We start from the raw sequence: 83,010 nt of genomic DNA on the forward strand, positions 1-83,010 counted from the left end.
ATGACAAAATTAAAATATACCCCTGAAATCAGAGAAAGAGCGGTTCAATTATTGATTGAATCCGAGAAAGATTATCCTTCTACTTGGGCTGCAATCACAGCAATTGCGCCTAAGATTGGTTGTACTCCTGAAACACTTCGTGCTTGGCATCAAAAGCATTTAGATCAGCAAAATCCTATTAAAGTACAACAGATATCTGATCAAGAAAAAATGAAGCAAATGGAACGTGAAATTAAAGAATTAAAGCGTGCCAATGAAATTCTACGTAAAGCAGCCGCTTTTTTCGCCCAGGCGGAGCTCGACCGCCCACACAAATAATGGTGGATTTCATCCATAACAATAAAGACTTATATGGTGTTGATGCGATTTGTAGGATTTTACCGATCGCAGCTTCAACCTATTATCGAACTTTAGATCTCGCTGACAATCCAGAACATCGAGCGAAACGAGCGAAACGAGATCTACATGATGAGCATCATGCTGAACAAATTAAACGAATTTGGAAAGAAAGTTCAGGTCGATATGGTGTGCGTAAGGTCTGGCAACAATTGAAACGTGAAGGTTATGTTATCGCCCGTTGTACTGTTGCTCGATTAATGAAAAAGCTAGGTATACAAGGTGTTTGGCGTGGTAAGAACAAACAAACTACCCGCAGCCGAGATGATCAAAAACGAGCAGATGATTTAGTGAAACGGAATTTTAGTGCTGATCGACCTGACCCTTGCGAAGCAGTGCTTCTCAGGTCAGTGACTTTACGTATATTCAAACCAATTATGGCTGGGTCTACACCGCCTTTATTATTGATGTGTTCTCGCGAGCAATTGTTGGATGGAAAGTATCAACACGGATGAATACAGATATGGTACTTGATGCACTGGAGCAAGCATTGCATGATCGAGGTATGCCAAAGCATGTAATTCATCATTCAGACAGAGGTGTGCAATACCTCTCTATTCGCTACACCAATCGTCTAGAAGCAGCAAATTTACGAGCGTCAGTCGGCACGACTGGTGATTCGTATGATAATGCTTTGGCTGAAACGGTAAATGGTTTATACAAAACAGAGGTGATTGAATATTTAAAAGCAGATTGGCAAGGTTTAGCAGATGTACAACTTGCGACACTCAACTGGGTAGATTGGTTCAATAAAAAGCGTGTACACAGTGCACTGGGTTATGTATCGCCTTTTGAGTTTGAAGCAATGTACTATGATAAGATTAACCCGTTAGGTCAGGTGGCCTAACTTAAATAAAAAAGTCTCCGACAAACCCGGTACGGTTCAGTCCAGATCTATCAAAGATCTGATCACAGAATTTGAGTAACCTTAAACTTTTTGCAGCCTTAAGTAAAGATATACAGAATTTTTGAAAAAAGCATAGGTCTAGATAATCAAGCTAGATTTTTTAGAACTCCACATTGGTCAATTGTACATAAGCCATCACAAGTACCTCTTAAATCAGATAATTGTTCAATAAGCTTTTGTTGCTTGATTATATTTTCTCTGATAGCACTGACATGTAAGTCAATTAATTCATTCACATCTGAACAATTTTTCTTGGGATTATCTTTATAGGTGAGTAATTGACGAATTTCATTCAAACTCATATTTAAAGTTCGGCAATTCAAAATAAACTTAATTCGCTCAACATAGCCTATATCGTAAAGGCGGTAATTTCCTTCCGTTCTTTCCGGTTCCGGAATTAAACCTTCCTTTTCATAAAACCTAAGCGTTAAGACTGGGCATGAGGTTTTTTTAGAGAGTTCACCAATTTTTAAATGCATTGAGCTGATATTTCCAAAAAATCTTGACTCTATAGTAACTATAGGGATTCTAATATTCAAAGTTTATAAATTTTTTTAATGGGTATAACTATGAGTGGCTGTGGATGTAGTAAAGAAACACCATGCGAAGATAAGAAATCTCAACAAGAAAATCATCCATCAATTGCAGAAGCAAGCAATTCAAAGAATTGTGATAATACGCCTAGCTGTTGTGGTGAAGAGGAAGAAGAAAAATCTTCATCTCCTTGCTGTAACACTTCAAACAGTTGTGAAGATACCGCTCAATCCTGTTGTGGTTCTGATCCCAAAGAAAATTTAAGCACTGAAAACGTTTTAAAAGATTCGCACTACATGAGTGAATACTTAGTTCCCAAAATGGATTGTTCTGCGGAAGAACAGATGGTTCGTATGGCGCTATCTTCAATTGATGGTGTTCAAAAACTCATCTTTGATTTACCTAACCGGTCTTTAAAGGTTCTACATAATCAAAAAGATGAAAATATAACCACCAAACTTGAAGCTTTGGGTTTTGGTGCAAAGCTTGTGAAGACTGAAACTTATATAAGCAATCAACAGGCTAAGCAAACAAGTACCTACACCATTCCTAAAATGGATTGCTCTGCTGAAGAGCAAATGGTCCGTATGGCTCTTGCAGATATTGAAGCAGTTAAAGGTCTTACTTTTGATCTTCCCAATCGAAAACTGAAAGTCTTCCATAATGAAGGGATTCAGCAAATTACGGCTAAACTCGAAGGACTGGGTTTTGGGGCGAAACTTGATGAAACACAGCTTTCTTCAGGCGATATACCTAATGAACCTGATCCTGTGAGACAAGCTAAAGTACTTAAACTGTTATTAGGTATTAATGCTCTACTTTTCTTTATAGAATTCATCAGCGGTATTATTGCTGCGTCTACAGGATTGATTGCTGATTCTCTAGATATGTTTGCCGATGCAGCCGTTTATGGTATTGCGCTATATGCCGTCGGAAAAGCTGCGAAATATCAAATAAAAGCAGCCCATTTCGCAGGTTGGATTCAGTTATTACTTGCTGTTATCGTGATTGTTGATGTCATTAGACGATTCATGTTTGGAAGCGAGCCAGAATCAACGCTCATGATTGTTATTGGCCTGCTCGCACTTATAGCTAACGTGACATGCTTATATCTTATTTCTGGTCATCGAGAAGATGGCGCACATATGAAAGCCAGTTGGATTTTCTCGGCGAATGACGTTGTCGTAAATATGGGCGTTATATTTGCCGGTGTACTCGTGGCGTGGACGGGATCAGCTTACCCAGACTTAATCATTGGCATCCTGGTTTCTTTATTCGTGCTTAATGGTGCTCGAAAGATTTTGGCTTTGAAGTAAGAGTATCGAAAATGAATCTATTTCAAGTTAAACAAAATCAGATCGTCAAAATTAGAGATCTCAAAAAAGGTAATCAATACAGTCATACCACTGATCCCGTATTGGAACGGCTCCAACTATTAGGTTTTAGAGAGGGTGAAACTCTACAAGTACTCGCTAAAGGTGTTTTTGGCGGAGATCCTGTTTTAGTTCAAATTGAAACTTCAAGATTCGCATTAAGAAAGAATGAAGCTGAAAGAATTTTTGTAGAGTTAGTATCCAATGAAGATTAAGAACATTGCATTAGTCGGTAATCCAAATTGCGGAAAAACCTCTTTATTTAATACGCTTACTGGTACGCGACAAAAAGTTGCCAACTATGCTGGAGTTACCGTAGAAAGAAAAGAAGGTTCTTTTAGATTACCTTCTGGTGATGCAGTACGAGTATTGGACTTACCCGGAACTTACAGTTTAAAACCTAGTAGTTTAGATGAAGAAGTCACCAGGGCAGTTTGTTTGGGCGAGCTAAAAGGTGAAATTCTCCCCGACATTTTTATATGCGTCGTAGATGCCACAAATTTAAGCTTACATTTGAGCTTGGTTCTCGAAGTTCGTGCTTTAAATCGCCCTATGATTCTTGTATTAAATATGATGGATGAGGTCAAAAAGCGTGGTATTTCCATTGATAAGGATAAACTGTCTCAACTGTTAGGTATCCCTGTAGTTGAAGCTGTCGCAGTTAAAACAAAAGGAATTCAAGATTTAATTAATCAATTAGATCAAAAAAATCTTTTTATTACTCCTTATCATTCTGAATTAAGTCATTTTGAACAGGTCAAACAAATCACCAAACAAGTTATTTTAAATAATGACAATGGTGATAAAAGAACCGCATTTCTAGATAAAATTTTTCTACATCCTGTATTAGGTTTAGTAATCTTAACTTTAACCATGTTTGTGATGTTCCAAGCGGTATTTATATGGGCAACACCTTTTATAGAATTCATTGAAAATTTTATCGTATGGCTCAGTGATTTTATTGGACCACTAATCCAACATCCTCTATTAAAAAGCTTGGTAGTCGATGGGGTAATTGCTGGCACAGGTAGCGTGCTTGCATATATGCCTCAGATTTTGATTTTATTCTTCTTCATTTTAATGCTTGAAGAGTCAGGCTATTTACCCCGAGCAGCATTTCTTTTAGATAAATTAATGTCTAAAGCCGGGCTTAGCGGCCGTTCATTTATTCCTCTGCTATCCAGTTTTGCTTGTGCGATTCCCGGAATTATGGCAACCAGAAGTATCAGCTCTGAACGGGACCGATTAGCAACAATTATGATTGCACCCTTGATGACCTGTTCAGCAAGATTGCCCGTATATGCTTTATTGATCGCGGCATTTATTCCGAACCAATTAATCTACGGCTGGTTAAGTCTGCAAGGAGTAGTCCTTTTTGGTCTTTATATGTCGGGAATAGTCTCAGCGTTATTAGTTTCACTCTTTCTGAAGTTGGTTCGAAAAGATAAAACTGAAAGTATTTTTATTTTTGAGCTTCCCACATACCGAATTCCAGATATTAGAAATATTGCATTAGGCTTATATGATAGGGCAACTATTTTCTTAAAACGAGTTGGTGGCATTATCGTCGCACTGTCTATCTTGTTATGGGTGCTAGTCACGTTCCCTCAACCACCAGATAATGCAAGCATGCCGGCCATTAACTATAGTTTAGCTGGTCAGTTAGGACATTTAATTCATCCTATATTTGCGCCTATTGGGTTTACATGGGAAATATGTATTGCACTCATTCCTGCTATGGCAGCAAGGGAAGTTGTAATTGCTGCTCTTGGGGTGATTTATGCGATGTCAGGTGATGAAGATACAGTAACTCAAAGTCTGTTAAGTCAAATTTCAGGCCCGGATGGATGGGGGTTAGCCACAGGTTTATCATTATTGGTATGGTTTATTTTTGCTCCACATTGTCTTGCCACGTTAGCAACAATTAGACGAGAAACAGGTAGCTGGAAACAGCCTGTCGTTATGGCAACTTATTTGTTTGCATTAGCCTACATCTTTTCATTCATCACATATCAAGTTGCGAGTAAGTTTTAATTAGCAAATGAATAAAAGAGGGGGGGGAGCTAGCTCCCCCCCCCTTTATTAAATTACTCGATGTAAGCGTGGGCTTCTGAATACTTTTATCTAACTATAACAACTACTTAAATGTTTAAATCTCTAGGTTTTGAATAGTCGAGGTATCAGACGAATATAGATTGGTAAAAAGCATAGTTCAACGATAGTCTGAGTCAAGATTACAGTAGGAATTATGGGCATACTTCCCGGAATTGCAAAAGCTAATGGAAGAATAACAAATGAATTTCTATATGATGCTGAAAAGGACACAGCACTAGCAGAGCCAGATTCTAATCGAAAAATACGAGCAATTATCCAACCCACGAATGGAGCAATAATGGCAAAAGAAATATAAATTGGTAAAGCTTGAAGAGCTGCACTTTTTGCAAGCCCAATTTGAGGCATAACTGATGCTAGGACGATAAACAAAACTAGGGCTGTGGCAGGTACAGGAAATAAGTTTAGGCTTTCAGCCACTTTTTCTGCTTGTTCATTTCTATTCCCAATGAACTGAACTATAGCTGCCATTGCTAAGGGTGCAACAATGAACCATACAAACGCATGGACAAAAGGACCAATTTCAACAAGCTGAGCTACCTCTTCTCCGAGGAGTACACCAAGATAAATTGGTAATAAGATCATTTGGATAAGCAATAATACAGGTGTCATCGCAAGTAATAATCTTGCATTACCTTTCCCAACATGGGTGAAAGTAATCACATAATCAATACACGGTGCTAGTAGAACAAAAAGTACAGCTAAACGAATAAGTGGGTTTTCAGGTAAAAATTGTATTAGACCTGCCGTAATTAAAGGTAAGGCAATAAAGTTAGTAATAAGTAATGCAGAAATAAAACGTAAATTTTTTAATGCCTTGCCAATTTCTGCAATAGGTACTTGTAAAAAAGTAGCAAATAACATTAATGCCAGTGCAGGGTTAATCAAACTTTCTAAAATCGTCGCTCCACTGATGGTTAATCCAAAAATAACTCCGATAAAGATGGTACAGAAGTAGATGAACCGTACCGGGTTTGTCGGAGAGTCAATATTCTGAGATGAGAAGCATTGCTTCGCAAGACGTAGCGAAGCGTAGTGTCCCGATGACAAAATTAAAATATACCCCTGAAATCAGAGAAAGAGCGGTTCAATTATTGATTGAATCTGAAAAAGATTATCCTTCTACTTGGGCTGCAATCACAGCAATTGCGCCTAAGATTGGTTGTACTCCTGAAACACTTCGTGCCTGGCATCAAAAGCATTTAGATCAGCAAAATCCTATTAAAGTACAACAGATATCTGATCAAGAAAAAATGAAGCAAATGGAACGTGAAATTAAAGAATTAAAGCGTGCCAATGAAATTCTACGTAAAGCAGCCGCTTTTTTCGCCCAGGCGGAGCTCGACCGCCCACACAAATAATGGTGGATTTTATCCATAATAATAAAGAGCTGTACGGAGTCGAGGCGATTTGTAGAATTTTACCGATCGCACCCTCAACCTATTACCGGACTCTAGATCTCTGCGATGAGAAGCATTGCTTCGCAAGGGAACATCGAGCAAAGCGAGATTTACATGACTTGCATCATGCTGAGGAGATTAAACGAATTTGGAAGGAAAGTTCAGGTCGATATGGTGTACGTAAAGTCTGGCAAAAACTGAAACGTGAAGGCTATATTATTGCACGCTGTACTGTTGCTCGATTAATGAAAAAGCTAGGTATACAAGGTGTTTGGCGAGGTAAGAACAAACAAACCACCCGTAGCCGAGATGACCAAAAACGAGCAGATGATTTAGTGAAACGTAATTTTAGTGCTGATCGACCTGACCAATTATGGGTCAGTGACTTTACGTATATTCAAACTCATTCAGGCTGGGTTTATACTGCATTTATTATTGATGTGTTCTCACGAGCAATTGTTGGATGGAAAGTATCTACACGGATGAATACAGATATGGTACTCGATGCACTTGAGCAAGCATTGCACGATCGAGGCATGCCAAAGAATGTGATTCATCATTCCGATAGAGGTGTTCAATATCTTTCTATTCGCTATACCAATCGTTTAGAAGCTGCAAATTTACGAGCATCAGTCGGTACAACTGGTGATTCATACGATAATGCTTTGGCTGAAACGGTGAATGGCTTATACAAAACAGAGGTGATTGAATATCTAAAAGCAGATTGGCAAGGTTTAGCGGATGTACAACTTGCGACACTAAATTGGGTAGATTGGTTCAATAAAGAGCGTGTACATAGTGCACTAGGTTATGTATCACCTTTTGATTTTGAAGCAATGTACTATGATAAGATTAACCCGTTAGGTCAGGTGGCCTAACTTAAATAAAAAACTCTCCGACAAACCCGGTACGGTTCAAATGCTTTCTTGCCTTACAGTGGAATTGATAAAATAAAATTCAAGAATTGAACTATATAAACTGGAATTTTTAAAGCGATCTTATTTAACTTCTATAAAAATGCCAATAGCGTCTAAAGGATATAGCACTACTGGCATCATATACTAAGGCTGTTATAGATTTTTAGCCTTCACAGTGATGACTATATAATTTTCTCCTTCTGCTTTTAATTCAAAGTCAACTTTGTCTCCTACGGTTAAACCACTTAATAAAACCGGGTCAGCGACTTTAAAGCCCATAGTCATTGCAGGCCATTTAAGTGCAGGAATTGCTTCATGGTCGAGTGTTAAAATATTTTCTTTCGTATCAATAGCAGTAATCACGCCAACGGCTTGAGCCGTTGTAGCGGTAGAAGACTCCTTATTCATCTGCTCCATAGGTGCGTCTGCTTTCTTCTGCTCTGATGCTTCATTTTTACTACATGCGCTTAATGCAGCAATAGTGGTAACAAGAGCAATAATTTTTATAAACTTCAACATAATAAAACCTCTTTAGACGAAATAATAAAACTATCAATTCTTTGATAGTTTTCTTTTGATTAAAAGCTGATATGCCGCAGGGATAACAAACATAGATAAGAGAGGGGCTGAAATCATGCCCCCAACCATAGGTAAAGCAATACGACTCATTAATTCAGAACCTGTTCCAGTCCCCAACAGAATAGGGATTAACCCCGCCAAAATGACAGCGACTGTCATTGCTTTAGGGCGAACACGTAGCACGGCCCCTGTATGAATTGCCTCATTGAGTTGTTGCTCTGTTAAGGATGCCGTTGAAGAAGATAGGCTTTGCTGTGCATGCTCAATTGCTTGCTTTAAATAGAACAACATGACTACACCAAACTCTGCGGCAACACCAGCAAGTGCAATAAAACCAACAGCAATCGCAACCGAAAAGTGATAATCACTCAAGTACATAGCCCAAATACCACCAATCAACGCAAAAGGTAGTGTTGCCATAATCAGAACAGCATCTTGTACTTGCCTAAAAATCAAATAGAGCAATAGAAAAATGATCATCAAAGTAATTGGAATAACAACTTTTAAGCGAGCATTCGCACGCTCCATGAACTCAAACTGTCCTGAATAGCTAATGCTCATGGCAGAAGAACGTTTTACTTTTTGGTCTATGGCCTGCTTCAAACCTTGTACAACCGAAGCTAAGTCACGTCCTTGTACATCGACATAGACCCAACCACTTGGACGGGCATTCTCACTTTTAAGCATTGGCGGCCCATCTGTAATTTGAATATTAGCAACACTACTCAAGACTATTTGTTGACCAGATTCTGTTAGAATCGGTAAATTTCTTAAGGCTTCCAGTGAATCTCGAATCTCTCGTGGGTAACGTACATTAATGGGATACCGTGCCAAGCCTTCAACAGTTTCACCAATATTTTCCCCGCCAATCGCTGATGAGACGATTTGCTGTACATCTTTAATATTGAGACCATATCGCGCAGCCTGCATACGGTTAATATCGACATCAACATATCGACCACCTGTGAGCCGTTCAGCTAAAGCTGAACTAACACCGGGCACCTGTTTAGCCACTTGTTCAATTTGCTGTGCTACCCGATCAATATCTTGCAGATCATTTGCTGAAATCTTAATCCCGATTGGACTTTTCACCCCAGTTGCCAACATATCAATCCGGTTACGGATAGGTGGCACCCAAATGTTTGTTAAACCCGGTACTTGGACTGCCTTATCTAGTTCTTTTATCAATTTGTCAGGTGTCATACCTGAACGCCATTCAGACCGTGGTTTGAACTGAATCGTGGTTTCAAACATTTCTAATGGTGCAGAATCTGTGGCTGACTCAGCGCGACCAGCTTTACCGAATACTGTTGCAACTTCAGGAACGGTTTTAATCATTCGATCAGTCTGTTGGAGTAGCTCAGAAGCTTTTGCTGCGGACAATCCCGGTAAAGCTGAAGGCATATACAGTAAATCACCTTCATCCATATTGGGTAGAAACTCCCCACCTAACCGTGTTAAAGGGAAAAGACTAATAAGGAAAATTAGCAATGCACCAAGTAAAATTGTCTTTGGATGAGCTAAAACCTTATCCAACATAGGGCTGTATATTTTGATCAGAAAACGGTTCAGTGGATTACGCTGTTCAGAAGGTAATTTCCCTCGAATCCAATAACCCATTAAAACGGGAATCAAGGTAATAGATAAACCTGCTGCTGCTGCCATTGCATAGGTTTTAGTAAATGCCAGTGGTGAGAACAAGCGACCTTCTTGTGCCTGTAAAGTAAAAATAGGAATGAAGGATAAGGTAATGATGAGTAGACAGAAAAATAAAGTTGGCCCGACCTCACTGGCAGAACGTGTAATGATGTTCCAACGGACTTGTGCTTCCAAGACTTGCTCAGGATGTTCGTGTTGCCAAGTTTCGATATGCTTATGTGCATTTTCAACCATTACAATTGCAGCATCAACCATAGCGCCAATCGCGATAGCAATACCACCCAACGACATGATATTGGCATTTAGCCCTTGATAATGCATCACCAAGAAAGCAGATAAAATCCCAAGCGGCAAAGAAACAATAGCCACCATTGCTGAACGTAAATGCCAGAGGAATAGTCCACAGACTAAAGCCACCACAATGAACTCTTCAATTAATTTATGGCTGAGATTTTCTACTGCTCTATCAATCAATTGACTGCGATCATATACAGGAACAACTTGTACACCTTTCGGTAGACTTTGTTGTAATTCAGCTAGCTTCGCTTTCACAGCAGTAATCGTTTCACGTGCATTTTTACCTGCTCGTAAAATCACGACACCCCCAACCGTTTCACCTTGTCCATTCAGCTCAGTGATACCACGACGCATTTCCGGTCCGAGTTGAATTGTTGCAACATCACCTAAAGAAACAGGAACACCCAAACTATTTGTTCGTAGTGGAATCTGGCGAAAATCATCTAAAGTTTTTAAATAACCAGAAGCTCGTACCATATATTCAGTTTCAGCCATTTCAAGGACTGAACCACCAGTTTCCTGATTAGCCTTTTGAATCGCTTCAATGACATTGTTTTGTGTAACACCTAAAGCCGCCATTTTGCTTGGGTCTAAGACAACCTGATATTGCTTCACCATTCCCCCAATCGTGGCAACTTCAGCCACATTGGGTAATGTCTTTAGTTCATACTTTAAAAACCAGTCTTGTATGCTTCTCAGTTGTGCAAGGTCATGTTGTCCTGTTGGATCAACTAACGCATATTCATAAACCCAGCCAACGCCTGTGGCATCTGGCCCTAATGAAGATTTCGCATTTGCAGGAATTCTTCCCTGAATCTGATTTAGATATTCCAATACACGCGAACGGGCCCAATAAAGATCGGTATGTTCATCAAAAATGACATATACAAATGAATCACCAAAAAAAGAATAACCGCGAACAGTTTTAACACCGGGCACCGATAACATGGTTGTTGTTAAAGGATAGGTCACCTGATTTTCAACAATTTGTGGTGCCTGACCGGGAAAATTAGTTCGGACAATCACTTGTACATCAGACAAATCTGGCAAAGCATCAACCGGTGTATTCTTTACAGCCCAAGTTCCCCAAGCTGCCAAAACTAAAGCTGCCAACAAAACAAATATGCGATTCGCAATTGAAAAACGAATAATACGAGCGATCATAATAGTTCTCCCGTTAGTTCTTCAAAGATGCCATAGACATCTTGGAAATGTCAGAAATAACGTAAGCATCTCCAACTTTTGTAAAACTAAAGTTGACCTGGTCACCTTGCTGAATTCGGGTAAATGGTTGTACGGGCTGTTTAAAGCTCATGGTCATAGCACCCCAGCCCAACTCAGGAATAGCTTGGTGTGAAATGGTAATATCTTGATTTGTGACTTTTTCAACTTTACCAAGACCTTGATATGTTGACCTCTTAATCGTTTGAGATGATGCAATTGGTTGCCCAGTGTTGAGCTTATCCAATACGCCTTGCAAATTTGCTTCAGAATCAATCAGAAATTGTCCTGAAATCACTACTCTCTGACCAGCTTTCAACCCTTGCAGGACTGCAATTTTATTGCCATCACTTTGCCCTAACTGTACAACAACTGGTTCAAAACGTCCTTGCTCACGCCCTACAATGACAACATTCCGAGTACCTGTCCGTATAACAGCTTGCTCTGGTACAACCAAACTGCTTTGGGGATTATTTATTATATTGACAGAAGCAAACATCCCTGGCTTAAGTTGACCACTAGGATTTGATAATTCAATACGAACTTTAATAGTTCTTGATGTTGTATCTAAGGTAGGCAAAATGTCGATAACTTTGCCAGTTACTTTTTGAGAAAAAGCAGCAAAATTGGCTTCTACACTCATACCTCGTTTGATTCCAGCAATTTGTTTTTCAGGAACGGCTGCCTCTAGCCAAATCGGGTTGATACCTTTAATTGTGGCCAAGGTTTGTCCCATAGCCAAAGCCATACCATTGCGGACTTCTAGTGAATCAATAAATCCACTAATGGGAGCTTGCAAAGTTATATTAGATTGCACTCGACGAGTTCGCTCAACTTGATGAATCACATTTTGTGGTATTCCTAAAAGCTGCAAACGTTGACGGCTTGCTTGAATAAGGGAACGATCTCCAGTACGGAGCACAGCTAAAAATTCAGTTTGCTCTCCAGTCCATTCGGGTATTGAAATATCAGCTATAGGGCTTCCTTCGGTCACCATATCTCCAACAGCATGCCCATACACTCGCTGAACAAAGCCACTTGCTCTAGTTTGTAAAATAGCTGTTTGCCGTTCATTTGCTTGTAATATGCCATTAGTAAACATGGCATTTCCAATTACAGCCTGTTCAACAGTGCCGTAACGGATGGCTAAATTTTGTTGAAGAGATGGATCTATTTTGACTGTAGGACGACTTTCATCCGTCATCGCAGTATTTTCGTCTGCATATTTAGGTACCAGTTGCATGTCCATAAATGGAGACTTACCTGGCTTATCAAAATGCTGTTCAGGCTTCATTGGGTCGTACCAATACAACACTTTGGCATCCTGTTGCTGACCCGCTAAAGTAGATTGAGGATTGTCTTTCTGATGTGCTATCCAATATCCAGCACCACCACCTGCAACCAAACTAATTGTGGCAACTCCTATGACAGTCACTGCCAATTTATTTCTTAACATTATGGCTGCTCCTCAACATAGTTTAAGGTTGGTTCTTCAAAGGCAAAATAAAGTTGGGCTTTAGTCACAGCCTGTTGTTGTTGGAGATCAATGAGACGCAAACGTTGTTCTAAAAGAGATTGTCGGGCAGTAATAACATCAGACAAATTGCTTTTACCAGCTTGGTAGCTTGCCAACTGTAAACCCACTTTTTGTTTAGCGAGTGGAATACTTATTTGCATTGCACGTCTAATTTGCTGATCAAGCGCATCAAGATCAGATAACCCATCATCCAGCATGGTGAGATGTTCACGGTATTGAACTTCTTGATCGGCAATGATCCGGTTTTGTTCGGCTAAAGCTGCCTGAACGAGCGGCCCACTACGTCTTTTTGAAAATACTGGAAGCTCTGTTGTGAGTTGAACCCCGATCATATCGCCAAATTCGCGTGCTCGATGCTGATAAGCAAGCTCAATCCCCCAATCTGGTTTCTGTAAAGCCTGAGCTTGCTTCAGTTTTGCTTCAGCAGTTTTCTTTTCTGCCTGAAATGCTTTTAATTCAGGATGTTGATGCAAATGATGATATAACTTTGATGAATCAAGATGGATGGATGGAGCTTGGTTAGGTAAGGTTTCAATTTGAGTAAGGTTTTCGGTAGGCTCTGCACTGATCAAGCGATGCAACTCTAGCTTGGCTTTATTTAAATCACGAAGCAAATCATCCTTCTGGTCAAGCAATACCGTGGCTTCTTGTTTTGGATCAAGTGCATCAGCAACCATTGTCCGACCAGAGGTGACCTGTGTTTGGGTCATCTGAGAAAGTAATCGATTCTCTGAAAACAGTTCATCGTATAGCGCCAATTTACGCTCAAGATAAAAACGTTTAAACCAAGCAGATGCAACTTTTTGACGTAACTCAATACGTAGAATCTCAGTTTGAGCAGTGACTGAACCCAATTCAGCTTTTGCTAACTCGACCTCGGCTTGTCTTTTGGCGCGGTTTGGAAAATCTTGCATAACGCCAATTTTCTGCATGGTCATGCCATCTTGTGTGACTGACCATGACGCATCACCAGATATAGGATAATTCTCCAAACCGACAAATAATTTAGGGTTGGGTAAAATACCTGAAGCTAAAACTACATTCTCAGCCCCTTCAATTTGGGCACTATTTACTCTTAAAGTTGGAGCATATTGCTCAGCAAGCTTCAAAGCTGTATCCAAAGTCAGTGGCTGGGCATAGACTTGACCATAGACTAGAGAAAAACAGATCACACCTATCGGCCATCTCACCCTGCGAGATAGCTTTTCTTTATAAAATTTCATATTTTTAGCTCTAAAATGATATACACGCGCACGCGCAGAACATCCATAAAAAATGCTATGAATGACGATGAATCATCAAATTAGTTAGAGCGTGGGGGTTTCCAGAGAACTGAAGGAAAAGGAGCAGGAAGGTTTTGATCCAGAGAATAAAAAGCCGATCGCTCTATAGGAGGGAACACCTTTGCGTACAGAAATTCTTGTGGAGAAGGGGTATACGCAATCTTGGCAAAAGACATAATGCACTCCTGCTCAGACATACAGGATGGATCATGTAAAGATTTTTTGGCCTTTGTCTCTATTTTCATACAATCAGTGTGCATTGTATCCTGATTTTGAGATGCTTCCATTGGTATAGGTTGCATCTGTTCAGATGGCATTAAACACCGCTTATGTACAGACGAAGCAGCAGCAGCCGATCCTACTAAAAGGATAGCAAACGATAAAAACAGCGATAGGCATGTCTTTAACCACTGCATAGGTTTAGACCCAAATTTAAGCTTTTTTAGTTTCGCAGATTCGAAATTAAATAGCAATAATTTCATGAATGATAGCCAAAGCTATCATTCATGATACTAATTCATATCACCTTAAAAAACTAATTCGATACCTGCACCATATTTCCAACCTTTCTCAGACTCAGTAGCTTCTTGCATAGAGGTAGCTTTTTGTCCTTTTTCATATTGATAAGCCACATCAATAAAAGGCCTGATTCTTTTAGTTATCTCATACCGCGTTTTAATACCAGTTTTTAATTCTGATAAACCTGATTTTGCAGCATAGTTAGAATCATCACTAAATACAGCATCTACTTCTAGGTAAGGTTGGGTAATCAATTTCTGGGTTAACAAGAAATCACGTTCGACTTCAAAACTTGCCCCCCAGAAGTTATTTTCCCCACCATATAAATAAGCTTGGGTTTCAAAGAAATAAGGAGCTAGCCCTAATACCCCAATAACACCATCAACTCGATCGCTGTTGCTGTTATTTTTATCTTCACTGTATCTCACCCCAGCTTGTAAATCCCAAAAAGGTGCTACATTGCGGCTATAAAGTGCTGACACATCATATTTGGGGTCATGGCTTTCTGACTTATCCAAATTCGCTTCAATAAATAGGCGATTTTCATCTGTACCTATTAAAGTTTCAATTTTTGAACCTAAGGCACCTTTACCATCTTCATCCACAGCCCATTCATTCTCAAACTTTGTTGTTTGAAAAATTTGTCCACCATGTTCTTTAAGATGCTTATCATGATTCTGACCATTGGGAATTACAGTTTCAAACCCTGTACTATTATCTCCATCATTACCAGAAGTTGTTTTTTGATAAGTATTCCTTTCAGCATAACCTAACCCACCTGGTTCTTTTAACAGCACTCTCATACTTTCTGATTGAGAGCTATTTACTAGATTTCCGGTAGATGGATCATTGGCAAAGGCAACACTTGTTAATCCTAACAAGGCTAAAGATACAAGTGTTTTAGAATAGAGTTTTTTAGTGGTGTGCATGTTGATTTACCCCCTTATCATTATTAATAGGTTGAGCAACAACATCTTTTGAATCAGAACTATTGCTATCGACATTTGCAACAATAAGCTTATTCATCATCCCAGCAGACATGTGATAGAGCAAATGACAATGGATAGCCCATTCACCTAACTCATCTGCCGTTAATAAGGTTGTAACTGTTTTACCTGGTGGGACAATTACAGTATGTTTATTTGGCATATTACTAGCATCCTGGCCATTTTCTAGTTGCATAAACATGCCATGTAAGTGCATTGGATGAGCCATCATACTGTCGTTCACAAATTTCAAGCGTATACGTTCACCATACTTCACCACTAGTGGGTCGGCTTCATTAAATTTTTTACCATTTATTGTCCAAATATAACGCTCCATGTTTCCACCAAGACGGATCTCTATTTCACGTTCAGCTGCACGAGTGTCTTTTTGAGGATCTAACGATTGCAAATCACTATATTGCAATGCTTTATTACCTTCAGGTGTTGAAGCATTTGCCCATCCAAATACGGTATTATCATTCTTGTCTGAAGCCGCCTTAACAGTAGCGCTATTCATCGGCATATCATGATTCATACCTTTCATAGAAGACATATCGTGATTCATGCCTTTCATAGAAGACATATCATGATTCATATCTTTCATTGAAGACATATCATGATCCATACCTTTCATAGAAGACATATCGTGATTCATGCCTTTCATAGAAGACATATCATGATCCATACCTTTCATAGAAGACATATCGTGATTCATGCCTTTCATAGAAGACATATCATGATTCATTCCCATATCTTCCATAGTCAATAAAGAACGAGGACGAGGCTTAGGCATCTCAATTTGTTTTACAGGTGAGGTATTTTCATCATGTAAGGTTCCAACCGAAAATCCAGTACGATCAATAGATTCAGCTTCGATTTGATAATGGGCTTGTTTCGGTTCAACAATGACATCATAAGTTTCAGCAGTACCTATACGGAACTCATCTACAGGAACAGGTTTTACAGGTTGACCATCGGCACTTACCACTGTCATTTTTAAATTTGGAATTCGTACATCAAAAAATGACATTGCAGAAGCATTAATAAATCGAAGGCGAACTTTTTCTCCAGCTTTAAAATTACCGGTCCAGTTTTGCTGAGGTGTTTTGCCATTCATTAAAAATGTATAGCCTGTGACATCAGACATATCTGTTTTCAACATCCGCATCTGATTCCACATAGAGCGGTCTTGCCAAGTTGCCTTTAATCCATCACGTTTAACTTGTTTCATGACATCAAATACCGTTTCTCGACGGTTCTGATAGTAATCTGCTTCTTTTTTAAGATTCTTTGTGATTTGATCACTTGTTGAATTATGAAAATCAGAAAGCAAAACCACATAATCTCTATCAGTTTTTTCAGCAGCTGTTAGTGGAGTTTTATCTTTAGGATAAATAACAAAAGCACCATATAAACCGTCTTGTTCTTGTCCTTTACTATGTGAATGATACCAATAAGTACCATTTTGGCGGACTTTAAACTTATATTCATAAGTTTTATTAGGGGCAATGCCATTAAATTTGTTAAATCCAGGTACACCATCCATAATTCCAGGTAATAATAAGCCATGCCAATGGATTGAAGAGTCCTGATTTTTTAACTTATTGTGAACACGGATAACGGCCTCATCACCTTCTTCAAATTCAAGAAGTGGTGCAACGAATTTACCATTTACAGTAATTCTCTCAACTGGTTTTCCTGTGATATTTACAGTTTGTTCAGCGATTGTTAAATCATATTCTTTAACTGCCGCCATTACCCAAGTTGATGAAAATAAACCAACTCCAATTAAGAGTATATGACTTAACTTTTTTGACATTCTATCTCACCTTTAGAAAGGTCAAGATTGAAGTAATAAAGCAAATATTTAGTATAAACTTTAATACTTCTTTCTCGCTATTTATAAAATTATTTATTGCTACCAGGCATATTCATCTTTGAATGATCCATTTTAGAATGGTCCATATTCATCATAGAATGATCCATTTTTGACATGTCAGATGAGTTAGGAGACTGATGTTGACTATGATCTTGCTGAGTCTTGTCATCTTTTTCCATTTTACAAGGTTTTGTACAAGGTTCCTGTGCTTTTACCGTTTTAGTGGCACTTGAGGTTGATACATCTTTTGCCCAAGATTGAGTACCAGCAATTAAAGTTCCAGCACACATTAAAATTGTTAGACTACGACGCACTACAGTTTTCATAAGTTTCTCTAAAAGTTAATTTCTTGCTACTACAATAAAGTGAAGCACTGAACATCTAAGTGACTTGAAAATGACATTTTTGTAATCTATCTCGATCAGATGTTTTATAACGTTATTATAGTTTTAATGAATAACTTAGGATTCTGAGATGAGAATACTATTAGTTGAAGATGAACAAAAAACTGGTGATTATCTCAAGCAAGGTTTATCCGAAGCTGGCTATATTACGGACTGGGTTACAGATGGGTTAACGGGTAAACATCAAGCTCTTTCTGAAGAGTATGACTTAATTATTTTAGACGTGATGTTACCTGGACTAAATGGTTGGAATATTATCAATGATATTCGTAGCAGCGGTAAAACAATGCCCATTCTTTTTCTTACCGCCCGAGATCAAATCGAAGATCGAGTAAAAGGATTAGAGCTAGGCGCTGATGATTATTTAGTTAAGCCTTTTGCTTTTGCAGAGCTTCTAGCTCGAATAAAAACGCTCCTTAGACGAGGGCAACAAAGAGAAGATAATAATATTATTAAGATTGCTGATTTAGAACTTGATTTGAGAAAACGTCGGGTAACACGAGCAGGTCAACGCATTGATCTGACGGCTAAAGAATTTGCGCTTATGGAGCTTTTTATGCGTAGAAGAGGTGAAATTCTACCAAGAGCACTTATTGCATCTCAAATTTGGGATATGAACTTTGATAGTGATACAAATGTAGTTGAAGTCGCTATTAAACGATTAAGAAATAAAGTAGATAGTAATTTTACCCCTAAGTTAATTCAGAATATTCGAGGAATGGGGTATGTATTAGAGGTAGAAGATGAATAATAAATTATTCAAATCTATCAGTTTTCGTATTGGTATTATTTTCTCATTATCGACTATATGCATTCTCATTATGATGGGGTTTTTCATCCATAAATTAGTGATGCATCATTTTGAAACGCAAGATCGTACCCAATTAGAAGGTAAAATCCAGCTTATTCAGAATCTTCTCCAACAGCATCCTAAAAATTCTCCAGAACTTGATCTATATTTGAAAGATGCTTTAGTTGGACACCATGATCTTATGGTCCAAATAGAACGACCGGCAGGTCAGATTTTATTTAGTTCAGCATCTTCAATCATTAATACTCAACAGTTAATCAAGTCAGCAAATAACCCTTGGATTAAATGGAAAATTAAGAATAAGACCTATCGTGGCATGATCTACAACACGGATATAAACAAAAATACTGAAATACAATCTGTACGCATTATTGTGGGGATCGATACATCTGAACATCTACATTTTTTAAATGATTTTAAGCGTCAACTTTTTTACATTGGTTTAGCCGGTACGATTTGTTTAATGTTTTTAGGCTGGTTTGCAACCTGGAGAGGTTTAAGACCCGTGCAAAAAATGGCTAAGGTCGCAGAAGGCATTTCTGCCCAACATCTTTCAGAACGTTTAGAAGTTGAGCACACACCAACAGAACTAAAATCATTAGCAATTGCCTTCAATGATATGCTCGACAGACTAGAATCAGCTTTAGAAAGGCTTTCCGATTTTTCATCTGATTTAGCGCATGAAATTAGAACACCGATTAATAACTTAATGACTCAAACTCAAGTATGTCTTGCCCGTAAACGAGATACCAGTACCTATCAAGAAGTACTATTTTCTAATTTAGAAGAATTAGAACGTTTGACTCGAATGGTATCCGATATGCTTTTCTTGGCAAAAGCAGAACATGGCCTAAAATTACAGAACTTACAGAATATTGACCTGGTTAAAGAAGTTACAGCCTTATTTGATTTCTATGATGCGCTAGCTGCCGAAAAAAATATGACGCTTCAACAAACAGGATCTGGAAATGTCAAAGGTGATCCTGCTATGTTACGTCGAGCACTCAGCAATCTATTATCTAATGCAGTTAAATATGGAAATAAGAATTCTACAATACGCATAAAACTTCAACAGAATTTAGATAACACAATATTTTCAATTGAAAATGAAGGCCCTGAAATCTCTCCTGAACAACTATCCAGGTTATTTGATCGATTTTATCGAACAGATGCATCTAGACAAAGAACAGAAGAAGGAACCGGCTTAGGGCTCGCGATAACAAAATCTATTCTTGATATGCTTGGGGCGACCATCCAGGCTGAATCCCTCAATGGTCGAATCATTTTTACCATTGTTTTTCAAAGTGAATCCATGCAAGGGGAATCATTTTAACTCATTTTTTTGAACATCTTCCATTTACCCGAGTTGACCTTACATAAAGTTCAAACTGAGAGCCAGAGCTACGCCAGCACCTATCATGGCAATTGTGTAGCCAAATATGATAGCTCGGCCAAACTGTGCCCCCCCTGTCATCCATGCAATTGTCGCTTTGCTTAACATGTTGCTCAGTGTGGCCAGCCCTAGCGCGACAGCAGCCACATTTGTTGTTAAGCCTTCAGTACTATGCAGGCGGGCAAGTGAGACTAAAATAGCATCTACGTCTGCTAGCCCAGAAATAGTCGATAATACGAAGATGCCGCTGGTGCCCAACCATTGTTTTGCTGCCGGGACCAAGACTGCCATGACAGCCAGGAAAGCAGCGAAGCTGAATGCTGTCCCAAGATCAAAAGGAGCCATTGCTTCTATTGTTCGATCGTTGTTTTCAGCGCTGGTAATTTGGCGTTGTCTCCACAATGCCATACCCAGCAGAAGGATTCCCGCAATCATCATTGCACCACCAAAAGTGCTTAGCAATGCTGGCTCAATGACGCCTATCAGCACAACCATACGAAAAAACATGATGCCACAGGCAGCCAATGTTCCAGAAATAGCAGCACTGACCATGACGGGGTGCTGGCGTGTATAGCGTGCCAGTGCGACAGTTGCAGCTGTAGAAGATGCCAAACCACCCAATAGACCTGTCCAGAGTATGCCTCTTTCTGAACCGGTGAGCCGCATGGCAAAATGACCTGCCAGAGAGAGTCCGGCAATCAGGATCACTGCCCACCATAACTGGTAAGGATTTAATGCAGCAAAAGGTCCCAGACCCGTATTGGGTAAGTAGGGTAATATAACGACAGAAAGTACCAGCAACTGCAGGGATGCGGTTAATTCACGATGCTCTATCAAGCGTAGCCAACCGTGTAAGGTTGGCTTGAGATCCAAAAATACAGCGACGATTACAGCCGCGGTTAATGCTAAAGTAACATTACCATGGGATGCATATGCACCTAAAACTAATGTCAACAGCATCGCGATCGTCGTGGTAGCGCTTAAATTACCGGAAATTTTTGCGGTACGCGCGTAGGATACCGTAAGTAAAAGGGAAAGCCCTAATACGGCTGCGACTAGTGGCCAAGGCCCAAAGTTTGGCTGTAAATGACCGAGCACTCCTCCGAGTAATCCTGTCAATGTGAAGGTACGTAGGCCTGCTACTCGGCTGCCTTCTGGCAGTTCACGATCATTCCATCCTCGTTCTAAACCAATGAGCAGGCCGATGGCAAGTGCTGCAATAAGACCTGGTACATCTGGTGGAAGAAAAGAACTCTCTATCATAACTTTTTATTTCGCAGGCGAAGGGCATTGGTGATGACTGAAGCTGAACTCAAACTCATAGCCAAGGCGGCAATCATCGGTGACAACAACCAACCGGTAAATGGATATAGTACGCCAGCCGCGATAGGGATACCCAAAGCATTGTAAAGGAAAGCAAACATGAGGTTCTGTTTCATGTTGCCAACAGTAGCTTCCGAAAGTGAACGGGCAACAGCAATCCCTCGTAAATCTCCCTTGACCAGCGTAACTTGGGCACTATTCATTGCAACATCAGTCCCGGTTCCCATAGCGATACCGACATCAGCTTTAGCCAAGGCTGGTGCATCATTGATGCCATCACCAGCCATAGCCACGATGCGACCTTCCTTCTGCAATTTGCTGACCAGTTCTAGTTTATCTGCGGGTTTGACTTCGCCATGTACCTCATCAATGCCTAGACGTGCTGCGACTGAACGGGCAGTGGTGAGACCATCTCCTGTTGCCATCACGATACGTAGACCCGCTTCCTTCAGGGTGGCAAGTGCTTCTGGGGTATTTTTTTTGATGGGATCGGATACTGCAAGCAGACCGGCCAATTCACCATTGATGGCTAGATGCATCACACTTGCACCTTCCGAACGCAGCTCTTCGGCTTGCGGAATCAGAGATTGTACCGAGATACCCAATTGCTCCATCAGTGCTGTGTTGCCCAAAGCTAACTGACGATCGCCCACTTGACCTCGAACACCAATCCCTGAGCCCGATTCAAAATTATCTGGTGTTTCAAGAGACAGGCCACGTTCGTGTGCTGCGTTTACAATCGCTTCGGCTAGCGGGTGTTCACTGCCTTGATCAAGACTGGCGGCTAAACGTAATACTTCAGATTCATCGAAACCTGATGCGGCAACCACACGATCGAATACAGGGCGTCCTTCAGTTAACGTACCTGTTTTATCGATGATTAGTGTGTCAATCTTGCGTAGATTCTCAATGGCTGCTGCATCACGGAACAGCACACCATGAGTAGCACCTTGACCCGTCGCAACCATGATAGACATTGGAGTTGCCAAGCCTAGTGCACAAGGACAGGCAATAATGAGTACTGCCACAGCATTGATTAATGCATAAACCCAGCTTGATTCTTCTGGGCCGAATAGTCCCCATCCAAAGAAGGTAAGCAAGGCAATGGTCACTACAGCCATGACGAACCAACCTGCTACCTGATCAGCCATACGTTGCATTGGTGCTCTCGATCGTTGAGCTTGCGCCACCATCTGTACGATCTGGGATAACATGGTACTTGAACCAATTTTCTCTGAACGCATGATTAGGGAACCATTGGTATTCAGGGTAGCACCAATGACTTTATCACCGATGCGTTTAGTGATCGGTAAAGGTTCACCTGTCAGCATCGATTCATCCACTGAACTACTTCCTTCAGTGATTACACCATCCACAGGCACTTTTTCACCTGGGCGAATTCTGAGTAAATCTCCTACATGGACATGCGTTAGAGGAACATCTTCTTCAGTTCCATCAGGCAGGATTCGGCGAGCTGTTTTAGGAGCGAGCCCAAGGAGTGACTTAATTGCAGCAGAAGTTTGCGAACGTGCTTTTAACTCCAATATTTGTCCCAGTAGGGTCAATGAAATGATGACCGCTGAAGCTTCAAAGTAAACAGCGACACGACCCATGGAAATAAATGAGTCTGGGAAGATTTGCGGTGCAATGGTTGCGACCACACTATAAATAAATGCAGCTCCAGTGCCCAAACCAATCAGCGTCCACATGTTCGGGCTGCGATTCACAACCGATTGCCAACCCCGGGAAAAAAATGGCCAACCTGCCCAAAGTACAATTGGGAGTGACAACACCAGTTCAATCCAGCTCTGAACAGCCATATTGAACAGGTTCATTTGATGACCAAACATCGCCAAAAAAGTCACGATGATGGTCAATGGCAGTGTCCACCAGAAGCGTCGGCGGAAATCACGTAACTCCGGATTCTCATCTTCCTCTAATTCAGGAATGAGTGGCTCTAGTGTCATTCCGCATTTAGGACAGTTTCCAGGATGATCTTGCCTGATTTCTGGATGCATTGGGCATGTATAGATGGTCGTACCTGTTGTGCTTGCCGCATTAACGTGTTGAACAGTCTGATGATGCTGTGTATGTGCATCGGCAGTCGTCGTTGCGGGTTTAGCGATATATTGCACCGGGCTGCTATGAAACTTTGATTGACATTTATCACTGCAAAAAAAGTAAGTTTTCCCCTTAAATTCCTCATGGTATTTCGATTCTTCAGTGACGGTCATACCACAGACTGGGTCTTTCAGTACGTCTGTTGTAGCCTGTGCCATATGGTCCTGGTTATGATTTTTTTGATCTGACATAAATAATTCTCTTATGGTAAAGTGGTTTTATGGCCGAATTTTGGAATAAATCTCGGAGTCTGTTGAGCATAGCTGTCATAGACAGCGCCAAACTGTTTACTCATTTCAGCCTCTTCCTTAATTGCCAAGCGGCTGTACATTAAGAGTAGGATTGGAAACATAATCAGTGTCAGTAAAGTTGGCCATTGCAATAAAAAACCCAGCAAGATCATCACAAAAGCCACGTATTGTGGGTGACGTATACGTGCATAAGGGCCTGTGATCGCTAAAGAATGCTGACGTTGCGCGTTGTACAGCACGTGCCATGACGTTGATAACAGGTAAAATCCATAGCCCAAGAAAACGTAACTGGCGATATGCAAAATGCCAAAATGTGGATCACCTTTTTCACCTAATAGCGTTGACCACAAGTGACCTGCATTATGAGAAAGTAAGTCAAGTTGAGGGAAGCGAGTTTGAAGCCAACCAGATAACAGGTAAATGGTTAAAGGAAAACCATACATTTCGACAAATAGAGCAATGATAAAAGCCGAAAAGGCCCCAAATGTACGCCAATCGCGCGCAGTGGAAGGTCTAAAAAAACTGAAAGCGAACATGATAAAAACTGCTGAGTTAATGATAACCAGCGTCCATAAACCATAAGCCGATTCCGCATGATTCATGATGGATCTCCTGATAAGAGCTATTTTTTGTTATCAGATATATCGGATTTTTTTTGCTGCGAGTGGTTATGCCCATGACCACCATGCATAAAAATATGCATCAGTGGACACGCTAAAAGGAATAAATAAGGCAAAGCACCGATAACGTGGGCTAAATGTTCCGTTAATAGAAAATAAGCTGCGATACCACCCAGCACGATTAGACCAATGGCATAACGTGTAGACCAAAAGTTAGGTACTGAATTATTTTCTTGGTGTTGGTGATTCATGGTGCTTTCCCCTAATTCATGGGTAACTATTTAGTTGCTGACGGAGGCATACAGTCCATCATCATCTGCATCATGGATTGCATCATGTCCATACGTTTTTCCATCATCTGCTGACGGTCAGCCATATTTGCATTCATGCTTTGGCTGCCCATCTGTTTCATCATACTCATACCTCGTTGCATGAGTTTCATGTGCTCAGCCATAAGTTTCTGACGTTCTTGTGGGGTTTTTGCAGCCATCATCTTCTCATGCATGGCTTGCATCGCCTTCATGTGTTGATCCATTGCAGCCATTTTATCTGTAGCAGTGGTGCTGGTAACTGTTTGCTTAATTGTTACTGCAGATGGTGTTGTTTTTTCAGGGTGGTGATCTTTGTGTTCATCGGATTGCTGTGCAAATGTATTCAATGACGCGGCTGCGATACATAAGCCCAAAAAAATGTTTTTGAATTTCATCATAATTTTTTCCTTTAAATAATTTGGAAGTAAAAGCTATGTTTTAGTACTGAACAGAGTCTAGGAATTTGACTACTAAACTGATGAAATTTTTGGTTATTCTCTGTCTCTCTTAAAAATTTTAGCACTATTAATTAATTATTTTTAAAAATGACAAAAATGTAATTTTGAGATCTTCTCGAAATATATAGTCTATGCTGAGATGACAAAAATTTTATTTAATAGATCTCTTGCATAAATCAAAAAACGATCAATTTATTGGTCGTTTTTTGTATCAAACAATACGCCATTTTCGATTATTATTGTTCCATGAACTACTCAAAAGTAAAAACACTGTCAAACAGCCAGTTTAAACGACTTGTCGGAATACAAACCTCAACTTTTGCAGAAATGCTTGAAGTATTGAGAGCTGCTCAAAGTGTTAGTCGACGAGGAAGACCTTCTGTACTTTCGCTTGAAGATCAGCTATTGATGACCTTAAGTTATTGGCGTGAATATCGAACACTTTTTCATGTTTCGATGAGCTATGGTATACATGAATCTAATGCTTCTAGAATTATTCAAAAGATTGAGAATATCTTAATAAAATCCGATAAATTTCATTTACCTAAAAAATTACCACAAGGTGAAGGTTTAGATTGGGAAGTTGTCGTGGTTGATGCTACCGAGATAACCATAGAACGTCCCAAAAAAACAGAAAAAGTATTATAGTGGCAAGAAAAAGCGTCACACCATCAAAGCCCAGCTGATGATTCACTACGAAACACGTCAGATCATATCAACAGCCATTGCACACGGTAGTGTGCATGATGTTCAATTATTTAGAAGGCAACGCAAAAAACAAAGATACAAGGGGTTGTTGCTTGCAGATAAAGGCTATCAAGGTTTGAATCGACTAGGAGTGAGTTGCCTCATTCCCATAAAATCAAGCAAAAAGAAACCATTAACGCTGCTACATAAGCAAATCAATCGTGAAATTGGAAAACGACGTATCCGAATTGAGCATGTAAATGGTAAATTAAAGACCTTTAAAATTCTTGCTGAACGTTATCGTAATCGGCGTAAACGCATGGGTTTACGCCTCAATTTGATTGCTGCAATTTACAACATGGAGTTGGTCAATAAATGATTTTTGCAAGAGGTCTAATATTAATCTTTTAAAACTATTAAAGTTGTTATGATTTTATGTGCTTAAAAAAATAAAAATGAAATGATTAGATGACTCCAAGGCTAGTTAGAGACACATTCTTAATGTAATTTACACTGTTATTCCTTTAAAGAAAAAATACAGTTGATCAAAATAGTTTTTTATAGAAAAAAGGGTGGATAATTTAATTATTAAACTTATTGGTATATTTATTAGATAGAAGGTAAAGAAGATTATTTTTAATATTAGGGTTTATAATCCAAATTTCAGAGTAAGGAATCTACTACTTATATAATAGAGATTCCATCTCCAAAACAGTACTACTGTATGAATGAGTTGTATTCAATGCAGGGAAGAATGTAGATCCTTAATACTAACGGAAAATTATTTTACTGAATTTTCATGTAAAGACTCATTTAATTGATCAATCACTGTCGTCCATTCACCATCAGAGTGTAGTTTTTCTTCTAAAAAATGACGTTGAGCATCAGTCCAAAAAATTGCTTGTGTTAAAAAAACATCTCCAGCTAGCTGATGGCTCTCTATGAATTTTGCAATTGCTTCTTCAGTAGAAGCTAAACCAAGCTGTTCAAATAATTTGGTCATTCTTGGACGTGTTTGAGTCATGTGCTTAGCCCACAAATTTATATTAGATCAAATTAAACATAACATGTTTATATTTAAACTAAAATAGGCTTTGTTGCACAAACCTATCTCTAAAGGCTTATTCCACAATATAATTCTAAAATGAATAAGCCCACACCTAAAATCTATCGTACAACCAATTGGTCTTCTTATAACAGTGCATTAATAAATCGAGGAAATCTCTCAATTTGGTTTGATCCCAAGACTCAATAGTACGCTCAACCCAAAGGTAAACATGGTCGAAATCAAACTTATTCAGATACAGCCATCCAATGCTGTTTAATGATCAAATCCTTATTTCATCTTTCTTTACGCATGGTCACTGGCTTTGTGCAAAGTCTCATTCATCTTTATAGATTAGATTGGACAGCACCAGACTATTCCACCATCTGCAGAAGACAAGAGCATATTGATATTGCAATTAACTATCAAAAAAGCAGTAATGGCCTCCAGCTACTCGTCGATTCTACTGGCTTAAAGTTTCTAGGCGAAGGTGAATGGAAGCGTAAGAAACACCAACCTGAATATCGTCGCCAATGGCCTAAACTTCATATTGGTATAGATGCTGAAACCCTTCAAATACGCGCTATTCAACTCACTACAAATAATGTGAGTGATTCACAAGTGCTTGGTGATTTACTCGATCAGATTCCACAAGATGAGCAGATTGACTCTGTCTATACTGATGGGGCTTATGACACCAAGCAATGCCGTCAAGTAATTGCAGACCGACAAGCACATGCGGTGATTCCGCCAAGAAAAAATGCGAAACCTTGGAAAGATACGAAGACCAGCTCGCTAGAGCGAAATGAATTACTTCGAACAGTTAAACGTTTAGGAAGAACAATATGGAAAAATTGGTCAGGCTATCATCGCAGAAGTCTGATAGAAACCAAGATGCATTGCATTAAATTATTAGGCGATAAACTCCGTGCGAGAAACTTTCAAAGCCAAGTCAATGAGATTCATGCACGTGTGGCCGTATTAAATAAATTTACAGATTTAGGTCGACCTCACACCCAAGTTGCCACTTAAATTTAGATAACTTGGAAGAAGTTTAGCTTTTGAATGTTTGTGCAACAAAGCCACTAAAATATAAAAAATTAAATAGCTACTATTTTCTTAGACAAAATGATTACTACATTTCATAAATCAACCACCTACATAATTTGTTTGTTAAATGATCATTATTTTTCAATAAGATTATTTTAATAGTTAAAGATTTTAAATTTTAAAAATGACAAAAATGTAATTTTGAAGTCATCGCTATGTTTCTGTCTCTCACTAATAATTGAAATATAAGAGGAGATGATGTGGTCTCATTAAATATAGATTTTATAAAGTCATCTCTAATGAACTAACGAATCAAGAGGAAACGTAAATGAAATTATTTCAAAATAAAATGACTGCTCTACGTAATGTTGTAGTAGCTGCAACGATGATTGTGGCTACTACAACTACGTTCGCTCATGTGAGTTTAGTGAGTGCGATTCCTGCGGAAAATGCATCTATCCTTAGTCAACCAAAGAACTTGACCCTTAACTTTGGTGCAGAGGTTATGTTGATGAATATTAAGTTACTGGATGCTCAGCGAAGAGATGTTCCTTTAAAATATAAAGTTACTCATGACTTAAAGAAATCCTTTGATGTCGCTCTTCCGAAACTGAAAAAAGGTAAATATACCGTTGTCTGGACAACAATGGGGAAAGATGGTCACAACATGAATGGTGAATATAGTTTCACTATCAAATCAACTAAATAAGAATTGATTACCTTTCAACATGTCAGTGAGGTGCTGGCATGTTGTTCTAGAATGGACAAAAATAATGATTTCTGAATATTGGATGTGGGCCACTTGGTTAACTAAGGTTATTTTATATTTAAGTGTAGCTTTTGTCGTTGGTGGAGCCTTTTGCTATTTTTTACTTAGACAATATCTTGAACTAAAAGAATCGATTCTTAAATATATTACAATTGGCGCTGGATTAGGCCTAATTTCCAGTACCTTGGGATTTTTTATTCTGATTGGTAGTTTTGCCAATACTGGTATTACAGGTATGGTGGACCCCACGTATATTAATATATTGGTTAATACTCCGACGGGGTATATATACGTTCTTCGTTCTATTAGTTTTGCTCTTTTACTTCTTCTCATGGTGGTTAAAGTTAACAGGAACAAAGGTGAGTTTTCTATAATTGAAAGTTCAATATTTTGTATTTTACTTATCCCGATTATTTTTAGTTTTTCCCAGCTCGGACATGTCGCTAATTTAACCTTACTTGCTCAAATTTTATTATCAATCCATATTCTAGTTATGTCGTTATGGATGGGGGCTTTGTATCCGTTATGGAAAACCAGCCGGGAAATAAGTGGTTTACCTTTAAAAGATCGCATGCATGTATTTGGACGTATTGCTGCTTTCATTGTTGGGATATTAATCGCCTGTGGCGCTAGTGTAGCTCTTCTTTTAATTAAAGATTTTAATACCTTAATCAATACTGCATATGGCTATGGTTTCATGGTTAAAATGTTTTTTGTTATAAGTATTCTACTTTTAGCTGCCTTCAACAAATGGTATTTCACCCCGCGTCTTCAACATCCTAAATTCGCTAAACACCTTAGTCATGCCATTTTATTTGAGATGTTATTAGGCCTATCAATTCTATTAACAACCGGCTATATAACAACAGTAGTGGGTATTGAATAAGAGAATTTCAAAATAAGGTTATTGAGGAAATTTAACATTAGTACTTTTATCTTTTGTAGCTGAGCAATAAAGTTTCTACTGGACTGCCAGCTTACGACAATCAGAACAGTAAAATCGCATCATAAGGCATTTATACATTAAAGGTAGTCACCGGTTTTTAGCTTCAATCCATAAGAGTCTCATCTATTCAGTTCACTACTATTGATTGAAATAACTATCTTATAAATTTCAAAGTGATCGTAGATGACAAAAATGTCATTTTTAAGTCACGTTAATGTTGGTTAAGTACTTTTACTGTAGTCATTAGAACGCTATGCTTTAGAATACTCTGATGAAAACTATGGATGTAAACAGACCAAGTTACAGCAAGTAACTGATTCAGAGAAAGGCTGGTTGTATGGTGAAAGTTTAGAGTTACTGTTCTAATGGTTTAAACAAATATTTTGTTAAAAAGGAGCAACATATGAAATTTCACATCGCTAATATGACTTGTGGTGGTTGTGCACGAGGCATTACTACTGCAATTAAAGAGCTCGACTCGAATGCATCACTCGATATTGATTTACAAAACCGTATCGTTGAAATCAACACAACGGTGAGTCAGGATCAAGTCATTGCCACTCTCAGTGAGCGTGGATTTACAGCTGAGCCTGCTTAATCTCTGTTAGAGTAAAGTGGTAATCCCTTATCACTTTACTTACTCTTGTTTTTCTCATCGTACAGATAAAATCTGTACTTGCTTGCAATAAAAGTGCTGCCTGAATTCCCAATTATCTTGGTTCGAGCTGATCTTCGCATATAGAACTCAGCATATCTAAATGATAGAGATCGTATATGAGTACCGAAATGACTGATACGCCACGCTACTGTGAAACATTAGAGATTGAAGGGATGACATGTGCTTCTTGTGTAGGGCGTGTGGAAAAAGCTTTAAAATCTGCTGAGGGGGTTGAATCAGCTCATGTAAACCTGGCAACCGAAAAAGCAGTCATTTATGGACATCAACCACTTGATCGCGCTACTTTGATTAAAGTCGTAGAAAAAGCAGGCTACGAAGTGGAAGTATTGCAACCGATAGAGCTTACGATAGAGGGTATGTCATGTGCTTCTTGTGTAGGTCGAGTAGAAAAGGCCTTAAAATCTGTTGAGGGTGTGGAATCAGCTCATGTAAATCTGGCTACTGAAAAAGCGACTATTCAGGCAAGCTCATCTGTCACTCGTGACTCGTTAATTCAGGCTGTCACCAAAGCAGGGTTTGAAGCAAAGTCAGTTCATCAAACTACGGAAAGCTTTCAAGATAAAAAGAATATTGAATTAGAAAAACTTAAAAAAGATTTAATTTTGTCAGTCTTATTGACTCTACCCGTTTTTATTTTAGAAATGGGATCACACCTGATTCCCGCCTTTCATACGTTTATGATGGATAACATTGGCCAACAAAATAGCTGGTTAATGCAATTTTTCTTGACCACAGTAGCATTAATTTTTCCAGGCCGACGCTTCTTCAAAAAAGGCATCCCAAGTTTATTCCGCTTAGCACCAGACATGAATTCCTTGGTGGCTGTAGGAACATTGGCTGCTTATCTTTATTCAGTGGTTGCTACTTTCTTTCCAAGTGTCCTGCCACAAGGCACGGTCAATGTTTATTATGAAGCTGCAGCGGTTATTATCACTTTAATTCTATTAGGTAGATTTTTTGAAGCCAAGGCAAAAGGCCGAACGTCTTTAGCAATTCAACATCTAGTTGGAATGCAGCCTAAAGTTGCCAGAATACAGCTCAATAATCAGGTGATAGAAGTTCCGATTGCCGAAGTTCAAACAGGAACGATTGTAGAGATTAGACCAGGTGAGCGTATCCCTGTCGATGGTGAAGTTATTCACGGCCAAAGTTTTATTGATGAATCCATGATTACTGGCGAGCCTATGCCCGTTGAAAAAACGATAGGCTCTACTGTGGTAGGAGGAACAATTAACCAAAGTGGCAGCTTAAATATCAAAGCCACCTCTGTTGGTAGTTCATCAGTGCTTTCTCAAATCATCCGAATGGTTGAACAGGCACAGGGTTCCAAGCTGCCTATTCAGGCATTGGTTGATAAAATTACCATGTGGTTTGTACCTGTAGTCATGGGTCTCTCTCTTTTAACTTTTCTTACGTGGTTTATCTTCGGCCCTGAACCAGCCCTAACTTTTAGTTTAGTTAATGCTGTTGCGGTACTCATTATTGCATGTCCTTGTGCAATGGGGCTGGCAACGCCGACATCAATCATGGTGGGAACTGGGCGTGGTGCTGAAATGGGTGTTTTATTTCGTAAAGGGGAAGCTTTACAGCTGCTCAAAGAAACTAAAGTGGTTGCAGTTGATAAAACCGGGACTCTGACTGAAGGGAAACCAATTTTAACTGATCTGCATGTCTTAGAAGGTTTTGAATACAATGCCGTACTTTCACTTATGGCAGCCGTTGAATCAAAGTCTGAGCATCCTATTGCTCGAGCAATTGTACAAGCCGCTATAGATAAGGAATTAATCCTGTCTCCTGTTGCTGATTTCAAGTCAGTCACGGGCTATGGAATAGAAGCAACGGTGTCTGAACATTTGGTTCATATTGGTGCAGATCGATATATGGAAAAACTAGGTTTGAATCCTAATGTTTTTTCTCAATTTTCGGATCGTTTGGGAGAAGAAGGAAAAACCCCTCTCTATGTTGCGATTGACCAGAAACTTGCTGCCATTATTGCTGTAGCAGATCCAATTAAAGAATCAACATTTGCTGCAATTGAAGCGTTACACCAGTTAGGTTTAAAGGTTGCCATGATTACAGGTGATAACCGTCATACAGCTCAAGCGATTGCAAAAAAACTAGGTATTGATGAGGTTATTGCAGAAGTCTTACCAGAAGGTAAAATAGAGGCCGTTAAAAAATTAAAAAATCAATATGGTAAACTCGCATATGTTGGAGATGGCATTAATGATGCCCCTGCACTTGCAGAAGCAGATATTGGTTTAGCGATAGGTACAGGTACAGACGTAGCTATTGAAGCTGCTGATGTGGTTTTGATGTCTGGCAACCTGAAAGGAGTGCCGAATGCTATCGCTTTAAGCAAAGCGACTATAACCAATATTCGTGAAAATTTATTTTGGGCATTTGTTTACAATGCAGCTCTGATTCCTATTGCAGCAGGTGTACTTTATCCGCAATTTGGACTGCTACTTTCTCCTGTATTTGCTGCTGGTGCAATGGCTCTCTCGTCAATATTTGTACTAGGAAATGCTTTACGATTAAAACGTTTTAAAGCCCCCCTTGCAATTATTTAACCATTTTTTATATACATTTAAAGTTTTGTTGGCTTTACTTTATATATTTGGAAATAGTCTAAGCCATGTTGGCTTTTATTAAATATCATACAGTTGATATTCTAATTATTTGAGAGGGATTAAGATGAAAAGAATTTTATTAATATGCTTTATAGGCATGTCATTTACCTATGCGAATAACACTAAATATAAAAAAATTGGAAGAATAATTTATTAAATTATTGTTTTTATGTGGTTATTGGTGATGTTATGAATAATAATAACTTTTTCTTGATGAATTTTACCTAAAAAAATTGATCAGATAATTTTCTTTAAATGTCATGCATACATAAATTTGACAGTTTGAAGGGATCGGTATGTGCATTTTTCACAAGGTTAAAGATCGACCATAAATGTGATAAACGGCAGAGGATCATTGAAAAATGAATGGATTTAAACACTACATGTATGCACGAAAAAAAGTATCGCTGCGGTTCTGCTGACAGGCTGTATTGAGCATTGAATGCAAATGATGTAGTAATTGTCTACAGGCTATAGGACCAGCATGAAGAAGAATGAAATGTAGTTGCCAATTTATAACCTTGGTTGAAAAGCATAGCATTGTTATTCGGAGAAGTGAGGTAAGCCATCCTTCTCTTATTCATTTAAAATGATTCTTACTCAACTGATCTCGACTCATGGGCTGGTTCCAATTAGACGGATAATAACTTCCATCCCCTATCTTTTTCTTACCACATTTCTTGCATTTAATCCCTTCTTTGGAGATTTGATTCAGCATCACTGTTGTCGGTTGAATCAAATCAATGACATAGTTCGTTGGTTCAGGAAAAGCAGAAGAGGCTGCTTTATTGCAAAAGAGAACATTCGGATCAAATGGATTGGATTGCACAAAAGCCATGATACAGCCACAGAGTAATTCACCTGCATGTAATCTGTAACATCCATTCAGGTCATCAGACGAAGATTAATCTGAAATTTAAGCACTAAACGCCATAAATCTATGTATGGGCAGACTTTTTTGAGACATATGTTGATAAACATGCGGCAAGTTACATTGCTTAAAAGTCTATCTAAGTTAACGATCTATTCAATTCTGGATAAGTAATCTGAATATTACGATCCTAAATTACCCGAAGAGTATTAAGATTTCTAAGAATCGTGATTGTTGGTTTATTTGGGAAATTAATCAGTGGATTGAAGCAAAGATGATGGCTCATTAAGGATTGTGGGCTTCGACTACTTAAATTTTAGGTATTTTGAATAAAGCATATTTCAAAAATCTTAATTAATGGATTTAAATTACCATAAAAACCTTCAATATTGGCTTGAATCCATTGTTGTTGAGAGTCAATGCGAGACCAATCAATACCATAACCACAATGAGCAATCAGATGCTCAAAGAAAATCCGTTGTGTACGTCCATTACCTTCACGGAATGGGTGTATGACATTAAGCTCACAATACAAGTCGGCAAGTTGAGGAATCAGTTGTTGTGGTGCTAAGCCTTGAAAGTATTTTTTTTCTTGAAGCGGTTTGAGTAGTTTATTGGTTTCAATTTCAATACGGGAAAAATTACAAAAACGGGTGTCACCTTTGGAAATATCGATTTGTCTTAACTTTCCTGCCCAGTCGTATAAGTCGCCAAAGAGCTGCGCATGAATTGATTTTAAGTATTGTAAGTCGTAAGGTGGTTCAGCATATTCAATTAAGTTACTTGCCAATCCAGACAGTTCTAGTTCAGCTTGTTCTAAAATTTGTTCATCATGAATATTGAGTTTGTTCTTTAGGATATTTGTGCCAGGGTAACAATACAGGCTGTCACCCATTTCCCCATATTTATCCATACATGCACCTGACTAAGTTTCGGGTTGCGAATACTTCTTATATTTTTGCAAGATTTCAGCTTTACTTTGTTGAGTTGTTTGAGCTGTCGTTGTAATGCCTTCAAGCTTTAGGCTGGCTTGATAGTTTTGCGCACGTGTCGCTTGAATATATTTTTTTTTCTGTTCAGTGGTTCTGAGCATTTCGAAACTCCATTGATGCTACACGTGAAGTAAGTATAGCAGAGAATCTTTTTGATCAATGCTGCATACACAGCATTTCAAAATGTAATACAACGGTATTGTTTCATGTAATAACAGAAAACTAAAAAAAAGTGGAAGAATTTTTAAAATTTAGACCACCCATGATAAGTAAACCATATGTATTTGTTGATAATTGTAATTTTGAGAAAATTTAGTTGATAAATTAAATGAATTTTAATATACAAAGATATGCTCATTTTTTATATCGATAAAAATGTTAAAATTTGACTATTTAGTAAAAAATATAGAGATATTTATGGGGCAATTTATCATGCCCTTTTGCTTTGAGCGACAAAATGTTCAATTTAAGATAGTAAAAATTAACTCAGAACTACTGAAAATCAAAAAGATTAAACAGAGCCAGAAAGTAGTAGTACAAGCAAAGTTCAAAATAATCTATGTGAAAATTTGGCAAAAAATATTGCTATTAATGCAAACGGAGCCATGCTTACGTGTACATTCTAATTATGTTGCAATCTTACAGTTGATACATAATCTTGATGATTTTATCGAAAAATCACAGCAACACTTGTGCTTTGAGAGAAAAGCTCAGAAAGAGCTGGATGCTAAATTTTTTGCTAGATTTTTTAAGCTGACAAAGAGTTCAATAAAAGATCAACTTTTACCAAATTGTTCAGATCGTAATGAATTTAACCAATGCAATTTGATAAAAAATTAAGCGAAAGCGAATATGCCAAAGATTGAAACAGAAGAGCAATTCTTAGATTTAGCAGAAAAATTCCAAAAAGATTATTGTTTATTACGCAATCATGTTGTGAATACACAATTTGTCGATCTATCAGATGATTTACGTGAAAAAGCCCATGCTCTAAATAAGGAAGCACAACAGATATATGGCTATATATCTAGTTCTAGACAATTAGGTAAATATTATTATCTAGCTTCTTTAAGTTATTTTGCATGCCCGACTACTAGTAATACTCAAGAGCTGTCGTCTGAACGTTATTTGATTCTACAAGCGAGTTTTTTAACATATCGGCAGTATCAAGAATTTGCAGAAATTGATAAAGCTGAGAATAAGCAAAAACATGTTTGTGATCTCTTTCGCTATGTATCACGATATGTTCTGGATTCTAATCATGCTGAATTATTTCAAGAATGCAGTGAGCTACTAAATCGCTATGTCATGTACGAACGTAACTTGAAAAAGGAGGATCGTAATCAACTTTTTAATATTAAAGATTTCAAACAAGTACAAGCCATAGAGTATTTATCGGCTCTATTAATAATTTTTAAAAGACTTGATGATCGTCGTGTTGTTCATCGTCAGCGTAAGTCAAAAAAAAGTAAAGTTTTGCAATGGCCGACGAAAAATGAACTCAAAAAATTTCGTGAAATTAAAACGGGTAAGCAAGTAGATATTGGACATAACGCAAAGATCAGTATTTATGATGCCGCTCTTCACAAAGATGAAGAGGGTGAAGTTGATCTATTAGATCCTGAAATGGAGTTTTATTCAGAAGATGAAAAGTCTAAAAATTTAAATTATATACTCAGCGATAATGCGACGCATCTAATGCGGCATCGCCAGCGCCGTCATGCTCCTTTTGTTACAAATCCACATTATTTGGCGCCAGATATACTGAAGCAAATTGTTTATGTGTTGAGAACCGAGTTATCCGGGCACTGGAGGGATGCTGCAATCGCTGCAGCATGTTTATTGTCACTTTTGACGGGATTATCACCCGTCGCACTGATGGATTTTAACGAGCTTATTCAAGATGGAATTTTGATCCAGAATGGTTCAAGTAGACGTCGCGAATATTTACTCAAATTAAATCTTAAAATTACAGAGCAGAAGATTAAGAGCTTAAATCATGTGCGGTGGAATGAAGTGATGACACATCAACTACATTTACCTTCTGCTTGGTTTGACTATATAGAACAAGCATCGAATCCACTAATTTCATCAACACACATTAATACGAAACTTAAGAATTGGCTTGATAATCGGTTTGTAGGTTCGATCACTGTAGAAAAACTGCAGGCTCAATTATATTTTCATATATATTATGAAACATATAATGAATATCTTGCTCATGTAATTGCTGGGCGGGATAGTCAGCATCACATGCCTGGTATCTATTATGGCGGGCTACCGAAAACTCAACTCAGTAGCACATATCTAGCCTTTTTAGAAAAAGCACTTACACCACATTCCACACATTTTACTGAAGACACGGCTGAACTAAAAATATTGCAACAACAATTCAAAGTGCAATCTGCATTATCTATAGGAAGGATAGGGAGCCAACTGGCACTTGAACCCAATTTTGTGAAAGAGCAATTCCATATTTTACATAGACATTGTCACGAAAACATCCAAGAAGATAAGCACATTATTAATCAACTTAATGCATATGCGTGTTGGATGTGGCATATCAGTTTGTTGAGTTTGGCAAGTCGGCCTAAAAAAAACCTGTTGGGGAATTTGGATGATTATTGTGTTGAGCTCAAGCTTTTATATGTGAATGATAAAAAAAATAGTAAAGCAAGAAAAGATGGTCGTTTTGTCCCTTTATCTGATTTTTTCATAAAAACACTGCAAAATTACACTGCCTTTTTAGAACAAATTATTGAAGCGTACGGTTCATTTTTTAGACAAGTCTTTGCAAAGAAGAAGATAACTGTAAATGATCTTTTTGGTAAGGTCATTTTTAGTAAAGATATCTTGCCGATAACTGTCAAAGAATGGCAGAGCAGGAAAATTAAGTTAATCCCTTTATCGAGAAAATGGGTGAATTCATATATGCAAGGAGTCTTTCCAAAGAATATGTATTCGAATTGGTTACGTCATTTTGACATGAACTTTTTGATGCATGAGCAGCAAGAGGGTAAACCAGCATTAGCTTTTCACTTAATTCAGGCCCTGTATGGTCATGACCAACGTGACCGAGAGGCTTTTCATCCGCATTCTTCACTTATCCCGAATGTCTATGTACAGCAAGCCCGCCAGCAATTGCAAGATAATGTCAAATCTTTATCGATTAAACACTTAGAGCGAAAATAGTTGTATGCAAAAAATCAAAGAACTAATAAAACCACAACTAGATGATCTATTTGTTGATATTCATAAAATGGTGAAAAAGTCGCTAGATAGACAGCCTTCTCCACCTGAAGTATTGACGAAAGAAATGCAGCAAAAACTTGATCAGCAGATCGCTGAAAAATGGCATGACATTAAAGATAGTGTTGATTGTTTGAGTCAAAAGTTGAGCCGAGACGAACAATCAAAACTGATGCAATTTACTGAAGATGAATTTAATAAAAGAAGGAAGCAATTCAACCAGAATGTAGATAAAAAATCATACAGAATTAAGCTAAATCCACATACTAAACGGATCGTACTGCCTAGAAAAATTGAGAGTACAGAGTCACGGTTAGAACAGGGGCATCTACATATCCATGTACTTAAGGAATTAAGGCAGTATTGGCAAGATTCATTTGAATATTGGAATGAACCAAAGTACTTATGGGGAAATTTATGCTTAAGTTTTATATATATTTCAGGCTGTGCAGATGAACAGCATTTGATTGCTATTCAGAAGCAATTGCAGGAGGCCATTGAGCTTGGTACAGATCTGAATTGTTTTCGGTTATACCATTCGGACTACAAAAAAATCACTAATCCATTGTTACTACATTATCGTGTTGAAAACTCTCAATATGGCAACGATGTAGAACAGGGAAAGTTGTACCAATGGAAACATGTTTTTTTTAACCCATATGCGCAGTTCATTTTGCAATATTTAAAAAAGTTGAAAGCTACTCAGAAAGAATTTTGTCTGCAACATTCAGTTGAAGATTGTATTTTAGAAAGCTTGAGTAAGATAGGCAGGAAAAAAAGTCTTGGGGATCTGCAATATCAAATTAAACGCCGTGGATTTCGTGCGTTTAATGATGTGCAAATGGTACTCGAATTTAATCCAAACCTCAGCATAGATATATTTTTGAGTAATGTGCTTCAGCAAGAGATTAATACTGTTGCTTTAAGGCCATCCGAATTTAGATTGCTGTGGAATAATGATTACAATCAAGTCACAGAACCAGATAATCGCCCTATTCATTTTGAACAAGAGCAGTTACTTCCTGAAGTTCCGACTGTTCAAAGCAAATTACAAACGATTCCGTATGAGTTGATGTTGTTTGGTCAAAAGAAACGTAAAGGTCAAAAAGTTGAGCGTTTAGATAAAAAGAGGAATAAAGAAGAACGCACGCTACGTTTTTGGCAAGAAACTAGAAGGGTGTTAGAGGAGAAGATAGTTGATGCTAATACGGAGGAAAAGTCTTTAATTGATGCTCAACTACGCTTAATTCACTGGTTAATGCATTTAAAAAAACGAGGGCTTCAATTATCAACTATTGAAAGCTACTTAGGATCGTTTGGCAAAGAATTTATATTTGAGATTTGGCTCAATAAATTAGATTTAAAGCAACAATCCATAGATGACTATGAGGATTTATATCGGCAGCTATTGAAATACAGCAGTGAACGTGATGAAAAAGCAGTTCAACGAGATTCGGTGAAAGGAAAAACCTCTCGTAAGATGCACCAAAGCGCAGAATACCGTTTTGGTCGCCTAAAAGATTTTCATCAATTCTGTATAGAGAATTATGATGCTCCAGGGGTATTGGTGTTACAGAATTCAAGTTTTAAGCATTTACAAATTTGCAATGCACGGCTAGTGAGTCCTTTGCTATTTGGCAAATTATTGGAAAAACTAGAAAATTTAAGTCAAGAGCCAACGGCATCAGAGTGGGTCGATCATCTGAGTTGTTTAAAGCTGATGTATTTACTAAGTTATAGAACTGGACTTCGATTAAATGAAGTTCGTTGTCTTAAAATACAAGATATTATTTGCCCAGAGCTACTTTATAAAGAAAAAGAAAATACAGTTTTTAATAATATCACGCTTCATATCCAAGACAATTCATATCGCCGTCTGAAAACGCGAAGTGCGAATCGTCAAATACCATTGAAAATTGCATTGTCAGAACATGAGTTTTTAGTAGTACAACGTTACATACAACATCGTTATGAGCAATATTTGGTTAATCAGCAGGATGATCTACTTTTTAGTGTGAATCATCGTGTATTAACTGATCAATGTATCAGCAAAATTACAGTAGATTTGTTTAGTCAAATATTAGGTATGCATCATGGCTTTAGTTTTCATACATTACGCCACAGTGCTGCTAACTATCTAGCAATAACTTTGCTCGGTTCAAAAGAAATGATCAAGACCTACACAGATTGTCCTTGGGTAAAAGCAAAAAAGATGAGGGATTTATTGTTTGGTATGAAAGCACGTGCTCAAGAAGAGATTATTCAACATAAATGGCAGGTGCTCGCCTCTTGGATGGGGCATAGCAGTATTGAGCAAACGGCTTCAAATTACCTTCATGTTTTGGATTTATTAGCAGTCGATCGAATTTATAATTCGCCGTGTATCATTTCAAAAAAAGTATTAGAACAGTGTTTTAGTCCAGTGAAGTCAAGTACAGACTACATAAACCTAAATCGTTATACTCAGCAGCAGAAATGGTTTAATTCTTATCAGCAAACACAGCCAGTTACGATGGCTGGCCGACAAGAAAAGAAGTTTAGTATAGAGAAGAGTACTCTGACACCTTGGACTGCTCCCAGTATCCTAGACATCGAAGTAGTCTCATTTTGAAACTGCCTCAAATGCTTCTGGGCTCATTCCGTCGAGATGCGAATGGCGCCTAATCCGATTGTAAAACATCTCGATGTAATCAAACACATCTGCACGCGCCATTTCTCGAGTTTTATAGATTCTCTTTTTAATTCTTTCTTTCTTTAAGCTGCTAAAAAAGGATTCTGCAACAGCATTGTCCCAACAGTTTCCTCTGCGACTCATACTGGGAATCAAGTTATGCTTTTGACAGAATTTATGCCAGTCTCCGCTGCTGTATTGTGAGCCTTGGTCTGAATGTATGATCACAGGTTCATTGGGTCTGCGTCGCCATACTGCCATAAGAAGTGCATCCAAAACGATATCCTTAGCAAGCGTAGGTTTCATTGACCAACCGATGACTTTCCTTGAATATAAATCGAGAACCACAGCCAGATATAACCAGCCTTGCCATGTGCGGATGTAAGTAATATCAGTCACCCAAGAGGTGTCTGGAGTATTTACGACAAACTGTCGATTTAAATGGTTGGGTGGCACAATCTGAGGACGGCCTCGACCATAGCTTTTATGTTTCTTATACCCTCGTACAGCTGTAATACCATTGTTTTTCATGATCTTCAGTACACGATTAGGACCACAGCCTTCACCTAATTCTTTAAGGTCTAAAGTAATTCGTCGGTAACCATAGATACCATAGCTAGCATCATAAGAAGAACGTATGAGCTGTAATAAACGCTTGTCTTCAAGGGTTCTACTTGATTCAGGTTCATGTAGCCAAGCGTAATAGCCAGCGCGAGCGATCTTTAATACCCGACACATCGTTTTAATCTTAAATTGATGGCTGTATTCAAGGATGAATTGATACTTCACTCGGGCAGGCTTGCAAAGTACCTTGCGGCCTTTTTTAAGATATCTCGTTCCTCTTCAGTCTGTTTAAGCTGACTTTTAAGGCGTAGGATTTCTTTCTTTGCTTCAAGCAGTTCATGTTCATCATGATTGTTGTGTAATGGATGTACAGCTTTAAGCCATTTATAAATACTGTGTTGTGATACACCTAAACGTTCTGCCACATCACTGACAGAATATCCACGTTCAGTAATCAATTTAACAGCTTCATCTTTAAATTCTGGGGTATAGCGTTGTCCACTCATAATGTTCTCTCCTATGCAAAAAGAATAGACGATATTTGTCTAGGAGAGTGGTGGCAGTCCATATCTAACTAAAAGGTGTCTACAAAATTAGTGGCTATTCACCTTTTCAACGTTTGATAAGTTTTAGAGAAGGTCGTTTAAGCGAAGATACCCAAGCTCAAGAATGGATGCAACGATGTCAATGGATGAGCACTAAATGGATGGATCGCCAAAAATTTAATTTAAAAACGAATTATGTTTATAGTAAGAATTTAGAAGAGAGTTGGTTTGATGAACTTTACGAAAAGGCTAAAAAACTGACTCGTCCAGATGAAATAATTCCTCTCCTTGATTTTCATTATAAAGATGATAGGCAGCAAGATGCACTGAAAGAAAAGAACATGGTTAAGGCGCTTAAAATATTATTATTATTTGGAAAACTGCGTAAGAATTTTCTACATTTTCAATGCCGAATGAAAGGTGATGAGCAACAAATTGTTAATTTTATTACTGGTATAGAGCCAATGTTAGGAGATCATCTGTATTTAGAAAAACAAAACTACCCAGTTAATTTGGATGCTCCTGAGCGAACCGTTAAATTTAGTTTTCAAAGAGTTGTCGGCTCTAACAAAAAAAATGTTACTCCGCTGGTTATATTTAATTTAATGTTAAAAATCATGCTAGAAGATGAACTCTGGTTGAAATAGCCTAAGCAAACTGAAAAGGGGGAATTGTTTAAAAATCTCTCTGGTTATAAGTAAACTGTCTTTATGAAAAGCATCATACTAATTTTGATTCATAATAAAGGGAATTTAAAAGCTTTAGCATCACAATTTGGTCACTGGATTTTAGACAATAGTGTAAAGATTAGCACTTTGGTAAATCGATGAGCTAAAGTGTTGTAGTCCAAACTCGATCTGACAATTACCCATTTTTAGTGTGCCCGTCAGGTTAAATTTGAACTGAATTTTTCTCAGCCCAAATTCATTTCCAATCAAGTTATGTTTCAAGTGGCGTGCGAACACTGCACAATTTAATTCACGGTGCCTAAGACAGGTATCAACTTCGGACCAGCCATTCTAGCTTTGCTAATGATTTCCACCAGCTCATCATAAGTCAGTTCAAACTTATCCTCACTATCAAATACATAGACCATATTCTTGCCTTCATGTTCAGGTGGAGTAGGTGGTACAAATCGTTTCGGGATAAGAATTTGTGCGAGTTGTTCGTCAGTTAATTTAAATAAGTGCATGTTTTTATCCTACTCTTGGTAAGTCAGACCATTTGGTTAAATACGAAGGTGATCTAAGGTTTTGATTCATGTGCCATGTGGCTTCTTTATTGTTGGCAATGCCTAGCGTGACGAGATTCTTCCCAAACCGTTCACTGATGGCTTCGATGGCATCTGAAAGCCTTTCTCGCTCTTGCTTATGTGAATAGTCCGTGAATAGATCGGGCACAAACTTGGATTGATCTGTAATTTCGAGCAGCACGATTCCCGCCTTTTTATACTTAAAGCCTTTCTTAAATATCTGATCGATGCCTTTCATCGCGGCCTTGGTGATGAGCAGTAGATCATCCGTATGCTCATGCATTTGAACGACGATGTAAGGCGAGTAGCGCTCTGTCTTATCAAAGCGACTGGTTTGGATATACACGCCGATCATCTTGCAGATTGAGCCATCTTCCCGCATTCGTTTCACGGCTCTGGCCACATAAAGCCGAACCGAAGCTTTAATGTCATCCATTTCATACACTGGGTTGCCATATGAACGGCTGCTGATGATTTGCTTCTTCGCTACAGTATCATCACTAAGGTCAATACAAGAAAGGCCCTGTAGCTCAAGCACCGTCTTTTCCATCACGATACTAAACTGCTTTTTGATTTCTTTAGGATTGGCATTGATCAGATCCAGCACAGATTGAACACCCATAGTATTGAGCTTCTTACAGTTCTGTCTGCCTACGCCCCAAACCTCAGACACATCAACCTGCGCGAGTAGCGTTTCTGTAGAGCATGGGTCCATATGGGCCAGATTACAGACCCCATTGAAGAACTTGTTTTTCTTGGCGAGATGATTGGCAATCTTGGCTTCGGTTTTAGAGCGACCAATTCCAATACAGCAGGGTAGGCCTAACCAACGCCAAGCCTTAGCCCTCATGTCTTGAGCATATACAGTCAGGTCAAATAGATGCTCGTAAGCTGTGAGCTTCAGAAAGCATTCATCAATGGAATAGACCTCTTGATCTCCTGGTGCAACATAGTCCCCAAGCAGCTCCATAAAGCGCTTGGACATTTCGCCATATAAGGAGAAATTACTGGATAGCACCTGAATGTTATGTTGTTTGATCAGCTCTTTAATTTGGAATACAGGAACACCCATCTTGATGCCTAAGTCTTTCGCTTCCTGGCTTCTGGCCACGGCACAGCCGTCATTGTTGCTGAGCACAATGGTTGGGCGATCATTCAAGGCAGGATTAAACACACGCTCACACGAGACGTAGCAATTATTCACGTCGACTAACGCGAATATTTCATTTTCACTTTGCATGGTTATTCTTCTTTTTATGAGCGGTGATAAATACGCTTTAAATTAAAAGTCACCACACCCCAGATTGATATGGTCTGACTATCATCAGGAATGATGTGATTGTAATTCGAATTTTCAGCCTTCAACCAAAGTTCTGGAAGCGGATAATCTTCATCTCCAAATATTTCTTTGATTTCAGACTTGGACATCTTATTGGTGATCATCAGCCGCTTAATGGTCGAGGCGCTATTATCAATCAGGGCAACCACGATATCGTAATGCTTGGCCTCAATGCTGCGATCGACAATGATTGGGTCATTGATCTCGAAACCAGCATCAAGCATAGATTCACTGTCTACATAAGCAATGAACGTAGAAATAGGGTTGTGAATCAGGAACTCATTCAGATCGAGCGCTTTATCTTGCTCATCCTTGGTGCTGAAGGCTGGACCTGCAGGGATGCGCTCTAAAGAGACGGGGATAGAGACTTTAGATTTGGGTAGAACTGCAGTAAGCCCTAACTGCGCAACCAGTTCATTTTGAACAGCGATTTGTTCAAGCACGGTATTGATGGTAGGGCTTGGCTTACCCTCTGGACCCATGAGCTCTTGTAAAGATGACCATGCGTCGTCAGAGAAGTAGATAGGCAACTTCTTAGACATTAGATACTCCTACGCTACAAGGCGTGTTTGGAAGTAGAATTTGTATAAATAGGATATTACTAACAGTATTTAAAATTCAAATTTAAAAAGTTGTGGATAAACAAGGATGCGTCAGAATAAGACGTCTTGTTTTTGCTCATCGCGCGGAAAAGTGACGAATTCATCGGGCATTTCAAAAAAATATTCATGCGCGTGTTCATGGGGTCGTCTCAGGAAACGGAAAATATAGCACGCTAAGGATTTTCACTCCGACTTCTTTTAACGATATCCAACACGGTATTTTTGCTTAGATTGACCAGCCGACCGACTTGTCGATAAGAGTGTCCAGCAGACACCAACTCCAACACTTTAGGTGCCAGACGATCTGACTTGGTACGTTGACCAGGACGACGACCAAACACAACGCCCCGCGCTTGTGCCGCTGCTACACCAGAGCGCACACGTTCACGTAGTAAATCTCCCTCAAACTCTGCTAATGCAGACATCACAGAAGCCATGAGCTTTCCCTGAGATGTGGAAAGGTCAAACTGCAAACCTGTTTGTGCCACCAGAGATACCCCGAAATGCCCAAGATCTTGTAATGACTGTACGAGATCCACGGTGCTTCTGCCCCAGCGTGTCAATTCCGTCACCAAGATGGCATCGATTTCACGAGATTGCGCCATGGTCATCAAGTATTTTCTTTGCAATCTCTCATCCTTACTGCCTGATGCAGTTTCTTTCCAAACACCGACAACATCGTAGCCGCAACGATTGGCGTAGGCACGTAGGTCATATTCCTGTCGTTCGCAGGACTGATCGTTCGTTGATACTCGGCAATAAATGGCCGCATTCTGTCCCAATTGAACCTCCTTGCGAAATTGCAGCGCAAAGCTAAGCGTGGCGGTACAAAATAATGTACCTTTAATAGTTTAGTTTATTTGGGACTAATGAGCCATGCCGCGCCATTCTATTTTGTCGTCCACGGAATTGGGAAGCCTGTTCGAAATTCCAGATGATAGAGCTTTTATGCTTCAGCATTACACTCTGAGTGATTCTGATAAATCCATAGTCCATCAACATCGAGGGGCATCCAACAAGCTAGGCTTTGCAATTCAACTTTGCTACATGCGTTACCCTGGAGTGATATTGGGTATTAACGACGAACCATTCAAACCCTTACTTTTCATGATGGCTGCTCAACTTAGTATATCAGTGGACTGCTGGAATGATTATGGTCAGCGCGAGCAAACAAGACGAGAACATATTGCCGAATTGAAAAAAGTTTTTGGGTTCAAACTATTCACCTTGAGTGACTATCGGCAATCGGTCAATATGATGGTGGATTTGTCCCTTCAGACAGATAAAGGTCTTATTTTAGCCACAACTCTCGTTGAAAATTTACGACAAAAATCAGTCCTTTTGCCAGCTATAAATGCAATTGATAGTATTTGCGCAGAAGCAATCACATCTGCCAACCGCATAATTTATACTGCTTTGACGAGCTCACTTTCAGAAACTCATCGTCAAAATATAGATGCTTTGCTGAACCGTAAAGAGGGCAGCAAACTGACAATATTGGGGTGGCTTAGACAGTCACCAGCTAAACCAAACTCAAAGTACATGCTTGAGCACATTGAGCGGCTGAAGTGCTTACAAGCCATCGATCTACCTGAAGACATTGGAAAACACGTTCATCAAAATCGCTTACTGAAAATTGCTCGCGAAGGTGGGCAAATGACTCCTGCTGATTTGGCCAGATTTGAATCTCAACGTCGATATGCCACTTTGGTAGCAATCGTTGTGGAGAGTATGGCCACGATCACCGACGAAATTATTGACCTGCATGATCGCATTATTGGAAAGCTATTTGCTATCGCAAAAAATAAACACCAGCAACAATTTCAATCATCAGGTAAAGCGATCAACGACAAAGTGCGTTTGTATGGGCTTATCGGGAAAGCCTTGCTAGATGCCAAGCAAAATGGCAGTGATCCGTTTGCCGCCATCGAAACTGTTATTTCATGGGATGCTTTTGCAGCAAGTATTACTGAGGCAGAAAAACTGGCGCAACCCGAAGACTTTGATTTTTTACCACGAATTGGCGAGAGCTATGCAACTTTACGCCGTTACGCGCCAGAACTTCTTGCCATACTTAAATTGCGTGCTGCCCCAGCAGCAAAAGATATGCTTGCCGCTGTAGAGTTGCTCCGCAGCATGAATGTTGATAATACACGAAAAATCCCCTCTAATGCTCCAATAGCGTTTATCAAAAAACGGTGGGCAAGACTAGTCTTTACCGATGATGGTATTGATCGCCGCTATTACGAAATATGTGTGTTATCTGAACTTAAAAACTCGCTACGGGCTGGGGATCTCTGGGTACAAGGCTCTCGCCAATTCAAAGACTTCGATGAGTATTTAGTGACTGCTGATAAATTTAATCAGCTAAAACAGTCCAATGAGTTACCTCTAACCATTACTACTGATTGTGATCTATATTTGCAAAGTCGCCTTTCACTATTGGAGCAGAAATTAGCAATCATTAATCGCATGGCAGCGACCAACGATTTGCCTGATGCGATGATCAATCAATCTGGTCTAAAAATAACACCTCTCGATGCCGTGGCTCCTGATACAGCCCAAACTTTAATTGACCAAACAGCAATGCTGTTACCACATATCAAGATCACCGAATTATTAATGGAGGTCGATGAATGGACAGGCTTTACTCGACACTTCACTCATTTGAAAACGGATGACACTGCGAAGGATAAAGCGTTATTGCTCACGACCATACTGGCTGATGCAATTAATTTAGGGCTGACGAAAATGGCCGAATCATGTCCTGGTACAACTTATGCCAAACTCTCATGGCTACAGGCTTGGCATATCCGTGATGAAACTTATTCAACGGCATTGGCCGAATTGGTGAATGCTCAATTGAAACAACCTTTCGCTGAAAACTGGGGAGATGGCACTACCTCCTCATCAGATGGCCAACGCTTCCGCGCAGGTGGCAGAGCTGAAAGTACAGGACATATCAATCCAAAATATGGCGCAGAGCCTGGAAGGTTATTTTATACACACATTTCTGATCAATACGCACCATTTAGCAGTAAGCTGATCAATGTGGGCGTTCGTGATTCAACCTATGTTCTTGATGGGCTGCTGTATCACGAGTCTGATTTACGCATCGAGGAACACTACACCGATACGGCTGGATTCACCGACCATGTTTTTGCACTCATGCACATGCTAGGGTTTCGATTTGCACCACGAATTCGTGATCTGGGCGATACGAAACTCTATATTCCAAAGTCAGACATAGACTATGCCGCACTTAAACCCATGATTGGCGGCACACTGAATATCAAACAGATTCGTACTCATTGGGACGATATTTTGCGTCTGGCCGCATCAATCAAGCAAGGGACTGTCACAGCGTCGCTAATGCTACGTAAACTCGGTAGTTATCCACGACAGAATGGTTTGGCATTGGCATTACGAGAGCTGGGGCGTATTAAGCGCACACTGTTTATCTTGGATTGGTTGCAAAGCGTAGAACTACGCCGTCGGGTTCAAGCTGGATTAAATAAAGGTGAAGCCCGTAATGCATTAGCGCGCGCCGTTTTCTTTTATCGATTGGGTGAGATTCGAGATCGAAGCTTTGAGCAACAGCGTTATCGAGCCAGTGGCTTGAATCTAGTGACCGCCGCCATTGTATTGTGGAACACGGTTTATTTAGAGAGAGCGACTAACGCCCTACGAGGGCATGGTCGCACAGTCGATGATACCTTGCTGCAATATCTGTCACCGCTGGGGTGGGAGCACATCAATTTAACTGGGGATTATCTATGGCGAAGCAAAGCCAAGATAGGTGGTGGAAAATTTAGGCCATTGCGCGCAATTGAAAAACCTTAGCGTGCTATATTTTCCGTTTCCTGAGACGACCCCTACAAGGGCCGTAAGCCGTCACTGACTCCTGAACAAGTGGCTCTGCTGCATCAACGTCTTGAATCTGGCGACTACAAAACCAAGCGAGCATTGGCGAAGGAGTTTGGGATTTCTGCGCCAACGCTGTATCGGTATCAGTAGTAGTTCCAGCTATTTGATATTATTTGTCTATCTATTGAAAATTTTTCTGAGTAAAACAGGGTCGGCATCCTGAACTGAGCTTGCTCCAATTTTATTTGCTGCTAACCGTAAACAGGAATCGACCGATACAAACCAACTTGCCATCAAGTAGTAACTGAACCGATACTGTCGTAATGCGCCGACCCGCACGAACAATACTGGGGACTGCCTGTAACGTACCTATAAATGCTGGCCGCAGGTAATCAAAGGTCATCGTGGAGCATAAGGGCAGCTCATTATCACCACGCTGACGGGCAAGATAGGCGGCGGCGGCCACTTCACCAAAACTCGCGAGAATGCCGCCATGAAACGTGCCAATCATCGGGTTGCCGATATGCGAATCACGAAAGTCCATAAAGTACTGTATTTCTCCATGTTGCATTTCCTCACGAAAACCTAGAAAATCGACAAAAGGCTCGTCACACAATTTTAGTGGGGGTGTTTCCGCGCTCATCTGATTTACTATACTCATATCACTCGCCTCGCGCTTCATTGCTGTCAAAAGAGGGTCCCATCGTGCCGATTGCGAAAGAACCAGTGACAGTAGCCAGTAGCTCACCACTGTCTTCTGCAACCGCTCGGCCCGTGATAAAGGCCACCGTATCGGTTCTACCAATGCAATCCACTATCGCCTTTAAACCTACCGCAGAGGGAATACGTCGCAAAAAATCGACACGCAAATCAATAGTGGCAATCGGCTCTAACGACCGCAATGACGAAAAAATAGATAAGCCGCAAGTCGTATCCAGCAGCGTCACCAAAGCCCCTCGATGCAGTGAGCCTTTACGGTCAGAGAGTTGCTCAGAGAAGGGCATCGTCATCTCGGCATGACCATCGCTCACTGCACCAACACTAATATTGAACATATTGAATAAAGGGTGATTAGTACCAAAAAACGCCTTAGCCATGGTCAGGTGTGCCGTGTTATTACTGTCCATTTTTGAACTCCCGCCATTGCTGGCTGATTTTATTGCGAAAAAATTAGCGGCACGTCTCAAAGTGCAAGGGCGGCATCTGTATAATTACGTTCGGCCTGCATCACCGCCACAATGGCCTCTTCAATGGCGGCATATGGAAAGTTTGTGCTTTCCGAGGCAGACTTCAAACACATGGCTAATGCCGTCCATGCTTTTTCGCAAGCCCTCATTAACAGGGGCAGTCGATATTGCTGTACACTTGCGTCATAGTGAACCGCTTCATCAAGGAATTCAGCGTACATTTTGCGGAAGCCGCCGCCACCTGTGCCACGCTTTTCAATAATTTGGTAGGCAAATCGGGTCGTCCAGTGCCAATCGCCTGTGGCTCCCCAACGACTCAGTTCGGCCAGCCATGTTTCCAGTGCCGATATGCCACTCACAGCTAATGACTTGGCGTTGTCATGGATGACACCGGTAATCATCTCGGGGGTAATTTCGCCTTGAAACGCGGTGGGCGTGAACATATTGCCATAGTGAATAAATGGGGGCTGTGTAGAAAAACGTGCGCGGGTCAGTGCCTCTCGCGTCACCGACAAAACACTCGGACGCTCGGTATCGGTGACAAATACCGCACCTGTCTCTGGATTTCTCGACCAAGCGGCTATGGCGTGACCGGGAAAGTGCGTGCTGCTGTTGAAGTAAGGTAAATAAAAAATATCCGTCAGCAACAGGGTGGGGTGACCCGCATCCAAACATTTCTCCAGCGCGGTGGCTGCCGATTCGGGTGACTCGAAGGTTTGCCACTCAAAGGGTATACCGATACTTTCAAATACGCGCGCTTCAAACCCCAAAGACCGCACATGCACTAAAAATGGCACAGGGGCGTCAGCCATTTCCAAATAGGTCACGCCAAGCCCTGAGCCTAATCCAAAGCACATGGCCTCGGAAATATTCAGCCCATTAAACTCGAGCAAATCACGAATTGCGGAGCTGCCACAATGCCTCCCGATGGCGTGCGTGATACGGGATGGAGTCTTATAGTTGGTCACAGGTTTTTTGCCTCTTCGTGAAAATCTGGATTAAGGATGCCTCTTGTCATCATCTGCCATATCGCATCCGCGATCTGTTCAAGATTGTACTTACCATTTTCTTTATACCAAGTGGCAGCCCAGTTTATTGCTCCTAGCCCAATCAGTCTTAACAGATCTGCATCCACATCGTTTCGGATACAACCATAAGACTGCAGATCATCAAGAATTGTCTGCCAATATCGCTCGTATCTGTCTCTCTCAGCAATAATCTGCTCACGTGCGACTCCATGTACCGAGCGCCACTCAAACAACAACACATAAACCATATCGTCACCCGACATAAGGATATCGACATGTGTCTGCAGTGCCGATTGCATTTTTTTGAGTGGATCTTGAATCGCGGAAGTCGCCTCAACAATCCTGTAAATAGTTCTCTCAATAGCAAGCCGCATCATATCAACCAAAATATCGTCTTTACTACGATAGCGGTAATGCAGACTGCCTGGAAGAATACCACAAGCACTGGCAATTTCTCGCACACTGGTACGCTCAAAACCCTTTTCTCGAAACAGCTTGGCAGAAGCGGCTAATACTCTCTCGCGGTCAGCAACTTCGACTCGCGTAGATTCACTACTCAACATAGTTTGACTCATAACATTATATCAATAAGACAGGTTACTCGACTTGGTCAAGTCGAGTCGAGTCTTTCACGGTCTCTCCTGATCTATACAGCTTTTGCAATGGGGACATTAAAAACAATTCGTGACGCTTCCATAGGGTCTTGATGCTTATCATATTCAGCCAGCCAAGAATTAACCTTTTCTGGGATTTCGGTGTCGCTAGGATGGAAACCTGGCTTAAACCAGTCCAGATAGCGTGGAATAAGTCTGGTAATCAGGCCACGTGGTCCATAGAGGCGATAAAATCCCTTAGCAAGCACCAATGGCTGACCTTGTAGTTTGTCAATTTTCAACATATGCCAAAGAACTGAGCCAACCACCGCATGTACCAGTAGCGTTCCGATAATCAAAGCAGATGCGCGGGTGAAATACCCCCCACCTGCCGCTGTTTCGTAAACATCAAAGGCTACTGTTTTGTGTTCGACTTCTTCTACCCCATGCCACATGAACATGGCACGCATTGCGGGATGAGCATTCTTGAACATCTCACCCTCACCCTCCATAGCACCCTCGCCTAGTACAGCAGTAATATGTTCAAAGGCAGCTGTCATGGCCAACAGATACTTGGCGGGCAGGTGTTTTTGGGAGAGCCGAATAAATAATTTGAATCTTGCGATGACCTTTTCGACATGAATGCCTTGCGACTGCATCACCGCATTATACTGGTCATGCACAATGCCATGTTGCGCTTCTTGGCGAAAAAAGTTTTTGATATCTTCTCTCAGTTTAGGATCTGTGACCAGATCCTGATAGTTACGCACCGACTGAATAAAAAAACGCTCTCCATCGGGGAAGTGAATAGAAAGTGCATCAAAGAAGCGTGTTAACACCGGGTCACCGTCGTTCCAAAAAACTGGAACATCACTTAAATCAAACCGCGGCTTACGTGGCTGGATATTGATCATATGAGTCATGGCGAGAGTTTCCTTGTAAAGGCATCGAATGTCTGTAAACCTGCTATCACATTTGACCTTGAGCAATATTTTTCACCTTGGTCAGGCACAGCAAATATCACACAAGAATTCAACGGGTATTGGTCAAATGACCAAATGCATATTTTGAATATATTGGTCGATTGACCAAATGTCAAGCCTGTCCTCAAAATTTGATAGAATGAGTTAACAACGCAGCAGGTGAGCCAGATCATCTTTGACATCGAATATAGCTACCAGACCTTTTGGCAGAGGTGTTTTTTTAATGTTAGTTTTTTTACATTAGAGTGTGTTGACGTTTGAAAATATTGATTGCAAATTGGAGGCAGACTCAGAGAATTAAAGCTCTCCCCATCCGAGTCCACCATGCCACGCTTTATGCTGAACGACCAACATTGAGCAAAGATTTCTCCTATGCTCAAGCAACAGGACATTGATCACAAACCAAATTTACGGCTCACCGTAGAAGCCATGCTCTACAGAATGTGGGTGAAATGTCCATGGCTAGACCTACCTCCTGACTGAGTTTGGTCAGCAGCCTAATCTCTACAAAAGATACAACGACTGGTCAGCAAAAGGTTTTTTCCAAAGCATACTCAGGGTTTTATCTACTGACTCTGATATAGAGTAGGGGTTATGGATAGCAATTACGTCAAGGCACATCAACATAATGCACGTGCTGCAACTCACGATCAGGAGGCGATTGGCTTAAGTCGAGGTAGCAAGACAAGTAAGATCCATCTTGCCGTAGATGGGTATGGATTACCCATCGTGTTTGCGATCACGGGTGGTGAATTACACAAAGCCAAAGCTGCACCTGACTTGCTCTCACAGGTATCTATCGATGCCATTCTGATTAACATCTGAATCAGCGTAATGCAAATCTAGCCTGATGTAGTTTTAAGCTACCCCATCAACGCCTGTACCGCAATCGACTCATCCGCCAACCGCAGTGGATCGACCGCCGTACCAGCCGTGATCAGCTTTTTGCTTAGCATAAACTCCTGCGGACGATTCACACAATCCGCCGCAATCAGGCGACCCGCCTGCAAATAAAACGCTGCAAAGCTACGCCTTTGCTGCACATCACCCCGAATCACGATCTGATCATACCCCTGACTGAGTCCCGCAATCTGCAACTTTAGATCATACTGATCTGACCAAAACCAAGGCAAACTCTTCGAGGTCCGCTGTAAGCCACACAAGGTCGCCGAGGCAATTTTGGCCTGTTCATTGGCGTTTGGTACCGACTCCAAGCGCATCCGCCGCTGATAAATCGGATTAAACGCATTGGCACAATCCCCGATGGCCACAATCTCTGGCGCACTGGTACGGCAATACTCATCAATCACAATACCATTGTCCACCTGCAAGCCCGCGTCCAGCGCCAACTCGATATTCGGTACAACCCCGACCCCGATGATCACCAGATCTGCATCGAACATCGAACCATCGGCACACAGCACCGCTTGCGCCCGCCCCTCACCCGTGATCGCCGTGACCGACACACCGGTATGAATCGTCACACCCTGTTCGCGATGAATCCGCGTATAAAAGTCCGACACTTCCGGTGCAGTTACCCGCTGCAAAATCCGCTCGGCGGCTTCCAAGACCACCACCTGCATGCCCTGCTCGGTCAATGCGGCGGCTGTTTCAAGACCGATATAGCCACCACCGATCACCACTGCTTTGCCGTTGGGTTGTACAAATGGCTGGATAGCCTGTACATCGCTGATATTTCTAAGATAATGCACACCTGCCAAATCAGACCCAGCCAGCGACACCGTCCTGACTCGTGCACCGGTACACAGCGCCAACTGGTCATACGCAAGCGTACTGCCATCTTGTAGTGTCACGCTGCGCGCTGCCCGATCAATCGCAACCACCCGCCCGTGCCGAAATTCGATCTGATTTTTTTGATAAAAAGCGGCTGGCCGAATCAATAACTCATCGACCAGTTGTGCACCGCATAAAAAGGTCTTGGACAACGGCGGTCGATGATACGGCAAATACGGCTCATCGCCGATCACCACAATCTCGCCCTGCCAGCCATCTGGCCGCAGACTTGCCGCCAACTGCGCCGCAGCATGACTTGCGCCAATGATGACGATTGTTTGCATATGAATTCACTCAGTTCATGGTTGATGCACAGCATCAATTGTTGCCGACGACAGTTGCAAAATGCCTCTGTCGCCTATTTTGATACCTACGCTTTGGCAGTCAGTTTGACCATCATCTTGGCATAGCCGCGCACAAAGTTAGATTGCACAATTTCTGGCTCACCCAAAACCTCAATATTTTCAAAACGCTGAAGCAGCTCTTCCCATAAGATTCGCAACTGCATCTCGGCCAAGCGATTACCCATACAGCGATGCACACCAAAACCAAATGACAGATGATTACGCGCACCTTTACGATCAATGATCAATTCATCAGGTCGCTCAATCACTCGCTCATCGCGGTTGCCAGAAACGTACCACATCACCACCTTGTCGCCTTTTTTGATGGTCTGACCGTTAAGCTCTACATCTTGCTTGGCAATCCGACGCATATAGGCCAGCGGGGTTTGCCAGCGAATAATTTCGGATACCATGTTCGGGATCAAGCTCGGATTGTTTTTGAGTTTGACGAACTCATTTGGAAACAGGTTAAGTGCGTATACCCCACCCGTCATCGAGTTGCGTGTGGTATCGTTGCCGCCGACAATTAGCAAGACCAAATTGCCCATAAACTCCATCGGCCGATAAATCAGGTCTTTAGTCGCTTCGTTTGACTGCATCAAGCTGATCAAATCATAGCCCATTTCAGCGCCTGCAGATTTTTGTGCGGCTTTTCTATGCCATAACTCCGCAAAATGCTTTGCTGCATCGACTGCTGCATCAAAAATCTCATCCAAATTTGTCACTGTCCCACCTGTGGCCTCCGCAGTGCCAGCCATCAAGTCTGACCATTCAACCAATTTGTGCCGCTTTTCGTATGGGAAATCAAATAATGTTGCCAACATACGGGCTGTCAGCTCAATCGAAACATTCTGCACCCAATCAAACGGCTGATCCGTTGGCAACTGATCCAAAACCTCTTGCACGCGTAGCCGAATCAAACCCTCTAGCTCTTTGAGATTTTTTGGTGCGACTACATCCTGTACGGCCTGCCGCTGCACATCGTGCTTGGGTGGGTCCATTGCAATAAACATTTCAGCATCTAACCCAGGAGGGGTGTTGCCAATCGCGATCACAGGTTCAGCTGAAAAAATCTCATGATTTTTATCGACATAGACAATATCATCGTAACGCGTGACCGACCAAAATGCCCCAAACGGACTGTTGGCTTGATAATGTACCGGTGCTTCATCACGCAGCCGCTTAAAGTAAGACTGCCATTTTTTTTGCTTGTATAAAAATGGGTTGCTAACATCAATCTCAGCAAGTGCCAGTGTTGCAACTTCTGGAATCGGTTGCTCGATAAATGCAGGAAATTCTTGCACGTTAAACACACGGAATTTGGCTTTTTGCATCCACTGAATGCCGCGAACCTGCGTGTGCAATGGGACAAAACGGGTCACTTGACCATGCAAAAACTGCTTGCCCGTTTGAAACTGCTCATTAGACTTGACTTTATCCGTAACCGTGGTTGCTACGTCTGCAGCGGTGCTGGTGACAGTTTGGGTTATTTTCTCAAAAATTTCTGCGACTGAGTTCATGATGGTCTCCTGACTGAGCATCGTTGACGAGGTGTGTTTGTTAAGGCGGTTGATCCGCTGGGTTACAGCTGACGTGTTACATCTGAAACTCAGGCAGATGTACCGTCATGCCATCCATTGCATCGGTCACTTGGATACAACACGCCAAACGTGAGGTGGCAGCACGCTCTGGGGTCATTTCCAACATCTGCTGCTCATTCGCTTGTGCCGTACCCGCAACATCCGACCACTCAGCACTGACAATCACGTGGCAGGTACCACAGGCGCATTCGCCACCGCAATCCCCATCAATTCCGGCAACACCGTTTTCAACCGCCAACTGCATTAGTGACTTACCCGCTTCGATTGCAACGCTGGTTTGTGCACCATCGTGGGCAATAAATGTAATTTGGCTCATGGCTACGACTCCGATTTGGCTTAATTTCACTGTTCAAGCTCAAGATTACGCACTCTCTGCGGTTCTGTAGAGGTTATTATTTGACAAATAGAGGTCATAAAAAGACAATATTACCTCGTCAGCCAATAAAGCATATTCCATGTATCAGACTCACTCAGGCAAAGAACCCGCGATCATTCCGTGTAGCTATACCCGTTTGATCGGTCGAGAACTGGACTTACAAGCGCGCGATCTGCCGAAATTATTAAAATTCACTGCGCTGACCACTGAGCAACTGATGCGTGATGACACCATGATCACGGCCAGCCAACAAGCTCAGATCCTGCAAAACAGCATAGATCTATCAACATCTGAACAGTTCGGTTTGCGCTTGGGTCAGCGCCTAACTCCCTCAACGCATGGTGCGATGGGCTTTTTAATTAATAGTAGCCCGAACTTGCTAGCCGTGTTACATGCGTTTCAGACATTTTTGCCGACGCGTATAAGTTTGATGCGACTTGAAGCACATACCGATGCTGCGTGGACGAGCTGCATGATTTTTTTTGAGCAAACCCTGAATAGCGCAGTACATCGGCTACTGTCCGAAACCGTTGCAGTGATTTTTTCGGAATGTGCCGAATTTATTGTTGGACGACCGCTGACCGAGGCGGTGATTCAGTTTAGCCATCCCGCCCCCGATCATCATGCCTGTTACGCGGATTATCTTGCCGGTACCTATCAGTTTGATCAGCCACAACTGTCGATCCGAGTGCCGACCGAGTTGTGCTTGATTGCCAATGCATCCGCGCAGCACGATAGCTATCTGCTGGCGATGCAACAATGCGAAATGATCCTCAACCGGCTCAAGACCCAACAACACAGCACCACCTACCAAGTGCAAAAAGCCATGCTGTCCTATCCGCTCGGGCAACTGAGTGAAGAGGATCTGGCTGCAGCCTTGTTTATGAATAAGCGTACGCTGGCCAGACGTCTGGTCAAAGAGAACACGAGTTACCGGCTGATTCGAGATCGGATTTTATCTGAGAAAGCCAGTAGTTATTTACATGACCCTCAAATATCGGTCGAGGCAATTGCCAGCTTACTGAATTACCACGACTCTGCTAATTTTCGGCGCGCGTTTAAACGCTGGTTTGGTGTATCACCAAGTGCTTATCGGCGAAAAATCACCCATCGGCAAGAAGAAAATGACCTGAGAGAATGAGGTTGTTCGTATGATTGTTAATACGTTGAAACATCAATACGCCCTAGAAAAATACCTTAAAACGCTATGTCAGAGATGGCAATCATATGGCAGCCCTCCACTTCCAATCCGATAACCTCAACTCAACCCAACGCTTGCAACCCGCTGTGAACTCTGTAGAGGTTTTAATTCCCATTGCAGCCCATCCACCGTCAATGTCTTCAGTTAGGGGTCGTCTCAGGAAACGGAAAATATAGCACGCTAAGGATTTTCACTCCGACTTCTTTTAACGATATCCAACACGGTATTTTTGCTTAGATTGACCAGCCGACCGACTTGTCGATAAGAGTGTCCAGCAGACACCAACTCCAACACTTTAGGTGCCAGACGATCTGACTTGGTACGTTGACCAGGACGACGACCAAACACAACGCCACGCGCTTGTGCCGCTGCTACACCAGAGCGCACACGTTCACGTAGTAAATCTCCCTCAAACTCTGCTAATGCAGACATCACAGAAGCCATGAGCTTTCCCTGAGATGTGGAAAGGTCAAACTGCAAACCTGTTTGTGCCACCAGAGATACCCCGAAATGCCCAAGATTGTTGACGCTCACTTAATATTGACCAGCGATGCTCGTTGAATATTGACCAGGCATTTAAGCAATGTAGCGTACTACACTGCTGTGGATAAATCGATCAATTGCTGTTGCTTTTTCTTCACTGATCGACGGTTAAAATAACTCTCCTTTCTCTGCTTCTCGTTTCTTTATACGCTGCTTGGCTTCCTCCGTGCTTTGCTTAAAACGATAGGATTCATTACCCGTTTCGATGATATGGCAATGATGAGTCAGTCGATCCAGCAGTGCAGTCGTCAACTTAGCATCACCAAATACATTGCTCCATTCCGAGAAGCTCAAGTTCGTCGTAATGATAGGGGTCGTCTCAGGAAACGGAAAATATAGCACGCTAAGGTTTTTCAATTGCGCGCAATGGCCTAAATTTTCCACCACCTATCTTGGCTTTGCTTCGCCATAGATAATCCCCAGTTAAATTGATGTGCTCCCACCCCAGCGGTGACAGATATTGCAGCAAGGTATCATCGACTGTGCGACCATGCCCTCGTAGGGCGTTAGTCGCTCTCTCTAAATAAACCGTGTTCCACAATACAATGGCGGCGGTCACTAGATTCAAGCCACTGGCTCGATAACGCTGTTGCTCAAAGCTTCGATCTCGAATCTCACCCAATCGATAAAAGAAAACGGCGCGCGCTAATGCATTACGGGCTTCACCTTTATTTAATCCAGCTTGAACCCGACGGCGTAGTTCTACGCTTTGCAACCAATCCAAGATAAACAGTGTGCGCTCAATACGCCCCAGCTCTCGTAATGCCAATGCCAAACCATTCTGTCGTGGATAACTACCGAGTTTACGTAGCATTAGCGACGCTGTGACAGTCCCTTGCTTGATTGATGCGGCCAGACGCAAAATATCGTCCCAATGAGTACGAATCTGTTTGATATTCAGTGTGCCGCCAATCATGGGTTTAAGTGCGGCATAGTCTATGTCTGACTTTGGAATATAGAGTTTCGTATCGCCCAGATCACGAATTCGTGGTGCAAATCGAAACCCTAGCATGTGCATGAGTGCAAAAACATGGTCGGTGAATCCAGCCGTATCGGTGTAGTGTTCCTCGATGCGTAAATCAGACTCGTGATACAGCAGCCCATCAAGAACATAGGTTGAATCACGAACGCCCACATTGATCAGCTTACTGCTAAATGGTGCGTATTGATCAGAAATGTGTGTATAAAATAACCTTCCAGGCTCTGCGCCATATTTTGGATTGATCATCGCATCAGGCAAATCGTTGGTCGCTGCCATGCGATTAATGATTGCTAATTTCTGCTCCAATAGTGAAAGGCGACTTTGCAAATATAGATCACAATCAGTAGTAATGGTTAGAGGTAACTCATTGGACTGTTTTAGCTGATTAAATTTATCAGCAGTCACTAAATACTCATCGAAGTCTTTGAATTGGCGAGAGCCTTGTACCCAGAGATCCCCAGCCCGTAGCGAGTTTTTAAGTTCAGATAACACACATATTTCGTAATAGCGGCGATCAATACCATCATCGGTAAAGACTAGTCTTGCCCACCGTTTTTTGATAAACGCTATTGGAGCATTAGAGGGGATTTTTCGTGTATTATCAACATTCATGCTGCGGAGCAACTCTACAGCGGCAAGCATATCTTTTGCTGCTGGGGCAGCACGCAATTTAAGTATGGCAAGAAGTTCTGGCGCGTAACGGCGTAAAGTTGCATAGCTCTCGCCAATTCGTGGTAAAAAATCAAAGTCTTCGGGTTGCGCCAGTTTTTCTGCCTCAGTAATACTTGCTGCAAAAGCATCCCATGAAATAACAGTTTCGATGGCGGCAAACGGATCACTGCCATTTTGCTTGGCATCTAGCAAGGCTTTCCCGATAAGCCCATACAAACGCACTTTGTCGTTGATCGCTTTACCTGATGATTGAAATTGTTGCTGGTGTTTATTTTTTGCGATAGCAAATAGCTTTCCAATAATGCGATCATGCAGGTCAATAATTTCGTCGGTGATCGTGGCCATACTCTCCACAACGATTGCTACCAAAGTGGCATATCGACGTTGAGATTCAAATCTGGCCAAATCAGCAGGAGTCATTTGCCCACCTTCGCGAGCAATTTTCAGTAAGCGATTTTGATGAACGTGTTTTCCAATGTCTTCAGGTAGATCGATGGCTTGTAAGCACTTCAGCCGCTCAATGTGCTCAAGCATGTACTTTGAGTTTGGTTTAGCTGGTGACTGTCTAAGCCACCCCAATATTGTCAGTTTGCTGCCCTCTTTACGGTTCAGCAAAGCATCTATATTTTGACGATGAGTTTCTGAAAGTGAGCTCGTCAAAGCAGTATAAATTATGCGGTTGGCAGATGTGATTGCTTCTGCGCAAATACTATCAATTGCATTTATAGCTGGCAAAAGGACTGATTTTTGTCGTAAATTTTCAACGAGAGTTGTGGCTAAAATAAGACCTTTATCTGTCTGAAGGGACAAATCCACCATCATATTGACCGATTGCCGATAGTCACTCAAGGTGAATAGTTTGAACCCAAAAACTTTTTTCAATTCGGCAATATGTTCTCGTCTTGTTTGCTCGCGCTGACCATAATCATTCCAGCAGTCCACTGATATACTAAGTTGAGCAGCCATCATGAAAAGTAAGGGTTTGAATGGTTCGTCGTTAATACCCAATATCACTCCAGGGTAACGCATGTAGCAAAGTTGAATTGCAAAGCCTAGCTTGTTGGATGCCCCTCGATGTTGATGGACTATGGATTTATCAGAATCACTCAGAGTGTAATGCTGAAGCATAAAAGCTCTATCATCTGGAATTTCGAACAGGCTTCCCAATTCCGTGGACGACAAAATAGAATGGCGCGGCATGGCTCATTAGTCCCAAATAAACTAAACTATTAAAGGTACATTATTTTGTACCGCCACGCTTAGCTTTGCGCTGCAATTTCGCAAGGAGGTTCAATTGGGACAGAATGCGGCCATTTATTGCCGAGTATCAACGAACGATCAGTCCTGCGAACGACAGGAATATGACCTACGTGCCTACGCCAATCGTTGCGGCTACGATGTTGTCGGTGTTTGGAAAGAAACTGCATCAGGCAGTAAGGATGAGAGATTGCAAAGAAAATACTTGATGACCATGGCGCAATCTCGTGAAATCGATGCCATCTTGGTGACGGAATTGACACGCTGGGGCAGAAGCACCGTGGATCTCGTACAGTCATTACAAGATCTTGGGCATTTCGGGGTATCTCTGGTGGCACAAACAGGTTTGCAGTTTGACCTTTCCACATCTCAGGGAAAGCTCATGGCTTCTGTGATGTCTGCATTAGCAGAGTTTGAGGGAGATTTACTACGTGAACGTGTGCGCTCTGGTGTAGCAGCGGCACAAGCGCGGGGCGTTGTGTTTGGTCGTCGTCCTGGTCAACGTACCAAGTCAGATCGTCTGGCACCTAAAGTGTTGGAGTTGGTGTCTGCTGGACACTCTTATCGACAAGTCGGTCGGCTGGTCAATCTAAGCAAAAATACCGTGTTGGATATCGTTAAAAGAAGTCGGAGTGAAAATCCTTAGCGTGCTATATTTTCCGTTTCCTGAGACGACCCCTTCATGGTCTGTAGTCAACCAATCTTTTCTATACTGCTCTGGAATCACGATGATGGATCGCTTCTCATCCTTCGGTGCATGGAACTGCTTCATGAATGGGTGATGATCAGAATTGATGGTGAGCATTGAAAATGAACGTACCTTATTGCCATTAATCACAGCATCGTCATAGATACCAGCAACTGTAAAAGGCTGTTCATCTTTACGCTTGATGGTGTACCAGTGTGGTTTGCCATTGATGTATTTGGGTTCATAGAACTCCTGTACAGGCACAAGGCAAAACTTGCTGTACTTCCAAGCATGTCGAAAACTGGGCTTATCTGCTACAGACTCGGTACGAACGTTATAGGTATGACTACTGAATTTCAACTCTTTTGCCCAGCTCGGGAGCAAGCCAAACTTTGCTATATCAAGTTCCAAATGTTCAGAGCCATTTAAAATGATCGGGGCATGGTAAGAAGGGAACACATGGTCCTTAAGCTCAAGATTGAACAGGCTGGTATCGACACCTAAAAGTGTCAAATTTCTTTTACTTGGAAATAGGTAATTTGAGCACATTGTATGATCACATAACTAAAGAATTTATCTGAAATTGTATACGATGCTTCATGGAACACATGGGATTTATGGTGTCAGTTCAAGTAGGCTATATGAAAAAAGTCATGATGGGGCAAGTTACATTTTCAGTATGACTTATGGGATGCAAAACTACGTTGGGCGTGAAGTCATAAAAAAATTAATCAGGATTTTGCATAAATAGTGCGCCGTAAGGCGCATTATTTTTAAGGAAGGTTTGTATTACTCGACAATATATAACTTATGTTTTTTCTTCGGGGGCTCAACTTTAGCTAAAGCATCAAATGTTAATTGATTAAAATCTTCTTCAGAGATTCCAATTTCATCAAGCATTTTATTTTTATCAAAAGATGGTTGTGAGGCTAAAACAGAGATAATTTTGGGCAACATCAAACTCTCATCTCGATGAGTTTCTTCAGGTTCATTAATGTTGTAGCCCAACGAATTGATCTTTATAGAGTTACTACGATTAACCCAATCACTAACTAATCCCAGCTTGTGAGCTTTATAGTTAATAGCCTTCAGGGATGTTCGCCAAATCTTTTTATACTCAATCATATTTTCTAGTGAAAAATAGCGTGGAGCAGTAGAAAGAAATGCATCTGTTGGCATTAAAAATTCAGATGAAAATTGATCCGCTTCAGTTTCGAGAACACGATTATCTTTCTCGACACGAATTTTTTTGTTATGCGTATGCATAACGATATGACCAAGTTCGTGTGCACAATCGAAGCGGGCTCTTTCGGCAGACTTAAATGTATTTAGAAATATGAAAGGGCTACCACTTTCATCATCAAAAAAAGATAGTGCATCAATTTCTCGAATTTCAGTCGGTAATCTAAAGACACGGATTCCCTTTAGCTCACACAACGAAACAATGTTATTAATAGGTTGATTACCTAAAGCCCATAAACCTCTCAACTCTGACGCTAGGTGATCGGCATACTTAGATTCACCCAAAAACTCAGTAATATCTAAATCAGGACGGTGAAAAGTAGGTAACTTTACTTTCTGATTTAAGTACTTGTTAATATTTATTGCTAAAAGAGTATATGCCTCATTAGCTTTTCTATGCTGTGCTTTAATACGAGCAACCGATCTATAGAAGATTTGGTCTGTTTCATGTGGTTGTGTGTCATTACCTGCAAAGAATGACTTGGGTAAATTTAATACACGGCATATATCATCTTGATCATTTTCATTGATTTCTTTATCCACGTCTAAAAGTTGCTTTACCTTAGAGATAGAGCAACTCAATTTTTCTGCGAAATCGGTATTGCTAAGTCCTCGTAATTCTTTAGCAATACGTAAACGATCTTTATTAAACACATTAACCTCAGATTAAACTACAAGCTGAATATCAAAATCATCTGGTTTAATTTCATTAGATGGTTCCAATACTGGCTTAGGATCAGTTTTTACAGGAACTGTATTATCTATTTCAAATGCAATTCTGCAAGTATGGTCACTTGGTAAAATTGAAATTTTTTTCGCTTTTAAGTCCTGTACGAAGCTAGTTGGGTATGCAAATTCAAAAGGAATATTTGGGATATCAATGTCTTTATAGGCTGGATGTGATGCTGAAGGAAAGTATAAAATCCATGTTCTCAATTTTGTCTCATCATCATAAGCAGACTGATTCTCCTTAATATTATTTAATGTCATTAATCCTTTTTCACAGTGTGCTGATACAACTTGATCAGCTAACCCCAATGCAATATTCCCGCTCATAAAGATAATTTGTATTTTCTTTACTGTATTCTCAATTCTTGGCTGGCTGTCATTGTGGAATATCCAAGCAGGATCAGATTGTCGAAGCAGTAAAGCAATCTGTTCTCCAATTTTTCCCCATCGTGCAATAAAGCGTGCACGGTTATAGTGAGTATTTGTTCTATAGTCAGCATCACCGATCATAATTGCGTTTCTGACTAACTCGAGATCAGGTAATCCTAACTGTTTAGCTTTTTTGATAGCATTTTCACCTTTGAAAAAATCACATGGCGTGGGTTCAGAAGGTTGGATTGATTCTTCATCAAGGAGATTTAAATTCATCTTAAAAGTTATCCTAAAGTAGCGAATGTCTTTTTTATAACATCTTTTGATGTTTTAAAAAAGACATTTTTATAAATGTGTGCTATCTTCACTTACAACTTGATAATAAGAATTTTGGAGAAGAGACGTTGAGTAACTTATTCATTAATCATAAAAATTGTCCTGAATGCGGTGGCCGTATCAAAGGCTATTATTACTACTGTGGGCAGTGTGGTAGTCAAAATGTTGTAAACTGGAAGCACACGGGGATATTTTTGTTGATTGCTGGAAAGATTTTTCTGGTTGCTATGCTTTTTTTGCTAAAAAATTTTGTTCAAATCCATTTTTTTCACAAGTTTCATTGTGCTAATTTTTTAAATAATTCATAGAGGTTGATAGTAAAATGAAAGTTAAAGATTTAATTAAATAATTAGAAGAGTTTGATCTGGAATTAGATGTTTTAATTGCTAATGAAGAGAACAAAATCATTGGCATAAAAACCCTAGCCCGATTCTTTGAAATAAGCTATGTTTCTTTTGTTCATCCAGAGACACAAAGAAATGATATGGAAAGAAATGTTGAATTTACCTTTTTAGGAATGTCGACTAAAGACTCTAGAGTTATTGTTTTTATTGACGTTGTTCCATAATTTTCAAGTAGTCAAAATGAGTATACAATATTCATGTGATGCAAGAAGATACAACTGGATAGGATGGGCCCATAAGTATTTGAAGCTGCCTCGTGTATGATCATGGGGACTGTCCAAACAAACGGCTTTTGAGAGTGCTGCCTGATACGAAAAATAATATCCAAGAGATGCTAGCGGTAAATTTAGTGTAAAATTTAATGCTAGCCATCATTAAAACTTATTTAAAAATATGAAGTTATATCGCACAGATTGGAATATGTTTCCTAAAACGGTTATTGACCGTGGTCTTGGAGATGCAACCTCTCATTACATGTATGAAGCTGCTAAAGCAGGGGATGTTGAAAGTGCGTATATTTTAGCTAAAGATTTAGTTTCGGATGAGGCGATTGCTGAACTAGAAAGAATTATCGATGGTCGGGAAACTATTATAGTACCTGTACATGCTGAGGAAGCAGTCGGTCGTAATATGATTCCTTTAGCTACTTCAGCAGTTATAGCAAAGAAACTTGGGCTTGAAGTTGATACGAATATAGTTCAAGCTATAAAAGTATCAAGAACTGGCGGTGATGGGTGGCATAGATTAGCCAACCCACCAGCATTTGATGGGACAATAAACAATGATAAATGTGTTATTATTGTTGATGATACCCAGACCCAAGGTGGTACTTTTGCAGCATTAAAAGGTCATATTGAAACAACTGGGACGAATAAAGTTATTGGAGCATATGCACTGACGGGTAAACAATACTCATCACAATTAGCTCTAAGTAAAGAAACTCTTCAGCAATTGAGGGATGTATATGGTAATCTTGAAGCATGGTGGAAATCGATTTACGGGTACGATTTCGAAAGGCTCACAGAGTGGGAAGCAAAGTATATCCTCAACTCTCGTAAAACAGCTGACGAAGTCCGAGATAGAATCATTGCGTCAAAACAAACGTGATGCTTATGCACTTATGATGAAAATGAATTAATTATTATTTAATTAAGTTAAAAGACTGCTATATAGCGGTCTTTTTTGTTTTTGAGCTCTACAAATTTTAATGAGTACATATAGTTACTTTTATAAAAATGATAATAAAGGGTAGAGGAGGTCATCTAAGAATTTAAAGCACAAGACTTATTTAACATTGATGACAGAAAAAGTGAGTTGTTGGGAACTTAAAGAAGAGGTGGTACTTATAATGGTTACTAAAATACAAATACTTAAAATATTAAATATATAAAACAATATATTACAAATATATATGATGCGTAGTGTACGCATCATATATATTTTCTTCTATTTTGATATAATGGATCTCGTCAATCCGCTGATAGGTTTCATTTAAATTTCATGAGTCTTACTGAAATTAAAGTTCGCCAAGCTCATTGCAAGGAAAAAACCTGTTTTTTATCCGATGAAGATGGACTTAGCCTGAAGATTGAGCCGACTGGAAGAAAATCTTGGTGCTATCGCTATACAGATCCACAAACAAAAAAACGTCGCCGCATTCAGTTGGGGCTTTATCCTGATTTATCGCTGAAAAAGGCACGACAAGTCAAAGATGACTTTAAAGACAATAATTATTGTTTTGAGCATGATACTGTCTCTAATGTCATCACCTTTCGTAAGGTAGGGGAGGAGTGGCTGCAGTTCAAACTGAAAAATGCATTTAATGATTCACCCCGCTGCGGTGTACTACAGTTAGCAGAAAGATGTTTACAGCAAGATATTTATCCAGACCTTCAAGATTTACCTTTTCAAAACATCAAGCGTTATGACCTGGTTTCAGTAATCAAAAAAATAGAGGGACGCCAAGTAAAAGAACCTGTCAAGAAAGCTTGTAGTTATTTGAACCAAATTTATGACTACGCTGTAGCGATGGGTTATTGTGAATTCAACATCGCGCATGGTTTAAATAAAATCGCCATTAACAGTAAAATCAAGAAGAATTATCCGTATTTGAAAGCGGAGGATATATCAGATTTTAAGAAAAATTTATTAAAATTGGATGCCCATCCGATTATTAAAAAAGCACTGCTGTTCAAATTACATACTGGCGTGCGAGGGGCTGAATTGTTATTGGCTGAGCCTCATCATTTTGATTTAAATGAAAAAATCTGGAAAATACCTGCCTTGCATATTAAACAGTTTCGACGAAAAGTCATATTAGGCCATGAGATTCCAGATTTTTTAGTTCCACTTTCAAATCAGGCTTTAGAGATTTTGAAAGACGTCATGCAGTGGTCATACGGTGAAAAATACCTTTTTGCTAGCCCTCGCAAACATAATCAACCGATTCATTTTAATACATTAAATATGGCCATACGTAAGATGGGGTATGGCAAACATCAACTATCTTCTCATGGATTACGTTCTACTTTTAGTACCATTTTGAATGACTCAGGTTTGTTCCAGGATAACTGGATTGAGGCACAACTTTCACATATTGATAAGAACCGTACCCGTGCCAGCTATAATCACGCTGACTATTTAACCCAGCGGACTGAAATGATGCAGTGGTGGGGTGATTATTTAAGTAATAGCTAGGTGATTATCATACTTTTATATAGAAAAACTCTCCAACATGGGCATCAAATACTTTGGTTACCACCTTATAGTCCTGACCTTAATCCTATTGAAAAAATGTGGGCATGGGTGAAAGGAAAAAATGGTTGGTTAACTCAATAGATAAGCTTTTTAGTCGTTTCTTTAACGAGTGTATGAGTAATTAAGCGGTTTGACTATAATTGAGAGTTAATAACAACTGATCCTCTATATCTAAAGTATGAGGACGGCCTGATTTCTTTTTGAGTGATTCTGCTTTTTCTAAAACCTCTACCATTTCAGTAAAAACTTGTCGAGGTACACCAACCAAGCGTTTGAATTCAGAATCTGAACAAACGATTTAATTTCTGATATCTCATGAAATTTATATTGAGGTGGTTTTTACTTTCGCAAGAGGTCTAATTTTTAAAAACAACTTAGGCTAATTGATAAACACTATCTGGAAAGATTAAAAGAAAATATTTTTTAATTTCTGCTAATTCGTTTAAGGTAGGTTTCCTTTCAAGAAGTTGAAATGTCCAAATAAGTACAGCCTGATGATTATCATAGCAAGTATTTACTCCAAGAAAATTAGCCATTCCGTAACTTCTATTGATGTTCATTTCTTTAATTAATTGGTTTCCTAAGTCACGAGCTTGCTGGCTGATCAATAACTCATTCGGTAGCACGGCGGTCATCTCCACAAAATAATCTAATGCAGGTTCAATCCTTATATTTAAAAAGTTATAATTTATTTGAAATGGATAAAATATACTTTCTATAAGTTGTAATAACCTGCTGCAGGTTAATTTTAGCAAAGTATTACTCATGCAACAACTTAAAATAACCCGCAGCAAGTTATTTTTTTGTAAGTTAATTTAAATATGATTACTTGTAAGTTATCTAGGCTCATGGGCGATAGAAAAATTTTAAAATTAAGTGAGGTGGTGCATGCAACAGGTATCAATCGCAATACGCTCACAAGTATGTATTATGACCGTGCTGTACGTATTGAATTACCAGTCGCTGATAAGTTATGTAAATACTTTAACTGTACGATGAGTGACTTGTTTGAGTATGTAGATGCTCTTGAAGAGCAGAATTAATGAATACTTCGTTTGATAAGTTTACTCGACTGGTCTCATGCTGAGTTTATAAAATATAACTTTGTACACGACAAAAAAGATAACTCATTGAAATAATGGCATAATACTTGTTTTCTGACGACGAATATGATGACACATTTCAATGAGTTACATCTCATCTTAAACAAATATCTAAAGTGGAACAAGTCACATGCAAAATGTTTTACACTGATTATGCTTGCATTAATTGTAAAACAGACATGATCCTAGCCAAAATAATGGACAGCACGTCCCTCTAAAGATAACGTAACTTTAATCTTTGGAGATTCAAGAAATGGCTATCTTGTGCAGCAATACTGTTCAAGTCCTGAATTTAAACAGCAAGCGATTGATTATGCACTTTCAAACTCCCACGAACCTATAGCTACAATCGCCCAGAAATTAAGCGTGGGTTATTCAACTTTAGACAAATGGATTCGTGAATCCAATCCAGTGGGTTCAAGCAAACGTCAACTTTCACCAGAACAACAGCGGATCTTGGAATTATGGTCTGTTGACATTTACTGTTCATAATTAACCCTATAAAGGTAGCCATAAAAATATACAGGCTAAAGCAACAGAACTTTGATAATTTCTTTTGAGCTTGTCATATCGAGTAGCTATTCCTCTAAATTGCTTTAATCTACAAAACATATTTTCAATTAAATGCCTGATTTTATATAAATACCAGTCCATATGGTCAGTGTTCGATTGACTATTCGTTTTCTTTGGTATATTCGCTTTAGTCCCTGTTTTCCTGATCTGTTCACGCAGTGGTTCTGAATCATAGCCTTTATCTGCGCATACCACTTTTGTCCCTTTTAAATTTAATGTTGATATTAAATTAGGTGCAACTTTAACATCATGTGTGGTTCCATCGGTAATCATGAAATCAATAGGATTGCCATGTGCATCAATAATCAAATCTATTTTTGAGGAGTTTCCTCCTACACTTTTAGAACTAGATTATTCGCTATGCCGGCAGAATATTGATGAGCATGTACATGGGAGCCATCAATAAAAATCCACTCCATATCGGGGCATGAGGCTAGGGTCTGTTGAGAATTACCAAGAGTTAATTAAACTCGCGCACAATTGAATCATGGCTTCAAAACTCGTATCTGTTTTACAACTACGCATCGCTATACGTTTAAATTCTTTTAACATACAGAAATAGTTTTCAATGAGATGACGCCATTTATACATAATCGTATCAAATGCTCTCATTACTTTCCGATTAGATTTAGGTGGGATCACCACTTTCACTTTACGTTCATTGAGTTCTTGGATGAGCCAATCTGCATCAAATGCTTTATCCGCTAGTAATGCTTGAAAATCAACAGCTTCGATTAAAGGTTTGGTTTCTACTAAATCGTGATATTGACCAGGCATTAATCGAAACTTAATGAGGTTGCCTAGACTATCCACTAAGGCAAGAATTTTACAGGTCATTCCACCTCGAGATTTACCTATAGACTGTTTGAAAGTCCCGCTTTTGCACCTTGGCCATGTCGATGAACTTTAACAATCGTTCCATCAATCATGGCGTATTCCAAATCAACATCTTCATTTACAGATGCAAAAATAGTTTCAAATACACCAGCTTTCACCCAATCACGGTATCTTTTAAAGACGGTATTCCATTTACCAAAATGAGGAGGTAGATCACGCCATGGACTGCCTGTACGGGCAATCCATAGGACTGCTTCTAAGAATAATCGATTATCTTTTCCACTACGACCTCGATCGGTCACTTTACCTAGGCAAAAAGGTTCCATTTTTGCCCATTGGGCATCAGTAAGTAGTATCTATCCATAGTACTATTATAAATTAATCAGTACCCTTTGTTAATTCTCAACAAGCCCTAGTAATTTGAATAATCTAAGTAACTTACCGCTGCTTGACCAACGATTAAAACGTTTGAAAATAGAGTTTGAATGACCAAAACAGGAAGGAATATCTCGCCACGGACAGCCTGTTCTAATTCTATATAGAATAGCTTCAATAAAATTGCGTAAATTTGAATTGTGGTGAATGGATAAATTACGCAGAATAACTTTCAACTTTTGCCAGTGTTGATCTGTCAGCATGGTACGAGGCATAGCGAATAGTAAAATTGGGTTTGGCGATTTAATTTTACTACTTCGCTATTTTTTTAAGCTAAAGGTGTCAACACACCCTATATAAATTTACTCAATTACAAAAAAATAGTGTAGCAAGTTGCTACACTATTTTTTACTTTATTTCTCTAACATTCGTTTTAGCAAAGTTTCTAATTCTTGTAAATTTTGATCATCAAATTGTCCGATTTTTAAAGATACCTTTAATGTATTATGGTCAAATTTGATATTACCAGCAACTTTCCCACCATATTCAATTTTATGTACAATTGAGGTTTGAATAACTTCTTTGGTTTCTCTTGACTTAAAGATTTTTTCAGCTAGTGATGCCAATTTTGTCTGTTCAACTTCTTTGTTAAGCAATTTTGACCATGCTTCGAATAATGCTGCTTTAGCATATTCATGGTTTTCTTCATGATCTGATAGAAACTTTTTCACTGCTGTAGCAGCGGTCCTTGCTAATAATGACGGTTGTTTTTCCAAATCTTCAATCAACTCTCCAGGTAATTTTTCAAAAGATAAATATTTATACATATCTTCACGATTCATACCTAATGACTTTGCTAACTTCTGCTTATTTTTTTTTAATTTTTCATCCAAAGAAGTTAATCCAACATATATTTCATAATCTGTCAGATCTTCTCGCTTTAAATTTTCAGCTAATGTTAATAAAGCAACTTCTTCATCTGATGCATCAATAATGATTACTTCAATGGTGTTCTTATTGAGAAATTGGTGGGCTTTCAATCGTCTTTCACCAGCAATCAACTCATATTTATCATTTATTCTACGAACTGCAATTGGTTGTAATAGCCCAATTTCCTCAATTGATGCTGCTAAATCTTCAATATCTTGTTGATTAAAGAGTTTTCGAGGCTGGTTAGGACTAGCTTGAATATCTGTAATTTGCACATTACGTCTTAACTCTTTGACATCGTTAATATGCTCCTTTTGGGCATGTTGATGCTTTTGAGTATTTTGCTGAAGACGTTTAGCCAATAGCTCTTTATTACTTACCATAATATTTCCAGAATTATATTATCCAATACGCTGAACAATTTCTTGTGCTAAAGTTTCAAAAGCTTTTCGAACTTTTGAGTTTTTATCAACAGATAATAAAGGTTGTTGCAAAATTGCAGCTTGATTAACCTTAGTGCTCATTGGAATTGTGGTATGCAATAATTCTCCAACTTGATTAAATGCTTCATCTTTTATTAATTTACATACATTCTGACGCTCATCATGTTTAATTAATAAAGCACCTAAGAGTTCTAATTCAGGGTTAACTCTTCTAATTTTACTTAAATGATTAATTAAATCAGTAACACCATAGAGACCGTATTGTGAACCAGATTCAATTGGAACAATAACATGTGTCGAAGCGGCTAAAGCATTGCTGGTTAGTAATTTTAAGCTCGGAGGGCAATCAATAAGAATGTAGTCATATAATCCTTCTAGAATTTCTAATTTATTTGAAAGTTCCTCGGATGGTCTTGGTGCATCATCTTTCAATTGATCTTCAGTTTTACCAAGAGTTAATGAGCCATATATTAAGGAAACATTTTTAAATTTTGTTTCTTCTTCTAATGCTTCCGATAATAGACTTATATCACCAATAAGTAATTCAGCTGATGTAGTTTCAACTTCGCTAGGGTGTCTTAATCCTATATGTAAACTTGCATTTGCTTGTGGATCTAGATCAATTACTAAGACCTTATTTCCTAATTCAGCAAGTTCTGAAGCGAGATGTACTACAGTAGTTGTTTTCCCGCAACCACCTTTATGATTAGCTACAGCAATGATTTTAGTTGACATATTTGTCTTAAGGAATTTACTTTGATTTGATTTCATTTAATATAAAGATATTTGTAGCAACTTGCTACAGTTCCTTTGTCATATTTTTATCTTTTAAATTCAAAAGATGTAGCAAAAACATTTCTTAATTTTTTTTAAAAATATAGCTAGCTAATTTTAATTAGTATTAATTAGTATTAATTAGTTAATTATAATTAGACAAATTTTATTTGTTTAAAAACAACTAGATATTGTTTTTAAAGTGGAAGGCTTGTCACCGATAAGTGGAAGGCTTGTCACCGATAAGTGGAAGGCTTGTCACCGATAAGTGGAAGGTTTGTCACCGATAAGTGGAAGGTTTGTCACCGATAAGTGGAAGGTTTGTCACTGTGGTGGAAGACTTGTCATTGTGCTTTATTTTAAGGTGGATTTTTTAATTTAAAACAATATAATTCAACTACTTGTGATGTTGATAAGTTTGTTTTTATTGAAATAAAGGTGGAAGACTTGTCATTAGATGTTTTTTATTCTGTGGATAAACTATTTGTATAAAATTTAATTGATAATATGATGTTTGATAATCAAGAATATCGGAATGGTGGAAGGTTTGTCACTTTAATGGTGGAATGCTTGAGTTGTAATTCCACTTTAGTGATGTTGTAAGCTACTTCTACTTTCAAGTTGATTGCTTTAGCGACACGGATGAACTATCAAAGGTGGAAGGATTGTCACTTAAAAGTGTTTAATTTTATATTAATTCCACTATAAGGCTAAATAGTATCAAAATTGCACTTTAATAATGACACTTCTTCCACTCTTAAGGTGTTTGATGGGCATAAACTGAGTTAATTTAATGTAAGGAAGAGAAAATAGTGAGCGGTTTGCATCTTCTTCCACTTTTGTGTATAACATGTAGAAAATATGTTAATCTTTCCACTTATGAGCAATCACAACGAACCAGAAGAATTAGAACATCTACCTTATTGTATTGGTAATATTCGACATAATGGAGTAGTCAGCACTAGTAACCGTCTGATTAGACCAATTGAATTATCATCTAATGAGTATAAGGCTCTACTTTATGCAATGGCTGTTGCGAATTATGGTGAGAAGAATAATCAAGATCGTGAAATTACAGAGCAAACTTATATTTATTTGCATAAAGATGATTTAGGCGAACTATTAGGATTAGATAAAAAGAATTCCATTAATGTTGCTATTGATCGTATTTATAAAGAATTATCATCACGAGTAGCTCATTTTGTAATTGAAGAGCCCGTGGATGATAATAAGCGTAAAGTTAAAAAAGTACACTCAGTAGTACCAATTATTCGTGAACTCCGTTGGGAAGATGATGCTAAAAATGCTTTGCAGATACGTTTCACCAGTGAAGTACTTCCGTATTTTACTCGTTTAGCAAATGGAAATTTTACGACCTATCAATTGAAAGATTTATTTGCTTTGGACTCTGTAACCAGTATGAGTTTGTATTCATACTTTATCAAAAATGAATTTAAGTATGCTAATCAAGATTCTTATGAGGTTGAACTTTCACTTGAGAATATCAAAGCATTAATTGATATTGGGGAGAAAAAATACGATCGTTGGGTTGATTTTAGACGATACGTTTTAGACAAAATTATTGAAGAAATTAATGAAAGGACTAGTCTTCAATTAGAGTACGATACCATCAAGAAAGGTCGACCTATTGTTGGAGTTCGATTTAAAATTCTTAATAGGCATGCCACTGAAGTTGTTGTATCTAATGCTAATGATAAGACTCAAATCTATTTAGATGTCAATTTTGATGATAATGCGCTTGTTAAAGAATTAGGTGCGAAGTTCGATATGACTGTAAGGTCTTGGTATATCTATGCAAACGACCCAAATTATAAACAGTTTAGTAAGTGGTTTAAGACAGAAGGGTGCTTAACTGAATCTCAAGCAAATGTGATAGTGAATGATATTATGTTCCAAATGGATTTTGCTGTAGCTGGCAGTTCAATGAGTGAATTTAAGAAAGAAATGAAATATAAATTAAAAAATAATCCAAATTTTGTAAAAGAAAATAGAAAACGATTGAATGAAATATTTGGAAAAGAAGTTATATGACTGTGTAGCAACTTGCTACACTTTTTACTAGTAAATATTGATGACCTATAAGTTAGATTTTTTAGATGAAGCATTAGCAGAATGGAACAAGCTGAATCCAAGTATTAAGCAGCCATTGAAAAAGAAGTTGATCAAGGTTTTGGAGAATCCTCGCATTCCCAAAAAAGGTGAGTTTCAGCAACATACTCATCTTATTTAGTAACAACAGCAAGTTTCCTGTCCAAGCTGAACCAAGTAAGAGTAAAGGTGGAGGCAATCCAAGTATCTCTGATCAATACAAAACCAATCTTTCAAGATTCAAGTACTACGATAAGTTCGGTATCTCAAAGATATGCGACAAGTAATGTCATCTACATGCTTACGCACGCACAGATAATTGGTTACTATTCCCTTACTAAAATTAGATAAGCTATTCATTACAGGTTGATTTTATGGCTCGTGCTCCAAAGCAAACCAAACAAGAACCCTTAGAGGTTGTGTTATGGAAGACTGCAGACAAACTTCGCAAGAACATTGATGCTGCTGAGTACAAGCATGTCGTCCTTGGTTTGATCTTCCTCAAATATATCAGCGACACTTTTGAAGCTCACTACAACTTACTCGTAGAAGGTGAGGGAGAGTTTGCAGGAGCTGACCCAGAAGACCGTGATGAATACACGGCATACAACGTCTTCTTTGTTCCAGAGAATGCACGTTGGTCATTCCTGTTAAACCAAGCAAAACAACCTAACATTGGCAAGCTCGTCGATGAAGCAATGGAAGCTATTGAGAATGACAACCCTCAATTGAAGGGTGTACTTCCTAAGGTCTATGCACGTCAAAATCTCGATTCTACGAGCCTAGGAGAGCTGATTGACCTGATTGGTAACATTGCTCTAGGCGATGCGAAATCTCGCTCTGCCGACGTGCTAGGGCATGTATTCGAGTACTTCCTTGGTGAGTTCGCTTTGGCTGAAGGTAAGCAAGGTGGACAGTTCTACACGCCTAAGTCTATTGTTGGTTTATTGGTTCAAATGTTAGAGCCATACAAAGGACGTGTATTCGATCCTTGCTGTGGTTCAGGTGGTATGTTTGTTCAGTCTGAGAAGTTCGTAGAGTCTCATCAAGGCTTAGTAGATGACATCTCGATCTATGGACAAGAGAGTAACCAGACCACTTGGCGACTCGCTAAGATGAACTTAGCCATTCGTGGCATTAACTCAGAGCATGTGAAATGGAACTCTGAGGGTTCATTTCTTAATGATGCTCACAAAGACCTTAAGGCTGATTACATCATTGCTAACCCACCATTCAACGTGTCTGACTGGAGTGGTGACTTACTTAAAGAAGATGCTCGTTGGTCATTGGGTGTACCACCTGCAGGTAATGCGAACTTTGCCTGGATGCAACACTTCTTGTATCACATGAGTCCTAAAGGTCAGGCAGGTGTAGTCCTTGCGAAAGGTGCTTTAACCTCTAAAACCAGTGGTGAAGGTGAGATTCGTAAAGCCTTGGTTTCAGAAGCCAATGTCATTGACTGTATTGTGAATCTGCCTGCCAAGCTGTTCCTGAATACACAGATTCCTGCTGCCTTATGGTTTATGCGTCGTGACCGTGTTGGTTCAACCAAGTACAAAGACCGTAGCAATGAGATTCTGTTCATTGATGCTCGTAACTTAGGTCATCTGATTAACCGCAGAACCAAGGTTTTGTCGGATGAAGACATTAAGTTGATTACTGACACTTACCACAATTGGAGAAACCAAGATGGTGAGTATGAAGACGTTGCTGGCTTCTGTGCTTCTGTACCGCTTGAAAAAGTGGCTGAGCTTGACTATGTACTCACCCCAGGTCGTTATGTTGGTTTGGCGGATGATGAAGATGAGTTTGACTTTAAGGAACGCTTTACTAGCCTTAAGGCAGAGTTTGAGGCACAGCTTGCAGAGGAAGCTAAGCTGAATCAAGCCATTGCTGAGAACTTGGCAAAGGTGATTGTATGAAGCATCAGACCGAATTTGGTGAAATTCCTATTGAATGGCAAGTGAAGCAAGTCATTGATATCAAAAATGAAGCAAAACGAGCAATAGCCATGGGACCGTTTGGTTCCAATATTAAAGCAGATAACTTTGTAGAAAGTGGTGTCCCCGTTATTCGAGGCACTAATATGAACTTTGCTAAATTTGTAGATGGTGAGTTTGTCTTTCTTACAGAGGAAAAAGCAGACGAGCTATTGGGGAGTAACTGCCAACCTAATGACCTAGTGTTCACACATCGTGGGACTATAGGACAGGTAGCTCTAATTCCTGAGAACAAATACCCTCGTTATGTAATTTCACAATCAGGTATGAAGCTTACAGTTAACCATGAAATCATGGATAGTGAGTTTCTGTTTTACTTCTTTAAGTCTGAATATGGACAATACCAAATTCTCAAGTATGAATCCCAAGTTGGTGTCCCTTCGATAAGTAACCCATTAACTTCACTGAAGGAAATGTGTGTACCAGTTCCACCCCTCCTTGAACAAAAAGCCATTGCCTCAGTCCTTTCATCATTAGATGACAAGATTGACTTACTGCATCGTCAGAACAAAATCTTGGAAGCTATGGCTGAAACACTGTTGATTCAACATGTGTTGCCTAGGGAGGATGAGCAAAATGATGGATTATACTTATTGGGGGATTACCTTGAGACAATCTCAGTTACACATAAGTTTCCAAATCCTCAAGTAGTCTTTCTGAATACCTCAGACATATACAAGGGTAAGGTTCTTATACATGAATTATCAGAGGTAAAAGGCTTACCAGGTCAAGCTAAGAAAAGTATTAAAAAAGGGGATATCCTCTTTAGTGAAATTCGTCCAGCTAATGGTCGTTATGCGCTAATCGACTTTGATGCGGATAACTATGTTGTTTCAACTAAACTAATGGTTTTAAGAGCAAAACAACCCAATTTGATAGGATTGCTGTACTTCTACTTGACTAATAAGCAGGTTACAGACTGGTTGCAAGTATTAGCTGAGTCTAGGTCAGGTACATTCCCTCAAATTACATTTGATCAAGTGGCTGATCTTGAGCTGCGTTTACCACAAGGGTCAGATTTGGATAATCTGATTGGACTATTAGATGACATTTTGTTAAAGCAAAGTGCCAACAACAAGCAAATCCAAACACTCGAAAACCTAAGAGACACGCTTCTACCAAAGTTGATGAGTGGTGAAGTGAGAGTCCAATACCAAACAGAAGAAGTTGCATAACATTAAGGTGAAGTCATTTGATGGCTTCACCTTTTTTACATCAAGGGGTAAACCATGAACAAGAAGCTGCTAGGGGCTTTAATTGCAATTGTAGTCGTGATCTGTGGCTATTTGTATGCTTCGCCATATCTTGCCATCAATAACATTAAGAAAGCAGCAGAAGCAGGTGATACTGAAAAGCTATCAACCTACATTGACTATCCAAGCGTTCGAGAAAGCTTTAAATCTCAGGTGAAAGCCAGTGTTATGAAGGACATGGCGAATAGCAATAGTGATGGTTGGGAAGCATTAGGTGAAATGTTGGCTGTTGCTATGGTGGATAAAGTCGTTGATGCCATGGTGACACCTGAGGGTGTAACACTCATGCTTCAAGGTAAGGATATTCGTGATGCAATTAAGCAAGATTTGGCAACTGAAGATGTCAAGCAAGAACAGAATGTAAAGTTTGAGTCGAGTACTCGATATTTAACTATTAATGATTTTGAGTTAACGCTTAAGCGATTGGATACAGACAAGAAGCTGAAAGTCATTATGCATCGTAATGGCTTAAGTTGGAAGGTAACCAAATTAGCTTTAGACCTAGATCAGAATTCAGTTGCTTTGGATCAAGAATCTAATCTTCAAGATACATCAAGCGAACAAGTACTTGAGGCAAAAGTACAAGATCGACCAACAATATCTCAAACGGTCTTTAATCACTCTGGTGCTCAAGTCGGTAAAGTCATGGAATTTTGCTATCGTGATCCATGTTCTGTTGCACAGGTCAAAGGATTTGAAATATTAAGCCAAACTCCAAATGACGTAGATATCGAATTGACCTTGTTGGGTGGAAGCAAAGGGTGGGAGGATGAGTCTACTGAGTGGAATGATGCTACTCATACAATCCAAATTACTTGCTCTATTGAGAAGCCGACAGTTCGTATGGAAGGACAAGTGACAGTAGTCCCATTGAACAAAGATCTAGGTGTACCAGGCGTTTTGATGTCGGATGCTGAAATTTATGCTCATGCGTGTCATGGCGATTTCAATGGAACACTAGAAGAAATGACAACGAATTACGGCTACAACGTACATACTGAATAAAGAAGAAGTGAGCAAGGGGGGGGAGGATAGTGACTAAGATGACTGAATCAGACATAGAGCTGATGGCGATAGAGCAACTGGAGGGAATGGGCTATACCTATGTGTATGGACCAGAGATTGAATCCAAGGGAAGCAACCCTCTGCGGAGCTATAAGCAGGTCATCTTGGAAGCCAAAGTGCTTGAGGTATTACAGCGTCTCAATCCTCATTTGAATGAAGACAAGTGCCTTGAAGCACTGAAGCAAGTCACTAATCTGCATTCCCCAGATATGCTTAGCAACAACCAGGCATTCCACCGCTTACTTACTGAAGGCATCAACATTGAAGTGAGTAAGGATGGAAACACCCAAGGTGAATATGCCTGGCTTGTTGACTTCAATAATCCAAGCAATAACGAATTCCTTGTCGTAAACCAAGTCACCATCAAAGAAGATCGTTGGACCAGACGACCTGACATTATCATCTATGTGAATGGCTTACCTCTGGTAGTGATTGAGCTGAAGAACGCAACTGATGAGAATGCCACTGTAGAAGGCGCATATAAGCAGATCCAGACCTACCAAAGCCAGATCCCATCACTGTTCACCTACAATGCTTTCAACGTCATCTCTGATGGTTTAGAGGCGAAAGCAGGCACTGTATCAGCAGATCTCAGCCGTTACATGGCTTGGAAGACTTCTAATGGTCAAACCAAAGCAAAGAAGACGCAGGCACAGCTTGAAGTCTTACTACATGGTTTGCTTAATCCAGTCACATTACTGGACATGATCAGACACTTCATTGTGTTTGAATCCAATAAGCAAGAAGATGCCAACGGCTTAATCACTATTAAGACCATCAAGAAGATGGCTGCATATCATCAGTACTATGCAGTGAATGCAGCAGTCCTCTCTACTATTCGTGCATCTGCAGTAAACTCGGACTCGAAGTCTGCAGAAGTCGCAATGCAGCAGCAAGGCAGAAGCAAACTGGAACTGGTTCAACAGCAGGCAGTAGGTGACAAAAAGGCAGGTGTAGTATGGCATACCCAAGGTTCGGGTAAATCTCTGTCTATGGTCTTCTACACAGGCAAAATTGTCCTGGCTTTGGATAACCCAACAGTGGTCGTGATCACAGACCGGAACGATCTGGATGACCAACTGTTTGGAACCTTTGCTGCATCCAGCCAATTACTGCGCCAGACACCAAAGCAAGCAGAGAATCGAGAAGAACTCAAAGAGCTACTCAAGGTTGGTTCAGGTGGGGTGATCTTCACCACCATCCAGAAGTTCCAACCTGAAGATGGTGGCAGTGTTTATGAGCTGCTGTCAGACCGCACCAACATCGTGGTGATTGCAGATGAGGCACATCGTTCACAGTATGGTTTCAATGCCAAAGAAGTCGATGTGAAGGACGATGAGGGCAAAGTCGTAGGTAAGCGTACTGTCTATGGTTTCGCCAAGTACATGCGCGATGCCTTGCCGAACGCCACTTACCTTGGCTTTACCGGTACACCGATTGAGAAGACCGATGTCAACACGCCTGCAGTGTTTGGTAACTATGTCGACATCTATGACATCTCGCAAGCTGTTGAAGATGGTGCCACCGTTCGGATCTTCTATGAAAGCCGACTCGCCAAGATTGCCATCAGTGAGGAAGGCAAAGAATTGATCGAAGATTTTGACGATCAGTTCAGTGAAGAAGACTTAAACCAAACACAAAAAGAGCGTGCGAAGTGGGCAAGGGTCGAAGGGCTGATCGGCAGTAAAGAGCGTATCAAGGCGATTGCCAAAGACATCGTAGAACACTTTGAACAACGTCTTAAAGCCAATGCAAACCAAGGTAAAGGCATGATCGTCAGCATGTCCCGTAGGATTGCTATCGACCTCTACAACGAAATTGTAGCGATCAAACCAGAATGGCATAGCGATGATCTAAACGATGGTGTGATCAAGGTGGTGATGACCTCATCTGCTTCTGATGGTAAGGAGATTGCCAAACACCATACGACCAAGCAACAACGCCAGATCCTGGCCAATCGTATGAAGGACAATGATGACAAGCTGAAGCTTGTGATTGTTCGTGATATGTGGCTGACTGGTTTCGATGCGCCGAGTATGCACACGCTCTACATAGACAAGCCAATGAAAGGCCATAACCTCATGCAAGCGATTGCACGAGTGAACCGAGTCTACAAAGATAAGATTGGTGGCTTAGTTGTCGATTACCTTGGTATCGCATCTGACCTGAAAGAAGCACTTTCATTTTACTCTGAAGCAGGTGGTAAGGGTGACCCTGCATTAGTGCAAGACGAAGCTGCAACCATTCTACAAGAGAAGCTCGAAGTGATTGATGGCATTATGCATGGCTTCAATTACCAAGAATACTTCACAGCCAATACTTCTCGTAAGCTCAACATTATCCTTGAAGCAGAAGAACACATCTTAGGTGTAGACCAAGGAGAAGGTAAGACTCGCTTCCTGACAGCAGTTGCAGCGATGTCACAGGCATTTGCTTTAGCAGTGCCTCATCCTCATGCGATGGAAGCAGCACCAGTGGTTGCCTTCTTCCAAGCAGTGAAAGCGCGACTTGCGAAGTTCAGTGATGGCTCAGGCAACGTCTCAGGCATGAGTAATGCTGAGCTTGAAGCTAAAGTGAAGCAAACCATTGACCAAGCACTTGTTACAGAACAAGTGGTCGACATCTTCGATGCAGCAGGAATCCAGAAGCCAGACATCTCAATTCTCTCAGATGAGTTCTTGCAGGAGATGAAAGGCTATCAGCATAAGAACATTGCACTTGAAACATTGAAGAAGCTCCTTGGTGATGAGATCAAGGTAAGAGAACAGCGGAGTGTCACCCAAGGTAAAAAGCTCATGGATATGCTGAGCTCTGCGATCAAGGGCTATCAGAACAAGGTACTGACTGCAGCCGAAGTCATTGATGAACTCATCAAGTTGGCTAAGGCAATCCAAGAGTCAGACAAACTTGCAGAAGAACTCAACCTGACTGAATACGAATATGCGTTCTACTCAGCAGTCGCAGACAATGAGAGTGCTCGTGAGCTGATGCAAAAGGATATTCTTAGAGAGCTTGCAGTTGTCCTCACAGACTCGATTCGTAAGAACGTAACCTTGGATTGGACCATTAAAGAATCTGCGAGAGCGAAACTCAGAGTCATCGTGAAACGCTTGCTGAAGAAGTACGGTTATCCACCTGATATGGCTTTGCTTGCAACAGAGACTGTCTTGGAGCAGGCGGAGCAATTGGCTGAAGAATTAGCAACGGCAGCTTAGTTGTCACCACTAAATTACAACTAAAACACAACAAGGGGGGGCAGTTTTTAAATGTCATTAGAGGGTCATTTTTACACTGCCGCTAACAAGCTTTTAGATCAGAATAAACTGGTTGAAAATTTCATATCTGGAGCAGATAAAAGTGAACCGTACCGGGTTTGTCGGAGAGTCAATATTCTGAGAGACTACCCC

67 protein-coding genes, 13 pseudogenes and 2 other annotated features are annotated in these 83,010 nt (G+C 40.0%); of the genes and pseudogenes, 34 read left to right on the plus strand and 46 right to left on the minus strand.

Annotated features, from left to right (window positions below; translation table 11 throughout):
- Nucleotides 1-1,243: pseudogene (locus tag QLH32_RS19385) on the plus strand (IS3 family transposase).
- Nucleotides 276-392, plus strand: a sequence feature (AL1L pseudoknot). (Overlaps the previous pseudogene by 117 nt.)
- A 146-nt stretch (nucleotides 1,244-1,389) precedes the next feature.
- On the opposite strand, the gene cadR reads toward QLH32_RS19385, so the two are convergent.
- Nucleotides 1,390-1,782: a Cd(II)/Pb(II)-responsive transcriptional regulator gene (gene cadR, locus QLH32_RS19390; protein WP_057061774.1), complete on the minus strand. Its 393-nt coding sequence runs from the start codon at nucleotides 1,780-1,782 to the stop codon at nucleotides 1,390-1,392.
- Nucleotides 1,783-1,872: 90 nt separating this feature from the next.
- Between cadR and QLH32_RS19395 the strand changes: the two genes are divergently transcribed.
- The 3 genes from QLH32_RS19395 to feoB are packed head-to-tail and all read left to right on the plus strand — an operon-like array spanning nucleotide 1,873 to nucleotide 5,244.
- Nucleotides 1,873-3,153 (plus strand): cation efflux transmembrane domain-containing protein, encoded by a 1,281-nt coding sequence (locus QLH32_RS19395; RefSeq protein ID WP_248603970.1) that lies wholly within the window; start codon nucleotides 1,873-1,875, stop codon nucleotides 3,151-3,153.
- 11 nt (nucleotides 3,154-3,164) lie between these two features.
- The gene (locus QLH32_RS19400) at nucleotides 3,165-3,425 is read left to right on the plus strand and encodes a FeoA family protein (protein WP_004665962.1); all 261 of its coding nucleotides are present in this window, start codon (nucleotides 3,165-3,167) and stop codon (nucleotides 3,423-3,425) included.
- Nucleotides 3,415-5,244 carry a ferrous iron transporter B gene (gene feoB / locus QLH32_RS19405; protein WP_283269534.1) on the plus strand — a complete coding sequence of 610 codons (1,830 nt, stop codon included), beginning with the start codon at nucleotides 3,415-3,417 and terminating at the stop codon, nucleotides 5,242-5,244. Before QLH32_RS19400 ends, feoB begins: the two co-directional genes overlap by 11 nt.
- A gap of 123 nt (nucleotides 5,245-5,367) precedes the next feature.
- Here feoB and QLH32_RS19410 read toward each other — a convergent pair whose 3' ends face one another.
- Complete coding sequence (locus tag QLH32_RS19410; RefSeq protein WP_283269554.1) at nucleotides 5,368-6,210, minus strand: arsenic resistance protein; 843 nt, start codon at nucleotides 6,208-6,210, stop codon at nucleotides 5,368-5,370.
- 155 nt (nucleotides 6,211-6,365) lie between these two features.
- On the opposite strand from QLH32_RS19410, the gene QLH32_RS19415 reads away from it, so the two are divergent.
- Nucleotides 6,366-7,600 (plus strand): IS3 family transposase gene (locus tag QLH32_RS19415; RefSeq protein ID WP_127820928.1). Its coding sequence is split into 2 segments (ribosomal slippage): nucleotides 6,366-6,642 and nucleotides 6,642-7,600, totalling 1,236 coding nucleotides; the frame shifts between segments, so codons are not numbered across the junction.
- Nucleotides 6,641-6,757: a sequence feature (AL1L pseudoknot), on the plus strand. It overlaps the preceding gene by 117 nt.
- A 192-nt stretch (nucleotides 7,601-7,792) precedes the next feature.
- Here QLH32_RS19415 and QLH32_RS19420 read toward each other — a convergent pair.
- The 8 genes from QLH32_RS19420 to QLH32_RS19455 all read right to left on the minus strand — a co-directional run bounded on the left by QLH32_RS19420 (nucleotide 7,793) and on the right by QLH32_RS19455 (nucleotide 17,925).
- Entirely contained in the window at nucleotides 7,793-8,158 is a 366-nt protein-coding gene (locus QLH32_RS19420; protein WP_058971422.1) for a copper-binding protein, read from the minus strand.
- A 33-nt stretch (nucleotides 8,159-8,191) separates the two neighbouring features.
- Complete coding sequence (locus QLH32_RS19425) at nucleotides 8,192-11,338, minus strand: efflux RND transporter permease subunit (protein WP_283269538.1); 3,147 nt, start codon at nucleotides 11,336-11,338, stop codon at nucleotides 8,192-8,194.
- A 13-nt stretch (nucleotides 11,339-11,351) separates the two neighbouring features.
- Nucleotides 11,352-12,851, minus strand: a complete 1,500-nt coding sequence (locus tag QLH32_RS19430) for an efflux RND transporter periplasmic adaptor subunit (protein ID WP_044738771.1) — start codon at nucleotides 12,849-12,851, stop codon at nucleotides 11,352-11,354.
- A complete protein-coding gene (locus QLH32_RS19435) occupies nucleotides 12,851-14,155 on the minus strand; it encodes a TolC family protein (RefSeq protein ID WP_283269539.1) in 1,305 nt (434 codons plus the stop codon). Before QLH32_RS19435 ends, QLH32_RS19430 begins: the two co-directional genes overlap by 1 nt.
- An 80-nt stretch (nucleotides 14,156-14,235) precedes the next feature.
- On the minus strand, nucleotides 14,236-14,697 hold the full coding sequence (locus QLH32_RS19440; protein ID WP_283269540.1) for a hypothetical protein: 462 nt from the start codon (nucleotides 14,695-14,697) through the stop codon (nucleotides 14,236-14,238).
- Between the two features lie 45 nt (nucleotides 14,698-14,742).
- A complete protein-coding gene (locus tag QLH32_RS19445) occupies nucleotides 14,743-15,663 on the minus strand; it encodes a copper resistance protein B (RefSeq protein ID WP_000557533.1) in 921 nt (306 codons plus the stop codon).
- Nucleotides 15,650-17,539, minus strand: a complete 1,890-nt coding sequence (locus QLH32_RS19450; protein WP_065388104.1) for a copper resistance system multicopper oxidase — start codon at nucleotides 17,537-17,539, stop codon at nucleotides 15,650-15,652. The genes QLH32_RS19445 and QLH32_RS19450 overlap by 14 nt, the downstream gene beginning before the upstream one ends.
- A gap of 89 nt (nucleotides 17,540-17,628) precedes the next feature.
- Nucleotides 17,629-17,925, minus strand: a complete 297-nt coding sequence (locus QLH32_RS19455) for a hypothetical protein (RefSeq protein ID WP_005006338.1) — start codon at nucleotides 17,923-17,925, stop codon at nucleotides 17,629-17,631.
- A gap of 148 nt (nucleotides 17,926-18,073) precedes the next feature.
- Here QLH32_RS19455 and QLH32_RS19460 point away from each other — a divergent pair, with 148 nt between their 5' ends.
- Nucleotides 18,074-18,754: a heavy metal response regulator transcription factor gene (locus QLH32_RS19460; RefSeq protein WP_004679347.1), complete on the plus strand. Its 681-nt coding sequence runs from the start codon at nucleotides 18,074-18,076 to the stop codon at nucleotides 18,752-18,754.
- The gene (locus QLH32_RS19465; protein ID WP_279960756.1) at nucleotides 18,747-20,147 is read left to right on the plus strand and encodes a heavy metal sensor histidine kinase; all 1,401 of its coding nucleotides are present in this window, start codon (nucleotides 18,747-18,749) and stop codon (nucleotides 20,145-20,147) included. The genes QLH32_RS19460 and QLH32_RS19465 overlap by 8 nt, the downstream gene beginning before the upstream one ends.
- Before the next feature lie 39 nt (nucleotides 20,148-20,186).
- On the opposite strand, the gene QLH32_RS19470 is transcribed toward QLH32_RS19465, so the two are convergent.
- From QLH32_RS19470 to QLH32_RS19490, 5 genes are read right to left on the minus strand one after another with little or no spacing between them, the layout of a single operon-like run.
- On the minus strand, nucleotides 20,187-21,470 hold the full coding sequence (locus QLH32_RS19470) for an MgtC/SapB family protein (protein WP_279960755.1): 1,284 nt from the start codon (nucleotides 21,468-21,470) through the stop codon (nucleotides 20,187-20,189).
- Nucleotides 21,467-23,842, minus strand: a complete 2,376-nt coding sequence (locus tag QLH32_RS19475; protein ID WP_151788920.1) for a heavy metal translocating P-type ATPase — start codon at nucleotides 23,840-23,842, stop codon at nucleotides 21,467-21,469. The genes QLH32_RS19470 and QLH32_RS19475 overlap by 4 nt, the downstream gene beginning before the upstream one ends.
- Nucleotides 23,843-23,853: 11 nt before the next feature.
- Nucleotides 23,854-24,504 (minus strand): methyltransferase family protein, encoded by a 651-nt coding sequence (locus QLH32_RS19480; protein ID WP_004281871.1) that lies wholly within the window; start codon nucleotides 24,502-24,504, stop codon nucleotides 23,854-23,856.
- A gap of 20 nt (nucleotides 24,505-24,524) precedes the next feature.
- Complete coding sequence (locus QLH32_RS19485; protein ID WP_004695740.1) at nucleotides 24,525-24,773, minus strand: DUF2933 domain-containing protein; 249 nt, start codon at nucleotides 24,771-24,773, stop codon at nucleotides 24,525-24,527.
- Nucleotides 24,774-24,799: 26 nt separating this feature from the next.
- Nucleotides 24,800-25,231 carry a hypothetical protein gene (locus tag QLH32_RS19490; protein ID WP_279960753.1) on the minus strand — a complete coding sequence of 144 codons (432 nt, stop codon included), beginning with the start codon at nucleotides 25,229-25,231 and terminating at the stop codon, nucleotides 24,800-24,802.
- A gap of 306 nt (nucleotides 25,232-25,537) precedes the next feature.
- Between QLH32_RS19490 and QLH32_RS19495 the strand changes: the two genes are divergently transcribed.
- Nucleotides 25,538-26,357 (plus strand): IS5 family transposase gene (locus tag QLH32_RS19495; RefSeq protein WP_283269548.1). Its coding sequence is split into 2 segments (ribosomal slippage): nucleotides 25,538-25,917 and nucleotides 25,916-26,357, totalling 822 coding nucleotides; the frame shifts between segments, so codons are not numbered across the junction.
- 402 nt (nucleotides 26,358-26,759) lie between these two features.
- On the opposite strand, the gene QLH32_RS19500 is transcribed toward QLH32_RS19495, so the two are convergent.
- Nucleotides 26,760-27,002, minus strand: a complete 243-nt coding sequence (locus QLH32_RS19500; RefSeq protein ID WP_004281876.1) for a DUF2789 family protein — start codon at nucleotides 27,000-27,002, stop codon at nucleotides 26,760-26,762.
- A 120-nt stretch (nucleotides 27,003-27,122) separates the two neighbouring features.
- Between QLH32_RS19500 and QLH32_RS19505 the strand changes: the two are divergent.
- The 5 genes and pseudogenes from QLH32_RS19505 to QLH32_RS19525 all read left to right on the plus strand — a co-directional run bounded on the left by QLH32_RS19505 (nucleotide 27,123) and on the right by QLH32_RS19525 (nucleotide 33,040).
- A pseudogene (locus QLH32_RS19505) lies at nucleotides 27,123-28,055 on the plus strand (IS5-like element ISAha1 family transposase).
- A gap of 346 nt (nucleotides 28,056-28,401) precedes the next feature.
- A complete protein-coding gene (locus QLH32_RS19510; RefSeq protein ID WP_004681441.1) occupies nucleotides 28,402-28,782 on the plus strand; it encodes a copper resistance CopC family protein in 381 nt (126 codons plus the stop codon).
- Nucleotides 28,783-28,846: 64 nt separating this feature from the next.
- On the plus strand, nucleotides 28,847-29,728 hold the full coding sequence (locus QLH32_RS19515; protein ID WP_151788922.1) for a copper resistance D family protein: 882 nt from the start codon (nucleotides 28,847-28,849) through the stop codon (nucleotides 29,726-29,728).
- A 463-nt stretch (nucleotides 29,729-30,191) separates the two neighbouring features.
- Nucleotides 30,192-30,386 (plus strand): heavy-metal-associated domain-containing protein, encoded by a 195-nt coding sequence (locus tag QLH32_RS19520; RefSeq protein WP_125268863.1) that lies wholly within the window; start codon nucleotides 30,192-30,194, stop codon nucleotides 30,384-30,386.
- Nucleotides 30,387-30,562: 176 nt separating this feature from the next.
- The gene (locus QLH32_RS19525) at nucleotides 30,563-33,040 is read left to right on the plus strand and encodes a heavy metal translocating P-type ATPase (RefSeq protein WP_279960752.1); all 2,478 of its coding nucleotides are present in this window, start codon (nucleotides 30,563-30,565) and stop codon (nucleotides 33,038-33,040) included.
- A 640-nt stretch (nucleotides 33,041-33,680) separates the two neighbouring features.
- Here the strand turns inward: QLH32_RS19525 and QLH32_RS19530 are convergent.
- The 3 genes from QLH32_RS19530 to QLH32_RS19540 all read right to left on the minus strand — a co-directional run bounded on the left by QLH32_RS19530 (nucleotide 33,681) and on the right by QLH32_RS19540 (nucleotide 35,064).
- Nucleotides 33,681-33,938, minus strand: coding sequence for a hypothetical protein (locus QLH32_RS19530; protein ID WP_004726728.1), 258 nt, complete (start codon nucleotides 33,936-33,938; stop codon nucleotides 33,681-33,683).
- 349 nt (nucleotides 33,939-34,287) lie between these two features.
- Nucleotides 34,288-34,884 (minus strand): putative adenosine monophosphate-protein transferase Fic, encoded by a 597-nt coding sequence (locus QLH32_RS19535; RefSeq protein ID WP_004658347.1) that lies wholly within the window; start codon nucleotides 34,882-34,884, stop codon nucleotides 34,288-34,290.
- A 12-nt stretch (nucleotides 34,885-34,896) separates the two neighbouring features.
- Nucleotides 34,897-35,064 (minus strand): YhfG family protein, encoded by a 168-nt coding sequence (locus tag QLH32_RS19540; RefSeq protein ID WP_002125865.1) that lies wholly within the window; start codon nucleotides 35,062-35,064, stop codon nucleotides 34,897-34,899.
- Nucleotides 35,065-35,338: 274 nt separating this feature from the next.
- Between QLH32_RS19540 and QLH32_RS19545 the strand changes: the two genes are divergently transcribed.
- The 3 genes and pseudogenes from QLH32_RS19545 to QLH32_RS19555 all read left to right on the plus strand — a co-directional run.
- On the plus strand, nucleotides 35,339-35,803 hold the full coding sequence (locus tag QLH32_RS19545) for a hypothetical protein (RefSeq protein WP_000911011.1): 465 nt from the start codon (nucleotides 35,339-35,341) through the stop codon (nucleotides 35,801-35,803).
- 12 nt (nucleotides 35,804-35,815) lie between these two features.
- Nucleotides 35,816-38,155, plus strand: a complete 2,340-nt coding sequence (locus QLH32_RS19550) for a hypothetical protein (protein ID WP_283269553.1) — start codon at nucleotides 35,816-35,818, stop codon at nucleotides 38,153-38,155.
- A gap of 4 nt (nucleotides 38,156-38,159) precedes the next feature.
- Nucleotides 38,160-40,781: pseudogene (locus QLH32_RS19555) on the plus strand (tyrosine-type recombinase/integrase); the annotation flags it as partial.
- Nucleotides 40,782-40,814: 33 nt separating this feature from the next.
- Here QLH32_RS19555 and QLH32_RS19560 read toward each other — a convergent pair.
- Nucleotides 40,815-41,953 (minus strand): IS3 family transposase gene (locus QLH32_RS19560; RefSeq protein ID WP_279960563.1). Its coding sequence is split into 2 segments (ribosomal slippage): nucleotides 40,815-41,695 and nucleotides 41,695-41,953, totalling 1,140 coding nucleotides; the frame shifts between segments, so codons are not numbered across the junction.
- Between the two features lie 89 nt (nucleotides 41,954-42,042).
- Between QLH32_RS19560 and QLH32_RS19565 the strand changes: the two are divergent.
- Nucleotides 42,043-42,639 (plus strand): annotated as a pseudogene (locus QLH32_RS19565) (site-specific integrase); the annotation flags it as partial.
- Between the two features lie 326 nt (nucleotides 42,640-42,965).
- Here QLH32_RS19565 and QLH32_RS19570 read toward each other — a convergent pair.
- From QLH32_RS19570 to QLH32_RS19590, 5 genes and pseudogenes are all read right to left on the minus strand, one after another.
- Nucleotides 42,966-43,184, minus strand: coding sequence for a hypothetical protein (locus tag QLH32_RS19570; protein ID WP_000550047.1), 219 nt, complete (start codon nucleotides 43,182-43,184; stop codon nucleotides 42,966-42,968).
- Between the two features lie 4 nt (nucleotides 43,185-43,188).
- Nucleotides 43,189-44,484 (minus strand): Y-family DNA polymerase, encoded by a 1,296-nt coding sequence (locus QLH32_RS19575; protein WP_001190352.1) that lies wholly within the window; start codon nucleotides 44,482-44,484, stop codon nucleotides 43,189-43,191.
- A 14-nt stretch (nucleotides 44,485-44,498) separates the two neighbouring features.
- The gene (locus tag QLH32_RS19580; protein ID WP_035270232.1) at nucleotides 44,499-45,125 is read right to left on the minus strand and encodes a LexA family protein; all 627 of its coding nucleotides are present in this window, start codon (nucleotides 45,123-45,125) and stop codon (nucleotides 44,499-44,501) included.
- A 111-nt stretch (nucleotides 45,126-45,236) separates the two neighbouring features.
- Nucleotides 45,237-45,329, minus strand: a pseudogene (locus QLH32_RS19585) (SOS response-associated peptidase); the annotation flags it as partial.
- Nucleotides 45,330-45,358: 29 nt separating this feature from the next.
- Nucleotides 45,359-45,967 (minus strand): recombinase family protein, encoded by a 609-nt coding sequence (locus tag QLH32_RS19590; protein WP_004726718.1) that lies wholly within the window; start codon nucleotides 45,965-45,967, stop codon nucleotides 45,359-45,361.
- 94 nt (nucleotides 45,968-46,061) lie between these two features.
- Here QLH32_RS19590 and QLH32_RS19595 point away from each other — a divergent pair, with 94 nt between their 5' ends.
- Both QLH32_RS19595 and QLH32_RS19600 read left to right on the plus strand, forming a co-directional pair.
- Nucleotides 46,062-49,028 carry a Tn3-like element ISAcsp1 family transposase gene (locus QLH32_RS19595; protein WP_283269516.1) on the plus strand — a complete coding sequence of 989 codons (2,967 nt, stop codon included), beginning with the start codon at nucleotides 46,062-46,064 and terminating at the stop codon, nucleotides 49,026-49,028.
- 69 nt (nucleotides 49,029-49,097) lie between these two features.
- Nucleotides 49,098-49,202, plus strand: a complete 105-nt coding sequence (locus QLH32_RS19600; RefSeq protein ID WP_100224384.1) for a helix-turn-helix domain-containing protein — start codon at nucleotides 49,098-49,100, stop codon at nucleotides 49,200-49,202.
- A 91-nt stretch (nucleotides 49,203-49,293) separates the two neighbouring features.
- Here QLH32_RS19600 and QLH32_RS19605 read toward each other — a convergent pair whose 3' ends face one another.
- The 5 genes from QLH32_RS19605 to QLH32_RS19625 all read right to left on the minus strand — a co-directional run bounded on the left by QLH32_RS19605 (nucleotide 49,294) and on the right by QLH32_RS19625 (nucleotide 52,783).
- Nucleotides 49,294-49,713, minus strand: coding sequence for a PaaI family thioesterase (locus tag QLH32_RS19605; protein WP_000029507.1), 420 nt, complete (start codon nucleotides 49,711-49,713; stop codon nucleotides 49,294-49,296).
- A gap of 1 nt (nucleotide 49,714) precedes the next feature.
- Entirely contained in the window at nucleotides 49,715-50,179 is a 465-nt protein-coding gene (locus QLH32_RS19610) for a PaaI family thioesterase (protein ID WP_000378064.1), read from the minus strand.
- Nucleotides 50,180-50,235: 56 nt separating this feature from the next.
- Nucleotides 50,236-51,207, minus strand: a complete 972-nt coding sequence (locus tag QLH32_RS19615) for a BtrH N-terminal domain-containing protein (protein ID WP_000186299.1) — start codon at nucleotides 51,205-51,207, stop codon at nucleotides 50,236-50,238.
- On the minus strand, nucleotides 51,204-51,830 hold the full coding sequence (locus QLH32_RS19620; RefSeq protein ID WP_000952904.1) for a TetR/AcrR family transcriptional regulator: 627 nt from the start codon (nucleotides 51,828-51,830) through the stop codon (nucleotides 51,204-51,206). The genes QLH32_RS19615 and QLH32_RS19620 overlap by 4 nt, the downstream gene beginning before the upstream one ends.
- Nucleotides 51,831-51,913: 83 nt before the next feature.
- Nucleotides 51,914-52,783: a metal-dependent hydrolase gene (locus QLH32_RS19625; protein WP_000149466.1), complete on the minus strand. Its 870-nt coding sequence runs from the start codon at nucleotides 52,781-52,783 to the stop codon at nucleotides 51,914-51,916.
- A 654-nt stretch (nucleotides 52,784-53,437) separates the two neighbouring features.
- On the opposite strand from QLH32_RS19625, the gene QLH32_RS19630 reads away from it, so the two are divergent.
- Nucleotides 53,438-53,668, plus strand: coding sequence for an IS5 family transposase (locus QLH32_RS19630; protein ID WP_004656998.1), 231 nt, complete (start codon nucleotides 53,438-53,440; stop codon nucleotides 53,666-53,668).
- A 38-nt stretch (nucleotides 53,669-53,706) separates the two neighbouring features.
- On the opposite strand, the gene QLH32_RS19635 is transcribed toward QLH32_RS19630, so the two are convergent.
- The 3 genes from QLH32_RS19635 to QLH32_RS19645 all read right to left on the minus strand — a co-directional run bounded on the left by QLH32_RS19635 (nucleotide 53,707) and on the right by QLH32_RS19645 (nucleotide 56,898).
- Nucleotides 53,707-54,921 (minus strand): NAD(P)/FAD-dependent oxidoreductase, encoded by a 1,215-nt coding sequence (locus QLH32_RS19635; protein WP_001193555.1) that lies wholly within the window; start codon nucleotides 54,919-54,921, stop codon nucleotides 53,707-53,709.
- Between the two features lie 86 nt (nucleotides 54,922-55,007).
- On the minus strand, nucleotides 55,008-56,501 hold the full coding sequence (locus QLH32_RS19640; protein WP_001089493.1) for a cytochrome P450: 1,494 nt from the start codon (nucleotides 56,499-56,501) through the stop codon (nucleotides 55,008-55,010).
- Between the two features lie 76 nt (nucleotides 56,502-56,577).
- Nucleotides 56,578-56,898 (minus strand): 2Fe-2S iron-sulfur cluster-binding protein, encoded by a 321-nt coding sequence (locus QLH32_RS19645; RefSeq protein ID WP_000078398.1) that lies wholly within the window; start codon nucleotides 56,896-56,898, stop codon nucleotides 56,578-56,580.
- A 139-nt stretch (nucleotides 56,899-57,037) separates the two neighbouring features.
- On the opposite strand from QLH32_RS19645, the gene QLH32_RS19650 reads away from it, so the two are divergent.
- Nucleotides 57,038-58,099, plus strand: a complete 1,062-nt coding sequence (locus QLH32_RS19650; protein ID WP_035270176.1) for an AraC family transcriptional regulator — start codon at nucleotides 57,038-57,040, stop codon at nucleotides 58,097-58,099.
- A gap of 240 nt (nucleotides 58,100-58,339) precedes the next feature.
- Here the strand turns inward: QLH32_RS19650 and QLH32_RS19655 are convergent.
- From QLH32_RS19655 to QLH32_RS19665, 3 genes and pseudogenes are all read right to left on the minus strand, one after another.
- Nucleotides 58,340-58,690, minus strand: a pseudogene (locus tag QLH32_RS19655) (recombinase family protein); the annotation flags it as partial.
- A gap of 120 nt (nucleotides 58,691-58,810) precedes the next feature.
- Nucleotides 58,811-59,029, minus strand: a pseudogene (locus QLH32_RS19660) (ATP-binding protein); the annotation flags it as partial.
- Between the two features lie 16 nt (nucleotides 59,030-59,045).
- A complete protein-coding gene (locus tag QLH32_RS19665; RefSeq protein ID WP_075315315.1) occupies nucleotides 59,046-61,556 on the minus strand; it encodes a Tn3 family transposase in 2,511 nt (836 codons plus the stop codon).
- A gap of 94 nt (nucleotides 61,557-61,650) precedes the next feature.
- On the opposite strand from QLH32_RS19665, the gene QLH32_RS19670 reads away from it, so the two are divergent.
- Nucleotides 61,651-62,259 (plus strand): recombinase family protein, encoded by a 609-nt coding sequence (locus QLH32_RS19670; protein ID WP_004726718.1) that lies wholly within the window; start codon nucleotides 61,651-61,653, stop codon nucleotides 62,257-62,259.
- Here the strand turns inward: QLH32_RS19670 and QLH32_RS19675 are convergent.
- From QLH32_RS19675 to QLH32_RS19685, 3 genes are all read right to left on the minus strand, one after another.
- Nucleotides 62,203-62,850 (minus strand): SOS response-associated peptidase, encoded by a 648-nt coding sequence (locus tag QLH32_RS19675; RefSeq protein WP_306669946.1) that lies wholly within the window; start codon nucleotides 62,848-62,850, stop codon nucleotides 62,203-62,205. The two genes, QLH32_RS19670 and QLH32_RS19675, sit on opposite strands and share 57 nt — an antisense overlap.
- 240 nt (nucleotides 62,851-63,090) lie before the next feature.
- Nucleotides 63,091-64,197: an ImmA/IrrE family metallo-endopeptidase gene (locus QLH32_RS19680; RefSeq protein ID WP_000482094.1), complete on the minus strand. Its 1,107-nt coding sequence runs from the start codon at nucleotides 64,195-64,197 to the stop codon at nucleotides 63,091-63,093.
- 12 nt (nucleotides 64,198-64,209) lie between these two features.
- Nucleotides 64,210-64,920 (minus strand): hypothetical protein, encoded by a 711-nt coding sequence (locus QLH32_RS19685; protein ID WP_001052588.1) that lies wholly within the window; start codon nucleotides 64,918-64,920, stop codon nucleotides 64,210-64,212.
- An 857-nt stretch (nucleotides 64,921-65,777) separates the two neighbouring features.
- On the opposite strand from QLH32_RS19685, the gene QLH32_RS19690 reads away from it, so the two are divergent.
- The 3 genes from QLH32_RS19690 to QLH32_RS19700 all read left to right on the plus strand — a co-directional run bounded on the left by QLH32_RS19690 (nucleotide 65,778) and on the right by QLH32_RS19700 (nucleotide 68,222).
- Nucleotides 65,778-66,491, plus strand: coding sequence for a phosphoribosyltransferase (locus QLH32_RS19690; RefSeq protein ID WP_001986287.1), 714 nt, complete (start codon nucleotides 65,778-65,780; stop codon nucleotides 66,489-66,491).
- A 393-nt stretch (nucleotides 66,492-66,884) separates the two neighbouring features.
- Nucleotides 66,885-68,081: a tyrosine-type recombinase/integrase gene (locus QLH32_RS19695; RefSeq protein ID WP_279961408.1), complete on the plus strand. Its 1,197-nt coding sequence runs from the start codon at nucleotides 66,885-66,887 to the stop codon at nucleotides 68,079-68,081.
- Nucleotides 68,082-68,222 (plus strand): transposase, encoded by a 141-nt coding sequence (locus tag QLH32_RS19700; RefSeq protein ID WP_262463139.1) that lies wholly within the window; start codon nucleotides 68,082-68,084, stop codon nucleotides 68,220-68,222. It abuts the gene before it with no gap.
- A gap of 55 nt (nucleotides 68,223-68,277) precedes the next feature.
- Here the strand turns inward: QLH32_RS19700 and QLH32_RS19705 are convergent.
- Nucleotides 68,278-68,458 (minus strand): annotated as a pseudogene (locus tag QLH32_RS19705) (hypothetical protein); the annotation flags it as partial.
- A 57-nt stretch (nucleotides 68,459-68,515) separates the two neighbouring features.
- On the minus strand, nucleotides 68,516-68,767 hold the full coding sequence (locus tag QLH32_RS19710) for a hypothetical protein (protein ID WP_005155685.1): 252 nt from the start codon (nucleotides 68,765-68,767) through the stop codon (nucleotides 68,516-68,518).
- A gap of 195 nt (nucleotides 68,768-68,962) precedes the next feature.
- On the opposite strand from QLH32_RS19710, the gene QLH32_RS19715 reads away from it, so the two are divergent.
- The 3 genes and pseudogenes from QLH32_RS19715 to QLH32_RS19725 form a co-directional block, all read left to right on the plus strand.
- The gene (locus tag QLH32_RS19715) at nucleotides 68,963-69,184 is read left to right on the plus strand and encodes a helix-turn-helix domain-containing protein (RefSeq protein WP_034602463.1); all 222 of its coding nucleotides are present in this window, start codon (nucleotides 68,963-68,965) and stop codon (nucleotides 69,182-69,184) included.
- A 129-nt stretch (nucleotides 69,185-69,313) separates the two neighbouring features.
- Nucleotides 69,314-69,424: pseudogene (locus QLH32_RS19720) on the plus strand (IS4-like element ISAba33 family transposase); the annotation flags it as partial.
- 84 nt (nucleotides 69,425-69,508) lie between these two features.
- Nucleotides 69,509-69,709, plus strand: a pseudogene (locus QLH32_RS19725) (transposase); the annotation flags it as partial.
- 14 nt (nucleotides 69,710-69,723) lie between these two features.
- Here QLH32_RS19725 and QLH32_RS19730 read toward each other — a convergent pair.
- From QLH32_RS19730 to QLH32_RS19750, 5 genes and pseudogenes are all read right to left on the minus strand, one after another.
- Nucleotides 69,724-70,254: pseudogene (locus tag QLH32_RS19730) on the minus strand (IS5 family transposase); the annotation flags it as partial.
- Nucleotides 70,255-70,267: 13 nt separating this feature from the next.
- A protein-coding gene (locus tag QLH32_RS19735) for an IS5 family transposase (RefSeq protein ID WP_262463138.1) occupies nucleotides 70,268-70,980 on the minus strand; the annotation gives its coding sequence in 2 pieces (ribosomal slippage) (nucleotides 70,268-70,695 and nucleotides 70,695-70,980; 714 coding nt in all).
- A gap of 87 nt (nucleotides 70,981-71,067) precedes the next feature.
- Nucleotides 71,068-71,304: pseudogene (locus QLH32_RS19740) on the minus strand (transposase); the annotation flags it as partial.
- 138 nt (nucleotides 71,305-71,442) lie between these two features.
- Nucleotides 71,443-72,342: a ParB/RepB/Spo0J family partition protein gene (locus QLH32_RS19745; RefSeq protein WP_262463137.1), complete on the minus strand. Its 900-nt coding sequence runs from the start codon at nucleotides 72,340-72,342 to the stop codon at nucleotides 71,443-71,445.
- 18 nt (nucleotides 72,343-72,360) lie between these two features.
- Nucleotides 72,361-73,137 carry a ParA family protein gene (locus QLH32_RS19750; protein WP_019383547.1) on the minus strand — a complete coding sequence of 259 codons (777 nt, stop codon included), beginning with the start codon at nucleotides 73,135-73,137 and terminating at the stop codon, nucleotides 72,361-72,363.
- Nucleotides 73,138-74,055: 918 nt separating this feature from the next.
- Here QLH32_RS19750 and QLH32_RS19755 point away from each other — a divergent pair.
- From QLH32_RS19755 to QLH32_RS19780, 6 genes and pseudogenes are all read left to right on the plus strand, one after another.
- The gene (locus QLH32_RS19755) at nucleotides 74,056-75,228 is read left to right on the plus strand and encodes a replication initiation protein (RefSeq protein WP_262463141.1); all 1,173 of its coding nucleotides are present in this window, start codon (nucleotides 74,056-74,058) and stop codon (nucleotides 75,226-75,228) included.
- A 40-nt stretch (nucleotides 75,229-75,268) separates the two neighbouring features.
- Nucleotides 75,269-75,391 (plus strand): annotated as a pseudogene (locus QLH32_RS19760) (type II toxin-antitoxin system RelE family toxin); the annotation flags it as partial.
- A gap of 268 nt (nucleotides 75,392-75,659) precedes the next feature.
- Nucleotides 75,660-77,207 (plus strand): type I restriction-modification system subunit M, encoded by a 1,548-nt coding sequence (locus QLH32_RS19765; protein ID WP_262463135.1) that lies wholly within the window; start codon nucleotides 75,660-75,662, stop codon nucleotides 77,205-77,207.
- Entirely contained in the window at nucleotides 77,204-78,460 is a 1,257-nt protein-coding gene (locus QLH32_RS19770) for a restriction endonuclease subunit S (protein WP_262463134.1), read from the plus strand. Before QLH32_RS19765 ends, QLH32_RS19770 begins: the two co-directional genes overlap by 4 nt.
- Nucleotides 78,461-78,514: 54 nt before the next feature.
- Nucleotides 78,515-79,543 carry a DUF2939 domain-containing protein gene (locus tag QLH32_RS19775; RefSeq protein WP_283269530.1) on the plus strand — a complete coding sequence of 343 codons (1,029 nt, stop codon included), beginning with the start codon at nucleotides 78,515-78,517 and terminating at the stop codon, nucleotides 79,541-79,543.
- Nucleotides 79,544-79,581: 38 nt separating this feature from the next.
- Nucleotides 79,582-82,818, plus strand: coding sequence for a type I restriction endonuclease subunit R (locus tag QLH32_RS19780; protein ID WP_262463132.1), 3,237 nt, complete (start codon nucleotides 79,582-79,584; stop codon nucleotides 82,816-82,818).
- Nucleotides 82,819-83,010 lie beyond the last annotated feature (192 nt).

The organism is Acinetobacter corruptisaponis, from assembly GCF_030053775.1.
In the GTDB taxonomy this organism is placed as follows: Bacteria; Pseudomonadota; Gammaproteobacteria; order Pseudomonadales; family Moraxellaceae; genus Acinetobacter; species Acinetobacter corruptisaponis.

Coding starts and splice junctions, on each gene's coding strand:
- cadR (WP_057061774.1), bottom strand. CDS start 1,782: ATGCATTTAAAAATTGGTGAACTCTCTAAAAAAACCTCATGCCCAGTC.
- QLH32_RS19395 (WP_248603970.1), top strand. CDS start 1,873: ATGAGTGGCTGTGGATGTAGTAAAGAAACACCATGCGAAGATAAGAAA.
- QLH32_RS19400 (WP_004665962.1), top strand. CDS start 3,165: ATGAATCTATTTCAAGTTAAACAAAATCAGATCGTCAAAATTAGAGAT.
- feoB (WP_283269534.1), top strand. CDS start 3,415: ATGAAGATTAAGAACATTGCATTAGTCGGTAATCCAAATTGCGGAAAA.
- QLH32_RS19420 (WP_058971422.1), bottom strand. CDS start 8,158: ATGTTGAAGTTTATAAAAATTATTGCTCTTGTTACCACTATTGCTGCA.
- QLH32_RS19425 (WP_283269538.1), bottom strand. CDS start 11,338: ATGATCGCTCGTATTATTCGTTTTTCAATTGCGAATCGCATATTTGTT.
- QLH32_RS19430 (WP_044738771.1), bottom strand. CDS start 12,851: ATGTTAAGAAATAAATTGGCAGTGACTGTCATAGGAGTTGCCACAATT.
- QLH32_RS19435 (WP_283269539.1), bottom strand. CDS start 14,155: ATGAAATTTTATAAAGAAAAGCTATCTCGCAGGGTGAGATGGCCGATA.
- QLH32_RS19440 (WP_283269540.1), bottom strand. CDS start 14,697: ATGAAATTATTGCTATTTAATTTCGAATCTGCGAAACTAAAAAAGCTT.
- QLH32_RS19445 (WP_000557533.1), bottom strand. CDS start 15,663: ATGCACACCACTAAAAAACTCTATTCTAAAACACTTGTATCTTTAGCC.
- QLH32_RS19450 (WP_065388104.1), bottom strand. CDS start 17,539: ATGTCAAAAAAGTTAAGTCATATACTCTTAATTGGAGTTGGTTTATTT.
- QLH32_RS19455 (WP_005006338.1), bottom strand. CDS start 17,925: ATGAAAACTGTAGTGCGTCGTAGTCTAACAATTTTAATGTGTGCTGGA.
- QLH32_RS19460 (WP_004679347.1), top strand. CDS start 18,074: ATGAGAATACTATTAGTTGAAGATGAACAAAAAACTGGTGATTATCTC.
- QLH32_RS19465 (WP_279960756.1), top strand. CDS start 18,747: ATGAATAATAAATTATTCAAATCTATCAGTTTTCGTATTGGTATTATT.
- QLH32_RS19470 (WP_279960755.1), bottom strand. CDS start 21,470: ATGATAGAGAGTTCTTTTCTTCCACCAGATGTACCAGGTCTTATTGCA.
- QLH32_RS19475 (WP_151788920.1), bottom strand. CDS start 23,842: ATGTCAGATCAAAAAAATCATAACCAGGACCATATGGCACAGGCTACA.
- QLH32_RS19480 (WP_004281871.1), bottom strand. CDS start 24,504: ATGAATCATGCGGAATCGGCTTATGGTTTATGGACGCTGGTTATCATT.
- QLH32_RS19485 (WP_004695740.1), bottom strand. CDS start 24,773: ATGAATCACCAACACCAAGAAAATAATTCAGTACCTAACTTTTGGTCT.
- QLH32_RS19490 (WP_279960753.1), bottom strand. CDS start 25,231: ATGATGAAATTCAAAAACATTTTTTTGGGCTTATGTATCGCAGCCGCG.
- QLH32_RS19500 (WP_004281876.1), bottom strand. CDS start 27,002: ATGACTCAAACACGTCCAAGAATGACCAAATTATTTGAACAGCTTGGT.
- QLH32_RS19510 (WP_004681441.1), top strand. CDS start 28,402: ATGAAATTATTTCAAAATAAAATGACTGCTCTACGTAATGTTGTAGTA.
- QLH32_RS19515 (WP_151788922.1), top strand. CDS start 28,847: ATGATTTCTGAATATTGGATGTGGGCCACTTGGTTAACTAAGGTTATT.
- QLH32_RS19520 (WP_125268863.1), top strand. CDS start 30,192: ATGAAATTTCACATCGCTAATATGACTTGTGGTGGTTGTGCACGAGGC.
- QLH32_RS19525 (WP_279960752.1), top strand. CDS start 30,563: ATGAGTACCGAAATGACTGATACGCCACGCTACTGTGAAACATTAGAG.
- QLH32_RS19530 (WP_004726728.1), bottom strand. CDS start 33,938: ATGGCTTTTGTGCAATCCAATCCATTTGATCCGAATGTTCTCTTTTGC.
- QLH32_RS19535 (WP_004658347.1), bottom strand. CDS start 34,884: ATGGATAAATATGGGGAAATGGGTGACAGCCTGTATTGTTACCCTGGC.
- QLH32_RS19540 (WP_002125865.1), bottom strand. CDS start 35,064: ATGCTCAGAACCACTGAACAGAAAAAAAAATATATTCAAGCGACACGT.
- QLH32_RS19545 (WP_000911011.1), top strand. CDS start 35,339: ATGTTAAAATTTGACTATTTAGTAAAAAATATAGAGATATTTATGGGG.
- QLH32_RS19550 (WP_283269553.1), top strand. CDS start 35,816: ATGCCAAAGATTGAAACAGAAGAGCAATTCTTAGATTTAGCAGAAAAA.
- QLH32_RS19570 (WP_000550047.1), bottom strand. CDS start 43,184: ATGCACTTATTTAAATTAACTGACGAACAACTCGCACAAATTCTTATC.
- QLH32_RS19575 (WP_001190352.1), bottom strand. CDS start 44,484: ATGCAAAGTGAAAATGAAATATTCGCGTTAGTCGACGTGAATAATTGC.
- QLH32_RS19580 (WP_035270232.1), bottom strand. CDS start 45,125: ATGTCTAAGAAGTTGCCTATCTACTTCTCTGACGACGCATGGTCATCT.
- QLH32_RS19595 (WP_283269516.1), top strand. CDS start 46,062: ATGCCGCGCCATTCTATTTTGTCGTCCACGGAATTGGGAAGCCTGTTC.
- QLH32_RS19605 (WP_000029507.1), bottom strand. CDS start 49,713: ATGAGTATAGTAAATCAGATGAGCGCGGAAACACCCCCACTAAAATTG.
- QLH32_RS19610 (WP_000378064.1), bottom strand. CDS start 50,179: ATGGACAGTAATAACACGGCACACCTGACCATGGCTAAGGCGTTTTTT.
- QLH32_RS19620 (WP_000952904.1), bottom strand. CDS start 51,830: ATGTTGAGTAGTGAATCTACGCGAGTCGAAGTTGCTGACCGCGAGAGA.
- QLH32_RS19625 (WP_000149466.1), bottom strand. CDS start 52,783: ATGACTCATATGATCAATATCCAGCCACGTAAGCCGCGGTTTGATTTA.
- QLH32_RS19630 (WP_004656998.1), top strand. CDS start 53,438: ATGGATAGCAATTACGTCAAGGCACATCAACATAATGCACGTGCTGCA.
- QLH32_RS19635 (WP_001193555.1), bottom strand. CDS start 54,921: ATGCAAACAATCGTCATCATTGGCGCAAGTCATGCTGCGGCGCAGTTG.
- QLH32_RS19640 (WP_001089493.1), bottom strand. CDS start 56,501: ATGAACTCAGTCGCAGAAATTTTTGAGAAAATAACCCAAACTGTCACC.
- QLH32_RS19645 (WP_000078398.1), bottom strand. CDS start 56,898: ATGAGCCAAATTACATTTATTGCCCACGATGGTGCACAAACCAGCGTT.
- QLH32_RS19650 (WP_035270176.1), top strand. CDS start 57,038: ATGTATCAGACTCACTCAGGCAAAGAACCCGCGATCATTCCGTGTAGC.
- QLH32_RS19665 (WP_075315315.1), bottom strand. CDS start 61,556: ATGCCGCGCCATTCTATTTTGTCGTCCACGGAATTGGGAAGCCTGTTC.
- QLH32_RS19675 (WP_306669946.1), bottom strand. CDS start 62,850: ATGTGCTCAAATTACCTATTTCCAAGTAAAAGAAATTTGACACTTTTA.
- QLH32_RS19685 (WP_001052588.1), bottom strand. CDS start 64,920: ATGAATTTAAATCTCCTTGATGAAGAATCAATCCAACCTTCTGAACCC.
- QLH32_RS19690 (WP_001986287.1), top strand. CDS start 65,778: ATGAAGTTATATCGCACAGATTGGAATATGTTTCCTAAAACGGTTATT.
- QLH32_RS19695 (WP_279961408.1), top strand. CDS start 66,885: ATGAGTCTTACTGAAATTAAAGTTCGCCAAGCTCATTGCAAGGAAAAA.
- QLH32_RS19715 (WP_034602463.1), top strand. CDS start 68,963: ATGATTACTTGTAAGTTATCTAGGCTCATGGGCGATAGAAAAATTTTA.
- QLH32_RS19745 (WP_262463137.1), bottom strand. CDS start 72,342: ATGGTAAGTAATAAAGAGCTATTGGCTAAACGTCTTCAGCAAAATACT.
- QLH32_RS19750 (WP_019383547.1), bottom strand. CDS start 73,137: ATGTCAACTAAAATCATTGCTGTAGCTAATCATAAAGGTGGTTGCGGG.
- QLH32_RS19755 (WP_262463141.1), top strand. CDS start 74,056: ATGAGCAATCACAACGAACCAGAAGAATTAGAACATCTACCTTATTGT.
- QLH32_RS19765 (WP_262463135.1), top strand. CDS start 75,660: ATGGCTCGTGCTCCAAAGCAAACCAAACAAGAACCCTTAGAGGTTGTG.
- QLH32_RS19770 (WP_262463134.1), top strand. CDS start 77,204: ATGAAGCATCAGACCGAATTTGGTGAAATTCCTATTGAATGGCAAGTG.
- QLH32_RS19775 (WP_283269530.1), top strand. CDS start 78,515: ATGAACAAGAAGCTGCTAGGGGCTTTAATTGCAATTGTAGTCGTGATC.
- QLH32_RS19780 (WP_262463132.1), top strand. CDS start 79,582: ATGACTGAATCAGACATAGAGCTGATGGCGATAGAGCAACTGGAGGGA.